The organism is Mucilaginibacter sp. OK283 (genome assembly GCF_900110415.1).
In the GTDB taxonomy this organism is placed as follows: Bacteria; Bacteroidota; Bacteroidia; order Sphingobacteriales; family Sphingobacteriaceae; genus Mucilaginibacter.
Window position 1 is genome coordinate 1 of the sequence record NZ_FODR01000016.1, and the last position, 112,750, is coordinate 112,750.

Below are 112,750 nucleotides of genomic sequence, written 5' to 3' on the forward strand. Positions count from 1 at the left end.
CCACTCACCACTCACCACTCACCACTCACCACTCACCACTCACCACTCACCACTCACCACTCACCACTCACCACTCACCACTCACCACTCACCACTGACTAATCATCGCTCGTATCGCCATTGCCGTTGTATGCGCTTTTACGTACAATGGGCATGCCGGCGGCTTTAAACAGGTCATCAAGTTTTAGCAGGCTGCCATTGGCTAAGTTTGATAACAAAACAATAGTGATATCGTTTTTCATATCGCGCAGGTAAATGTGCCTGAAACCATGCCACCAGCCGGTATGGTAAATAACCTGCTGCCCGGGGGCCGTAAAGGTACGCCAGCCGTAGCCGTAGCTAAAGTGGCCATGTAGCATAGGGTTACGCGGCACGTAGGCCGAATCGAGCGTTGCTTGTTTCAGCAATATGCCGGCACGTAGCGCCCTGTCAAACAGGAAAAGATCTTTAACGGTACTATATATACCTTTATCGCCTACTGGCCCATCTAAAAAGTTTTGCGCAACCGAATACTTCCACTGGCCACGGTCGTGACCAACCACGTGTACCGGTATTTTATCATAAACCGCTTTGGAGTAAACCGCCGTGTGCAGCATACTGGCCGGTACAAACACATTATCCTTCATAAATTGCGCGTATGATTGGCCGCTCACTTTTTCGATGATTGAACCCAGCACCATAAAGTTGGAGTTGTTGTACAAAAAACGTTTATTGGGTACGTTAAAAGGATGCGGTTTGTAATCGGCAATCATCTTCATAGCATCCATATTGCTAAGGCCTTTCCGTTGGTTTAAGTGCTGGCTGCGGTATATGTCGTCAATAAAATACACATAATTCATCATCCCCGAGCGGTGGGTAAGTAACAAACGAATGGTAACACCATCGTACGGAAAATCCGGGAAGAACTTTTTTACATCATCATCCAGTTTAAGCTTGCCGCGTTCCATCAGCATCAATATGGCTGTCGATGTCATGGTTTTGGTAACCGAGGCCAGCTCAAATTGCGAGCCTATTTTTAGGCTATCGCGGTGCAGGTAGTCGGCCCAGCCAATGGCGTTTTCATAAATAATTTTACCTTTTTTGGCTACCAGTACATTGCCGTTAAACGCACGGGTACGATGCAGCTCCTGCATTACCGCGTCTATTTTTTTATCGGCGTTTTTGGGGTTGTAAGCCAGCAAGGTAACGGTGTCCAGTGGTTTGGCGGTGGCGGGACCGGCGGCGCTTTGCGCTTTATCTTTATTTTTTGACGAACAGGCTGTTAAAATCAGCAGTAAGGACGCGAACGAAAGGGTACTCTTGTACAATAACTTCATAGATCAGAATCTCACACTTAAAACGAATGCGAAAATTAGAAATTATACAGCAGGTTAACATTAAAGTTTTTATTTTTTTTCGTTTACTTCATACTCTTTGTATGTTTAAGTATGAATATTGTTAAAAAAGTCTGCCTGCTGATGCCCGTGTTACTATTTTCGGTTGCTGTTCGGGCCCAGGATACCGATGTTGCCGGCTTGATAAAACAAGGCATCCAGCTTAATAATCAGCATGATTATGCCGGGGCTATCGAAAAATACAAATTGGCCTTAACAACCGAACCGGATAATGCCCAGGCCAATTATCAGATAGCATTCAGCCTGAATGCATCGGGTAAGGGCACCGACGGAATTCCGTATTTGATTAAAGTAACCAAAGCCAACTCCAGTTTTACCGGTCCGGCGTTTGAGTTGTTAGGTGGCATTTATGACAGCAGCCACCAACCCCAACAGGCTATCGACGCTTATAAAGAGGGCCTGAAAATAAAGCCCGACTATCAGCCTTTGTATTTTAACCTTGGTATAGCCTACTTCCGCGCCAAACAATTTGCCGAAGCTGAGCAGGCCGCCATTGAAGCCATTAAACTGGACCCTAAACATGCCAATAGCCAGCGCCTGTACGGCCTGGTAACTTTTCATCAAAATAAAAGGGCAGCGGCGTTGATGGGCTTTTGCAGCTATTTGCTGTTGGAACCCGAGGGCCCGCGCAGCGATGAGGCCTACGCCAACATGCAGAGCATTTTAAAAGGCGGCGCACTTAAAACAGAGGAGGCCAAAGCCGAAGCATCAACCATAGTTTTGAACAGGGCGTTGAATGCCGCTATAGCAAAGGCAAAGCCAGGTTTAACCCCTGCCGAGGTATTGGAAAATCAGCTAAAGTCGATTTTTGAAGCAGTTGGGCAATTGGCCGAAAAGCAGGCAGGTAATGATTTTTTTAGGCACTATTATGCCGAGTTCTTTTACAGCCTTAGCAAAACCAATAATATGTCAGCCTTTGCGAGGCTGATGGGTTTAAGTGCAGATAAAGAAGCTAACAAACAATGGCTGCAGCAAAATGAGGATAAGCGTAAAGCGCTGGATGCATGGGTAGCGGCGGCGGAAAGAAAATTTTAAAAACCCTTCTTTTAATTAAAACTGCTGCCTAAATTTAGGCATGAAAACCTATCACAAATTCCTGCTGTTTATTTTGTTTATAGCTTACGCGCCAGTCGCTTTCGGGCAGACTAAGGACGATGCCAAAGCTTTGGTTAAAGAGGGTATTGCCCTGCACAATGCCGGAAAATATGATGAAGCTATTGCCAAGTATAACGAGGCTTTAAAAATTGACCCTGACTATTCAAGTGCATATTATGAATTGGCCTATACGTTGTTTAGTACGGGTAAAGGTAACGATGCGATTGCTTATCTGGAAAAAACGCTGAAGTTGGATCCCAAATTAGCGGGGGCATATGATATGCTGGGCAGTATTTATGACGATGATAAGCAGCCCGATAAGGCTATTGAATATTATAAAAAGGGGATAGAGGCTAACCCCAAATACCAGCGGCTTTATTACAACCTGTCTGTAGCCTACTTGCGTCAAAAAAAATACGCCGAATCGGAGAATTATGCTGTTGAAGCTATAAAGCTCGATCCCAAGCATGCCAGCAGCCAGCGTGCTTATGCTATGGCAACATTCAATGAAAATAAACGCGGTGTATCCTTGCTGGCATGGTGCAGCTTTTTACTCCTTGAACCACAAACCAAAAGATCAGCCGAGGCTTACCGGTATGTTCAGTATATTATCAATTATGGCGTAAAGCAAACTGGCGAAAAAAACGTGACCATTAATATATCAACTGACGATTTGAACGGTGCCAACTTGCTGATGCCGATAACGGTGGTTAACGCCACATCGGGTAAAAAAGATCTGTCTAAAACCGACTCCCTGACGCTGCAATTGAAGGGCCTTTTCGGTATTGCCGATACATTTGACGACAAAAAAGGCGATCCTTTTTATAAAAACTTCCTTGGCGATTATTTTAAAAAACTTTCCGAAACGGATAATATGCCCGCCTTAGCCCGCCTGATTAGCGTGGGTGCAAACCAGGAAGAAAACCTGCAATGGTTTAAAGATAACAATGCCAAACTATCGGCATTGGATGCCTGGGTAACGGCTACAAAAAGGGAGTTTTAATTGATGACGGAATGAAAGAACGTGCGATATTTAACCATGACAAAAAAACAATACCTTGAACTTATACCGTTAAGCATATTTTTACTGGCGGGGCTGTCAGCTCTTTTTAAAGTGCCTTATTCAGGACTAATTGCGGTTGTTTTCGGCGGAGTAACAGCTACCTTATACTGTCCTTTATCATTATGGCTGTACGCCAGCGCTGGTGTCTCATTAATAAACCGGATTCTAATAGGTGTAGCATATAGTCTTGCGATAGTTGCGTTATTATTTTGTTTTTTACACTGGGCAAACTGGCAGTTTGAATGTATTATGAGTTATGGAGCATTGCTGGTTGCAGTTGTCATTTGTGCTGCCAACTATGCAAAACCGGCTTACAAGCCCTTTTTGTGGCGGTGTGTTTTTTTTGCGGTGCTGATCACGCTTGTTTATACTTATCGAAAATTTTAAAAGCCCCCTTTATGTTAAAGAGGGCTTGGTAAGTAACGATCCCATCAAAAGTTAGGATCAAAATTAAAGAATATCGGGTTTGATAAGCCAACCATATTACCGCTTAAAGCCATTGATCCCGGAACCTGCGGGTAGGGTGTAGGTGTTCCTTGTACTTCTACCCGGTAATAACTCCGCTCAACAGTTGCCGGCGAATCTGTAAACTCAATCATGGGTGCTTTACCCGTGGTTTTAAAGCTGCCAAACGGATTACCGTTTTTTATAATGCTGATCGTGTACTCTCCATCGGCAGGCACTTTGCCGCTTAGCTGCACACGAAATTTCACCGGCTTGCCCGTGGCTTTGGCATTGTCGCCCATCATCATATCCATTTTGCCATCCTGGTTTACGTCTGCATAAAATTCAACGCGTGGCGCGTACGGGTTCTGGCTGATGCACACCCGCCCGTTGGTAAGGGCGTCAATAACCGCCTGCGTGGTGCGTGCCGTGGCAAATACCCAGGTGGTTGGGGTGCCCACATAGTTGGCCTTGGCCTGGTAGCTGTTTTTGGTTTCTTTATCCGGCGAATCGGGAACGCCATGGTGGGCGTCGCTGCCGCCGCGGCCGGTAAGCTTGCGGCCGGATGATAGCATATCGTCCCAGATCATGATGGCGTTGGCGTTTTTTGACCAAATGGCCGAGTTCCATACCTCAATAGAGTTAACCATATCGTACGAATATCCAAAATGATCTTTCCCGCTTGGGTGGTTGGCCGATAGGTGGATGCCGAGCTGCCTTTTTATGGCGCCTACCACTACATCGCGCTGATCGCGCACGTCATATAGTTTTTGGTGATCATAGGGTACAGCCGAGAAGGCATTGCCATGGCCGCGGGTTGTTGTCCACTCGGCGCTGTAAAGCAGCAGCACCGAGTCTGATTTAAATTCAGGGTCGGCCCAGGTGTGGTGCGCTACGTCGCCGTTTACATGGTTATCGTGGTCGGTAATGGCCACAAAATCAATTCCCGCCGATTTAGAAAAAGCGATGATTTTGCTAATGGGATTATTAGACGATTCGGTACTGTGACGCGAGTGCACATGCAGTTCGCCCTTAAGCCAAACGCCCTTGCTCAGGCTGGCGATTGCCGGTAGCTGGCCAACTTCGGTTGCTGCCCATGGATTGATATGGGGCGCCTGGGCTAATGCCGCAGTGCAGGCGAAAGTGCCGATGATAAGCAGCAAAATATTTACCAGCGTCGTTTTTTTGTAGTTGTTAAAAGTCATATCAAATGATTAAGGGTGTAGCATGTTTGGGCGGCAAACTACCCCATGGATATTAACTCAATGTTAGCGCCCGTAAAATGAATAAGATTGTGACAATGCTATTTGTTGAGGTGTCTTCCCGGCTGGGAGATCGGGGTTATGAAGTTAAGGAATTGACAGGCTGCTCCATCGGAGCAAAACATTTGTAGCGTTTGTAAATCAACATTTTTGCGTGCCGTAGGTACGCTACATAAGTGTCGTACCTACGGCACGGAGCGTTATTTTCTATTTTCTACAAATGTTATACCCCTACGGGGTTGAAAACGCCTACTTAAGTGGCACCGGTAGAGAGAGCGGGGGAGCAAAAAAAATGGTTAAACAGCGACAGCCATTTTGCTGGATCTTTAGTACCTTAACTAATAGAAGTAATGACGCCTGAAAAGGGGCCGGAATCTGTAATCCGGCCATAAAATGGGCGTTTTTATAAGCTTATTAATAAACCTAAAAATCATGAGCCAGGAATTTATGTTGTACATCCGCAATGCAGGGGATGCAAAAGCGACCTTATCGGCAGATGAGCATCTTGCATTTATAAAAAAATGCGAAACTTATATCGGGCTGCTAAAAGCAGCAGGTAAATTAATAGCAGCCCAGCCCATTGTGCGGGAAGGTTATATTATTTCAAAAAACGAAAACGCGTGGACACAAACAGCCATTGATCCTGCTAACGAAGTGCAGGTTGGCTATTACCATATTACAGCAAAAGATTTGGCCGAGGCGGTGGAAATATCGAAGGGCAACCCCGAGTTTGAGTACGTGCCTTCGGCTACAATTGAGGTAAGGCCTATAAAATTGAAAGAAGAGCAAACTAATTTTGTATATCCAAAATAGGCGGGTTGTGAAAATGCGCTAATGGTTTAACCTTACTGTTTAGCGTATTTCAGTTCCTTCGTTGTATTCATCACACTTGCATTACGCAAGTACGCGTTAATAGGCGATATCAATTTATATGGCCGGTTAAAGGCCTCCTGCCGCACTTTAAAATGATCGGCCAGTTTTCTGATCACACCTTTGGATAATCCTTTTTTATAATTTAAAATATCAGATACATAGCCTTTACCAATTCCCAGTATCAGGGTCATATCCTGTGGTTTTAAATGATGATCGTGCATAAAAGACCGTAGTAAACTGATAGGGTCAGTTTCTTTAAATGTGTTACGCTCTTCGTCGTACTTTTCAATCAGCAGCGTTAACAGGTCTATCTCATCTTGTAATGCATCAGTATTAGCTTCCATCAACAGGGTTTCCAGCCGATCGCAATATTGAGCGTATTGGGGTTTGTTTTTGATAATAGTGTATTTCATTACCGTTGATTCCATCGTTGATAAAATATTAATGGTATACTGATCGTATCGTTACAAATCTTATCTGAAAGATTCGAGCTACATTTTAACGAATTTCTCTCTTTCAAGTTTATCGAGTTTGTCGAATTCTGATTTGACTACGCAAACTAATTCGTTTGAACCTATTCCTCTGATATTGACTTTTTTAATTAAAAAAAAGCCTTTATACATTTCATTTACATTCTCCGGATTAATCCCCTTTCGAGAAAAGCATAAAGATAAATTGTTAAGTTTTTGAAGGCGAGCAGACATATTAATACATGGACCAACAAAATCACTTCCAATGCTATAAACGGCGCCTCGAGCTACCCCACATCTCAGTTTAGGGGGTGGCCCAGCAATGCTTTTCGAGATAATCGGTAAAAATTCAGTTTGGTATTTTTGTGTAATCTCATACATAGAAACCACCACATTCGTAATGGAAATATCACTCATATTTTTTGTATTCCAAAGAAACAAAATACCATCACCCAAAAACTTAGAAAAGAACGGCAAATCGTAAAAGGTCTCTACATTGTCGTCGTATTCAGTGTCAATAACCTCTAATCTTATCTCGCTAAAAATCCAAGTCAAAAACTTGATCATGTATTCTGGCACTGCTAATTGGGGATCAATTTGATTACAGAAACTTGTAAATCCTTCTAAATCAAAAATCACACTCAATGCACTTATTTGCTTGGAGGTTGTATCAATTTTTCCCAATCCAAGTATACTTTCATTAAACTTATTTAAGTTGTCTTTTTGTAGTATTTCTACCTTTGAACCATTAAGAATAATATTTTTATACCGCGTTTTAAAATTTGTCATGCATTCTTGTGATTCTTGCTTATTGTAACAAATATATAGCAATTTATTTTGCAATACCTGCCTTCTTGTTTTGTTGATAAACCTAAAAAAATAATTTACAGGCCAAAACAAAATAAAATCATCCTTCCCTCCATCACAAAAAGATTACCATTTCCCCATCCCCCGCATCATATAAAAACATAACTTTGCCCCTGCAAAATTTAACATCATGAGTTTTAGGACCGAACACGATACCATGGGCGAGGTACAGGTACCTGCCGATAAATACTGGGGAGCACAAACAGAACGTTCACGCAACAATTTTAAAATTGGTCCGGAGGCTTCTATGCCCAAAGAGATCATCGACGCGTTTGCCTACCTGAAAAAAGCTGCCGCTTACACCAATACCGACTTAGGTGTACTATCTGCCGAGAAACGCGACCTGATAGCCCAGGTTTGCGACGAGATACTGACCGGCTCGCTGGCAACGGAGTTTCCGCTGGTTATCTGGCAGACAGGCTCGGGCACGCAATCAAACATGAACGTGAACGAGGTTGTGGCCAACCGCGCCCATGTATTGCAGGGCAACAAACTGGGCGAAGGTAAAACTTTCATCCACCCCAATGATGATGTAAACAAATCGCAATCATCAAACGATACCTACCCAACCGCCATGCACATTGCGGCGTATAAAATACTGATGGATATAACCATTCCAGGTGTCGAAAAACTGCGCGATACCCTGCAATTAAAAGTAGAGGCTTTTAAATCGGTAGTAAAAATTGGCCGTACCCACTTAATGGATGCTACGCCGCTTACACTGGGCCAGGAGTTTTCTGGCTATGTATCACAACTAAACCACGGCCTTAAAGCCCTGCGTAATACGCTTGATCACCTATCTGAACTTGCCCTTGGCGGTACTGCCGTAGGTACCGGCATCAATACCCCAAAAGGTTATGATGTTAAAGTAGCCGAATATATTGCCCAATTTACCGGCCTGCCATTTATCACTGCCGAAAACAAATTTGAGGCCCTGGCCGCACACGATGCTATTGTAGAGAGCCATGGCGCTTTAAAACAAATAGCCGTATCGTTAATGAAAATAGCCAATGATATCAGGATGCTGGCTTCTGGTCCGCGTTCGGGTATTGGCGAGATCCATATCCCCGATAATGAGCCGGGCTCATCTATTATGCCGGGCAAGGTTAACCCAACCCAAAACGAAGCTGTAACCATGGTGGCAGCACAGGTAATGGGTAACGATGTAACCATTTCTATTGGTGGCTCAAATGGCCATTACGAACTGAACGTATTTAAACCGGTGATGGCTGCCAACTTCCTGCAGTCGGCAAGGTTAATTGGCGATGCCTGCGTATCGTTCAATGATCATTGCGCTGTAGGTATCGAACCTAATTACGATGGTATCAAAAAACACCTCGAAAACTCGCTGATGCTGGTAACAGCGCTTAATCCGCACATTGGTTATGAAAATGCCGCCAAAATTGCCAAAACCGCGCTAAAGGAAAACAAATCCCTGCGCGAAGCCGCCATTGGCCTGGGCCTGTTAACCAACGAACAGTTTGACCAATGGGTTATACCCGAAAATATGATAGGTAGCTTATAAAGAGGAGCCTCACCCCAAACCCCTCTCCTGAAGGAGAGGGGCTTTTGATTTACTGCTTTTGAATAGCAAGTTTATGCTAAAACCCCTGAACGATTTTCTTTCAGCCCCGACACAAAAAAAGGCTTTTCGCTTTCAGCCTTCGGCTTTCAGCAAAAAAGCCTTTCACCTTTCGCCTTTCACCTTTTACCTCAGCAAAGCCTTTTGCCTAAACAGGGCCTTTTCCCTTTTACCTTTCGCCTTTTACCTCTCTGCCTGCAGCATGAATCCTAACATGCAAAAGCCAGGATTAACTTATTTACAGGGCGAGTGGAAGCAGGATTCTGTTCCGGCCGAGAAGCGGTTGGTTACCTATTCGCTTTACGATATTAAATTTAGCTGCGATTCGTTTGTGATGAAGATAAGTACCGTAAGCAAGGTAAACTACGGTGCCGATACCTGCATGAATAAAGGCCATTGGGACGAGTATATTCGCGGCACCTATTCGCAAAAGCAGGATACCCTGCATCTTAAAGGCGAGTTTTGCAATGCCAACCTGAGCTATAAAGACGAGAAAACCTGTTTCCGCTGGGGCGATTACGAGGAGTTTTTTAAGGTGAAAAAAACCAAAGATTCGCTCATTCAATTTACAAGTACATCAAACGTAATACCTATACAGGCACGTTTGGTTAAACGAACAAGCTGCATCCCAAAACCATTATAATGAAAACATCAATCTTTAAAAAAATCGCTTTTTTTGTAGCCATTTGCTACATCCCGGTGCAAAGCATGGCCTGGGGTACCAATGGCCACCGCATTTGCGGGCAAATAGCCGATAATTATTTAACGCCCAAGGCACGCAAAGCCATACAGGCCATTTTAGGCGACGAATCGATAGCGATTACCAGCAACTGGGCCGATTTTATTAAATCCGATCCTGCTTACGGCTACCTGTACAACTGGCATTTTATCGACCTGGATAAGGCTTATACCTACCCCGAATTGCAAACCTATTTAAAAGCCGACACAGCTACGGATGCCTATACCAAAATGAATTTTTTGATAGCCGGCCTTAAAAATAAAAGCACCACCAAAGCGAATAAACTGCTTTACCTGCGCATGTTGATCCATATTGTTGAAGATGTGCACCAGCCTTTCCACACAGGGCACACCAGCGATAAAGGCGGCAACGATTTTAAAGTACAATGGTTTGGCAAGGACAGCAACCTGCACTCGGTTTGGGATAGCCAGCTGATAGATAACCAGCAATTGAGCTATACCGAATATGCCGCCTGGATAAACCATAGCACCACGACTCAGCGCGCAGCCCTGCAAAAGGCCCCCATAAGCCAATGGCTGTTTGAAAGTAACCAACTGGCCGAAAAGTTTTATGCCGACATTAAACCAGGCGATAACCTTACCTACAAATACAATTTTAACCACATAGCCACCCTGAACCAACAACTGCTTAAAGCCGGCATCCGCCTGGCCGGTGTGTTGAATCGGATTTTTTAAGGAGGCGAAAGGTAAAAGGTTAAAGGCAAAAGGTTAGAATTGCCGATCCAAAAACTCTTTCGCCTTTTACCTTTCGCCTTTACCCTTTTACCTCAAAAAGAAATGAAAATACTAATGGTATGCCTCGGCAACATCTGCCGTTCGCCGCTGGCCGAGGGGATAATGCAGCACCTGAGCGATGAGCAGGGGCTGGGCTGGCGGGTAGATTCGGCAGGCACCGGCAACTGGCACGTGGGCGAGGGGCCCGACAGGCGCTCGGTACGCGCGGCTCGAAACCACGGCATTGATATCAGCGGGCAAATTTGCCGTCTGTTCAGGAAAAGTGATTTCGACGAATTTGACCATATTTTTGTTATGGATAAGTACAACCTCAGCGATATCCTGAACATGGCCCGTAACGATGAACATGCGCAAAAAGTGAAGCTCCTGTTAGGCGATAAAATTGTACCCGACCCCTACCACGACGATGCCCAGTTTGAGCCGGTGTTTGAGCTAATAGAAGTTGGGTGTAAGGACATTATAAGGGAGTTGACGGCCTGAATTCATGTTATTGCGAGCGCCTTATAGCGAGTTGTGTAAGTTGCTGAATATGAAAACACATATCCGTCATTGCGAGGCACGAAGCAATCCCGAACTGTTTGGGACTTAGCATATCGGGGATTGCTTCGTGCCTCGCAATGACGGTAGCGTAGGACATCGGTTTAACTATATTACCCGCTAAAGCTCCAACAAAAACGTTTTGTCTTTAATTCCTGACTCTAATCTCTTGATTCTCTTTCCTCACTCTAAAAAACGGCAAATCTTCTCCATACCAAAAAGCCTCGCCAAAACGCCCAAAACCGGCTTTTAACAAAACCTTTTGCGAAGCAGCGTTATGCGGATGGGTAACAGCATAAATTTCCGTTAACCCGACTGTATTGAAACCGTAATCAATTAAAGCTTTTGAAAGTTCGGTGGCAATGCCTTGCCCCCAGTATTTGAAATGCAGGCGGTAGCCCAGTTCAATTTTATCGCTGTCCGATTCGCTTGGTTTTAGCATGCATACGCCAATAAAATCATTATCGGCCACGTTGAAAATTCCCCAGCGGCCCAGGCCGGTTTTGTTTTTGTAATCCTTCAGGGTATCCTTAAACACCTGCTTGCTTTCGGCCGGGGTGCGCTTCTTTACATATTGGGTAAGGCGTTCGTCCTCGTCCATAATCAGGGACAGGGCTTCGTCGGCAGCAGTAAATTCACGGATGAGCAGGCGGGGTGTTTGTGTGATAATGTTCATGGGTTTCAAAAATATGCTAAATGGGCGTTGATTGGCATTGTGCATGGTAAAAAGAGTGTCATATAAAGGGTTCGGGATCGTTTGTCTGAATATTCGATTAGGTATTGCATAGGTTTAAGGGTTGACGATCTGGCATCTTCAATCGCGGTGCCCAGCTTAGTATCAATATATTCAAATTGGGTTAACATAACTTAACACATTTTGGAAATATTATGTCATAAATTATTGACAATCAATTATTTATATTTTTTGCATGGTTAACACAAAATCTGTTGTTTTCCCTGGTTAAACTCATTCAAAAGGTATTGCCAGCAGTTTAGATTTCAATGGCATTCAAAGGGATATTTTTTGCGTTTTTGTGGCCAGCTTATAGCCACCTGGCAGCACCCAATTTTGCAAAACGTATAATTTGCTTTTTTGTACATTTGCCGCATGGCATCCATCAAACCATCTGTACCCAAAGGCACCCGCGATTTTTCACCTGTTGAAATGGTGAAGCGTAACTATATTTTCGATACTATTAAAAGCGTTTTTCGTAAATACGGCTATCAGCAGATAGAAACCCCGACGATGGAAAACTCATCGACACTGTTGGGTAAATATGGTGAAGAAGGAGATAAACTGATTTTTAAGGTACTAAATAGCGGCGATTACCTGGCCAAGGTAAATCCCGAAAAACTGGCGGCGCTTAACTCAAATGCGGTTGCTTCGGATATCTCAGAAAAAGCCCTGCGCTACGACCTTACCGTTCCTTTTGCCCGCTACGTAGTAATGCACCAGAACGAGATCACTTTCCCGTTTAAACGCTTCCAGGTACAGCCCGTTTGGCGTGCCGACAGGCCGCAACGTGGCCGCTACCGCGAATTTTACCAGTGCGATGCCGATGTGGTGGGTTCCGATTCTTTGCTGAACGAGGCAGAGTTTATACTGATCTACGACGAAGCCTTAGGCAAATTAGGACTGAAAGATTTTACCATCAAAATCAATAACCGCAAAATACTCACAGGCATAGCCCAGATCATAGATAAGGCTGATAACATTATCGACCTTACCGTCGCCATCGATAAGCTGGACAAAATAGGGCTGGATGGCGTAACCAAAGAACTGATTGAACGCGGCTTTACCGAAGCCGACATCGAAAAAATAAAACCGGTTATTTTGCTGCAAGGCACCAATACCCAAAAACTACAAAGCCTGCGCGAAGCACTGGCCCAATCACAGATAGGCCTTAAAGGCTGCGATGAGATAGAAACCGTTTTTAAATACATTGAAAGCTGCCCGCTGCAAACCGCAACACTCGAACTGGATATAACCCTTGCCCGGGGCTTAAATTATTACACAGGCGCCATATTTGAGGTGAAAACAAATGAAGCAGCAATGGGCAGCATCGGTGGCGGCGGCCGTTATGATGATCTTACCGGCATGTTTGGCCTGAAAGGACTAACAGGTGTTGGTATTTCCTTCGGTGCCGACAGAATTTATGACGTGCTGGAAGAACTAAACCTTTTCCCAACCACGACCAACCAAAGTACCCAGGTGCTCATCTGTAACTTTGACAAGGAGGGCGAAACTTACGCGTTACCATTGTTGCAGCAATTACGCCGTAATAATGTCAATACGGAGTTGTACCCCGCCGGTGCCAAAATCAAAAAACAGCTGGATTACGCCAATAATAAAAACATCCCCTACACTGTAGTTATCGGTGGCGATGAAATGCAAAGTGGCTTACTAACTTTTAAAGATATGGCCAGCGGCGTACAGGAGAAATTAACCGCGGAAGAGATTGTGGGTAGGATGGCGAGGTAAAGGTGCCTTGATCTGGACTTCTAATAGATTTAGGGGGCTTCCATTTTTCAACTTGTCATGCTGCGTCGTAGATTTCGCGAATTCTGAAAGAGGAATGACATACAAAAATAAAAGGCTGTCATCCTGAGGTACGAAGGATCTATTCGCGAACTTTTCTATCGGTCATGCACAGCTGATAGATCCTTCGTACCTCAGGATGACAGGAAAATTGGTTATGTCATGGGTAGAAACGAAGCATCTCCTATTCGTGAATTTTGCAAACGTGCTATCCCAGGTGCAGAATAGTTCTTCACTATGTCCAGAATCACAAAGCGCTTTTAATGCGTCATGGAGTTTATTTAAATGTATAACCTACGCTGACGCCGCCGGCTGCAATAATGCCCTCGTCACAAATTATGGGCACAAAGCCTATTCTTAAATTGATGCCGCGTTCCTGTGGCTGATAACGATAGCCTATTGTTGCTGTGCCAATAAAGCCTGTAATCCTGTCGAAAATAAATGTTTTGCCATTACTGTTTCCATGCGAATTTAAAAAGGTAGTGCCTGCGCCAAGTTCAATCAGGCTGTTGCCTTTTCCTAACAGGTAATTTATTTGTAAGGGAACAGAAAATACATCATTGCCGTCGGTTGCAAAATAACCAGCGCCGGCCCTAAAGCCCAGTCCGGTACGCTTGTGGCCAAAGCGCATATCATAATTTAGTGTTAAAGCGAGGCCTGGCCCGCCAACTTCAAAAAAAGCCGTTTGGGCGCGTTCACCTTCCGGTTCAGAGCTGGTTGAATCAACCTTGGTAGTATCTATAACCACCGTTTTAGTGCCGGTCGGATGCGATTTTTTAACGGTATCCGTCGTGTTAGGCTCAACAATTTGTGCCGATGAGCTAAGGCCGGACAATAGGAACAGAGCCAGGATAATGCCGTTAAGAGTAAAATTTTTTTTCATTCTTTAGGTGAGTAGAATTAATATACAATTCAAGTTCTATTACGCTAAAGGGAAATAAAAGGTTTCAAAAATGGTGGTTCGCGGGTTTAAACGACGGTGTTGGTTTGATTACCAGTTGAATAGACAGTCATTAAAATCAATGTCTGTGCATGCGTTTTCAATAGTTGAAAAAATAAGACATTCCTTATAAACAAAAAAGGTGCCTTATAAGACACCTTTTTTGTTTAGTTTAAAACAGGTTTTGTTTCTTCCTTAACCGTAAGGCCAAGCGGTTCGCTCACCTTTTCATCCAGCAATGCAAGCTTAATCACATCGCGCATATCGGTTACGTAATGGAAATTCAAATCTTTTATATAATCCTCTTTAATTTCCAGGATATCTTTCTGGTTTGATTTACATAGGATGATCTCTTTGATATTGGCGCGCTTCGCCGCGAGTATTTTTTCCCTGATACCGCCAACAGCCAAAACGCGGCCGCGCAGGGTTATCTCGCCTGTCATGGCCAGGTTGGGTTTTACTTTGCGTTGCGTAAATGCCGAAACCAGGGCTGTGAGCATGGTGATGCCTGCAGATGGGCCATCCTTTGGCGTAGCGCCTGCCGGTACGTGCACATGCACGTCCCAAAGGTCAAAAAGTTTAGGGTTGATGTCAAAATAACCGGCATGGGCCCTTAAATAAGCCAGTGCAATGGTTACCGATTCTTTCATCACATCGCCCAGGCTGCCGGTAAGCGTTAAACGGCCTTTGCCGGGGCTTAAGCTTGCTTCGATGAACAGGATATCGCCGCCAACCGATGTCCAGGCCAGGCCTGTTACAACGCCGGCTACATCATTGCCTTCGTAAAGATCTTTGTCGAATATAGGCGCACCCAATATTTTTTCGATATCTTTTTTATTTACCGCCGGATTGTAAGGCTCTTCCAAAGCGATGTTTTTGGCAATGCCACGCACTACCGAACCTATCTTTTTCTCCAATGCACGTACGCCAGATTCACGGGTATAATCAACAATGATTTTTTCCAGGATTTCGCTTTTAAGGGCAATGTCCTTTAATTTCAGGCCATGTGCGTCGCGTTGTTTGGGTACAAGGTGTTGTTTGGCAATTTCTATTTTTTCTTCGATGGTGTAGCCGTTCACCTCAATAATCTCCATCCTATCTAATAATGCAGGCTGGATACTACTCAGGGAGTTGGCAGTTGCAATAAACATTACGTTGGATAGGTCGAAGTCCATCTCAACGTAGTGATCATAAAAAGTGCTGTTTTGTTCGGGGTCAAGCACTTCCAGTAAAGCCGAAGATGGGTCTCCGCGGAAATCGTTTCCTACTTTATCAATCTCGTCTAAAATAAAAACAGGATTTGCCGCGCCTGCTTTTTTCACCGATTGGATGATGCGGCCCGGCATTGCGCCAATATAAGTTTTACGGTGGCCACGAATCTCGGCTTCGTCGCGGATACCGCCCAAAGCCATGCGCACATATTTGCGGCCCAAAGCCTTGGCGATAGATTTACCCAGCGAGGTTTTACCAACTCCGGGAGGGCCAACCAGGCAAAGGATGGGGGCTTTCATGTCGCGCTTTAACTTAAGCACGGCCAGGTATTCAATAATGCGTTGTTTAACCTTATCCAGTCCAAAATGGTCTTTATCCAAAACCTTTTGGGCGCGTTTCAGGTCGAAGTTATCTTTAGTAAACTCGTTCCATGGCAAATCAAGCAATAACTCCAGGTAATTTATCTGTACCGAGTAATCTGCCGCTGCAGGGTTGGTGCGGGCAAGCTTCTCCAGCTCTTTGGTAAAATGATCTTTAACCTCTTTAGCCCATTTCTTTTTAACAGCACGCTGTCGTAAGCTCTCTATCTCTAAATCAGGAGAATTACCGCCCAACTCTTCCTGTATGGTTTTAAGCTGTTGATTTAAAAAATAATCACGTTGCTGTTTATCCAAATCAACGCGCACCTTGCTTTGGATCTGGTTTTTTAACTCCAGCATCTGCAAATCAAGAGTAAGATGCTCTAATACCAGGTTAATCCTTTCGCGCAAACTGGCAACTTCCAACAGGCGTTGCTTGGCCGCCATATCGGCATTCATGTTTGATGATATAAAGTTGATCAAAAATGAAGTGCTCTCAATATTGCGGATAGCTATGCCGGCTTCGCTGGGGATATTTGGCGATAGCTGGATAATATTCATGGCCATGTCTTTTATAGACGATACCATGGCCTTAAATTCTTTATCCTCTTTTATTTTGGTTTCGTGAAAAGGCTCAACGGTTGCTTTAATATAGGGTTCTGACTGAACCTCATCTTTTAAAACAAAACGTTTTTTACCCTGCAAAATAACTGTGGTGTTACCGTCGGGCATTTGCAGCATTTTGATGATGAGCGCAATGGTACCAACTTTATTCAATTGGTTAAAATTGGGGTCTTCAATACCCACATCCTGTTGCGCAACTACCCCAATCATCCGGTTGCCTTTATTGGCATCACGAATAAGTTTGATTGATTTGTCGCGGCCAACGGTTATCGGGATAACAACCCCGGGAAACAGCACAGTATTACGCAGCGGCAGAATGGCCAGTAAATCAGGCAATTGCTCGTTGTTCATTTCCTCTTCGTCTTCGGTAGACATTAAAGGAAAAAACTCCGAGTCTTCATTTATAACCGGTAAAGCATTTTTAAAATCGAATGGATCGAAACTCATTAATATATTTTTTGTGTAGAAAATAACGTCATGTTGTCAGCCCATAAACTTATTGGGCTTGTAATATACAGGTAAACGATGATTAAAACCTGTGTGGTATTATGGTTCAAGAGCTGTGCCAAGTTGGGTTAATAATGAATAGCGTTTGATTTGGTGCTGTAATGGTTTGATTTTATGGTAATTGTAAATTTAACACCTATTTTTCAAATTAACTGGATTTTGTTGTTAAAGATGAAAAAAAGTCATAGTATCGCTTTCCAGATTAAGGTACCCTGATGGAATTATTTTTAATAAATTTAATTTTGGCATAATAATTCGAAGGAATGATAGTTAATGATATACAATTTGTTCACCATTAATCCGTTGATGAGGCTTTCAGTTATTTTACCATTCCTGCTACTGTCAACCATTGAAACTACATTGGCGCAAAGCGCTTATGTAAAAATGGGGCAGCAAGCTGTTATGGATGGTGATTTCAGATCGGCAGTAGCCCACCTCGAAAAAGCCTGTATCACCGATTCTACCAATGCCAATGCTTTGTGGATGTTGGGCTATTCTTACTATCACAGCGATAACTACAAAAAATCAATAGCTGCTTATACCCGCGTAATTGCTATAAAACCGGCTGATGCTACTGCTTACTATTACAGGGCGCGCGCAAAAAGCTACTTAGGTAGAGATAACCAAACTAAAGATGCCGATAAAGAACTATATTTATTAGGCGCCATTGTCGACCTTACCAAAGCCATATCTATCAACGACGACCCAGGCGATAGTAAATACTACCAAAACAGGGGGATAGCCTACCGTGATTACGGCGTATTCAAACTCCAAACAAATTCCCGTTTTTATGACAGGAGCCGTGGTGTAAATTCATTAAAAGCTTCTATTGCCGATCTTGAAAAGATATTGAATGCCAACCCTGGCCGTAACGATATCGCAGCGCTTATCGATCAATCAAAAGAAAAGCTGAACCAGGCAAGTTCAACGGCAGCTACAAAACATTAAACCATATTGTCTTTTTTACGCCACAATTATAGGTATGTTATCGATTTATATTAAATTTGATTTGAATTTATGGCGAAAAAATTTCTTACAGCGAATTATAACGACGGGGATCATAATGTTAAAGTAGGGCTCACTTTGATATTGTGGGAAGAGGATAATGTTTTTTATCAATATTCTCCAGAGTTGGATTTGACGGGATACGGTAAAACTAAAAATGAAGCAGAGGAATCTTTTCAGTACGTTTTACAAGATTTTATAAAATATACACTACACAAAGGAACTATATTTGAAGAGTTGGAAAGGCTTGGTTGGACAACTAATAAAAAGAAAAAGCGACTACACGCACCCGGAGAAGAACAACTTTTAGAAGATAATGAAACCTATAAAGAGTTGATAAATATGCCCGGCATTCTTAGGTCTACTACTGACTTTGCCCTTTCTTTATAGAAAATGAGTACTCGTCATTTGCGTAATATTTCAATATCTCAATTTGAATCTTTTTTAGAATTAGCACTTTGTCAGTTTAAGAAGAATGAAAAAGGGCATTGCCAGTATACCCGAGCGGATTTGAACAGACCTATCGTTTTTCAAAATCACATAGATCCTATTCCCGAATTTATTGTCAAGAATCTTTTAAGATTGTTTCCCTACAGTAAGGATGACTATTTTGATATTTTAGAAGGCACTAAAATAGTGAACAGAAAAAGTCTCAAAGTATTTGAGTTGATAAATAAGAAGGTTTCCGATTAATTACCATTTACCTTGTGTAATGAGAGATTTCACAATCGTTTGCAAACTAAAATCGATTTCAACGTTTCAATACTCCTCTTATCCTATATAAATTCTTCCCCATCAATCTCACCTGCTGCGATTTCTCTATCTGGTAAACCGAATCTGGAAAGTAGCTTAATTTTTCGTGAGTTTCGTAAAGCAGGTTTTTAGTATGGTTAAATATTACAATCCATTTTACGTTATCCCCCACTTTTTTTATCATAACCTCGGTTGTACGCAAATCGGGTGTTTTGGCCCGGTAAATAATAAGCGAATCGGTGTTTAAAACACTGTAACTGTTTTTCCAGGCCGGGCGGTTAATGTCTGAAAGAATAAAGAGGTTAAATTCCTGCCCCCAGTTGGCAATTCGTAGGGTTTTGTTTTCTGTCACTCCATTGTGGGTAACAGTTTTATCAACCTGCGGATTTAGTTTGGTTAGCCTGGCAGTATCACCTTTAAAATATCCGGCTATATCAAAATACTTAAGCGTACCGTTTGATTGCGTTTTATCGGGCCTGCAGGCTTGCAAACCCAATAAAAGCAAAATGCCACCCAACAGGGTGGCATTATAAGTTAGTTTCAGTTTATACCAATACATTACCGGTCATTTCCGCGGGGATATCAACCCCAAGTATTTTTAAAATGGTAGGTGCAATGTCGCCCAGTTTGCCATCGTTTACATGGGTTACATCTTTGTCTATTATGATACATGGCACCAGGTTGGTGGTGTGGGCGGTATTTGGCGTACCATCATCGTTAATCATATAATCGGCATTACCGTGATCGGCAATGATGATAAAGCTATAGCCATTGGCTAAACCAGCCTCAACAACCGCTTTTGTACAGGCATCTGCTGTCTCGGCAGCTTTAACAACGGCGCTAAAAACACCGGTGTGCCCAACCATATCGGTATTGGCAAAGTTCAGGCAAACAAAATCAGGCCAGCCGCTTTCCAGTTCAGGAATGATAGCATCGCGAATGCCTGCCGCGCTCATCTCTGGTTGCAAATCATAAGTTGCCACTTTGGGCGATGGCACCAGCAAACGTTTTTCGTTATCAAATTCGCGCTCGCGTCCGCCAGAGAAGAAGAAAGTTACGTGTGGGTATTTTTCGGTCTCGGCAATGCGGATCTGCGTTTTGCCTGCATTCTGCAAAATTTCGCCTAATGTTTTGGTCAGGTCTTCTTTATTAAAAACCACCTGTACGTTTTTAAATGTTTCATCATATGGCGTCATAGTGATGTAACGGATATTCAACGGGTGCAGGTTATACTCCGGGAACGACTTTTGGGTTAACGCCAGGCTAATCTCGCGGCCTCTGTCTGTACGGAAGTTAAAGCAGATAATAACATCGCCATCTTTTATAACAGCCAAAGGCTTACCATCGGCATCAACCCTTACTATTGGTTTTATAAATTCGTCGGTAACACCCTCTTCGTATGATTTTTTGATCAGGTCGGTGATGTGTTGCGTGGCTTCACCTTCACCTTTAACCATAAGGTCGTAAGCCAGTTTAACGCGTTCCCAGCGGTTATCGCGGTCCATCGCATAATATCTGCCTATGGCGGTGGCAATTTGTGCAGACGTACCCGCTATATGTTTTTCCAGTTCGGTAATAAAACCTAAGCCCGATTTAGGGTCGGTATCGCGTCCGTCTAAAAAAGCATGAATAAATACATTGTTTACATCCAGCTGTTTTGCTGCATCGCAAAGGCCCTTTACATGCCTGATGTGTGAGTGTACACCACCATCAGATACTAAACCGATGAAGTGAACATCCTTATTGTTTTGTTTGGCATATTCAAAAGCATCTTTTAAAACCGGAATGGTGGGTAATTCGTTATCATCAACCGCTTTATGAATGCGGCCTAATTCCTGGTAAACTACCCGGCCTGCGCCAAGGTTCATGTGTCCAACTTCGGAGTTGCCCATTTGTCCGGCGGGTAAACCTACCGCCATACCCGAAGCTTCCAGTTTGGAGTTTGGATAAGTTTGCAGCATCATGTCAACAAAAGGAGTGTTGGCGGCAAGTATAGCGTTCGATTGATCGTTACGGCCGTAACCCCAGCCATCGAGGATAATTAATGCGAGTTTTTTTTTATTTTCCACATTGCAAATATAAATGCAACAATGTACTTATGGCTATAAATTTTGAATTTAGATTTATACTTGCACCGTGCTGATTGTTAAGATAATAATTGAAGGCAAAAACAGTTATATCTGAACATCGCGCAGAAAAATCACCCTCTTTTTTGTCAAATGTAACTTTAAACCGTTTTTTCACGTATTTATGATATGAAGTTACTTTACCTGTCGTCGTTTTTAATTTTGTTGCTGATGCCTGGCAGGGTAGCGGCCGATGCCATGGATAATGTGGCTAATTTGATAAAGCAGGGTAACAGTAAAGAAATTGGTAAGCTGTTTGCCCCAATCGTAGAGATGTCGGTGATGGCCGAAGAACAATCATATCCACAAAACCAGGCCACATCGGTGCTCAGCGATTTTTTTACTAAGCATAAGCCGCAAACAATAAAGTTGCTACACAAAGTGAACTCCAGCGCCAGCATTCAGTTTGGCGTATATATTTTAACCACCGCCGATAAACAGGAATACCGCATTGCCTTTACCCTGAAAGATGTTGGCGGCACCATGCGCATCATCGAATTGGGAATTGAGGACGAGAAGGTGAAGTAAATGTGCAAATTTCAGATATGCAGATGATTTTTTGATTGATTAGATTGTTTTCTGAACGGCGATTACGCAGATTAATGGATTAATCAGATGTCATCCAGCGTAAAAAATCCGGGAATCTAATAAATCCGCTTAATCAGGGTTCAGACATATTCATCTGCACATCTGGAATTTGAAATCTGCACATCTAAAATTTGCACATTATCTTTTCATCTGCACATCTGAAAAATCACTACTTTTGGGGCTTAAAAAAGTAATTATCTTGGATAAAGAACTTGTTGACCAGTTTATAATTAATGCTTTACAAGAGGATGTTGGCGATGGTGATCATACTTCCTTATCAACCATTCCTGCCGATACTACAGGCAAAGCACAACTTTTGGTAAAAGATGAAGGCATCTTAGCCGGTGTCGAATTAGCTATTGAGATATTTAAAATAGTAGACCCTAACCTTAAAGTAACCCTTTTTTTGCAGGATGGCGCTGTTGTTAAGTATAAGGATGTAGCGTTTGAGGTAGAAGGCAGTGCCCGCAGCATCCTGCTTGCCGAGCGTTTGGTACTGAATTGTATGCAACGAATGTCGGGAATTGCTACAAAAACCCACGAGATAGTTGATTTGCTGAAAGGCACCAATACAAAAGTTTTAGATACCCGTAAAACAACACCAGGCTTGCGCTATCTTGAAAAATGGGCCGTAAAAATAGGTGGCGGTGTAAATCATCGGTTTGGTTTGTATGATATGATATTGATTAAAGACAATCATGTTGACTACGCCGGTGGTATACGGCAAGCTATTGAAAGTGCAAATCAGTATCTTTCAGATCATCATAAAAAACTTGCCATCGAAATTGAGGTGCGTAACCTGGAAGAGTTGGAAGAGGTATTGCAAACCGGCAACATAAACCGTATCTTGTTAGACAACTTTAACTTCGCCGAACTGCGGCAGGCGGTTAATATTATTAATGGCCGGTTTATAACCGAGGCATCGGGTGGTATAACAATTGATACTATACGCGAATATGCTGATTGCGGAGTTGATTATATCTCTGTTGGTGCGCTCACGCATTCGGTAAAAAGCCTCGACCTTAGTTTAAAGGCTGTTAAGTAAATTAATTGTTTATCGTTGTTGTAAACATTTGAGTTAAAGCCGGGCTATCAAAATCTGGCTATTAAAGCACTGCGTTTAAATTATGATTAGAGTTTTAGTACGGTATCAATTTTGTAATATTGCAGGTAAATGATCAACGTATACTCAGTTTCGGCGCTCATCCTTGCTTATCTCTGCGGGTCTATCCCAACGGCTGTTTGGATCGGCCTGGCGTTTTATGATATTGATGTAAGGGAGTATGGCAGCGGTAACGCAGGGGCAACCAACACCTTTAGGGTATTGGGCAAACAGGCCGGTATTCCTGTAATGCTGCTTGATATCTTAAAAGGATGGACAGCTACCAACCTTGCTTTCTTTATCGGTATTTCTACCACCGGGCCTTACAATTCTGCAAGCTATATGAATTACGCACTGGCTTTAGGTGTGGCTGCGGTTATGGGTCACTTGTTTCCGATATTTGCAGGTTTTAGGGGTGGCAAAGGCGTTGCTACTTTATTTGGAATGATTTTGGCTATACATTTGCACGCCGCTTTATTGTGCGTGTTGGTGTTTGTGGTGGTGTTGTTGCTTACAAAGTATGTGTCGCTTAGCTCAATTGCCGCGGCTTTTACATATCCTATAGGCGTTTCGTTTGTGTTCCCTACCTCTATAAGGTCGGTTGTTATATACGGGATGTGTATTTGCTTGCTAATTTTGGTAACCCATCAAAAAAATATCGAACGCTTATTAAAGGGCACCGAATCGAAAGTTAATTTTTTAAAGAAAAAAGCTGCCTAATCATTATGAAAAAATTCCTGTCTGCATTTTTAGCAATAACTATGGTTATTGCACTGTTCTCCTGTTCAACAGTGCCACTTACCGGTCGCAAACAATTAAGCCTGGTGGGTGACGCCGAAGTAAATCAATCTGCCGCTGCCAGCTACAGCCAACTATTATCAGATCCTAAAACAAAAGTAATTAACAGCGGAACGGATGCCCAACGTGTAAAACGGATAGGCAACAACCTGGCTGTAGCTATTGAAACCTATCTGAAAAATAACGGCTATGGCGATCAATATACCTTTAAATGGGAGTTTAACCTGATCCAGAGCCCTGAAGTAAATGCATGGTGTATGCCTGGCGGTAAAGTAGCTGTATATAGTGGTTTACTGCCGGTAGCCAATACCGATGCTTACCTGGCTGTAGTAATGGGCCACGAAATTGGACACGCTATTGCCAGGCACTCTGCCGAACGGATTTCGCAGGAAATGTTGGTGCAGGGCGGTGGTGCTTTAGTAGGCGCAGCCACAGCCGATAAGTCACAAGCTACACAATCGGCCATAGGTACTTTATACGGGGTTGGTACTCAATTAAAATTATTAAGCTATTCGCGTGCGCAGGAGTCAGAGGCAGATCGTTTGGGATTAACATTTATGGCCATGGCCGGATATGATCCGCATAGTGCCATCGCATTTTGGCAACGGATGGCTGCTCAGAATAAAGGAGGATCGCCACCCGAGTTTTTGAGTACTCACCCTGCCGACGCCACCCGCATAGCCAATATTCAAAACCTTATACCCGAGGCTATGAAGTATTATAAAAAATAGTGAATGGTGAGAGGTGAGTGGTGAATAGTGAGTAGTTAGTTGAAATACATTCAATAGCTGTTAATTCACTACTCACCGCTCACAACTGACCACTCACCAATTCACCGCTCACCCCTCACCAAAATGCCCAAACCGCAATTCTTAAAAGCGCAATGGAAAAACCTGGTAATGATAAATTACGAGGTGGATCCCACTATTCTTGATCCCTATTTACCACCCGGCACCGAACTTGACTTATGGCAGGGCAAAGCATTGGTGAGTATGGTAGGCTTTATGTTTTTAGATACAAAGGTGCTTGGCATCAAATGGCCATGGCATGTAGATTTTGAGGAGGTGAATCTTCGTTTTTATGTAAAGCACTTTAACGGAACAGAATGGAAGCGCGGGGCCGTTTTTGTAAGTGAAATAGTACCTAAGCCAATAATAGCAGTTATTGCAAATAATTTATACAAAGAGCATTATAGCGCCATGCCCATGCGCCACAGCGTACTGGAGGCCGGAGATTATACTCAATTTTTATACGAGTGGAAGTTTAAAGGCAAATGGAATAAGCTTGGCGCAACCGCCAGCAATCAATTACTGGATATACAACCCGGTAGTAGCGAAGAATTTATTTTCGAGCATTATTGGGGATATAATAAACTTTCGGCCACAACCACTATGGAATACCAGGTTGAACATGTGTCGTGGCAAACTGGCAAGGTTAAAGGTTATATTTTTGAAGCTGATGTGGCAGGGCTATATGGCGAAGCATTTAAACCTTATTTAGAGAAAGAGCCGGTTTCGGCTTTTTTTGCCGTTGGATCGGATATTAGGGTGAGGATGGGAGATAAGATTGTGGTAAAATAGTAAAGTTCGGATACTATCCTCCCAAAACCTCCAGCACCGCCTTGGCTTTCAATAAACATTCCTCATATTCCTTCTCTGCGTCGGCATGGTAGGTAATAGCACTCCCTGCATGGAATGATAAGTATCCGTTATCAGCGTTGTATAGCAGCGATCTGATTACTACGTTAAAATCAAAGTCATCATCCGGAGCAAAGTAGCCTACCGCGCCGGAGTAAACGCCGCGCTTACTTCGTTCGTATTGTTCCATCAATTGCATGGCGCTTATTTTAGGCGCACCGGTCATGCTGCCCATGGGGAAAGTGTTTTTAATGGCTTGTATTGCAGATAAGTCGTCACGTAACTCACATACTACGGTTGAGATCATCTGGTGTACCTGGCGGAAGCTGTGAATGCCGAAAAGTTCTTCAGTTTTAACCGTTCCCTGTTTTGCCGATTTGGTAAGGTCGTTACGTACAAGGTCAACAATCATTACATTTTCCTGTAGTTCTTTAGGATGGTTTCGTAGTTCCTGTTTAACCAGTTCATCTTCCTCTAAATCATCATGCCTTTTGGCCGTGCCCTTGATGGGCTGCGATATGAGTTTACTGCCTCGTTTTGCTAAAAAGCGTTCGGGCGAGGCGCCCAATATGTAATTGTTTTTCCACTTAAAAAAAGTGGAAAACGGATTTGGGGAAACACTATTAAGCTGCGTAAATACGCTCAAAGGATCAATATGTACATCTTCAGCATAAAACTCCTGACAAAAATTGGTTACATAAATATCGCCCCGTGTAATATGTTTCTGGATGGCGGTTACGGCATCAATATATTCCTGTTTTGTAAACCTGCTTTTTAAATTTATTGACGGCTCATCACCATTCGTAATTGGCTCCTGCTCATCAATACAGCTAAAAACATGTTTAGGCTCATCGCTAATAATCTCCGCTTTATTGCCTTTGATAATAATCAGGTGTACCGGCGCAAAAAAATACAGATCTGGAAAGTTGAGGCCATCTAAGTTTTGTGAGGATAATTTTTCCACCTCGTTTTTCAGATCGTAGCCCAAAAAACCACAAAGCCAACCGGGATTATCTGCACGAAAGTTTTGTAAGTCACCAAACGCAGAACCTGCGCTTGCTTTTATTTGTGCCTTGCTGCCAATGGCTATCAGTGTGTCAAATTTGGTGTAGGGGTCATCAAAACCATTCGAGTCAAGGTAGCATACCCAATTATATGATGATGCCCACTGCAGGGCTTTAAGCTTGAAATTTTGCAGATCATCTACCTGTACTATCACCCTGCAAAAATAACCAAGTAAATGAAAAAAGACCGGGTAACCGGCCTTTTTAACATATGAAGTTAAGTTTGTGTCGACACAAACTTAAAGGTTGTGTTAGTGCAATACCAAAGTCTGTTTCCTGTCGGGGCCTACAGATAAATATTTTACCGGTACGCCTAACTCTGCCTCCAGATAGTCGATGTATGATTGCAGCTTGGCAGGTATTTCAGATAACTCGGTAATACCTGTTAAATCTTCGTTCCAGCCATCAATTTCCTTCAAAACCGGCACCGGGCTTACCGAGCAGATATCATAAGGCATGTAATCAATAGTTTCGCCTAAATAGTTGTAGTGGGTACAAGCGTAAATTTTATCAAAACCGCTTAATACATCAGCTTTAGTCATTACCAGTTGGGTAACGCCATTAAGCATTATAGCGTATTTTAAAGCCGGCAGATCAATCCATCCGGTACGGCGGGGCCTGCCTGTGGTTGCGCCAAATTCGTGGCCTATACGGCGTAACTCTTCGCCTGTTTCGTCTTCCAGTTCGGTAGGGAAGGGGCCGCCCCCAACACGGGTACAATAAGCTTTAAAAATACCTATCACATCGCCAATTTGCTGTGGAGCTATTCCTAAACCGGTGCATGCACCGGCCGCTGTAGTATTTGACGAAGTAACAAACGGGTAACTTCCAAAATCAATATCCAGCATGGCCCCCTGAGCGCCTTCTGCTAAAACTTTTTTGCCTTTTTTAATATAGTCGTTCACCAGGTGCTCCGAATCAACTAATGGGAATTGTTTGAGAAAATCAATAGCTTCAAAAAACAATTGCTCACGTTCAGAAAAATCGGCAACCTCGCCGTACATGGCGGTAAGCATTGCCGTATGTTTGTCAACCAGTTTCTGGTAACGCTCTTTAAAATCGGGCAGAGTGATATCGCCTATACGCAACCCGTTCCTGCCGGTTTTATCCATATAAGTAGGACCGATACCTTTTAAAGTCGATCCGATTTTACCCTCGCCCATTTTCTTTTCAGATGCAGCATCAAGCAGTTGATGGGTAGGTAGTATCAGGTGTGCTTTTTTGGCAATTAGCAGGTTCTTTTTTGCCAGCAGGTCGTGTCCTGCATCTTTAAGTTTATCTATTTCCTTTTTAAGGGTGATAGGGTCAATCACTACGCCATTACCAATAAGGTTCATGGTGTTTTCAAAAAATATACCTGAAGGAATAGTATTCAACACGAATTTTTTACCATCGAACTCCAAAGTATGCCCGGCATTAGGGCCGCCCTGGAAACGTGCAATCAGGTCATAACCTGCGCTAAGCACATCAACAATTTTTCCTTTACCTTCATCGCCCCATTGGAGGCCTAATAATACGTCAACAGCCATTAATTTCTAATATTTCTATAATAATCGTCAAATGCTTTCACGATGGTGGTTTTTACTTTATCCCAGGTCGTACCATCTAATGACTCGGGAGATATTGTATTTTCGGCGTCAGCGAAGTAAATCACTGATCTTATGACCGCAAAGGTATCATCATATGTATATCTATCATGATAAAATTGAAAAAGATTTTCGAATGTGTAAAACTCCAAAAGTTTGGCGATGTCCCAGAAATCCTTTTTAACACCTCTGCCTTTCACAGCGTTGAGCTTCAAAGCTATCAAATCTTTGGTATCGGCAAACGGTATATTGTCTATAAATTGGATGGGGTTTAAAAAAGGATCTCTTACTGAAACAAAATCGACCTTTACGTCCTGAATGATACACTGATAGATTGATTTAGTTCTGTCATTTACAGTGTTAATACGGCCAAAATTATCTTCAAGGGTTTCTATTAAAACGTCTTTTTCAAGAGGTCGGTCTGAAAAAAAATCGAGATCTATTGATTTTCTATGGCCATATAACAGAGAAAGTGCTGTGTCGCCAACCAACCTGAATTGTTTTAATTCAGGCAATGAAACAATTTTTCTTAAAAGTTCCAGTGTTGCTGGTTCAACTGTTTCTTCTCGTAACATTTAAAGTCGGTAGGTGTTACCTTAAACAAGGTACAGCAAAAGTTTATGCTCATATCTGAAAGCCATAAAGCCTGCAAAGCCAGTTTGCCTACTTTATCAAACCCATAAAACTTAATCAGGTTATTAAAATCTTGTTCTTTGCCACGTTCTAAAACCTTTTCCACAACATGCGCCGCATTCTTTTCATAGTCAATACTATCCATATCCACATCCCAAAATGCCTGTTTGCTTAAAATAGGTTTGTCCATGATTATACCCTTCTGTCGCAATTGCCCTCACGTAATTTGGCACAGTTACCATAAAGGTTTAGCGAGTGGTGTTTAATATCGAATTTTAAAATGTCGCCCATCATGCTCTGAATCTGCTGAATCCGCGGATCGCAAAACTCCACTACTTTACCGCAGTCGATGCAAATGATGTGGTCATGCTGTTTGTAGCCGTATGATTTCTCAAACTGGGCCATGTTTTTGCCAAACTGGTGTTTGGTTACCAGGTCGCATGACACCAACAGTTCAAGCGTGTTATATACCGTTGCACGACTAACGCGGTATTTTTTATTTTTCATGTGGATATAAAGAGATTCCACATCAAAGTGATCTGAGCGCGAGTAAATTTCTTCGAGTATTGCAAAACGCTCCGGCGTTTTGCGCAGGTTTTTATTCTCAAGGTAAGCCTCAAAAATTTTTTTAACCAATGCTATAGTATCCGGTTGGGGCATAATGGTCTGTTAAGCAGGCAAAGTTATTAATAATTTGGTTAAGATAGAGTCAAGAGTCAAGAATCAAGAATTAAGACAAATTTGTATTTCGCTTGATGATTCCTTCTTTCATCTGTAATTGGTTTTAAACAAAGATCAAAAAATCAATACCTTTTCTGTCTTGATTCTTGACTCTTAATTCTTGATTCTTCCTCAAGAAGCTTTTTCAATCACCGAATCAAATCTATTGACGCCGGTAACGCCTTTAATAAGTTTTATTTTTTTGATCAGGTTTTCAAGGTGATTGGTATCGTTTACGTAAACCATTATCGATCCTTCAAAAATACCGTTATCACTATCGACGGTAATGGAGCGGATATTTACCTTAAAATCGGTTGATATTACTGTGGTAAGTTTATTGATTAACCCAACTTCGTCAATTCCGGTTATTCTTAAACCAGTTAAAAATGCGAGCTCCTGTTGGTTGGTCCAGCGGGCCTTCACAATCCGGTAGCCATAATTGGCCATCAGCTTCGCGGCATTCGGGCAATTGGTGCGGTGTATTTTAATGCCATCGCTTACGGTAACAAAGCCAAACACATCATCGCCGGGGATAGGGTTACAGCAATTGGCCAGTTTATAGTCAATTTTCTGCATATCCTCGCCAATCAGCAGCATGTCGGCGTCTTTCGATTTCAGGTTACGGATAAGGTTTTGAACTTGCTCCTGTTCAATTTTGTCCTGGGGCTTGTTTTCAACGTTTTTTTCAAATGCCTGGTATTCTTTCAGGTCCTTCATGTCTATCACACCCTTGGCAATGTTATAAAACAGGTCCTGGGTTGATTGAAGTTTGAAAAAGTAGCTCAGTTTGTGCAGGTTTTCGGAGTTATAAGTGATTTTAAGCGATTTCATTTTACGCTCCAATATCTCTTTCCCATCCTCAGCAACTTTACGTTTTTCTTCTTTTAAGGCCGATTTTATTTTGGCTTTAGCCTTTGCAGTAACCACAAAATTCAGCCAATCCTCTTTGGGGGTTTGCTTGCCCGAGGTGATGATCTCTACCTGGTCGCCGTTTTGCAGTTTATAGCTAAGGGGCACCAGTTTATGGTTTACTTTGGCGCCGATACAGCTGGCGCCTACGTCGGTATGTATCTCAAATGCAAAATCCAGGGCTGTGGCATTAAGCGGCAATTGGATAAGCGCCCCCTTTGGGGTAAAAATAAAAATTTCATCGCTGAACAAATTCATCTTGAAATCGTCGATAAAATCCAGGGCGTTAGTGTCGGGGTTTTTAAGCATATCCCTTACCTTTTGAACCCATTGATCAAGCCCGCTATCGGTTGATGATTCCTTGTATTTCCAATGCGCGGCAAAACCTTTCTCGGCAATCTCGTTCATGCGTTTGGTACGTATTTGTACTTCAACCCATTGCCCGCGCGGGCCCATAACGGTGGTGTGCAATGATTCGTACCCGTTTGCTTTGGGCGACGATATCCAATCGCGCAGCCTGTCGGGGTTGGGGCGGTATTGGTCGGTAACTATGCTGTAGGCCTTCCAGCAATCGGCTTTTTCCTGGTCGGGGGCGCTATCTAAAATTATCCTAATGGCAAAAAGATCATATACCTCCTCAAAAGGGATAGATTTTTTCTTCATCTTATTCCAAATGGAGTGGATAGATTTTGGCCTGCCAAACACATCGGCATGAATTTCCTGGGCCTGCAGCGCCTTGTTAACAGGTTCAATAAAATCACGGATAAAGCGCTCGCGTTCAGCTTTCTTCTCGTTCAGCTTCTTTTTGATGAACTGGTAAGTCTCGCGCTCCATGTATTTCATGGATAGGTCTTCCAGTTCAGATTTTATAGCATATAAACCCAGCCTGTGTGCCAGGGGGGCATACAGGTAAACGGTTTCTGACGATAGTTTAAGCTGCTTATCGCGCGGCATAAACTCCATGGTGCGCATATTATGCAGCCTATCGGCCAGTTTTATGAGTATTACCCGTACGTCATCGGCCAGGGTAAGCAGCATTTTACGGAAGTTCTCGGCCTGTAACGAGCTGTTGGTATCAAATACGCCCGATATTTTAGTTAAACCGTCAATAATTTTGGCCACCTTTTTACCAAACTCCATCTCAATTTCGTCCAGCGTCATATTGGTATCTTCTACCACATCATGAAGCAGGGCGCATACTATCGATGTAGTGCCCAGACCAATCTCTTCGGCGGCTATCTGGGCAACTGCAATAGGGTGGTATATATAGGGTTCGCCGCTTTTACGGCGCATATCTTTGTGGCTTTCAAGTGCCATGTCAAACGCCTTGCGTATCATGCGTTTATCGCCCTTTTGCAGGGTCGATTTACAGGCGCGCAACAATGCACGATATCTTTTTAGTATCTCATTCTTCTCGGCTTCCAGATCAATCTCTATCTCTTTCATATATGCTATAGGCGGTATTAATAAGATAAACTTGTAATTGAAAATTATTATTACAGATTATATTAAAATACCACAAAAATTTCCTTTAATTTTGTTTTAAGTAAAAATATGAAATTTATTGGTTTTCTGTTGATGTTTTGTTGCTTAGTGAGCCAGGTAAGGGCTCAGACAGATAAACCTGCACCTATGATATTAGGCAAAAATGATACCATAAGGGTGGCCGTAACCGATGTTGACGGAGAACTGATACCATGGGTAGTTTGCCCGCCAATAAGAATTGTAGATACCCGCATATTTGCTAATGATGCCGATAGGGATAATTACCGCCGATTGCGTTATAACGTAATGAAAGTGTTGCCTTACGCACGTTTTGCAGGCCAGCGGTACGCAAAATTACAGCGTGATCTGGCGCTAACCGGCGATAAAAAGAAGCAGAAAGAATTAATAGGAAACTGCGAAACCGAAATTAAAACATTGTTCAATAAGGAAATTAAAAATCTGACAATTAGTCAGGGTGAAGTTCTGATTAAATTGATTGACCGCGAAACCGGGCAAACAAGCTACACCATGGTAAAAGAACTTAAAGGTGGTTTTAAGGCATTTATGTTTCAGTCTGTAGCCAGTATATTTGGCCACAACCTTAAAGAAACTTACGACCCAGACGAGCAGAGAGATATCGAGGCCATACTTACCCAGGCCGGATATAATTCCACTAACTACTGATAATGGATAACACAAGCGTCTACGAGTTTAACGTTCAAAAGTTAAACGGTGATGATATTAGCCTGTCGGCTTATAAAAATAAGGTACTCTTAATTGTTAATACTGCTTCCCAATGCGGCTTTACACCACAGCTTAAAGATCTGGCCGAACTGAAGGATCAGTTTAAGGACGCTGATTTTGAGATACTCGCTTTTCCATCGAATGATTTTGGAGGACAGGAGCCTTTGGAAGGCGCTGCTATTGCTGCTTTTTGCGAAAATGCTGGTGCCAACTACCCTGTATTTGATAAAATAAGGGTCCGTGGGCCTTTTGCACACCCGTTATACCAGTTTTTTGCTGATAAAAAAGCAAACGGCAAACTTAAGTCGGTGCCGAGGTGGAATTTTCACAAGTTTTTGATTGATAGGGAAGGACACGTTACCGACTTTTATTTTCCTTTTACCAAGCCAACATCTTCAAAAATCCGGAAAAAGATTGAACGCCTTTTGGCAGCCGCTCGTTAACACAAACACTATAATGAAATTAGATATTTTAGTTTTATCGGTACATCCCGATGATGCCGAACTTGGATGCTCGGGCACTATTTTAAAACACATTGCCATGGGCTATAAGGTGGGTATTGTTGACCTTACCCGCGGCGAATTAGGTACAAGGGGATCGGCTGAGATACGTGAGCAGGAAGCCGCCGCAGCCGCCGAAATATTAGGTCTGTCGGTAAGGGATAACCTGGCTATTCCTGATGGTTTTTTTGAAAATACGCGCGAATATCAATTACAGGTAATTGCGGCAATCCGCAAATATCAGCCGGAAATTTTAATAACCAATGCCTACTATGACCGGCATCCAGATCATGGCCGCGCCAACGAACTGGTAGAGGCATCGGCATTTTTATCGGGCTTACGTAAAATAGAAACTTTTGAAAAAGGAGAACCGCAGCAGGCGTGGCGGCCAAACCTGGTGTTGCACTTTATACAGGATAACTATATAAAACCGGATGTTTTAATTGACATCACCGCATATTGGGATAAAAAGGTAGAGAGTATTTATGCTTATGGTTCGCAGTTTTATAACCCCGAATGGGAAAATGAACCCCAAACCTACATATCAACCCCCGAATTTATAAATGTGGTTGCAGCCCGTGCCAGCGAATTTGGTAAAAGTATTGGTGTTAAATATGCAGAAGGCTATACCAGCAGGAAAATTTTAGGGGTAGATAATTTATTTGCTTTAAAATAATATATTATTTAACTGAAAATAAAATAAGCCAATGTCTTTTTAAGATATTGGCTTATTTTATAATATTGGTTTAAATATTTAAGCTTTGATATATTCAAAACGATTATTCTCATTGCTTCTTTCTCGCCTCAGTTTATTTTCGTTTGCCAGTTTTAAAAGGATACCGGATAACTCCGAAGTTTTAAAATCCGAATCAAACTGCTCCTTACAATAGTTGGCTATTGATGAGATGGAACGTTGGGTATCAAAAAAGTCGGTACTTAATAATTGGTTCAATATCTTGGTTGCCCCCGGCTTTTTACGACCCGAAATAGCAAAACTTTCATCGTCTGGGCGCATTTTACGCCCTTTTTTGCTAAAAATTTCAGATCCATCGGCATCGGCCTTTTCCGACTCAATCATTACGTCCAGTAGTCTGTCGATGATTCGTACCTGTACAGCTTCTGACTGAAATGAGTTAACAACTTCTGCTACCTCAACAAGTTGTTTTTTTAATTTCTCTATATGTTTGCTCATGATGAACTAGATTTGAATTCTAACAGGAATTGTCAAATCTAACTGGAATAATAATTAAAAATATAGCGTATTTTGGTAAAAAAGTTGTTTATGTTAATATTTCAGCTCTTTTTGTGCTAACAATTGGCAAAACATATATTAAATACTAAACAGCATTCACTGTGAGTAGCGATCCTTTGGTTTATAATACGACCTATTATAATGTTTTGGCTATTTTCTCCAGCATTTCAAGCCCGGTATCTATATGATTTTTTTCGATAATAAGCGCCGGCCTGAAGCGAATGCTCTTATCGCCACAGCCTAAATACATGATGTTATTATCTAATCCCTTGTTAATGAAGGTATCGCGCTTGCTTTTGTCAGGAAAATCAAAGGCTGTAAGCAGGCCCTTACCGCGTACATTACTGATAACGGGCATCCTGGCCGAAATTTCGCTGAGTTGATTTTGTAAATAATCGCCCATTTCTGCGGCATTTTGGCAAAGGTTATCCTCCTCAATCACTTCCATTATTTTTGATGACCTTACCATATCAACCAAACTACCGCCCCAGGTTGAGTTAATGCGCGATGAAACATGGAATACATTGTTCTCAATTTCGTCTACCCGGTTACTGCATAATATGCCGCAAACCTGCATTTTTTTACCAAAAGCCAAAATGTCTGGCCTGGCTTTGGGACCAAAGTGCTCATGGCACCAAAATTTGCCGGTAAGGCCAACACCTGTTTGCACTTCATCGTAAATTAACATAGCTTCGTATTCATCGGCAAGCTCACGCAGCTTTTCTAAAAATTCCTTACGTACGTGGTTATCCCCACCTTCTGATTGTACCGGTTCAATAATAATAGCGCAAACATCATCTTTATTATCCTCAAAAGCTTTCCTGATTTGGGCTACAGACAATTGCTCGCGTTGCAGCAAGTCTTCATGATTAGCGTCGCTGTAGGGGAAATTCATATACGGTACCGATACCCTTGGCCAGTCAAACTTGGCAAACCATTTGGTTTTATTGGGCACTGTATTGGTAAGGCTAAGGGTATAGCCGGACCGGCCATGAAAAGCGTGCTCAAAATGGATCACTTTAAACCCTCGTTCTTTTGTATACCCCCGGGCAAAATTCTTTTGCACCTTCCAGTCCATGGCAACTTTTAAGGCATTTTCGATAGCCAATGAACCACCAGCTATAAAAAAAGCGTGCGGCAAATAATCGGGTATGCCAATCCTTGAAAATGTTTCTACAAATTGCGCGTACTGGGTGGTATATATATCAGAGTTGGATGGGTTGGTTAAGGCCGCCAGCATCAGGTTTTTTCTAAACTCTTCGTCGTTCACCATTTTGGGGTGATTGTAGCCTAATGGAACCGAAGCAAAGCAGGTGAAAAAATCAAGGAGTGTCCTATCATTTTTTGAATCATAAATATATACGCCCTTGCTTTTTTCCATGTCAAAAGTGAGGTCGAAGCCATCGGCAAGTACGTGCTTCTGTAATGAAGCCTGAACGTTTTGGGGTGAAACAAGTAGATTGTACATATCAATTTTGGTTTATACAAATCTACAAAAAAGCCCTCAAAAACAAAATTTAGGCGGTTTTTGAACCGATTGGGTAAAAAGTATGTTTAAATTGTTTAAAGTTACTTTTTGTACCAAAGCCGAAAATAGTATAGCGTCACAAGTTGCTTTTTTTTGATTTTAATTTGTTTAATCTTATTTCAATCTGCCTGAATAGCGTAAGGGCAATACTGTTGGATGTGCGTTTTTAATTTATGATATAATCTGTTTGAATATTTAGGGACAGTGGTAAATACCTTATTTTACAAAAAATTGTCAAGTCGGCAAAATCTTTAAATTGTATCAAAACACAAAAAGCCCCGGACTCCCGGGGCTTTTTGCGCTTTCATGTTTAATTGAAAATTATTTTTGTTTAAACTGAACACGACGGTTTAATACACGTCCTTCTTCTGTTGAGTTATCGGCAATTGGCATAGTTTCGCCATAGCCTTTAATTTTTACTTTCTTGGCATCAACACCAGAGTTAACCAGGTAAGTTTTTACCGAGTTAGCACGATCTTTTGATAGCGCAATGTTGTGAGCGGCAGTACCTTCAGATGATGCAAAGCCATCAACTTCCACCTTTTTACCAGAAGCGCGCAAATCGGCAGATGTGGCATCCAAAACAGGATAAGATGAAGTGCGCAATACCGAGCTGTCAAATTCAAACTGGATGTTTGAATAAGCGGTGGCAGCAGTATGAGCTGCTAATGCAGATGAATCTGGTTTAGGGAATACGATAACGCAACCAGAACCATCAACTACGCTACCTGCAGCAGTACCAGGGCATTTGTCAAACTGATCGGCAACGCCATCACCGTCCGAATCTTTTTTCAGGTCGCTAACCGCAGTTTCCACATTGGTAACGCGGCCTTTTAAAGCTTCAACTTCCTGGCGTAAAGCTGCATCGTATAGTTCATCATACATTTGAGCAACCGGGTTAACCCATGTTAGGTTCTGTTTTGTTTTCGGGCCAAAAGTATACTCTAAACCACCATAGGTATAAGAGTAATGGCTAAAAGTTGGGTAGGTATTTTTACCGGCAACATTATAACCTTGTACAAAGCTAACAGTATAACCTAAGTTCAGGGCAACTGCATCAGATAACCTGAATTTTACACCCGCGCCAACAGGGGCATATAGTTCTTTTACCGTATGTCCGTAAGGGTCATTTACTGTAGTACCTGCATCTGTAACATACATTTTAGGTTTGTACATATCTAAACCTAAACCTGCGGAACCATAAAAGTTAACACTGTTCTTACGATGTAAAAAGCTAACACTTGCAATGTTGAACACGCCGCTTAAGGCCACGGAGTTAAAACTGGTTTTGTATTCGGTAATGCCAAATTTTTGAGTGCCGGCTTTATCAATGCCATGTACTTTGCCTCCTAAATAATCTAACTGCAAGCTAAAAGTGTGCGATAGCTGCTGCCTTAAATACAATCCATAACCCAAATCAACTTTAAACTTATTTGTTGTGTTAATGGTAAACGGAACAAGCCCATCAGTTATACCGGCGCTTACACCAATACTGAATGTGTTGTACTGGCCAATACCACCAAATACCTTGGCAGTAGAGGCTTCAGTCGTGGTTGTTGTAGTAGTTGCGGTTTTGGTGGAATCGGTTTGGGCATTAGCCATACCTACAACCATCAAAGAGGCAAATGATAACCCGACTGTTTTCTTTAATGTAGAATAGTTCATAGTTTTAATTTATTAATAAAACATCATTAAGAATCTTAACGATTTAATGCTAAAAACTCATTTTTTTGAAAAAAGTTTTCTGCTATAGAAATATTTTATTTAAAATATTAATTATTAAGGGGATATATTTTTTTGAAAAAAGTATTTTGCGGATTTTATGGGCTTATAATTATTGCATTCATACAATCCGTACTGGTTTTAAAACTACGGCCAATGGTAATATTTATAACTTTACCAGTGCTACTACAACGTTGAAGTAAAAATAAGCGAGGGATATCTTTTTAATTAATAACGCGGGTTGTAGAATTGCATGGATTAACCTTAATACATGATACCATTGAAAGTAATACAAAGTGTACATCCGGAAGATTTTAAACGATATGATACCGCTACCATACGCTCGCGTTTTTTGATAGATAACCAGGTACAACCGGGTAAAATCAACTGCACCTATACTCATTATGATCGTATGATAGTTGGCTTTGCCAACCCTACAGATACTCAATTGCTGCTACCAAATTATCCAAACCTGCGTGCGGAGTATTTTTTAGAGCGGCGCGAGATAGGGATTATTAACGTAGCCGGTGATGGCGTTGTAGTAGCCGATGGCATTACTTATGATGTGAAGAAACTTGATTGCCTATACATTGGCAAGGGCACTAAAAGTGTGCATTTTGCCAGTAAAAATAGTAATGAGCCGGCAGTTTTTTACTTGCTTTCGGCCCCGGCGCATGCAACGTACCCAACAACCTTGTTAACCCATGCTGATGCGGTAAAAGTTACCCTTGGCTCGGCATCAACAGCCAATCATCGTACTATTAATAAATACATCCACCTGGAAGGCACCAAAAGCTGCCAGTTGGTTATGGGCCTTACCATTTTGCACGACGGCAGCGTATGGAACACCATGCCATCGCATGTGCATGATCGCCGCATGGAAGCCTATTTTTATTTTGATGTGCCCGAGGGGCAAAAGATATTCCACTATATGGGTGAGGGCAACGAGACCCGGCACATCACCATGAATAATTACGATGCCGTGGTATCGCCGCCCTGGAGCATTCACTCAGGTAGCGGTACAGCAAGCTACAGCTTTATATGGGGCATGGCGGGCGAAAACCTGGATTATACCGATATGGACCCTATTGCTATTACAGACCTCAGGTAATCATCATCAATAAAAATAATATACATTGGAAAATAATTTCTCTTTAGCCGGTAAGGTAATTGTAGTAACAGGCGGCACGGGCATATTGGGCAACGCCTTTATAAATGGTATTGTTGAAGCAGGCGGCACCGTAGGTATTTTGGGTCGCAACGCCCAGGTAGCCGAGGAGCGTGCCAACGCTATTAACCAAAATGGCGGCAAAGCGGTGGCATTGGTTGCCGATGTTTTAAACCAGGAAGAACTGCAGGCCGCTAAAACCAAACTGATGGATACATTTGGCAGGTTGGATGGCCTGGTGAATGGGGCAGGGGGTAACATGCCGCAAGGCGTTTTACAGCCCGATGAGGATGTTTTTAAAATGAATATAGCCGGCATGAAAACCGTAATGGACTTAAATACCTGGGGCACCATTATCCCCACACAGGTATTTGGCGAGGCTATTGCGCAAACCGGCAAGGGTAGCATTGTTAATATCTCGTCGATGAATTCAAAGCGGGCTATTACCAAGGTATTGGGCTACAATATAGGTAAGGCAGCTGTTGATTGTTACAACCAATGGTTTGCCGTTGAGTTGGCTAACCGTTACGGCGATGCCATCAGGATGAATGCCCTTGCGCCGGGATTTTTCCTGACCGAGCAAAACCGGAACCTGCTTACCAAACCCGAAGGGGGCTATACCGACCGTGGCCAGCTGGTGATAAAGCAAACACCTTTTAAACGTTTTGGCCACCCGGATGAGTTGATTGGCGCATTGGTATGGCTGCTAAGCGATGCATCTAAATTTGTAACCGGGTCCATGATCTGCGTAGATGGCGGTTTTTCTATTTTTGGCGGCGTGTAACAATTTGATAGCACTTCTCTTTATCGCGAAATTTTATCTCAATTATTTTACGTTTGTTAACTGCAATAAATTACAATTGTAACTAAACTTGCCGTTAAAGCTAAAAGGGATATGAATTTCGCGGTTGTTACCATAAAGGATATTGCTAAAGAGCTGGGGATTTCCACATCTGCGGTATCTAAAGCGCTCAAGGATAGTTATGAAATAAGCGAAAAAACCAAAGCGCTTGTACGTGAATGTGCAAAAAGGCTTAACTACCAGCCCAATCACATGGCCCGAAGCTTAAAAAAGGGCAGCAGCAAATCCTTGGGCATAGTTGTATCTACCATCGATAATCACTTTTTTTCGCAGGTTATTAACGGTATCGAGTTTGTTGCCCACGCCAGCGGCTACAATGTGTTTATTACCCAAACACATGAATCGTACGAGCTTGAAAAATTAAACGTAAGCCATTTAATGTACCGCGCAATTGATGGTTTGCTCATATCCTTATCAACAGAAACGGCCGATGTGTCCCATCTTAAAGATCTTCACGAAAAGGGCCTGCCCATTGTTTTCTTTGATCGTGTAAGCGACGAAATAGATACCCACAAAGTAATTGCCGATAATTTTCAGGGCGCTTTTGAAGCAACACAATCATTAATTGAGGCCGGGTATCGCAAAATTGCGCATATAACAAGTTCGGTAAACGTATCCATCACTGCCGAGCGCTTAAAAGGATACCAGGCTGCCCTTGCCCAAAACAACCTGAAGCAAAACGATGGTTTTATAAAATATTGCCTTCATGGAGGTAAAGACCTCATCGAGATTGAAAACGCCATCAACGAATTGCTTCTTTCACCCAATCGCCCCGATGCTATTTTTACCGCATCCGACAGGATAACTACCACAACCCTGATGTTGTTGCATAAAATGGGCTTTAAAATACCTGGCGATATAGCCCTGTTGGGTTTTACCAATACCCAATTGGCCGATGTTTTAAACCCATCGTTGAGTACAGTTTACCAACCTGGGTTTGAGATAGGGAAAAAAGCCACCGAAATGCTTATCAGTTTGATTGAGAGCCGCAGGCCTGTAACTGAATTTGAAACTGTTGTTTTACCCACCCAGGTTTGCATCCGCGATTCATCACGATCAGGCCTTTAACTTTTGTTATTGGCTTTAAGCCTTATGCATTCTGCTTTCAGCTTCTATAATATAACTATATCGATGTAGTAAATATTTCGTTATTGTATTGTATAAAATTGTCTGTTCGGCAATACATTTGAAAACCAGTTATATTTTGTGTCTATATTGGCTTTTAAATTTCATAATTATGCGTTACCGGTTATTTGTAAAGGGTTTAGTAGGCGTATTAATGCTTTGCCAGGGCTATAAAGCAACAGCGCAGGTTGTGCGGTTAGATTATTATTTTAACCGCGAAGTGCATACCGTTGCAGGCGAGACTAAGCGGTTCCATTATTTATGGGACGAAAAAGAAAATACCGGTTATTCTATTTGGGGCGATGCTTTTAAAAGATGTGGCGCTACTTTAGATTCGCTTCCGGCTGCTCCTACGGCAGATAATTTAAAAGGAACCGCCATTTATATAATTGTTGACCCTGATACTAAAAAAGAGAGCTCAAAGCCCAACTACATAACCCAACAAGATGCTGGTGCCATTGCCCAATGGGTAAAAGCTGGTGGCGTATTGGTGATGCTTGCAAATGATAGCGCCAATGTCGAGCTGCCCCACTTTAACATACTGGCCAATAAATTTGGAATGAATTTTAATAACGACCTGCAAAATCATGTAATTGACGATAGCCATTTTGAGGATGGCGCTATTATAACCGCCGGCAACCCGCTTTTTAAAACCGCGCAAAAGATATTTATGAAAGATGTTTGCTCCATAACTACCAATGCTCCTGCAAAGCCCGCTTTGGTAAAAAATGGAATAACCCTGATAGCCCAGGCCAAATTTGGCAAAGGAACGGTATTGGCCATTGCCGACCCATGGCTTTACAATGAATATACCAACGGACGTTTACCGGCCGGATATGAAAATGATAAGGCCGCAAATGATATATCGGCCTGGTTGTTAGCCCGGGTTAAAAAATAAAATAGACAACTGTGTTTACCCAATTAAATAATTATGAAAATATTTAACGCCATTAAAATCCTGTTTTTTTTGATAATTATGAGTGTTATTGCCCCAGTGGCCGCGGATGCCCAACAAACCCCGCATATTAAAGATGTTGCCAATACAGTTGAACGCTTACGCCAGGTAATGATAAGCGCCGATAGCGTGGCCCTGGATAAAATAGCGGCCGACAGCTTGAGTTACGGTCACTCCAGTGGTAAAGTGCAAAACAAAAAGGAGTTTATACACAGCTTTACCAGCGGCGCATCGGTTTTTACAGCTATTGACTTTACAGGGCAAACAATTACCATATCGGGCAACACGGCTATTGTTAGGCACCTACTATCGGCAGCCACCAACGATGCGGGCAAAGGCCCGGGCACCGTTAAGCTGGGTGTTTTGTTGGTTTGGGTGAAAAATGGCAAAGAATGGCAATTACTGGCCCGGCAGGCGGTTAAGGTGCCGTGAGGATAGATTCTTATAAGTATAAATCAATCGTCATTGCGAGTATCCATCAGGATGATCCTGAAAAAAATGGGGATGACTTGTTTACTTATGCGAGTAATTGGCCCTGTCACCCTGAGCCTGTCGAAGGGTCGCACGCAGAGGCCTTCACCCGCTATGCTTCGACAGGCTCAGCATGACAGCCTTTTTTAACAATCACTACATCTCACAACGAGAAGTGCATTTGAATGTATATTGAAAATCAGTAACTTACAAACACGTCATTATAAGGTACGAAGCAATCCCGAACTATGTGGGACTTAGCATGTAGGGGATTGCTTCGTGCCTCGCAATGACGATAGTTGATTTCTTAGCCATTCGCCCCTAAAACCTATCTTTCATTCCCAATAATCCCCAAATGCCGCCGCTATGGATGGCCAGTATTTTACTTCCGGGTTTAAAATGCTTTTTGCCAATCAGGTCGTATAAAGCATACATCATTTTACCGGTATATACGGGTTCAATAACAATGCCGGTGGCAGCAACAAACTGCTTGATAAAACCGATAAGTTCGTCAGTCGCTTTGCCGTATCCGCCAAAATGGTAGTCGGTATGCAGGTCATAATCGGCGGGAGCGGTTAAAAAATGGTTAATCTCGTCCCGGATAAACCCTCCGTTTTTAAACACGGGTATAGCGTTAAATTTTGTTGTAAGTTGATGGCTGGTTAAACCGTTAATAATTCCTGCAGCGGTGGTTCCGGTGCCACAGGCGCAAAAAATATGGTCGTAGCTGTCGGTTAGTTCGTTTACCAGTTCGGCGCAGCCCTGGGCGCCTTCTGCAGATGAGCCGCCTTCGTTAATAAAAAAAGCCTGCTCATTATTGCCAAAATATTTTTGGAATAATGCGGGTTTATCACGATAGCTATCCCTATCGGTAAATACCAGTTGCATGCCGTGTAGTTTGCATAAAAACAGGGTGTTGTTGTCAACTTCTTCTCCGCGCACAATACCGGTAGCTTTGAAGCCGAATTTGGCTGCCGCCGCAGCTGTGGCCAATAAATGATTGGAATATGCCCCGCCAAATGTTACCAAATGATTTTTGTGCTGGTTTTGAGCCGACTTTAGCAGGTATTTGAGCTTGCGCCATTTATTGCCCGATATCATGGGGTGAATGAGATCGTCCCGTTTCAAAAAAACTTTAACCTTGTGTGCATCAAACAACGGATTTGCAATTTGATGTACCGGACTAAAAATTTCGAGATCAATATTCATAAAAATAACCTGCCCATAATGCTATTGCAATATTACGCTTAACCTACCACAAAAAACGATTACTTTTGCGCCCAAATGGCATACGAACCCGAGCTGATAGAGCAGGAAGAACAGGATTTATTTGAACACTTACGCGTTGTGGTCGATAAGGGTCAGTCGCTGTTGCGTATTGATAAGTTTTTGATGCACCGGGTGGAGAATGCCTCGCGCAACCGCATCCAGAATGCCATCGAACTGGGAAATGTGCTGGTAAATGATAAGCCTATAAAAAGCAGCTACCGGGTAAAGCCGCTGGATGTAATTTCGGTTGTGTTACCCCATCCGCCACGCGACACGGAGGTTTATCCGGAAAATATCCCCATTAATATTGTTTACGAGGATGATGATGTACTGGTGGTAGATAAAGCTGCCGGCATGGTGGTACATCCCGGTTATAATAATTATACCGGCACGTTGGTAAATGCTTTGGTTTACCACTTTCAGCAGTTGCCAACATTGCCTGGCAATGATGGCCGGCCGGGCCTGGTACATCGTATTGATAAAGACACCTCGGGTCTGTTGCTCATCAGCAAAAATGAGCGCTCCATGAGCTGGCTGGCCAAGCAGTTTTTTGACCATACCATTACCCGCAAATACATAGCCCTGGTTTGGGGCGATTTGGTTGAAGATGGCACTGTAACGGGCTATATTGGCCGCAGCATTGCCGATAGGCGGGTAATGTCTATTTATGACGACCCGGAGAAAGGCAAATGGTCGGTAACGCACTACAAGGTATTGGAACGTATGGGGTATGTTACCCTGATAGAATGCCAGCTGGAAACCGGCCGCACTCACCAGATTCGTGCGCATATGCGGCATATTGGCCACCCATTGTTTAGCGATGCTACTTACGGCGGGGATAAGATTTTGAAAGGGACGGTATTCAGTAAATACAAGCAATTTGTAGAGAATTGTTTTGAGCTGATGCCCCGCCAGGCGCTGCATGCCCAAACCCTTGGCTTTTTACACCCAACCCAGAAAAAGCAAATCCTGTTTGAATCGCCACTGCCTCCCGATTTTGAAAGCGTGCTGCTAAAATGGCGCAGGTATACTGCGGCTGATAATCAGACCAATGCCAATAGCGAGGAGTAATAAAGAGTGATTTGTGACTAAATGCATAATTTTTGCACAGTAGTTTAAGTTTTAATAAAGCAAACGGCATTTATAAATCAATCCGGTTTTAAAATCTGCACATTTGCACACTTGTAATCTGCACATCTGAAAATGACACCAGTGTTAATCAATTTTAACGGACAAATACTTCCTCAAGGCAGCTTGCTGCTTAGTGTGGCTAACCGGGCATTTAAATATGGCGACGGTTTGTTTGAGAGTATGCGCCTGATGAAAGGACAGCTTAAATTTGCCGATTTGCACGCCGACCGCCTGCAACGCGGTATGAAGGCGCTTAAAATTGATGGTTACTCGCAAATGGATACCTGGTTTTTAAAAGATATTGTGGAGGAACTTGCCCGCCGCAACAAAGTAAGACATGGCCGGCTGCGCCTGACTGTTTATCGGGAGGCCGAGGGCTTGTATACGCCTACTCAAAATAAAATGGGCTATTGCCTGGAGCTTACCGCATCTGACGAGCCGCGGTACTTTTTGAATGAGAAGGGGTTGATTATGGATGTATTTACCGAATTACCCAAGCCATCCAATTACCTATCCAACATCAAAACCTGTAACTCGCTTATTTATGTGATGGCGGGCATCTATAAAACTCAAAATAAACTTGATGATGTATTCCTGCTGAACCAAAGCGGGTTTTTATGCGAGGCAAGCAGTTCAAATATATTTATCCATTACCAAAATCACCTGTACACGCCAGCACTAAGCGAAGGCTGTGTAGAAGGTGTAATGCGCCAGGTAGTAATAAAGCTTGCCCAGGATAACAATATTGATATTACCGAAGCCCAGATAAATCCCGACATCCTTTACGAAGCCGACGAAGTATTTTTAACCAACGCCACCCGCGGCATCCAAACGGTAATGGGCTTTGGCGTAAGGCGCTATTTTAACAGGGTAAGTAAGGTTTTGATGGATGAGCTGAATAAGTTGTGAGTAGTGAGTAGTGAGTAGTGAGTAGTGAGTTTTGAGTTTTGAGTTTTGAGTTTTGAGTTTTGAGTTTTGAGTTTTGAGTTTTGAGTTTTGAGTTTTGAGTTTTGAGTTTTGAGTTTTGAGTTTTGAGTTTTGAGTTTTGAGTTTTGAGTGAAATTGGCGATCAAGGTAAGCAATTCTTTAGTCCGTTTAATTCAGTTTAACAAAAAATAGCAATCATAACTCAGGGCAAACGCATCTAATTGGGTTAACATAACTTAACATACTTTAGATATTTTTTTTATAAATATTTAATAATCAATGCTTTGTATTTTAACATGGTTAACACTAAACTGATCGCGCAATTTAGGCTCATCCCAATATTTGTGCCTGTTGTTGGCCAACGCAAGTCTCTTTGGCACTTGGATCATTTAACTGGCATCAGCCAATAAAAATAAGGTATCGTTTGATGCTGACATCTTCCCGACGCTAAAAGCTTATTCCGTTAGCTATTATTAAATAACAGCTTATCGCCGTTAACTATTTAGATGCGTTTGCCCTGAATCATAACTGTTCTTCGTAGATAAAGAAACGGCCGGTTTGCCGGTCTTGCATATATAAGGTATTCCCACTACTTTGTTTCCATAGGTTAACGTTTTGTGGAGGCGTAAACCATGCCGGCGCGTCCGTTGGTAATATCGCTATGTTATCGGTTTTAATGAGGCTGTTTTGTTTGATAAAAGCTGCACACCATTTTGGGGTGGGCGCCAACTCTAAATAAACTATGTACTCTTTAGTAAAATGTGCCGATTGCCAGAATTGGCCGTGAATGGCGAATACTTCTTTGCCGGGTTTTTCGCCTGCCCAAAGCATGTAGCATTCTTCGGCATTGTTGGACCTCTTTTCCCGACAGCTGCTTAAAATGAAGCAAAGTAATACAGATAATAAGAGAATCGGAGCCCGCTTCATTTGGGTATTACTGATTTTGAAGCCAAAGATAAACTTATTCTTCAATAGCTACCGGTGCTTTAATAGCCGCCAAAATGCCGTCCCAAAGCGCAATACGGGCTTGTAGTGCTTCCTGTACAGCAGTGGTCGCTTCTTCCCATTTGGAATCGTCGTCGCCGCAAAGTTCGGCGGTCATTTCGTAGGCCAGGTGGGAGTGGTGGTCGCCGTCAACTTCAATGTGGCGCTCCAGGTAGTAAAGCAAAATATCAACCTTGCCGGGCAGTTGGCGGCTGAGTTCTTTAACAATACTTACAAACATATCGGGTATTAAATCCTCGCGGCCAAAGGTAAATACCGCTGCCTGCACATGGTTTTTATTGGTGGCTATAACATCAAAAGTATGCAGCATAAAATTCCGGGCCGCCAACGGGATATCAGCAATAATTAAAGCTTCGTCGATATGTTTGCCGAAGTTTAATTCATGAAATAAATTGTTAATAGCAATGGCGTCGCTGCCGGCCTGATGCATGGCGCGCAGGTATAGTTCAAAATGGCTGGTGCGGTTGCCTTGTTCGTCAACATCGCTTTCCTCGCCGGTTACAATTTCATTAATCAGGTAGCGTGTATTGGCATTACCGGTTGGCATCCATGGTGTGGCAGTACAGGTAAGCTTTTGTTGTAACGATTTTAACAGCGACATAAAATCCCACACGGCAAACACATGGTGATCCATAAAAACGGTTAATTCATCCAACGAGTTAATGTTTTTATATAATTCGTGTTGTATCAGTTGATCACGTAAAGGCTGGATCTGGGTTTTTAGTAGTGCTATGCGTTCGCTGTAATTTGCCATCGGGTATTCGGTATATTATGGCGGCAAAAGTAGCAATAACAGGTGTTAAAAAACGTTAAGTTGTAATTTTTGACTTTGACTTGATTAGAATATCATTAGCCATAATAGTAACAATACTAAATGTTCCTTATCCTATTACATATAATCAATTATGAAAGCAACCGCCTTATTATCAACCCTGCTCATCATCCTGTTTTTTTCGGCATGCAACTCTACGCCTTCGAAAGATATTGCTACACCGAAAACCGATATGCCCGAACCGTTAAAGGACGATAAATCAGACTTTAGCCTGAAGAGGATGCCTTCAGGTTCGTTAATGGATGAGATTTATGACGACTTAGCAAAAAAAGATCCGCAACTTCAAAAGCTGGAAGAGCAACTAACTCATTTTAACAGCGGCATAGCCGATAGTTTAAAGGCGTTTAATAATTATGCTGCAAAATCAGATAGGTACTATTTTTCGGCAAACGAATCATTAACAGCTATAAAAGATACAGTGTTGCGGGCGCAACTTAGTGCACTAATAGCCGATAGTAAATTGAAATACATGGATAAAATAAGCAGGTTTACCAGTTTAAAAGCGCACATTGATAGCAATCAGATAAAATTGGCGACTATCATACTGTGCTGAAAATAGTTGCAACCCTGCCTGTTATTGAAAAGTACCAGGACAAAAACATGCCCGATATTACCAGTACGGCAAACCTGGCAAATGAGGCGCAGCATTTACGGGTTAAAACAATGCAGCTGGCAAGGAAGTATCAAAAAAAATAATTTGTTTTTTACTCTAAGTTCGAAAGGGCCACTTTGCGTATTTCGCAATTATGGCCTCCAACGGAATGAGGTTTGCTTCATCTTCGCTTTCGTCATAGGCTTTAAGTATACCTTCCCGCTGTTCTTCTGTTAATGAAAGCCAGTCCGAATTTTCTTGTTCTAATGATTGATCCATCACAATTTCACCCCTCTTAAAAAATCCTCAATACCCATACGTTTTTTGCCTTCCAGCTGTATATCTTTTACACTAATAAAACCGCCTTTGGCGGCAAACTTTAAAAATGTTTTACCATCGGTAAGGAAACCGCCTGGCTGTATTGCCGGTTCATCAATCAAAAGTTCTGAAGCGTAAATTTTTAATAATTTACCGTTCAAGTCCGTATAGGCGGTAGGGATGGGGCTTAGGCCACGGATTTTGTTGTATACCGTTTCGGCAGGTTGCAGCCAATCAATCTTACAATCTTCCTTAAATATTTTAGGGGCATGTTTAAGCTCTTCGCCGGTTAACAACTGTACTTGCGGATGCTCATGATAACGGCCGCTTTCAACCGCCTTTACTGTTTTTACCAGCAGGCCAGCCCCTTTGTTCATCAGCCGGTCATGTAAGTCGCCTGCAGTTTCGGTGCCGGTTAGGGTTATTTTTTCGGTGAATAATACATCACCGGTATCAATTTCATGTTTCAGGAAAAAAGTGGTTACACCGCTTTCCTTTTCGCCATTGATAATTGCCCAGTTGATAGGTGCCGCGCCACGGTATTGTGGCAACAATGAAGCATGAAGATTGATGGTACCTTTGGCAGGCATCGTCCAAACAGCTTCTGGTAACATCCTGAAGGCTACAACCACCTGTAAATCTGCCTTAAGGGCTTTAAGCTCGGCTAAAAAATCGGGGTTTTTTAGTTTTTCGGGTTGTAATACTTTTAAACCATTGGCTACTGCATACTGTTTCACTGCCGATTCGTTTAGTTTTTGCCCACGCCCTGCGGGTTTATCCGGGGCGGTAACAACGCCAACAATATCGCTGCCGGCTTTTATTAATGCATCAAGCGATGCCACTGCAAAATCGGGGGTGCCCATAAATACAATTCTCATGGTATATGCTGTTTTATTTGCTTCGTTTATTAATTGTACAATAAGTACTTGCTACGTGTTATGTTAAATTGCTTTAAACCTGGTTCCCAACTTGCGCGAATCTCGTTCTCTGTTTTGCCATCTGCAATCTGCTTCTGCAATTCTTTGCCGCCTGCTAACTTGTTAAAATATGCATTAAAAAAATGCTCTTTATCCGGGAAAGCTTTATAAAGCTCAATAAGCCACGATAAGTTAATATGCCCCATGGCGCGTATTTGGTTCGGCGTGTAATTTTTAAGGTCGATGCCGAAGCATTGTTTATCTTTTTGCGGAGGGGTCTCGCTCATACCGGGGATGCCAACAGGAGTAAAGGAAAAAGGATAAATGCCCTTTAACAGGGGGTGCCCCAACAGCAGGAACGGGAAGTAAGTGCCCCTGCCCAGGCTAAATGTTGTGCCTTCAAACAAGCAGGTGCTGGGGTAAATTAAAATAGACTGTTCTGTATTTAAATTGGGCGATGGGTTTACAGGCAGCTTATAAGGCATATTGTGGCTGTAATTGGCCACTTTTATAATTTTTAGTTTGCATTGTACGCCGTTTTTTAGCCAGTGTTCGCCATTTATCATTTGTGCATACTCGCCAATGGTCATGCCATGGCTTATGGGGATGGGGTGCATGCCCACAAAGGAGTGGTAAGCGGTATCCAGTATGGGGCCATCAACCAGGTAGCCATTGGGGTTTGGCCTGTCCAGTATCATCAGTTCGATGTTATTTTCGGCACAGGCCTCCATTACATAATGCAGGGTTGATATATAGGTGTAAAATCTTGCGCCAACATCCTGAATATCAAATATCATCAGGTTTATATCCTTTAGGTCTTCGGCTGTTGGCTTGTAATGTTTATTGCCATAAAGAGAGATTACGGGCAAGCCTGTTTTGGCATCTATAGCATCGTTTACCACAGCTCCATTGCTGGCATTGCCGCGAAAGCCGTGTTCGGGGCCAAATACTTTTTTAATGCTGATGCCACGTTTTAGTAAACTATCAACACTGGGTGTAAGGTTTTTGCCAATAACAGAAGTTTGATTAACAACCATCCCGATATTTTTTCCCTTAAGATAGTCAATATACAGCGGAATTTGATCGGCACCGGTCAATATTTCTGTATTATTTTTTTTATCGTTTTTTTCTTTTTTTAGATGGCTTTTAGAATATGGAGCCGGATTGGCGCAGGCAGTATACACACTTAGTAATGCTATTAAAGCGCTTTGTAAAAAAACAGGTGTAATCTTCATAAAATATTGTTTTGAAACAATTTAAAAAGTAGCAGGTTTAATAGCAAAACCGCATATTTGCGAAGGTACTAAAAATCATTCTGCATTGAGTTTCGCCTCCTTTATATCCGCCCGTATAACATTCAAGTCAAAGCGTACATTTTCAAAGCTAATTGTACGTATTGCCATTATTGGTATTATGCTTGGTTTGGGCGTAATGATATTATCATTGGCCATTGTAAAAGGATTTAAACACGAGATACGCGAAAAAGTTCGTGGTTTTGCCGGCGATATACGCGTCATTAAGTTCGACCTGAACAGTTCATACGAGAGTTCGCCTATTGTTGAAGATGCTGGTTTTATTGCGCGGATGCGTAAAAGCCCGCTAATTACCCATGTAATGCCAACTGCTACCAAACCCGGAATTATTAAAGCTAATAACGAGATTGAAGGCGTGGTGTTAAAGGGGGTTGACAAAACGTACGACTGGAGCTACTTTAAAAAAATGATGGTTGCCGGCGATGTGATCGACTTTAAAGATTCTGTTGAAGCTCAAAAAGAGATCATGCTATCGCAGCAAACCGCCAACCGGTTAAAGCTACAGGTAGGCGACAAGCTGCTGATGTATTTTGTACAGGAGCCCTTGCGTAAGCGCCAGTTTAAAATAAAAGGCATTTTTAATATCGGGGTAGAGGAGGTTGACAAGACATTTGTAATAGGTTCGCTATCGCTGATAAACCGCCTGAACGATTGGAAACCCGGCGAAATTGGGCAATATGAATTACGCGTAGCTGACTTTGACCAGGTGGATTTTGCGGCAGATAAACTCGATCAGATTTTGCCGGTAAGGTTAAAATCGCGGACGGTAATAGAAGATTATCCTAACATATTTGAGTGGTTGAAATTATTGGATGTAAATTCGGTAGTGATGCTGGTACTGATGGTTATTGTGGCGGTTATCAACATGATATCTGCGTTGTTAATTATGATTTTAGAGCGGACAGCCATGATTGGTATGTTTAAAGCCATGGGCGCTTCAAATTGGAACATCCGGAAAATATTTTTATACAATGCCACTTATTTGATAGGCCTCGGCCTATTGTTGGGCAATGCGCTTGGCCTTGGCCTGGGTTATTTTCAGCAACAAACCCACTTTTTTAAACTCGACCAGGCGTCTTATTATATGACATTCGTACCCGTACGATTTGGATTATGGGATGTATTGCTGCTTAACCTGGGCACATTGATAATTTGCCTGCTGGTGCTTATTGTGCCATCGATGCTCGTGAGCCGGATTTCGCCGGTGAAGGCTATCAGGTTTAAATAGGTTGTTAGTCAGGGTATCAGACACCGGCGATGGAGAATGGTTTTGCACTGATGCCGCTTATTTTTTGGAGACTACCAATTGCATGAAGTGAGACAACTGTTTGCGGCGCTAAAACTCCATGAAGTATATGAGGGCTTAATGGACAGAATGCCGGGAAATTACACCCGGCTTGGCATAGCTAAGGCTTATAGGATTTGGTGGGACTGAATCCGCGCAGAAGTACGATAACTTTACCGTTATTTCATTGTAAATTCGGTTCTACCTTTTTCCTCCTGAAAAATTAAACTTCAAATTTAAACCGCCTGCTCCAAACTTTATCTGTTGTGCGCCCATTCCCTGGAGGGGGTATTTCAAAAACGGCTCGATAATTAAGCGGTTTTTGCCTAAGGCTGTTCCTACACCTACCGATATATTCAGCGTTCTGGCAAAATAAAAGCCATTGAAGCTTTGTCGGTTTGTTTCTTCGGATGTTTGCTGGGTTGCGCCGCTTAACAACGAACTATGGGGGATACCATAACTGGTAGTATAAGCTTCATTAATAAATGTACCCGAACTTAAACCAGCCGAAAAATAAGCATCTGTTTTTTCGGGGTTAAACTCGTATTTTAAATTGATAGGCACATCAAGCCCTACCAAACTGGCATTATAATTTTTAAACACCGGGAACGACGAAGCAGGCACCAGCTTGTTATCCTGTGCTGCAACAGCAAATGTTACTGCGCTGGCTGCGCTTGCGGTTGGCGGTACGTTGCTGTTGTACTTCAGCGTATTTTGCGCCAGGGCAACCCCGGTAGATAGTTTGATGTTTTTGCTAAGCCTGATATCGGATGTAAAACCGGCCCCGGCATTTACCTGGTTGGCGCTCCCTTTGGCATAGTTAAAAAAAGTGGCCGCGTAAATGCCAAATTTTACTTTTTTATCGTCTGTAGCTTTGTCTTTTGCCTTTGGAGTTTGCAAATTATCGGCAGCAAGCATTGTAGCCATGGCATTGGCCGATGATGGCCTGGCCTGCGTTGGCTGCTGGCTTGCCGCATTGGGTGTTACATTAGTTGTAGTAGCTTTGGTAGCTGGTGCAATAACCGGATTTGCTGCATATTGCTGCTTGCCTGCATCAGTAACAATGGTTTTAGCACTATCTGCTTTAGTGCCTGGTGTGGCTACAATAACGGGTTGTTTATTGGCAGCAGCTGGCTGTTGGATTGCAAATTGATTAATCGTGCTGTTTATGCTATTATTTTGGTTAACCTGGGGCTGTTTAGCCGCCGGAGCATTTACAGGAATTTGGGTTGATGACGTGAAAACTGCCACACTATTTTGGCTAACAGCAGCTGCGGTTACGGCCGGGTTGTTTATTGCCGGCTTTTTACGCGGATTGTTCTGATTTTGAGCAATATTGCTTTGGGCTGATATTGTAGTATCAACAGAATTACTATTACCTGAACCGGTATTAGCTGCTAAGCGGCTAACGGTATCAGTCTGTACGGCTTGTTGACGCCGGGTATTTTGCTTAACCGATTTTATAACAGCGGTATTAGTAGTGTTTGCTTTTTGTTTGTTGTTAAGCATCCATACACCAATGGCTAAAAATAGCAGCAGGCCGGCTGCGGTGCTTGCCCACCACAGCCAAACCATAGGGCGCTTCTTCTCCTCCTCAGGAAATTTTTCCCTGAGCAGCAGCCAGCCCTCATTAGCGGTGTCGTCTTCGTAATGATCAAACACCTCCCTGATGCGGTTCTTTAAGTCGTTATCCAACGGATCATCCATGGTTTTGTGCTTCTTGCCTTAATATTTTCCTTAATCGTTCTTTAGCCCTGCTCAAATAAACGCGCGATGAGCTTGCCGGGATAGCTAACATATTGCCAATTTCGTCATGATTATAACCATCTATTTCGTACATATTAAAAATGGTAAGCTGTATGGCAGGCAACTCATTCATCATCTTTAATATGTCTTGTGCATTTAAATTATCAACCGTACCCATATTACTGCTTATGGGCGCGGCATTATCCAACTCAACATTTAACTGGAATTTCAGGTCCTTGCGGCGGCGGTCGATAGCAGTGTTCACTACAATTGTACGTAGCCAGGCTTTAAAGGGTTTATCTGTATTGTAATTATGTACGGCGTTAAATACTTTTATAAATGCATCATTTACAGCCTCCAAAGCGTCGTCGCGGTTAAGGCTGTAACGCAGGCTAATACCCATGGCGTAGCCATAAAACTGCTTATACAGCATTTCCTGGTATTTAAGGCTGCCTTTTTTGCATTGGCTGATAATTTCTTCTTCAGTAATGCCTTTGGGTGGATGCATTAAGTGTGTTTAATTCCGCTTAAATATTGTGTTGTTTTTTATGTATTTACGCAATAAACAACCCTGTTGATACAAATAAAAAAGATTTTCCTATTAACGCCATATGCAGGCATCAATAGTTATCGCTAATTATTAAATCAGGTGAGCCCGACTTACCAAAAAAGCCGCCACCAAAATATGGGCGACGGCATTTCAGTTAAAAACAATAATAATTAGTTTGCAGTTTTTACAAGGTCATAACGGCCTATAGTATCCGGGCTGGAAGATGAGCTTGCACGTAACATTTTAAAGTTGGTACCATCGTAAATATATTGGTAAACACCTACCAAATGATTTTTGGTGCGCGGTACGCCCGATTTAAAAGTGCTATCGTTAAACTGGATGTAATAACCGTCAAAAGCAAAAGTACCGTGACTGCCGGCATGTTTTACAGTAGTATCTGCTGTTACGGCGAAGTGATAGTTACTGGTCATTTTCAACACTATCGAATCTTTCAAGGTATCATATTTACCGGTCGAGTTTTTAGTTAATAGTCTGAACTGACCTTTAAAAGTTCCTACCGGTGCAGATACTACAACTGAGGTTCCTGAGTTTTTGGCGCAGGCTGCAAGTAAGGTTAACAACAGGGGGAGTAAGTAAAATAAATTACGCTTCATATTTTTGGTATTTGTAGTCATTACGAATATAAGCATATAAACGCTACAGCAGGCTGCGAAATTTTTATAGTTTTTTTGCTTCGTTCCAAAAAATGTCCATTTCGGCAAGGCTCATATCCTGAAGCTGCTTGCCATGTTCTTTGGCTTTTAACTCCAGGTATTGAAAACGTTTTATAAATTTTTGGTTTGTTTTCTCAAGCGCGTTCTCGGGGTTAATATTAATAAAACGGGCATAATTAATAAGCGAGAACAACAAGTCGCCAAATTCACCTTCAGCTTTTTCATGGTCGATGGTGGTTTCGTCTTCGGCGTTAAACTCATTTTTAAATTCCTGCATTTCCTCTTCCACTTTGGCCCATACCTGGTTTTTCTCCTCCCAGTCAAAACCCACGCCCCGGGCTTTTTCCTGTATGCGGGAGGCTTTTACCAATGCGGGCAAAGATGATGGTACACCGCCCAAAACAGACTTATTACCCTCTTTCAGCTTAATTTGCTCCCAGTTACGTTTTACGTCTTCTTCATTCTGTACCTCAACATCGCCATAAATATGCGGATGCCGGTTTATCAGTTTGTCGCAAACCCCGTTTAATACATCTGTGATGTCGAAATCATTAGTTTCCGACGCTATTTTAGAATAGAAAACAAGGTGCAGCATAATATCGCCCAGTTCTTTTTTAATTTCCTGCATGTCATCGCCCAAAATAGCATCGCTCAGCTCGTAGGTTTCTTCAATAGTCAGGTGCCTGAGGCTTTCAAGTGTTTGCTTTTTATCCCAGGGGCAATTGGCCCGCAGGTCGTCCATTATAATAAGCAGGCGTTGAAAAGCAATAGTTGCGGTAGGTGCAGTTTCGGGGGCTTTTAAAGGCATAATATGGTGCGGTATTTTTTGCAAAGGTATGATAACATCTTTAATGCAAACTTATCCCGGTATTAATTTAAAGGTAATATTAATTAACTTTATTGGCCAACTCATAACTGTAAAACCATGATCAAGAAAATCTACCTGCCTTTATTTTTTTTAATGCTGATAATTGACTGCTGCCAGGCGCAGCAATTAATGCAAACCACGCCGCAAAACAGTACACTTGAACAGCCGCAGCCATTTTTATTTACTATTAATACTTTAAACCCATCTGGCCGTAACTGGAGCGTAAATTATTCGGGCGGTTATGGCGAGCACACGGTTACACCATTGGGCTTTGATGGTGTTGACCAAAATATATCTGCAAAGGGCTATTTAGGGTCAAAATTTACGTTTTTGGCCACTTTAGGTACCGGTTTTAGCAACAATGGAAGCGTACATACTTTGGAGCAGGCCGAATTGCTGCGCGATTTTATAGGTGGTAACCAGCCCATGGGTTTCCGTATAGGAGCAGGCCTGGGTTTCAGGCATGAGTTTAATAATGATAACGTGGCATTTAGCCGGATAACCGCCGCTTATGATGTTATGCGGTGGAAGATAGGGGCCAACGTACGGTTAGAAAGAGCTTTCGCTACCAACCGCGATGGTCTTGATATTGTTACAAGCGTTGGTGTACACAGACACATTACCGGCCGGTTTTTTGGAGGTTTTGAGGCAGTAGGGCAGGATTTGGAAGGTTTTTGGGAAACCGATGAGGCCGAAGGCGGAGCCCGGTTACTGGTAGGCCCATCTATAAACTATGCACCAACAAATTCGCGTTTTGCGTTTACCCTTTGCGGAGGGCCTATTATATATGCAACAAGGAGCGCCAACACCCAGGGCCAGTTTGCTGCTTACCGCGAGCTGCCGGCTAATAATGGTTTTACCCTGAAATTTAACGTCGGTTTCCGGTTTATGTAAGCTGGTAGTGTTGTGTCATCGATAAAGTTACGGATAGTCTTTAGCCCAAAGTCTTAAGTCCCAGGTCAAAAGAAATCAACTTTGGACTTACGACTTAGTACTGTTGACTTAACAGCAGTACTTTAAAGTTTTATTGCCCGTAGCATTTCGCGCTTGCCCGCGGCGCCTGGTACTTTTTGTATGCTAAAACCAAGCGCTTTAAGCATCCGTTTAAGGTTGCCGGTTATGGCGTAGGTAACAAATACACCGCCGGGCTTTACAAAGCCCTCAACATGGCTAATGGCTTGTTGTTCCCACATTTCGGGCTGGCGGGATGCTGCAAATGCATCAAAATAAACAATGTCATATTGCCGGCCTGATTGAAAATCCAACAATTTGCAGTTGGCTATTTGTAGCAGGCAATTGTTGTTAATGTTTACGGAGCCAGCCAAAGCCCCCGGATAATGTTTTAAGTACGACGCCCACAACTCGGCAGGGATATAATCGTTATAACCGGTTTGCCCCATCATCTGGGCTGCAAGCGGGTATGCTTCAATGCCGGTATAGTTAAGGTTGATGTGGTTAATTGTGCAAGCATCTGCGCTCAACAAAAAATTGAGCCCCGTGCCAAAACCAACTTCTAAGATGCTTACTTCCTTTGTATTATTTTGATCAAGGAAATAGTTAAGTCCTGCGTTTACAAATACATGCAGACTTTCCTGCAGCGCCCCGTTGCGCGAATGGTAAAGCTCACCTACTTCGGCGTTGTAAATGGTTTTTGAACCATCGGCGGTTGTAACTATTTTTAGTTCATGGTTCATGGTTGATAGTTGGGTTCATAGTTCACAGATCATAGTTCATGGTTTGACGGTTTGGTAATCAATTGGGCAACAACTTATCTTGTTAACGGCGCTGCGTTCGCCATGAACAATGATCTATGAACCATGAACATTTTTAGCAAACTCCGTCACAACTTCGCCCAGGTCATAAACAGGCACTTCGCTTATGGTGCCTGCTATAATACTTGTTGCGGCAGCCGAGCGGTAACCCGCCGCGCAGTGCACAACAATTGGCTTATCTGCAGGTATTTCATCAATACGTTCCCGCAGTTCGGGAAGAGGGATATTGATGGCATGTTTAAATATTTTACCCTCATTTACTTCGTTGGTATTCCTGACATCTATGATGGTATAGTTTTCGGGCCGGGCCTTAAAATCTTTAAGATCCAGATCGGGGAGGTTTTCAATAATGTTTTGGGGCGATAGCTGTATAGCCATGATGTTGCTTTCATAACCTATTTTGGCAGCTTTTTTTACCAATAAATCGGCAGTATCGTCATCTTCTGCAACAAGGTAAAATTTTTCGTCGGGCTGCAGTATCGAGCCTAACCAGGTTTCAAACTTGTCGCCATCCTGCAGGTTGATAGCGCCCGGAATGTGGCCGGCACTGAAAAGCGTTTTAGGCCGACTATCTATAATGGCGATTTTTTCCTGCAATTGAATATCGGCCTCAAATTTTACGATGTTATCAATACTTTGTTGAAATTTAGCAGCACCGGCTTTATTCAATTCTACATCATAACCAAAGTATTTTGGTATAAATGGCTGGTCGGCCATGAGGGTTTTGATGAAGGTTGCCTCGTCCATCAGTTGCAAGGCGTAATTTTCCTGTATTTCGCGGCCGATAGTACTTTGCAGGTTGGGGCTCATATTTTTGCCACAAAGTGAGCCCGGGCCATGCGCCGGATAAACTATAACGTTTTTGGGCAGGGTCATGAGCTTGTGGCGGGTGCTCAGATACATTTGTTTGGCCAGTTCTTCTTTTTTGGCAGTAATGTTGCCCACATTTTCGCGCAGATCGGGGCGGCCAACATCACCCACAAATAGGGTATCACCGGTAAAAACGGCTGTTTCTTTACCTTCTTCGTCTACCAGCAAAATACAAATAGAATCGGGGGAGTGGCCGGGGGTATTGATGGCTTTTAGCTTCACATCATTCAACTGGATAACATCGCCATCGTCGAAGGTTTCATGGGGGTAGGTGGCGCCGGTAAGCTTGCTGCAATAAATAACGGCATCAGTAACCTGGTGAATTTCAAGGTGCGAACTCACAAAATCGGCATGGGGGTGGGTTTCAATAACGCCCACTATATCGGCATTGTGCTGGGCTGCAAGGGAATAATATGGCAGAGGATCGCGCGCCGGATCAATAAGGATCATTTTGCCTGTGCGAATAACGGCGTACGATGCATGCGCCAAACCTTTGTCGTAGAACTGCTGGATAATCATAACAGCCGCAAAGATAACTGTTTGGCGGGGATGTTTTAAGGCCGAAATGTTTGGAGGCTGTAAAGTTTGGAGCACTTGAACATTCCCTTTGACAAGCGAAATACAGGACTAAAAATACCCCGATTAAAGGTTTAATAAAAATTATAAAACGTATAAGAAAGACTGTCATTTAAACCCCAGCCAATATTTTTTGAATCGAGCAATAGCTGGAAAGCCCGTTCTTCAAACTGGTCAAGTAAATCCTCTTTTTTGAGGAGTTTTAAAGCGCTTGCATAGGTACTGGAAAGGCTGTTATAAAAAGTCTCGTCTATGTCGCCATAGTCGTTTGTGAATTGAATGCCTGTTTGCACGTAAAAAAGCATCAACGCTGCCAAAAGCGCCGCAGAGGCCTCCAGTTTTTTAAATTCGCTAATGTATTGTTTACCCTGTTTTAAGTTATAGCCGAAACCTCGCTTCGGATAAAAGGTCTCATATACTTTGGCCTGGTATTTTTCAAATAAGCCATCTTCATCCGGCTTGAAATAAAAGTCGAGATATTCTTTTACCTGTTTGTTTTTTTTATATAAGTCGGCTAATATTTCAATCAGCGCCTTTTTGTCGAGTTTAGTAAGGTCGTTTTTGAGGGCCATTATCAATTTTTTTTATGCGGAATAATATACTTTAAATACAAACATAGTAAAGTGCTTCAATTGGGAATGCCATGGTACTTGTAAAACATGGAAATCGTTTTTAAAAGTTGATCCTGAAGAAGTTAGTTCCTAAGGAGCAAAAAGTTAACTGTTTTACAAACAGTGAGCCTCTCCGAGGCAGCTTAAAATTATATAATCATTTACAGGTTAGCGATTTGCTAATGAAAGTTGAAAAGTGATTTTCCTGGCTTGTAAAGTTTAATGTGCCGCGTTGTGCGAAGGAACATCTCAAAAGCTCATCAGTTTGAATTTAAAATTCTGCCCTTTTGAATATTATATTCGTTTTCTGTGATTGCGCCGCTATCTAACAACTGCTTATACTTTTGCAATTCATCTGCAGGCGATTGATTGGGGAAGCCGTAAAATGGTTTTTCATCTATTCGCCTGGTGCAATAAACAATTATTACACCGAATATGCTAAGAAACAGGCCCAATAGCAGCCCGCCGACTGAGCCGATTGTTCTTTTTGAACCTGCGTTGTATCCCCAGATAGCAGGTATAAACCACATGCCACCAAAGGCAATAATAATTAAAATGATTTCAGGTGCGCCGATTCCCATATTGTAATCAGGTTTTAAGGTGAAAAGGTTATTTATTAAGCGATCAAGGTATAAAATAGTTTAATGATTTAGCTTGTAAAGCGTAAAAATATTTGTTAAGAAAGTGTTTTCCGCAGCTGCTATATCCTGTTACCGTACACTTGCTACTAAACCAGCTACCAAATAGCCGTTCTGGCCTCCGGTTTTTTGTACATTTTATCGCCGGGCTTAATCTTAAATGCTTTGTACCATGCATCGATGTTGGGTAGGGTGGCGTTAACGCGGTGTTTATCTGGCGAGTGTGGGTCTGTAAGAATGCGTTGGGCCGTGGCCTCGGGACGTTGCAAACTACGCCATACCTGCGCCCATGACAGGAAGAAACGCTGATCGGGTGTAAACCCGTCTATCGTATTGGTCGATTGGCCTTGTTTTGTTTTCGAAAAGGCCTCGTAAGCTATACTTAAACCACCCAAATCGGCAATATTTTCGCCAAGGGTTAGCTTACCGTTTACATGCAGGGTATCCAACACAGTGAGTTGGTTATATTGCACTACCAACTGGTTGGCGCGTACTTTAAACTTGTCGGCATCGCTTTTTGTCCACCAATCGCGCAGGTTACCCTGGCCATCGTACTGGCTGCCCTTATCGTCAAATCCGTGGGTGATTTCGTGACCTATTATGCAGCCTATACCACCATAGTTTACAGCGTCATCTGCCTTTAAATCAAAAAAAGGAAATTGCAATATGCCTGCCGGGAAAACAATCTCGTTGTTGATTTCAGAGTAATAGGCGTTTGCGGTTTGCGGAGTTATTCCCCAGCGGCTTTTATCAGCCGGCTTACCCAGGCGGCTGATCTCAAAACGGTAGCGCCATGCCGATATATTACGTAGGTTGCCTACATAGCTGCCGCGTTTAATCATTAAGCCGTCGTATGTTTCCCATTTATCGGGGTATCCTATTTTTACGGTAAGGGCATTCAATTTCATTAACGCGTATTCTCTTGTTTCGGGGCTCATCCAATCCAGTCGCTTAATACGGTCGCTCAGTGACGTTTTCAGGTTGTTTACGAGTTCTGCCATGCGCTTTTTAGCCTGTGGCGTAAAATACTTTTGTACATACAATTGCCCTAATAACTCGCCCATGCCACTGTCAACAAATTTGCTCACGCGTTCGCTGCGCGGAGGTAGTTCCGTTTCACCTGTTAATACGCTGTTATAAGCAAAAGTCGCTTTTACAAAAGGCGAGCTTAGTTGTGCTGCAGTCCCCCTAATCATGTTCCACTTTAAAAAAACCTTCCAGCTTTCAACCGGCGCCGCCGCCAATAAAGAATCGACAGTTTTAAAAAACGAAGGCTGGCCTACCAGAATACTATCCTGTTCGGGGATATTCAAACTATGCAAAAGTTTTACCCAGTTTAAATGCGGGGTAACTTTGTTAAAATCGGCAACCCGAAATTTATTGTAAATAACATATGGGTCGCGCATGGTTACACGGCTAAGCTGTGCTTTTGCCAATATGCTTTCGAGGTTATATACTGTTGTTGCATTCCTGCCTGCTTCGTCCGGGTTGCTACCGGTTAGTGTAAATAGGGTCGCAATAAGCGTCTTTAACGCACCCTGTACTTTTTTTGATCGGGTGTCATTTTTTAAATAGTAGCCCCTGTCGGGTAGCGAAATGCCGCCCTGGCCAAGGTTAATAATATATTTTGATGTGTTTTTATTATCCTGGTCAATCCCCAACCTGAAAAGTTCGGGGGTGCCGTTAATACGTTCAAAAACCAGTTCGTTAATAAGATCGTCGAAACTGTTGATTTTGTCAATGCGCTCCAGATCGGGTATAATGGGCGAATAACCTAGTTTTTCAATAGTAACGCTATCCATGCCGCCGGCGTAAAAGTCGCCAACACGTTGTATGAGACTGCCTGCAGGTGCGGTTGCCGCTTGCCGGCTTGCCGATTCCAATAACCCCAAAAGTCTTTGAGTATTTTGCTGGCGCAGGATGGCAAAACTACCCCAACGTTCTATTTTGGTGGGTATTGGGTTGTTTTTTATCCAGTTGCCGTTGCTGTATTCAAAAAAATCATCGCCAGGTTTAATGGCAGTATCCATATTAGGCGGGTCGATGAACTTTTTTCTTACGGTACTTTGGTGTTTGTGTTTTGGTGGTGTTGCTTTTATATTTACCTGTGCATTTGCCGATAACGATAAGGCGCATATCAGTATAAACCACCAAAGTTTTAACATCATAATTTATTACTTAAAAAATAAAGGTAATAAATTACAGCAAAATGAAAAAAAACGTAAATTTACCAAACCGGTTCAAAATAAACCGGCATATTCCTCTGGCATTTTATCAATACTTTTAATCTGGATATCCTTAAAATAAACTTCGGCGGCTTCGCTTTGCAGCTGGAGTTTGCCTTTTGTTAGGGGTTTACTCTCGTTACCGTCCTGGTAGCCCAAATTTGACAGGGCATTTACAACATGGCCGTTTACAATGTAAACACTTTTATCGCCATAACAAATCAACTCCATCGTATTCCATTCACCTTTGGATTTTTCAAAGTTTTGGCGGCGCTGGCAAAATCCCTGATTAGGTGCGCCTACGCCCATGTAAACCCTGTCCGCATTTTTATCAAACACGTAATTGGGCACGCCGTCAGGCTTGCTGGCCCTCACGGTGGCATGGGCGGTGCCCACGTTCCAGTAGTCGCCAATGCCGCCTTCCATCACCTGGAACTCTTGTGATAACATCCAGGAATGAAAATAATCTGCGCCACACTCGCCCTGTGAATGGTATAACAAGCCCGAATCCATAGGTTCGTTTAAACGTGGTTCCCATTTCTTGGTGCCGAATTTGATTTTCAACCGGAGGCGATAATTCTGAAACTCCTGTTTGGTATAAATACAGCCATATATTTCGCCGGTAATATGCAGTACAGGTTCGCCATTCTGCATCTCGATTGAAAATAAATTGCCTTCATTTTTATCATAACCAATAGGTGGCAGCGTTTTCCCATCGACACCTTTCGGTGCTTCGCCTTTGTATGGATAGGTTAACCGGTAGCTTTGGTAAATGGTCCATTTGCTCATCTTTTTATCCATCAGCTTAACCCAGCCGTTATCAGGGTTAAAAGAAGTAAGGCCGGCCAAAACCAGGCAGCCAAGCGCAAGTGCTAAAGTTTTTTTCATAGTGGTGAGAAACTATAAGTTTAAGAAATTCAAATCAATTCGCAATCGATTGTAATTGCGTACTAATGTAAACAATCGGCATTGCAGAAATACTGCGAATGCTAAAAAACGATCAGGAAATGTTTAAATGTTATTGAAAAAGGACATGATTGCGGGAACATAAAACCGGAGACGCTGTACCATCACATGTCGGCGAAGACTCACCCTGTCGAGGCTACGCCCGACATCCCTCTCTTCTGCTGCGCAGGAAAGAGGGGTTTGAATATCGAGTAGGCCCCAAAAGGTCATTAGTCATTTACGGCCAAATTTAATTGGTAGCCCTTGTTTTAAAAATTGACTAATGACAGCGAAGCGAAATGACTAATGACAAGCGCAGCGACAATGACCAACTCATTTCTTCACCCACTCCTTTTGTTCTTGGGGAGTAAAAAATGTCCAGGCCATAATGCGACTGGCCTTTTGGCCTTGCGACATATTGATGGTTTGTACCTCAACTGCGCCTGCTTTTTGCAGGGCGTTATATAAAATACGCAGGTTCTCTTTTTTTGATACCAGGGTGGTAAACCACAGGCATTGTTTGGCAACGCGGGTACTTTGGGTAGCCATTTGCTTTAAAAACGCGGCCTCGCCGCCGGGATACCATAATTCCATATTCTGGCCGCCAAAGTTCAATACGGGTTCTTCCCTGCCTGTTTTCAGACCCAGGTTATTCCATTTACGCTTGGAGCCCTCGGCTGCTTCTTTGATAGAGGCGTGGAAGGGCGGATTACATAATGTAAGATCAAACAGCTCGCCCGGTTTTATAGCGAATGTAAAAATATCTGCTTTGTGTTTTTGCAGGCGCAGTTCAATAGCGGCTTTTAATTCCTTACTCTGGTCTATTATTTTTTGTGCCGATGCCAGGGCTTCCTCATCAATATCAACCCCGATAAAGCTCCAGCCATATTCCTGGTGACCTATGATAGGATAAACACAATTGGCGCCTACACCAATATCAAGTACGCGCACTTTTTTTCCTTTACGCACCACGCCATCATTTGCGGTGGCTAACAAATCGGCAGCGTAATGAATATAATCGGCCCGGCCCGGTATAGGCGGGCACAGATATCCTTCGGGGATGTCCCAGTACTCAACCCGGTAATGATGTTTAAGCAAAGCCCTGTTAAGCAGTTTGACAGCTTCGGGATCAGAGAAATTGATGGTTTCGTTCTCGTACTTATTTACCGTAACAAAGGCACGTAACTTAGGCATCGCCTTTATAAGCGCTTTAAAATCATATCCCATACGGTGCGCATTGCGCGGGTGCATGGTTTCTTTTACTTCGGGCTTATCTGGTGTTGGTTCTGACAAAATATTTATTTTAGTGTTCTATTAATTGCTTTAAGCTTTCCGCCTTCGGCTTTAAGCTTACTATCCTACAATACTGCCCAAATCGGCGGGCGAGTAATTGATCGATTTCAAGGTTTTATTATCGGCGGTGCGGTAAACCAAAAACAGGCCGTCAATTTCTTTATAGTGCGATTCGGTACCGGCAGTATTGCGGTAATGCTCAATAGTTTGGTTGGCTTCTTCAATAGTTTTGCAGGCTTTGCTCATATTGGAGCGGTGCACTTCGTCAAACAATTCTTTAAACTTTCCGGCAAGGCCAAACTCCAGTACAGCGCCCGATAGCACGTATTGTAAATCGCAAAGCGCATCGGCTATTTCAACAAGGTTATTATCGTTCACGGCTTCCTGTAGTTCTTTCAGCTCTTCGGCCAAAAGTTCAATACGCAGCTGGCAGCGCTCTTTTGAAGGGATTTGCGGATTTGCTACAATGGGATGTTTAAAGGTGCTATGAAATTCGGCAACCTGGTTAAGCGAGTTTAAATCTTTGATCATTTTGTTGAGGAAGCATCTAAGCCCGCTAAGTTATGAATAACCTGATCGCTTTCAAAAAGTCACGTTTTAAAAAGACGGTTCGTCCATTAAAACATATTTATTTGAATAATGTTGATGTTTTGCTTTTAATATTACAATAACACCGTTTTTGGCGCAGTTAAAAACCTTATAATTAGTCCAATGACAATTATTTGCTATAACATTTACTTAACATATCATAACGTTGTTAACATAAACATAATATTAAAATAGCATTTAGTTAACGTACCTTTGTGCCGAATTTAAAATTCTTGAGTCAACCTGAATTTTTTTCCATCCCCAACATATGAAAGATAAAAAAGAAAAATCCGCAGCCAAAGAAGCCCATAAGGCCCTTAAAAAACAATTAAATGATAAATTTACTGTTCAGCTAAAAACCATCGTGAGCGAATTTGAGCCCGATTTAAAAAGCCTGACCAAAGCAATTGAAAAGGCTTCAAAAAATTTAGCCAAAGCAATTGCTGCAAAAATAAGCGATAAAAAGGACGCGCCAGCCGCACCTGCAAAAAAAATAAAAGGAATTGTTGTTGAAGTTAAAGCGCCCACTTTACCAATAGTTAAGGAGGCCGCGGCCCAGGCACCTGTTGCTAAAGTTGCCAAAACAGCCACCAAAACGGTCGCTCCTAAGCCCGTAGCTAACAAAAAGGAAAGTGAACCTGCAAAATAAACCTGTAAATACGACGGTTATTTTTGCCGTAGTCAGGTGCCTTTTATTCATAGATGGTAAATTTATTAACTTGATTAACAAATAGTTAAATTAAATTTAACTATTGTAAGTTAAAATAAAAAATGTAAATTGTCGGTTGCGATAACTGATAATTTACATTGATTAAACCAGACTCATTAGCATCAAAAGCGCATAGCGTTTGTGGTGCCCAATGCGGCAGAGTGCAGCATGCGGCAATTGCCAAAGCGGGGCTTTACCAACAGGTAAAGGATTTTTTTTCTGGGATATTTGACACCAGCAACTGGCCCGCCCGATGGCATTGTGGCACATGGAGCGAATTTCATGGCTGGCTGTACATTTTTTCTGATTTGTTAATAGCGGTATCTTATTTTGCAATACCACTATTGCTTATCATCCTGCTCACCAAACGAAAGGATGTTCCCTTTCCAAAAATACTTTGGTTATTTGTGGTATTTATTGTTTTATGTGGCATTACACATTTAATAGACGCCGGCATTTTTTGGTGGCCTGCATATCGCCTGAGCGCGCTGTTAAGGTTATTCACCGGTATTGTATCGGTAACAACAGTATATACGCTATACCGGGTTATGCCAACTGTACTTTCGCTACGTTCGGTTAACGAGTTGCAAAAAGAAATAAATGAGCGTAAAATTGCCGAAGAAAAGCTGGCAGCCAGCGAATTCCTGTTGCTGGAAGCCGGCCGGATGGGCAAATTTGGCGGATGGGAAATGGATTTGCTTACTAATAAAGTAACCTGGTCAAAAACTATTTTTGATATCCATGAACTGCCCTATGATTATGACCCCACTTTTTATGATTTCAGCCGGTTTTACTCCGAACCGTATTTGACGACAATGACCCAGGCATTAAACGAGTGCCGGGATACAGGCACGGGTTATGACCTGGAAGTGCAGCTGATAACTGCCAAAAACAACCGGGTCTGGGTGCGTGCCCGTGGCGAAATGTTGTATGATGAGCATAGCCAGCCCGCCAAGTTAAGAGGCGTATTTATGGACATTGATAAATACAAGCTCAATGAGCTGTCGTTAAACAAAACCGTAGAAATGGTTACCAAAAACAACCAGCAGCTCAAAAATTTTACGCACATCCTGTCCCATAACATCCGTAACCATGCCAGCAATATCTCGCTGGTTTCGTCATTAATTGATGAAAGCACATTGGATGAAGAGAATGCCGAACTGTTTCAAAAAATCAAAAAGATTTCTGAAGGCTTGAATACTACTCTTGAAGACTTATCATACGCCATTAAAATTAAAGATGAAATTATAGAGGCCGAACGACTAAGCTTTAAGGAAATAACTGGCAAAATTTTGGGAATTATCGGATCGGACGTAGCTGCAAACCACGCGGTAATTACGCAGCAATTTGAGGTTGAAGAGGTTACTTTTCCCAAAATTTACCTCGAAAGCATCCTGATGAACCTGTTAAATAATGCAATAAAATACCGTAAGCCAACCGTCGAGCCAAGGGTGTTATTAAAAACATACAGGGACGAAAACGGGAACACCGTTTTAGAATGTACCGATAACGGTATTGGCATTGATTTGAAACTACACGAAAAAAAGATTTTTGGTTTATACAAAACTTTTCATGACCGCAAAGACTCGCATGGGGTTGGTTTGTTTTTAACCAAAACTCAGATCGACTCGCAAGGCGGACAAATAACCGTAAAAAGCAAACCTAACAGTGGCAGCACATTTAAAATAACTTTTAATGAAAAAAATTAATACCCTTTGTGTGATAGATGATGATGATATCTACACTTTTACCATCAAACGCATTATCGCCAAAGCAGAAGTTGCCGAAAAAACTATTTTTTTTCATAACGGCCGGGTTGCAATAGATTTTATTTGTAATTGCATGGAAGTCATTGCCAATTTGCCCGACATGATTTTGCTTGACCTGAACATGCCTGTGCTTGACGGTTGGCAGTTTTTGGACGAATTTATAAAACTGGTACCCCGCCTTGGAAAAAAAATACTGATTTACATTGTAAGCTCGTCAATTGATGAAGACGACTTTAAACGCGCCAAAGAAATGGAACTGGTATCTGACTTTATTGTAAAGCCCCTTAACGCAATCGATCTCAGGAATATTGTAGATCAGTGGGTATAAATCGAAAAGCCGAAGGCAAAAAACTTAAAGTTGGATGTTAAAAGGCCAATTTGGTATGTACCATGGCTTTTCGTCGCACATAATCCTTAGCTTCGCTGTTGATTTGTGTTGATACCTATGTTTACTTTTAACGCATTTTACAACATCCTCCGGGAGCGCCTGCATTACATATATCTTTTGTATGCTGTGCCGCTGGTGATTACTATAGCCATGATAACCCCGGCTTTTCAAAGCCCTGACGAGCCGAATCATTTTGCACGCGCCGAACAGGTTTCAAGGCTTGAATTGGTGCCCGAATTTGTGTATGACAAGGCACACCCAGTTACCGCAGCCGATTCTATATCCAAGGACCCAACTTTGGTTTATCCCGATAGGGGAGGCTTCAGGGTTGATAAAGGCATTTACCAACTCGATGGTATTTACAAACCACTTGCCCGGCACGATAGTATAAAATTGGCAACGTTAAAAATAGGCAGCGCTAAAAAAATAAGATGGCATACAGGTACCATCTATTTCAATTTTGGCAACACGGCCATTTATCCGCCTGTTGTTTATTTAATGCAGGCGCTGGGTATTTCGGTGGGTAAACTGCTTCATTTAAGCATCCTTAATACATTATACCTTTCCCGGATATTAAATGGTTTACTATGTGTGGCGCTATGTTTTTTTGCCTTGATGCTGGCCAAACAGAGTAATATTTTACTATTCATCGTGTTACTTTTCCCGATGACGGTATCGTTATTTGCTTCGGTAAGCCAGGATGCTGTTTTGATTAGCTGTTGTTTTTTGCTCGTTGGCTTTATAGACGATTTCTCTTTTGGCGATAAAAAACATCAGCCCCAATGGAAACTGTATGCCATGGTTATCCTGGTATCTATCATCGGCATTGCCAAACCGCCTTATATTATCTTCGCCTTTTTGTTCCTGTTTTTAAAACTTACCCCAAAGCAAAAGGCCGTCGGTATTATTACACCTTTTGCTGTGTTGGTGCTTTGGCTCATGGTCAATCATGGCAGTTTTATGATTAAATTCGCGCCTGCCGAAATGCGGCTCAACTCAAAATTACAGGTATTGTATATTTTGCACCATCCTTTCAGGTTTATAGGCATGTTCTTCAACTTTGATAAAATCGCATTACAAAACACAGCTGATATGTTTGTAGGCATACTGGCCTGGCTTGATGTGCCGTTACCCGATATTTATTACCGCAATGCGTACATCTGCCTTGTTTTAGGGATCATCATCAGCCTTGGTTTTAAAGGCAGCGCCAGGCTCAGGATAGCTTTGCTGGTTTGCAGTATCATTACCATCGTCGCGGTTATATCTGCCCAATATATAACCTGGACTGCCCTCGAATCTCCAACCCTCGGCGGCATGCAGGGCAGGTACCTCATTCCCATTTTTCCGCTTATTGCGTTGGCTTTATGTGGCTATTCGTTAAATAACCGCTTCGCGGGTTTAAAAGCAGTTGTGTTATGTATTGTCTCATTATTCCCGGCATATTCGGCCATCATCATGATACAGGTTATCAGCAGCAGGTATTATTAACCCCATATGCTCCACAGCCGCTATTAGGCGATGCCTGCGGCCGGGCTCATACACCTGCAGGCTTTGTGTGTGGCGAGGGTATCCGCTGCTATCCATAACGCATTTTGTCTGAATCAAAATTTTCAGAATTAAAGAATGAACAGAATTTGCCTGACTTGCATACCATTTTCTCCATGAACTATGAACCATGAACCAACGGCCCGATGAACTTTTTCTAAAACAATTTCACATTTAATATCATTTTAATATCTGCTATCAGTTTAGTAACCTTGTATACATCTTTTTTATAGCTTAAATGGCTTTAAAACACAGTTCTGCATTGCCCCCGGAAATGTTAAGGGTTTTTGAGACCTTGCCTCAACCGTACCTTATACTTTCGCCCGAGCTTTATATGCTCACGGCCAGCAATGTTTATTTGCAGCTTACAAATAAAACCCGGGTCGAAATTGAAGAACAGTATCTTTTTGATGTATTCCCCAAAATGCCCGATTGGTCGTCAGAAGAGGGGGGGATTGCTTTTTCGCTTAATAAAGTTTTAGAAACCCTGCAGCCGCACCAGTTGCCTGTTACGCGGTTTGATATACCGGATCGTGATGATCCGCAACAATTGGTTGAGCGCTATTGGGAAACGTCGCATACACCCGTGTTTGATGCTGAGGGCGAGATTTGCTATATTATTCATCATACCGAAGATGTTACCAAACGCGTACTGGCCGAACGTGCTTTAAAAAATAGCCTGTATAAAGAAACCCAGGCAGCCGCGACAGCCGAAAGATTAGGCAAACAAATAGAAAAACTTTTTGCCGAGATTCCCGCCCAGATAGCGATAGTGACCGGTCCTGATATGGTTTACGAGTTTATAAACCCACGCTACAAAACCGACCTTTTTCCAAACCGGGAGGTTTTAGGCAAGCCTTTGCTATATGCCCTGCCCGAAGTAGCCGGCCAGCCTATATTGGATATTTTGCAGCATGTATACAAAACAGGCGAGACCGTTGCCGGCAACGAGATTAATATTCCATTGGCCGATGAAGTAGGCGGCCCTGTTAAAGATCATTATTTTAACTATGTATACCAGGCTATCCGCAATGACGATGGCGATATAATATCTGTTTTAAGCTTTAAATATGATATAACCGAGCTTGTTTTGGCAAAAAAGCGTTTGGAGCAAAACGAGAAAGAGTTGCTGGCTTTAAATTATGATTTGGCCAATGCTAATGCCGAGGTTCAGGCTACAAACGAGGAGATACAATCGGCGAATGAAGCGCTACACGCTACTAACCAGGAGCTTTTTAGGGCACAAGAAAGTGTGTTAAGGCTTAACGATGCGCTGGAAGAAAGGGTTGAACAGCGTAACATTGAACTATTTAACGCCCAGGCCGAGGCTGCAAGGGAACGCGACAGGCTAAAACGTTTTTTTATGCAGGTACCAACCGGCATTTGTGTGCTTGACGGTCCCGAAATGATATTTGAGTTGGTAAACCCGGCCTATCAGCAACTTTTTCCTGGCAGGGATTTATTAGGTAAGCCTATCATGGAGGCACTCCCGGAGTTGGATGGTACCCCCATCATCGATATATTAAAAAGGGTTTACTACACTGGTAATACCTTTGAAGGAAAAGAACTTTTAGTGCCGCTTGCACGCAGGGTGGGCGGCACCATTGAAGACCGGTATTTTAATTTTATTTACCAGGCCCGGTATGATGGTGATGGTGTAGTAGACGGCATTTTGGTTTTTGCTTTTGAGCTGACCGAAACGGTACTTACCCGCCAAAAAGAAAAGGAAAATGAGCAGCGTTTCCGTTTTTTGCTTAACGCCATGCCGCAACAGGTTTGGACAGCCCGCCCTGATGGCTCGCTTGATTATGTGAACGAAGTGGTTTGTGACGATTTTGGCCGAAGTATGGACCAGATATTGGGCCGTAGCCTGCAGGAATTTATCCACCCTGATGACAGGCAGCACAGCTCAAAAAAATGGAAGGCGGCCTTGCAAAACGGCAACGAGTTTATGGTCGAGTTTCGCCTTAAGTTTCATAACGGGGAGTATGTTTGGCATTTGGCCCGCGCACTTCCGCTGATCGAGAACGGGCATATCAGGTTATGGCTGGGTACAAATACCAATATCGAAATTCAAAAAAACAACGAGCAAAAGAAAGATGAATTCCTATCTATAGCAAGCCATGAGCTAAAGACACCACTTACCAGTATAAAAGCTTTTAACCAGCTGATGCAACGCACATCAGATATGCACAAGCTTAATGGCTTTATCCAAAAATCGGCCTCGCATGTGTTACGGTTGGAGAAGCTGATTAACGATTTGCTTGATGTAACCCGGATTAACGCAGGTAAAATGGAGTATAATATGGAGCCCTTCAGCTTTCTGGAAATGCTTAAAGATAGCATTGAAAGTATGCAGCAGGCTACTACATCGCACCAGATTATTCTTGAAAAGGCCGACGATGTAATTTATACCGGCGACCGTTTCCGGTTGGAACAGGTGGTAAATAATTTACTCAGTAACGCCGTTAAATACTCGCCGGAAGGCAAAAAAGTATTGGTAAACTGCAGCATACATTCCGATGGCAGCATCATTGTTTCTGTAGAAGATTTTGGCATCGGCATAGAAGAGAAAAACCTGATGCGGTTATTTGACCGATACTACCGGGTTGATAACACTGCTATGCGTTTTGAGGGGCTTGGCCTGGGGCTGTTTATATCGGCCGAGATATTGAAAAGGCACCATGGCAGTTTTTGGATTGAAAGTACCCCGGGTAAAGGCTCAACTTTCTTTTTCAGGCTTATACCTGATACAGCTACCAAAGCCACACCTGTTGCAGATAGCGACACCCATTACCAGGACGATACCATTATTATTAAATATAACCCTAAACATAACCGCCTTGATGTTGATTGGATAGGGTTCCAAAACCTTGAATCGGTACAGCATGGCTGTTTTAAAATGCAAAACATGCTTATCAAAAACAATGTAGGCAAGGTGCTCAATAGCAACATCCATGTTTTGGGCAACTGGTCGGAAGCATCTGATTGGGGTAATACCGAGTGGTTCCCGGATATGGAAAAAGCAGGCTTACGTTATTTTGCCTGGGTGCATTCGCCAAGTGTTTTCAGCCAGCTATCGGCCCGTAAAAGCATATATGCATTAAAAGGCAAATTGGTGATTGAGTTTTTTACCGATGTAAAATCGGCGGAGGAATGGATAGAAAGCGTGTAGTGTTAAGTCATAAGTACTTAGTCGAAAGTTCTGAGTCTGAATTATTTTTTTGACGTAGAACTTAAGACTTTCCACTAAAGACTTTCCTTCAGAGGCTCATATATCCCATCAATTCGTCCTGTAATTGCTTTGCCTGGTTTAGTAATGCTTTATTGGTAATATAGGGATCTATATCAATATCCTGGCCTATCAGGTTCTCTTTAAACACGTCCTTAAACTTTGAATAGGTTAACGAAAAATTCCATTTGTTTTGCAGGTGCCCAAAAACGCGTGTATCCTCTTCGCTCAGCATGTTGTAGTTAACTACAACAAAAGCATCGGGGTCCAACTTTTTAATGCATGCTAAAATATCACTGGTATAGTTAATCCACACTTTTAAATATGCTTCGGCATTTATCCGGTAGAAGGATTGTTTTCTGCGTGCCCGTCTAAAAATTAGCCATACCAACCTTGATAAATATTTACGGCCCAGGTACTTTCTGTCAACCGTTTTAAACTCCCGCCGTAACAATGAACTGGTTACCAACCGATAATCGCGCATAATAACCAAATAACGGGCATCCGGAATAAGTTCTTTATAAACATCAAGGAACATACAGGTTCGGGGATCTTTCCAACCCCATTGGTCGTACAACTGCTGTTTAACCCTTATAATGCTTTTTATTTTCTCTTTCTCATAAATAGAAACAGCGTCAACATATCCGTCTGTTAAGCCGTTCCTGGGCAGGTTATGATTAGTCAGGATCTCCTCATGGATCTTCAAAAACTCTACGTCCTCAAAATGCCCTTCCGCATTTCCCGGGCCCGGCTCAACCATTTTTTCGCCCAGCTGCATGCCGCATTTGGCAAGCCAGTGCGTTATAAGAGAGGTACCGGAGCGGTGCATACCGGTTATAATAAGCGTTCGTTTTTGCATAACGTGCGGTGGCGCTAATAGCTGTTATCTTACAGATTTAACTATTATGTATGGGCTACTTTTTTTTCGGCCTTATCAAACGGGTTAAGGTTGTTCAGTATAAAATATAGCAAGGTTGAGGTGCTTTGCGCTACGGTGCTTTCGTTGGTGTTTATATACAGGTCGGGAGCGTACGGAACATCAAACTGCGCGTTAATGCCTGTCAGGTTTTTTAGTTTGTCAGGGTGTCCATCGGGTAAAAAAGCTTTTTTGTAAAGTCCCTTGGTGTCGCGGCTGATGAGCTTTTTTACCGGGCAATCAATATACACAATGTTTACATGCTTGTATTTTTCGGCAAGTTCGCGACGCATTTCGTCATATGGGTTTATAGCGCTCACTATGGTAACAATTCCGTGGGCCGAAAAACGGCTGGCCACAAAGCCCAACCTCCGGATATTTTCGCAACGATCGGCCTTGCTAAAGCCCAAATCGCGGCAAATTTCATTGCGATATTCATCGCCGTCAATTATTTCAGTCCTAATGCCAAGCGCTGTTAATTCATTTGCAACATTTTTAGCCAATGTTGTTTTACCAGCTCCTGATAATCCGCAGAATAAAAGTATCATATCTCAAATAATTTATGTTGATGATGAGGCTCAAAAGCACTGCAGGTTACCTTTGATGGGATGAACATAATAAATTAAATTACGGGTTAATTTTATTGTAATGTAAATACTTCTTTACAAACAAGCAGGCTTGGAAGGCCAATGGGTGAAAAACCGCTAAATTAAGCTGTATCAGCCATTTTAGCATGAAAAATCAAGGGTACGGGTAAAGGCACCAGAGTGATACATCTAACAAAAATGTTACCTTATCACCCCCGGGGCAAGGCCTTAATTTGGGCAAAAGAAAGGTTAATGCAGTATTTTAAACATCAGTTCTTTCATCAACTCGCCGTGGGGTGCGTTTGATTCAACACCTTTGCTTTTTAGGTCGTACTCACGCAAATAGCTGATGATTTGCATGGTTTTGGAATAGTTGTAGCTGCGGCCGGCCAGCTCATAATCTTTTACAAAATACGGGTTTACCCCAATTTCGCGGGCAACGTTTTGGGGCGATTTATCTTTTACATAATGATAGGCCAGCACCTTGCTAAAAAAATTATTCAGGTTACCCAATACAAGCACAATGGGGTTTGCCTTAGGGTTTGCCTCGAAATAATTAATAATCTGGTTAACCTTTAAAACATCCTTTTTACCAAGGGCGGTTTGCAGCTCAAATACATTATACTCTTTACTGATGCCGATGTTGTCCTGCACCAGTTTTAGGGTAATCTCTTGCCCGGCAGCTATGTTCAGCATTAGCTTTTCCAGCTCGTTGGCTATTTTAGATAAATCGTTGCCCAGGTATTCAGATAACATGGCCGATGCCTGTTGGTTTATTTTATAACCTTTATCGCTGATAAAGCCCTCTATCCAGGCGGGTATCTTACTATCATACAAAGGAGCCGACTCAAAAATGAGCCCGTTTTTTTCAATTGCTTTGTATGTTTTTTTGCGTTTATCAAACTTGCCATATTTGTAACAAAACACCAGAATGGTACTTGGCAGGGGTTTTTCCAGGTAGCTCAATAATGGGTCGATGCCTTTTTTGTTGTCATCATCCTTGCCCCATTTCATGTCCTGGGCCTCTTTCACCATTACTACCTGGTAATCGGCCATCATGGGGTAGCGTTTGGCCGCATTAAGTACGGCCATCATCTCGGTATCTTTACCATATACCACGGTTTGGTTAAAGCCCTTCTCGGCCTCTGGCAGCAGGTGATGTTCAATGTAGTTGCTCACTACATCAATAAAATAAGGCTCTTCGCCGTGCAACAGGTACAGGGGCTTGTATTTACGGTTCTTTATATCCTTTACTATATCTGCTGCGGTCATTCTTTTTAAGTCAAAATTCAAAAGTCAAAATTCAAAAATGACTTCCTGGTTCTTTTAAGTCAAAATTAAAAATTCAAAAGTCAAAAATGACTTTTTGGCTGAGTATTCAAAATTAAAAAAACGAAGCGGTAAAATGTTGCTATTGCCATAATGTGGAAAGTAATATTTGAATTTCACTTATCTTATTCACATTACTTCCTATTTTTGAATTTTGACTTTTTAATTTTGACTTTTGAATTTACCACCTCTCAATCTTCCTCCCTATCCTTTTAAAATAAGCGACGATAACGGGCAGTTGAGCTTGTTTGATGAAATCCGTAAAAAAAACATAATACTTACACCCGAGGAGTGGGTGCGGCAGCATTTTGTACAATACCTCATCAGGCAAAAAGGCTATCCGCGTTCGCTCATCCGGCTCGAGGGTGGCCTTAAGCTTAACGGGCTGCAAAAACGCACCGATATAGTAGTATTTGACAGCAGCGGGCAAAGAATTTTGATTGTAGAATGCAAAGCGCCATCCGTTAGTATCGATCAAAAGACTTTCGATCAGGTAGCCCGTTATAATATGGTGCACAAAGTATCGCTATTAGCGGTAAGCAACGGCCTGCAGCATTTTTATTGTACCATTAATCACGAAAGAAGAAAATATCAGTTTATTGAAGAGTTGCCTGCTTACAGCAAACCTGTTTAAGCAGCGCGTACCAGGAGGTGCATTTTCTCCAGCAGTTCGTCGGGCTTAAATGGTTTCGAAACATAATCGTTCATACCGGCCTCAAAAATTTTCTCTTTAATATCCAGCAGTGCCGAAGCCGTAAGGGCAATAATAGGAATGTGCGATTTTTTAGGATCGGCCATTTTTCTGATCTCCATGGTGGCATCAAGACCATTCATTACCGGCATTTGCAGGTCCATCAGTATAATATCAAAGTTGCCATATTGCATCAATTCAACAGCGCGCAGGCCGTTTTCGGCAACGGTTGGCTTTATGTTCCATTTAGATAATAGTTTTTTCATTAACATAACATTTACCATGTTATCTTCGGCAATAAGCACACGGATACCCGATATAACATCGGCTTTTTCACGCGGCTGCACCAAAGGAGTTATGGCTTTTTCAACTGCCATTTCTGTTGATACCGGGAACTCCATATTAAATGAAAACTCCGAACCTGAACCTGGTATGCTTGATATATCCATATGCAGGCCCTGTAAATCCAGCAAACGTTTCACAATAGCCAAACCTAATCCAGTGCCGCCGTACTGGCGGGTTGTGGTTAATGATTCCTGGGTAAAGGGCTCAAAAATACTGGTGAGGTTATGTTCTTCGATGCCAATACCTGTATCTCTTATCGCAAATTTAACCGTAACCGTATTGTGCCTATCCTCAAAACAGGTAACCCTAACCCATACGTTGCCTTTTGCAGTAAATTTTATGGCATTGCTTACCAGGTTATAAATAATTTGCGTAATACGGGTAGGATCGCCAAAAATTATCTTGTTGCAAAGGGAGCTATCCACGTCAAGCTTAAACAACAATCCTTTTTCTTCGGCCTTAATCATTTGCGCGCCGCAAATATTGTTCATTAGCTCAACCAGGTTAAAACGGATATTTTCAAAAACTAACTTGCCCGATTCAATTTTGTTAAAATCAAGTACATCGTTTACAACGGCCAAAAGGTTATTGGCCGAAAACTTCAGAATCTCAAGATTTTCTTTCTGATCGGCCCTCGGGTTGCCCATTATAAGCAGGTTGCTCATGCCTATTACCGCGTTTAACGGCGTGCGGATTTCATGCGACATTGTAGATAAAAACTCCGACTTGGCCTGGGTTGATTTTTCGGCTTTGCTTATTGCTTTTTCAAGCTGGGCGTTTAGCGCAACCAAATCTTCACCGCTTTCTTTCAGCTGTTTTATATTCTTTAAAAAGGCGGTATAAAAATGGCTGTGAATAAATATCAACAGGATAAAATTGGCAAAAAGGGTAATAATAATAGTAGATTGATCTATCCTGTCTGGCTTAATACTAATAACGTACCCCTTTGTGAATTCAATAATCATGAAAACCAATACAGGCATCGCATTCAACAACGAATAAATAAGCCCCCCGGTTTGCCCAAGCATGTAATAGCTAAATACAATAACTAATATAATTACCTGTACCGTAACTATATTTACAGTTTGTAAAGTAATATAAACTATGCTAAGGTTAACAATAGTACCCGCGCTAAGCAGTAAATGAGAAATTAAACGCCATTGAGGCCGGTATGTTAAAAATTTAAACAGCCCGGCTACACAAACCATTAATACACCAGCTGTATAGGCCAGCATAGTTTGACCCTGGAAATAAACACTCATGAAAACGGCCCCTAAGGCAATGAACACTAAGGGGAAACCAAAATAAAGCAACCGGATACGAGCCTGGTCAAGAAAAGGCTGCTCCTTTGATAAAATCCTGAAAATTGAAAAATTGAAAAAGCTTACTCCTTTATTCATGATTAAAGCACATTGCTTATACAAAAGGTATTATAGCGAATCAATTGACATTGAATACCTACTTCTACTTTGTATTTCGCAGCCTCTCGTTCATGCAATTAGCAAGCCAAATCAACCATGTTTTGTTCAATGATGCTCAATTTGGCTTCGGCATCGGCCTTTTTGCGTTGCTCAATTTCAATAATTTCGGGTTTGGCATTGGCCATAAAACGCTCGTTGCCAAGCTTCGCGTTAACCGCTTTAAGGAAACCTAAAAGGTAGTCCTTCTCTTTTACAAGCCTCGCGCACTCCACAACAGGGTCAAGCTTCTGGCTTAACGGAATAAAAAACTCATCGGTTGAAGCAATAAAATTAACCGCTCCTGAAACTTTATCGGCAACAGATGCAAACTCGCATATATTACCCAGTTTGGCTATAATCGCCGCGTACTGCAGGTAATTTATGCCCGAGTTTGATTTATATGAAAGGCTCAGCGCCTCTTTAGGCGAAATTTCATTTTTATTACGAATATTCCTGATTTGCGTAAGAACAATTTTTACTATCTCCACTTCTTCAAGTAGTTGTGTATTTATTTCCCCAATGTTTGGCAATTGGGCAACAATACAGCAGTCTTTTTCGGTGCGTTCGCCAAATATTTCATCATGCCATAATTCCTCGGTAAGGAACGGCATAAAGGGGTGAAGCACTTTCAATATATTCTCAAAGTACTGAACGGTAGCTGCATAAGTAACTTTATCAATTGGTTGCTGGTAAGCGGGCTTAATCATCTCCAGGTACCAGGCACAGAAATCATCCCAAACCAGCTTATAGGTAGCCATTAACGCTTCTGATAAACGGTATTGGCCAAAGTCATCTTCAATCTCGCCCAGGGCCTGGTTAAACCTGCTGCCAAACCATTCAATTGCAATTTTATTGGGGTTTTCAAGGCTATCATCAACCTCCCAACCTTTTAGTAATTTAAAGGCATTCCAAATTTTATTAGCAAAATTACGGCCCTGTTCGCAATAACTTACGTCAAACATCAAGTCGTTGCCGGCAGGCGAGCAAAGCAGCATGCCAACGCGTACGCCATCGGCGCCGTATTGCTCGATAAGATCAAGCGGATCGGGGGAGTTACCCAATGATTTCGACATTTTACGACCCAGCTTATCCCTTACAATTCCAGTAAGGTAAACGTTTCTAAAAGGTAACTCTCCCCTAAACTCATGGCCAGCCATAATCATCCTGGCTACCCAGAAAAACAGGATCTCGGGGGCGGTTACCAGGTCGTTAGTTGGATAATAATAGTTAATATCGGCATTATTAGGGTCTTTAAAACCATCGAATACCGATATAGGCCACAACCACGATGAAAACCAGGTATCAACCACATCGGGGTCCTGGCGTAGGTCGTCAGTAGTGAGTAGTGAGTTTTGAGTTTTGAGTTTTGCTTCGGCTAATGCTTCGTCAATGTTTTTGGCAATAACAAATTCGCCGTTTGGAAGGTACCATGCCGGGATTTGTTGTCCCCACCACAACTGGCGGCTGATGTTCCAGTCCCTTACGTTCTCCATCCAGTGACGATAGGTGTTTATAAACTTTTCCGGGATCAGTTTTATCTCGCCGTTTAGTACATAATCCAATGCAGGTTTGGCCATCTCGCTCATTTTGCAAAACCATTGCATCGATAATTTTGGCTCGATAACAGCATCGGTACGTTCGCTGAACCCGATTTGTGATTTATAATCCTCCACTTTGGCCAAAGCACCAGCTTCCTCCAGTAAACCGGCTATTTTTTTACGGGCCATAAAACGGTCTTCACCTACCAGTATCTGCGCCTTTTCGTTCAGCGTACCATCGTCATTTAAAATATCAATAACGGGCAGGTTGTGTTTTTGGCCAAGCTCATAGTCATTCAAATCATGCGCCGGGGTTACCTTTAAACAACCCGTACCAAAATCCATCGTAACGTATTCGTCCAGTATAACCGGGATCTCGCGTTTAATTAAAGGGATATAAACAGTTTTTCCGTGAAGGTGGATGTACCGCTCATCATTAGGGTTGATACAGATAGCAGCATCGGCCATAATGGTTTCTGGGCGGGTTGTGGCAATGGTTAAAAAGTTGCCCGTTTCGGGGGTCGAGGTGCCGGTAGCTGCAGCTGATTCTTCTTCACCCGCACCTGGCAACCCGCCACCCGCAACAGAATACCTAATATAATAAAGCTTTTGATTAACCTCTTTCCTGATAACTTCCTCGTCAGATACCGCCGTTTTTCCCTGCGGGTCCCAGTTTACCATGCGCACACCGCGGTATATCAGGCCTTTTTTGTACAGGTGAATAAAGGTATCAATCACCGCTTCAGACATTTCGGGATCCATGGTAAATTTGGTACGGCCCCAATCGCATGATGCGCCTAATTTTTTAAGCTGATCGAGAATGATACCACCATATTTTTCTTTCCACTCCCAGGCGTAAGTTAAAAATTCGGGGCGGGTAAGGTCTTTTTTGCTGATGCCTCGCTCTTTAAGCATGGCCACCACTTTGGCTTCGGTAGCAATACTGGCATGATCTGTTCCGGGTACCCAGCAGGCATTTTTGCCTTTCATGCGGGCGCGGCGTACCAATACATCCTGAATGGTATTGTTTAGCATATGCCCCATATGCAAAACCCCGGTAACGTTTGGCGGCGGAATTACTATAGTATAAGGTTCGCGCTCATCGGGCACCGATTTAAAAAAATCGTGCTGTAGCCAATAACTGTACCATTTATCTTCGGTTTCTTTAGGCAAATATGTTTTAGCAATACTCATAACGCGCAAAAATACGATTGTTAGGGGTTGATAGCAAATAGTTCATGAATCATGATTTAGTTCATGGATCATGGTTGATGGTTCATGGCCGAGATTTCTTCTTACTATGTTCGTGGATTATAGCTGATAGTTCGTAGCCGAATGTCGCAACGACGAATTTAGTTTGCTCCCCTGTTATAAAACGCCTTTTTACTATGAACCATGAACCATGACCCATGAACCATCAACTTCCAGTCACAATATTTTTGCAATTAAAAAGTTATAATACTACTCAAACATTAATTAGTCATGAAATCACTGCATATACACCGTTTTTGGCTCGATGTTTTAAAAAGGTCAAGGCTGGGTTTTGTTATAAACTGGTTTAACCGTTAAACGGTTGCGGGCAGGCTAGATACTTGCAAAGGAAGCGTACACCAACCGAGCATTTAGCTCTAAATCAGATTGAGATCTTTTAATGGCCCTACACCCTTAAAAACGTCTTCTTTTGGTACAAGTAATATAAAAACAGCCATTTTACCATCACAAAGGTAATGGCCATGGCTACGGCGTTAAACGGATCGCCTATGAGCTGGCCTATCCAGCCGAAGAAACCGTTGTTGGTATAACTCCATTTGATGAAGTGCCCCGATACGTAAATCAGGATGGAGTTCATGCCTATCACCCTAAAATAAAACGACCATTTTTGGCAGCCCAGCACATCAATAATATAGTAAAAGAAAGCCATCAGCAATAAGCTTAAACCGCCCACCTGCATTACAAACGAACTGGTCCACAGGTTTTTGTTGATAGGGAAATCGAGGTTCCAAACCTGGGCTATAATCAGGAAAGCAACACCGGCTATGGCAAGGATGGCTACTTTTTTCATTTGCGCCAGTCCCGTTTTTTTCAGGATGGTGCCGGTAATGATGCCCAGTAGCCCGGTACTAATGGCCGGGATGGTTGAAAATAATCCTTCGGGATCATGAATGCCCAAATATAGTTTTCCCGGCAGGATAACCCTATCCATGTAGGATGCAAAATTACCCTGCATGGTTAAATCGCCATGCGGATAGCCCGGGGCCGATGTGAATTTTAACAGCAGCCAATAGCCTATAATGAATACCCAAAACCAAACCATTTGCATGCGCTCGCTGCTATAAAGGTAAATAATATTGGCAAACATGTAGGCTATGCCTATGCGGCCCAGCACGCTTGCAAACCGGATATCTTTAATGGGCATAATATTTAGGCCGTTGTTTACCACCAGGCCCAGCAATACTAATATCAGTGCCCTTTTCATCACACGCAATACCAGTTGCTGCCTGCTTTTACCTTTCTCCAACTCGCGGCCAACCGAAAATGGAGTTGATACGCCTGCCATGAACAGGAATAAAGGGAAGATCAGATCGTATAAATGAAAACCGTTCCAGTCGGGATGGGTAAACTGGTTGGCGATGGAACCCCAAAAAGGCGATCCGGTGGCCTTGGCCATGGTATGAAATATCTCTTCGCCACCCATTATCCAAAACATATCAAACCCGCGCAAGGCATCTAATGAAAAAAGCCGTGTAGGAGCAGAGTTGATACTATCAGGCGCGGTATCGCCTGTAACGGTTTTTGCTTTGGCAGTCATTGTTTTACGGTTTATTGTGATGAACTAAAGATATAAAAAGAATAAACTAATTAAAATATTTTTTTTAGATGGTTGACTTTTTAAAATTTAGTAGTGAGTAGTGAGTAGTGAGTAGTGAGTAGTGAGTAGTGAGTAGTGAGTAGTGAGTAGTGAGTAGTGAGTAGTGAGTTGTGAGTAGGTGAGTTGTGAGTTGTGAGTTGTGAGTTGTGAGTTGTGAGTTGTGAGTTGTGAGTTGTGAGTTGTGAGTTGTGAGTTGTGAGTTGTGAGTTGTGAGTGTACATTATGTAAAATATCAAACCCAATCCAACCTAATCAACTCAATCCAACCCAATCAACTTAACCAACTATATCCCTACCTTTGCCGGATGTTAGAGATCGTATATCGGGATGAATACCTTATTGCTGTTAATAAGCCGCATGGATTGCTGGTACACCGGTCGCCTATTGCGGCAGAGGCCACGGAGTTTGCGTTGCAGATATTGCGCGATCAGATAGGGCAGAAGGTTAACCCGGTACACCGGATAGACAGGAAAACAGGCGGTATTTTACTTTTTGCGCTGGATAAGCAGGTAGAGGTGGCCATGCAGCAAGCTTTTATGGATAACAAGGTGCAAAAAAAATACCTGGCCATTGTGCGCGGGCATACCGTTGATACCGAGGATATTGATTATCCGTTACGCAAAGAGAACGGAACGTTGCAGGATGCTTTTACAACATACACCACGCTTAAACGTGCCGAACTTGATGTGCCTTTTGGCGCACACCCCACCTCAAGATACTCTATGGTTGAAGCCGTACCAACCACGGGGCGCATGCACCAGTTGCGTAAACATTTTGCCCACATATTTCATCCCATTATTGGCGATCGTACGCATGGATGTAACAAGCAGAACAAGTTTTTTACCGATACCTGGGATATGAACACCATGCTGCTTCACGCATCGCACCTGCAATTTAACCACCCGGTAACCGGGGAGCAAATCACTATAAATGCCGGTTTTCAGCCCGAATTTGCAAGGGTGATGGAAATAATGGGCTGGTAACGTTTTAGCTAAATGCTGGTAACGTTTTAGCTAAATAAAGTAAACAAAAGCGGCTTTGATTTGTAGGTAATGCAAATACATTAAACATGACAAAGCCTGTAGATTATACATTATATACATCAAATGGCGATCGCTTTATTACCATAAACCCGGTAACCGAGCCCACAACGGGGGGCCACATCCAGGCTACCGGTGTTTTTGGGTTGAACGAGGGCATGGTTGATTTGGGCGATATTGTTTTTGACGATAACATGAACCAGTGGGAGTACAGCGGCATGGGCGACCTTACACACCTGCAAGCTGAAGAAATTGCAAGTTTTATCAAAAACTATCATGAGCCTAACGCCGAAGACAGGGCGTTTGACGAGCATAGCATATTGTAACTACGGATAGTTTTTAGTCGGATGTCCTAAGTTCTAAGTCAAAAAATGACATTTGAGACTTAGAACTTAAGACTTCCGACTCATTTTTAGTTAAGGCTATGCTCAATATCTCCGGCCTTCAGCAGGCATGCTTTTACCGTACTAACAATGTCGGCAAGGCTAAAGGGCTTGGCTACAAAGGCATCAGAGCCATAGCTGCCCAATGACTCCAGCACCCGGGGGTAAGCCGAAACCATAACTACTGGTATATGGGCCGTGAGCGGGTTGGTTTTTAGCATATGACAAAGTTCGCCGCCGTTTATACCAAAAAGGATATAATCTAATATCACCAGGTCGGCGTTAAAAGCCATGGCCGATTTGCATATGTCATCGGTGTAATTTAAAATTTCAATCTCGTAACCCTCCATCTCGAGCACGTCTTTCATCACCTCAAGGATATCTTCGCTATCATCAAGTATCAAGATTTTTTTAGACATTTTTTATATAATTGGTACTTTTGATAACGTAGCGGATTTAAAATTTGTTTTTTGCGGCTACAACCTGCTGTTGTAATGTTTTGAATTACAGCTAAATATTTTTTTTGGTAACAGTCTTCTTACATTAAGCCGACAATTTTACAATTGTGCGGCGGCAAATAGGGTTAGGTTACTTTAAGGGCGGTTATTAAAGCGTTTACAGTTTGCAATACCCTATCCAGGCTTGTGGGGGTGTTGGTAACCTTGGCTATCATAATGCCGCCTTCAATAAGCGCTATCATAGATAGGGCGGTGCCGCTTAAATCTGCATCGGGCTTAAACTCACCCGCATCAATACCCGCTTGTATCAGGTTTTCTATCGATTTTTTCCAGCGGAGCACTGCCTGCGCGGCCTTATCTTTTAATAAAGGGTTGGTGTCGTCGGCATCAACGGCAGTATTCAAAATAGGGCAGCCACCTGCAGGGAATGTTGCCCGGGTAAAGCTGTGGTACACCTGGGCGTAAACCAGCAGTTTATCGTAATAAGTGCCGGCTTTTTGAATACGGTCCTGGATCTGTTTTCTCAGGATAGCCGAGTTATGATCAAATGCTGCGGCGGCAACTTCCTCTTTATTGGCAAAGTTTCCGTAAATGCTCCCTTTGGTAAGGCCTGTAGCATCCGTCAAATCAGACAGCGACGTACCGGCATATCCTTTTTTATTGAAGATGGGCGCGGTGGTTTCCACAATGAACTTGCGGGTGCGTTCCGCTTTTGATAATTCCTTTTCCATAATGTAAATATACCGGTTGGTATTTGATATTGCGAGTGTCTGTCAAGTAAAACCTGAAAAAAGCGTTATGACGGACAACGAAATATAGTTAAAACAATGTCCCAAGCTACCGTCATTGCGAGGTACGAAGCAATCCCGAACTATGTGGGACTGAGTATGTAGGGGATTGCTTCGTACCTCGCAATGACGGATATTTAATATTGATAGTCAGAAACTTACAATCACGTCATTATAATACGTTGATTATCAAGTGTGTTTTTTATTCCCCTCTTGAGAGGGGGCGTGGTGGGAGGTGCGTTGGCAGGGGTGTGTTTTCCGCGTTTCATTGCGCGCGTATAACACACCCCTCCGCCCCTCTCAAGAGGGGAATCGCACTTTTCCACCGCTTTTTAAAAGGAAGCACAAATGTGATGGTGTCCACAACATTCGCGTGAAATCTTCGCCCCTTGCTGCGCTTTTAATTCTCACTGCACCGTTGTCAATGATCGCTTACCAAAACTACCGGGCCAGCCTGCTTTTTACGATCGAGCACCACCAGCAATAAAGGCATAGCCAATACAAACAACAGCCCTACAAAAATATAGGCATCCAGGTAGCTCATCAGGAATGATTGCCTGTCTATCCCGTTATTTACCACTGCCATCGCTTTATGCTGTGCTTCTATCAGCGTGCCGCTTTTGCCTGCAAAATATTGGGTTAGTCCGTTTATACGTTGCGTAGCTTGCGGATTGTAAATACTGATGTTAGAAATAAGATCGTTACGGTGCGATCCAAAGCGATGGGCCACATAAGTATTGATCATAGCGATACCGAACGAGCCGCCGAGCTGCCGCATCATATTGTTTAATGCCGATCCCTGCGGAACATCTTTGGCATCCAAACCGGATACTGCCAATGCCGTAAGTGGAACGGTTAAAAAAGCCAACCCCAAAGCCCTGAATATGAGTATCCTGGCAAGGTTGCCAGGTGTTGCTTCCAGGTTTAGGCCCGACATCAGGAAGCTGAAAATTATAAACAACACAAAGCCAATGGTAATAATTATTAGTGGCGATACGCCCCGTTTAAGCAAGGTAGCCGAAAACAGCAGGCCAAAAATGGCTAATATAGCGCCGGGCAGCAAGGTAAGCCCCGTTATAGTAGGCGGGAATAGTAGTACCCGCTGTGCCAGCACCGGTGTTAAAAACACTGATGTAAACAGGCCCACACCTGTTACTGCGGTAAGTATTGCGGCAACTGCCAGCGATTTGCTTTTAAGTACCCGCAAATCAATAACCGGGTTGGGGATGGTAAGCTCCCACCAGATAAAAGTGAGAATACTGAATACGGCTATAACCGTTAACGCTACAATATAACCGGCAGAAAACCAATCATCAGTTTCGCCGCGTTCCAGTACTGTTTGGAGCGAGCCGATGCCTATAATCAACAGCAGGATGCCCCACCAGTCTACGGCTTTTGGTTCAACTTTAATCTCCGGTTCGGTAACCAATAAAATGCTGGATACTGCAACGGCGATGCCTATGGGGATATTGATAAAAAATATCCAGGGCCAGGAGTAGTTTTCGGTGATGAAACCGCCAAGGGTTGGGCCAATTGTTGGGCCTAAAAACACGCCTACACCAAATAAGGCGCTGGCAATACCCGCGCGGGCTTTGCCATACACCTCAAAAACTATTGCCTGCGATACCGATAACAGCGCGCCGCCGCCAATGCCTTGTAAAAAACGGAACAGTACCAATGTCCAGATATTTGACGCCAGCCCGCACATGGCCGAAAAAAAGGTAAAAGCGATAATAGAGCCTATATAGTAATTGCGCCTGCCAAGTTTGGTAGCCAAAAAGCTGGTCATGGGTATTACGATGATATTGGCAATGGCGTAAGCGGTTATAACCCAGGAGGTATCTTCCAGCGTTGATCCCAGATTACCACTCATATGCGATAAGGCTACATTGACTATCGACGTATCAATGAGCTCCATCATGGCCGCGGTAATAACAGTGATGATGAGGATGCTTCTTTTCATAGCGAATTGTGTAAATAACATAAATTATACCAATCGGTATAATTTATGTTAAATTTTTTATTTAGCTATTATTCCCTTGATAAATTTATCACCCTTAAAGCCTCATCCGGGTTGGATAGGTAAAGCCTGTAAAATTGTTCGGTACCGGCAACGCGAATCTCGTAGGTATCGCTTTGTAAACCGGCTAAAAACTCGTCGGCAACCTGGGCAGGGGGGATGCCATTTTTACCACCAATTTCGGCAGAGAATTCAGTATCAACCAGTGGAGGCATCAGCTCAAAAACTTTTATGCCGGTTTCGGCCAATGCTAATCTCAAAGCCCTGGTATATGCATGTAACGCAGCTTTTGTGGCGCCATAAGTAGCCAGTTTGGTGCTTGGCGCAAACGCTACTATTGAAGATACGTTTACAATAGCTGCCTCATTTTGTTTTTTAAGTGATGGCAGCAGCTTTTCGTTCAGGCGGATAACCGATAGGTAGTTGGTCAGCATTTCTTCACCGGCTTTTTCAAACGTATCGGTATCGGTAAGCAGGTTGTTCAGGTTTGCTGCGCCTGCGTTGTTGATCACGATGTTCAGTTCGGGGAAATCGGCAGTTAGTTTTGTTACCAGTTTTTCTACATCTTCAGCGTTGGATACATCTGCGGTTATAGCGCTCACGTTTTGTAATTGAGCCGCAGCCTTTTGTAAGCGGGCCTGGTTACGGCCAATGATGATAACATGGTTATCTGCTGATAATTTTTTTGCTAACTCAAAACCTATGCCGGCACTGCCGCCGGTAATGAGTATGGTGTTTTTTGAAGTTTTCATTGTTTTGCGTTGTGTGATTAAATTCAACGATACAAAAATATACCAGTCGGTATATTTTAACAATAGGCAATCTTCATCCTTGTGTCATCATTATCAGATGCTTTTTTTATAGGTTATCCTTGCGCTTTTTAAAGCTGCAAAACAGGAAGTTTTGTTTTGTTGCAAAAGGAGTGGTATGGTCTTCGGTAATACAGGTTACTTTTTCAAAATGCTCATTAAATATGGCTTGCAACTGTTGTTCTGTGTATTGTTTAACGGTTAACCCGCTGCATTTTTCGGGCCCGTTTTCAGAAAATGTGCCGATGATTAAATAATGGCTGACTGCTTTTGCGGCAATATTTAAGTAGCGGGTAATTTGACCCTGTGTTGTCAGGAAGTGGAAGGCCGCCCGGTCATGCCAAATGGCGTAGGTTTCTTTGGGTTCAAAATTGGTAATATCGCAAACTATCCAGGTAACCAGGCTGCTTTTATTGCCAAGTCGTGCCTTTGCTTTGGCTAAGGCTGTTTCGGAGATATCCAAAACGGTAATGTTGGTGTAACCCTCTTGTAACAGGAAATCAACCAGTTTGCTGTCGCCGCCGCCGATGTCGATTATCTTGTCGGTTTTTGCTAAATCGAAGCCACTAATAAAATTAAGCGAGGTTTGCGGTACGGCTTGCGTCCAGCTTACCTGGCCGGCATTTTTGGTGTGATATATCCGTTCCCAATGTTCTTTTTTATCTTCTTCCATAGATAATTAATGTTCATATTTGAGCAAACGAAGTTGCTGATAAACACCCGGAACATGAAAAATAAATATTTTGGAGCTTTGCTAAGTTTGATTTTTGTAGTTTTATTAAGTACAAATATCAGGGCGCAAACCTCGCCGATGACTATGCCCACGTTAGGCGTTACTAACCCCTGGACAGAAAGTCAATTACTGGAACCGGCTGCCTTAGCTGCTAACATAAAAACAGGTACAACAGCGCTTGTTATCTTTAACATCGGCGCTGTAGAAGATATAAAAGGCGCTACCCATATTGGTGCGGTAAACAAGCCCGAAAACCTGGAAAAGTTAAGAACGGCTGTTGCTAATTTACCCAAAAATACCGCGATAGTTATTTACTGCGGATGCTGCCCATTTGTTAAATGCCCTAACATTCGCCCGGCTTTTTCCGAATTGCAAAAATTGGGGTTTACTGATGTGAAGCTGCTTAACCTGGCCACCAATTTGAAAGCCAACTGGGTTGATAAAGGGTTTCCGTTGGCAGGGAAGTGAGTAGTGAGTGGGCATTATGTGAAATTAAAAATCCAATCATCCCTTAATCCGACGAATCCCGGTTCAGACAATTTTGCGTTAGGGATCGTCGCGGATACCGGCCTGTGAATAAGGCCTGTGCAGTATGAGCAAAGAGCCCGGCCGCAGGCAACGCCCGGGAAAAGAATCAAGAAGTTAGACTCAAGACGTAGCCATTAAAAAAGCCTGCCGTCAATCAACCGGCAGGCTTAATTAAAAATATATAACCAGGAATTAAGGGGCTAAGGAAGTATAAACACCGACAAACTCCTTGGGCCATGCGCGCCAATAACCAGCGATTGTTCAATATCGGCGGTTTTTGATGGGCCAGAGATAAAAGCACCATAGCCATACGTGGCCCCGCCAATTTTTTCATAAGCCTGCGTCATGGTAGGCACCAAATTAGTTTTACTGATTACTACGGCCAGGTGCTGGGCAATAAAAGGCAGTACCCTAACGGTCATATCCTCCTCTGTGAGCCATAATGCCCCGTTTTCTGCAACGCCGAGGCCCGACCAGAGGATGCATAACTCCACATCGGCAAAACTGTGGGATAATTCGTTTTTTACATCGGCAACATAGGTGTATTCGCTTAATTCTTTGATGCCTGATATGATTTTTACACCCGGTTTAAACTCTTTGTGAAGAATGTTTTGGATAGCCTCGTAGCCGGCTACTTCGTACACAAAACTGCCCCCGGCGCTGCCGATGGTTTTGTATTTTTCAACCATGTCGTCGTTAGTGGCCGTCAGGGTGTTTAAAACCTCAAGGCCGGGCAAATCTGCCTGGCTAAACTGGTTGGCTTTTACGGCTGCTAATATGTTTTCGCGGCTGCTCATTTCTTATTTTCCTTTCTTTTGGCATACCATTCGCCAAATGATTGTTCTGGTGCTTTGGGCATTTCGCGGTGTTTGTACCATGGGTTTGCGCCATTATTAACCGCGAATGGTGCATATTTAAACGTAAAGCGCCCCATTTTGCCTGCCGCCCGATAGATCATGGGCGAGGATAGGGTAAAAGCCATGCCTTTCATGGCCAAAGTTTTTGCTTTGGGCGTATAGCCTGCCTTAACAATTACCTGCCGCCATTTGTATAGCTGGTCGTGAATATCAATTTTAACAGGGCACACATTGCTGCACGAGCCGCACAAGGTAGAGGCAAAAGGGAGGTCGGCATATTTTTCCATGTCGAGGTTAGGCGCCAGGATGCTGCCTATGGGGCCGGCAACCGCGGTATGGTAACTGTGGCCACCGCTTTTGCGGTATACAGGGCAAGTATTCATACAGGCCCCGCAACGGATGCATTTTAATGAATTGCGGAAATCCTCGCGACCCAGCTGGATGCTGCGGCCGTTATCAACTATCACAATATGTATTTCCTTACCATCTTGTGGTTTGCTGAAATGGCTGGAGTAAGTAGTAATAGGCTGCCCGGTGGCGCTGCGGGTAAGCAGGCGCAAAAATACGCCAAGGTGTTTGCGCCCGGGAATTATCTTTTCGATACCCATCGATGCAATATGGATTTCGGCCAGGTGGGCGCCCATATCGGCATTGCCCTCGTTGGTACATATCACAAACTCGCCGGTTTCGGCAATGGCAAAGTTAACGCCGGTAAGGGCCGCGCGGCGGGTCAGGAACACTTCGCGAAGGTGCTGGCGGGCCGTTTCGGTTAATATTTTAGGGTCCGATTCGCCTTTGGCTGAGCCTAAATGCTCGTGAAAAATGTCGCCTATTTCTTCCTTTTTCTTGTGGATGCAGGGCAGTACAATATGGCTTGGCGGTTCGCCGGCTAACTGGACAATGCGTTCGCCCAGGTCGGAGTCGATAACATCTATACCCTGTTTTAACAGGAATTCATTAAGGTGACATTCCTCGGTAAGCATCGATTTGCTTTTTACCATACGGCTGACGCCGCGTTTCTCCAGCAGGGTATAAATAATTTTGTTATGCTCTTCGGCATTAGCTGCCCAATGTACTATTATCCCATTGTTAATGGCATTGGCCTCAAACTGCTCCAGGTAAGTGCTCAGGTTTGATAGTACGTTGTTTTTAATTTGCGAGGCAGTTTCGCGCAGCAGTTCCCACTCGGGTAGTTTATGTGCGGCAATATCGCGTTTGGCGCGAACCCACCACAGGGTTTCGTCGTGCCAGTCAACCCGTGGTTCGTCGCGGTTAAATATGGCGGCTAATTGCGGATGATCTTTTGTTGCGGTGCTGCTCATTTAGATACTGTGGTTTAAAATTTCGGCAACATGAATTACTTTAACATCGCTGTTTTGGCGGCGCAGGATGCCTTCCAGGTGCATCAGGCAGCTTAAATCTGCCGAGGTGATGTATTGTGCCCCGTGTTCAATATGGTCATCCACACGGTCTTTACCCATTTTGGATGATACGGCTTCCTCCACTACACAAAAGGTGCCGCCAAAGCCGCAGCAGTCATCGGCCCGGCTTAGCGGAACAAGTTCCAGGCCTTTAACCAGGCCCAGCAATTGAGCTGGTTTGCTAAACGGCGGGGCCACCAGTTCGGTCATTTGCGAAATGCGTAAACCGCGCAAGCCATGGCAGCTTTGGTGCATACCTACTTTGTAGGGGAAGCTGGCTTCGAGGCTTTTTACCTGTAATATATCTACCAAAAACTCGGTAAGTTCAAAAATACGTTTACGGATTTCGATAGCTTTATCTTCGTTTTCGTGAGAATGCAAATGTTCTTTAATATGCAGCGTGCAACTGCCGGATGGGCATACAATATAATCGTAACCGGCAAAATTATCGATGAATAAATTATTGCAGCCGCCGGTAAGGTGCTCATAGCCGCTATTGGCCATAGGCTGCCCGCAACAGGTTTGATTTTTAGGGTAATGAACTTCGCAACCCAGCTTCTCCAGCAATTCCATGGTTGCAACGGCAGCCTGTGGATAAAATTGGTCTACATAGCAGGGAACAAATAAAGCTACCTTCATTTTTGTGTTTATTTCAATTGGTTAAAGCAATATTAGCGCTTATCATTTGCATAACTATCCTTATGTATCTGCAAAGTATAGTTGTATATTAAGGTACCCAAAATACAGTTATAACAGGCAACTGTTATTCAGTTTTTTTTGCAAAAGGATACAGGAGATTGGCTTGTTTGGGTAGTGGAATAATCCATCAGATGGAAGAAAAGTGAATGACGGGGGTTAAGGCAGAAATTCAACACCTGTGAGATTAGGTTAGCATTACTCGTGAGTATCTCCGGGTTTAAGTTCTCTTGACTTAGTTCAGCTGAAAGCTGAAATCATTCGGCCCACGAGCTGGAAGCTCGCGGGAGTATTTGTTATTTATATTACTGATTTTTAGAGAGATAATGGATTGATAAAAAATATTCTACTATTTCTATAGGATTTATATAAATAATGTTTTATGTTTGCATTGTCAAAACAGACAAATCGTTCTTTATTTTAACTTATCAAGAAAGACTGAGGGAAAGGCCCAAAGACGTCTTAGCAACCTATACATCCGCATAATGTAAAAGGTGCTAATTCCTGCTCCATTCAACGGAGAAAGATAACATACCATCTTCGCCCCCTGCCAATCTAATAAGTGATTTTATAGTTTTTTTAAGTCGCGTGACCGAGAGGATAGGTGGGGGTCTGCAAAACCCTAAACGGCAGTTCGAATCTGCCCGCGACGTCTATTTTAGCTGAAAGCTAAAGGCGTAAAGCACAAAGCTTTCTTTTTGGGCTAAAAGCTAAAAGCACAAAGTTTTTTTGGCGCGTTGTCAGGCTTTAAGCCTTAAGCTTTCCGCTTTTAGCTTCTTCTACAAATTCCCTATTGTATATCTTGTCGAGATCCTGAGGTAAGGATATTTCTTATTCACATCAGGATAATCATGGTAGTTTCCTTCCAGCCGGAAATAACCCGATTCGGCAGCTATGGAAAGTCCTTTAATAAACATGTAGTTTACTTCGTTACTAAAGGTGTGCAAAAAATAATGCGATTTATTACCGTCTATGGTTATCATCCAGCCTCCCCGGTAATTTGCGCTGTATGATAACCTGTTTAATAACCTTATTGTTCCGCCACCGTTAACAGAGAAGCCTGGTCCGTAATCATAATTACGGCTATTGTATGTGTATTGATCAGGTACGGCAGCCAAAAGTATTGGGCCAGCCCCAAGATTGCCGGTTATTTTTATGCCGTGTGTTAGTTTAAGCTCTGAGAATAGATTGAATTTTACGCTTTGCGCCCCATAGAAAAAAGCCTGGTTGCGGATATAGTCATAATTTGCAGATAGTATTACCAGGTGCTCTATTTTATCCTGGTCAACCGCAGAAACGTCCCAGCCGGTAAGTGATCCATACACGCTTATCACGTTAACCGAGCTGCTATCGTCTTTACCAAATTCGGCAGTTATAGATATATTACTGAAGGGTTTCCTGAAGCCTTCATTTGGTACACCATATAATAATGCTGCCCTGCCGAACCAGCCAAAGCGACCATGCTTAAACGGGCTTACCGATTGGGAATTAAATATCCGCCCTCCGAGGTCAAACTCTGCGCCTATTTTTGATGAGTCGCGCTCCGTACTATTGCCATAAACCTTGCCCCAGGTACCGTCTAAAATGCGGTTTAGTCCGCGCATGGGGTTAATTATTAATCCGGCTACTTCGCTGGCCTGCCTTTTAAAACCCCGCTGGCGGTTGTTTACTATACGGCTGGATAGGCGAAAAGTCATCTCGCCCAGCACGATACCGCCAAAACTGGTATTTATAAAATCGTTTGGAGAGGGTGCCTGGTTTTCGGCAAAGGTTTCCCAAAGGTAGCTACCCGCCATGGTAGCCGGTACAGACTGCCAGAAGCTAAAGCCATTGCTTCGGAACGCGCTATAAAACAAACTGCCATGATAGGGGTGTCCAAACTGATTAGTTTGAAAAGGATCGTTATCAAACTCCCAGTTGCCGGGGTTAAGGTTGTGGCTAACGCTTTTCCAGTTTATACGGGCATAATCCTTGTTGGCTACATATCGGTCAAAAATCCAGGGCGTAATTTCGGCTATACCCAATTCGGCTGCAGCGCGGCCAAACCTGCGTTTTACCGAGGTATCCCGAACATCCCGGTAATAGCGTAGTTTCACCTCGGGCTTTTGATCAAATATATTGTTTTGGGCAAAAACCTTGCAAGCGGTACAGAAAAATATAAAGCTGATTAATATTATTTTTTTTGAAGGGTAAAGATCAGCTAAGCTCATATAAAGGATATCAGGAGGGACAAAAAACTACTATCCAAAAGCGCTTAAGTAATGAAATTGTTTTGATGGATGTTATAATAATGTTAAATGTTTGTTTTGAAATTGAGGAGATGGAAGTTAAGAGCCGTTGACACTGGCGTGTAATCAGCGGAATCACTGGGTGCGACTTCATATCAACCCATAAAATCAGGTACATTTTGCCAGCTAACAACGTCGTATCTTGTTCTTTTTTCATTTTCGGCGCCACCATAAATCAACGTTTTATTTACTTTTTCAGGAGCGGCAATCTCCTCAAACCTATCCATCTCTTTAAATAGTGCATTGCTTACAGTTTGTGTTGCTTTGATTTCAAAAATTGAGAAGCCTTGTGCTTTTTTCATCAACAGGTCGACTTCATGGGCATTGCTGTCCTGCCAGAAATAATAATCTTTATGCAGATATAAATGATGGTTTTGTTTTTGATACTCGGCCAGGATCATATTTTCAAATATGTTACCTTTTAACCGGTTTTCGTCCAGTTCTTCGGCAGTTCTTATTCCCAATAAATGATTTAATAGTCCTGTATCATAAAAATACAATTTGGGGCTTTTAACCAACCGTTTATTGAAGTTTTGATGATAGGGTTGCAAAAGAAAAATGATATAGCTACTTTCAAGTATTGATAACCAGGCTTTCGCGGTATTATGCGATATATTGCATTCATTAGCCAAAGCACTGAAATTGAGTAACTGGCCCGCCCGCCCGGCACACAAACCTAAAAAGGTACGAAATTGCTTAAGATTCTTTATATTCATTAATTCTGTTACATCCTTTTCAAGATATGTTTGAATATAATTAGCGTAAAATACAACCGGGTCAATATCCCTGTCAAATATAGCCGGGTAAAACCCCTTAATACTGGCCGGCGCATAAGAACTTGCTAATAAAGCAGCCTGTTTTAATTCAGTAAAATCAAAAGGTAGTAATTTAAACAACGCAACCCTGCCCGCCAGCGTTTGAGTGATATTATTTAACAAATGGAAATTTTGTGAGCCGGATAATATATACTGCCCCATCATTTTAGATTCATCAACCCTGCCCTGGATGTATGAAAATAATGCCGGCACTCGTTGTACTTCGTCTAAAATGACTTTATGATCGTAACGGTTCAAAAAACCGATCGGATCATCCATAGCAAAGGATCGTGTGTTTGGATTTTCGAGACTTACATAGCTATAATCACTAAAAATCTCTTTCAGCAAGGTAGTTTTACCAGATTGTCTTGGGCCGGTAATAGCCAATACGGGAAATTTGCTTTTTTAAGCCTCTATTATAGGCGCAATTTGCCGTTGTATAAATTTACTCATCTCGATGAAATTTAACAAAAATACTTAATTGCTTACAATATACATGATGTGAACTTACAAAATACATAGGTATTACTTACAATATACATGATGTGAACTTACAATTTACATAAAATCAGCCGGAAATTTATGCTCGCATTTTGTTGAGATGGCCAGCGCATTTGCGTTTGGCAAAAAAAGCTTCGTGTCTTTTTAATCGAATAAGTGACTTGTATTGGCTAACAACAGGCACAAATATTTGGATATTTCTAAATTGAACGATCAGTTTAGTGTTAACCATGTTAAAATACAAAATATTGATTATTAAATATTTATAAAAAATATATTTGAAATGTGTTAAGTTATGTTAACCCAATTAGATGCGTTTGCCCTGGTTAACTATCTCCAACATTGACAGGCAAACTCAAAAATTATTATCTTTAAGCGCTTAACCTGCATTAAGCCCAATCAAAACCAATATCCATTTAAACCATGAAAGTTTTTAACATTGTATTTGTTGTGCTGTTCATCATTTTTGCAGGCTTGCAATATAATGACCCCGACCCTTACATTTGGGTACCTATTTACCTTTACAGCGCATGGTTTTGCTTTAAGGCTTCGCGAAAACAGTTTTACCCGGTTTGGTATGCAGTTGGTATATTTATTTACCTGGCTTATGCTACTTATAAAATTTTTGACGCCAATGGCCTGATAGACTGGTTTACCAAGCACCACTCCGAAAGCCTGGTAGAAAGCATGAAGGCCGAAAAACCATGGATAGAAGAAACCCGTGAATTTTTCGGTTTGCTCATATGCGTTGCCGTATTAGGCATCAACTGGGTTTATGGGAACAGGTTGAAAAGGAAGGCATAGTATTTATGCGCTTCAATCAGAACAACTTCCAAATAGAGCGGCTATAAATACGATAATCCGTTATACCCGCCATGTATATAATACACCGGCTCAAAATTATGCTCATCGGGGGCAAGTTCGCAGCTTACCTGCATGGTGGTAAAGGTTACATCGCCAAAAATATTGGCTATGGCTGTGTCGGCAGCATCACGACCGGTGGCTATTTTTATAAGGCCGTTTAAGGGCACCAGTTTGGTGGCGTCAAAAAGAATCCATTTGCCGCCAAGGTAAGCCTCAAAACAGGCATGAAAATCGGCGGGGTATAAGTGGTAGGCATAGCCCGTAAAATAGCGCGCCGGAATAGTTAAGGCGCGGCAAAGGGCAATACCCAAGTGGGCAAAATCGCGGCAAACGCCAATCTGTTCAGTAACGGTGTCAAATGCTGATGTTTGCGAATTGCTGTATCCGCTTAAATATTGTACATTATTATGGATCCAATCGGTAAGCGTAACCACTTTTTCAAATGGGTTGGTAATGTGTCCAAACAGGTTGTGCGACAGCCGGTATAATTTATCCGACTGGCAATAACGGCTTGGGTTTAAGTACGGTAGTACCGACGAATCCAGCTGGGCCACCAACGTTTCCTGTTGTTGCGAATAATCGGTAAGCTCATAGCAATTATCAACCAAAGCCCGGTAGGTAACTTTAATAGTGCCAGGTTGATACACTTCAAAGCGCATCAGGCGGTTTTCGCCTTGTGCCGATATTATTTCCTCTATATTAACATAGGGTTCAATCGTAAACTCTTCGTTTAATATTGTTTGATTGAGTGTTTGTAACGCGTGTATATTTAATATCAATGTGCCCGGCGCCCGTACTACATATTCCATTTGGGTAAACACATTGAATTTCATTGATCAGCTTTCGGTTTTAATTTCTTCTAATTTGTTAAAGGTCGTATCCATCCAGTCTTCAGATATATGTTCTAAAGCCAGTTTCAGTTCTTCGGCCCACTGGGCCGATATATATTCCAGGTCTTTCTTTTCGTATCGCTGTTGAATAATGTCGAAGCTATCCTTTTTATAAACAGCTACATCAATCGGGAAATCCACATTATTGGAGCTTACCCTTGTTGAATCGAACGAAAGAAAGCCTGTTTTGAGGGCCAGCTTCAGGCTGCTGTCTTCGGTAAGGATGCGGTTTAATATTGCTTTGCCATGGCCCGAATTGCCGATAACTACGTAAGGCGCACCCTGCCCAAGTTCAACCCAGTTTCCTTCGGGGTACAGCAAAAAAAGCTTGTGCTCGTCGTCGTCTTTTAGCTGCCCGCCTATAATGGTGTTCAGGTCAAACCGGAAGCCTGCGGCTTCTAACGATGCCTTGTCTTCGGCAATTACCCGTTTCACCTGCTCGCCAAAGGCGTTTACAGCTTTGTACATTTTGTTAAAATCCTTGGTCTCCAGCAATTCGTTAAAATAAACAATGGCCTTGTCCCTGGCCGACCGTAAACCGCTGGTCATGATAAAAAGCGAAAAATGATCTTTTTGTTCAATGGTGATCTTCTTTTTTACAGTGGTATCTGTACCAGAGGTTATTCGGGTATCGGCGATAGCCAATAAACCCTCTTTAACCTTAATTCCGAGGCAATAAGTCATTTTTATCCAGTGCGATTTTTTTCAAAATTTAAGATAGCCAAAGTAGCGAAAAGAATCGGGGAAAATAGAATCAAGAGGCAAGACGTTTAAAAAGTATCAAGTAGTTAGTATCAAGTATCAAGACTTTTTTTGACGTTCAACACAAAAAAGCCGCCGTTTCCTTTTGGAATCCGGCGGCATCACGGAACAGAAAAAAGTCTTAACTTTTGATTCTTTTTAAAGTATGTAAAACTGAGTCTGCTTTTGTGGTTGTTTACTGATGACAGCGTCGATGTCATGAGGTAACTCGTCCTTCATCATCTGTTTTAGGTTTTTTTCGATGGTGCGGCTGATGGTTGTTGTTGGTGTATCTGTTGGTTTGTTTTCAAACGGATCCTGCAGGTGGATGGCCATTTTTTCGATCAGGAAAAAGGCCGATGATATGGCTATTACCAGTGGCACCTGGAAAATTCCGAAAAACTCCATCAGGCTAAAAGGCAACAACAGCACAAAAAACATAACCAGCCAGTGAATATATACGCTATAAGTAACCGGAAAAACGGTATTCTTGATACGCTCGCAGCCACCCATCAAATTCATAAAGTTGGTTAGTGTGTTATCAAGGGTCACTTGCTGGTACTCATTTATCCAGCCCAGTTTATACAGTGTGCGCAGGTCATGACCCTGCAGCTCGTTTATTGCAAGCGGAATATGGTCAAGCTTTTTGATGTTTTTTACATCATCGTCGGTTAGGTAGGCCTCCAGGTTATCCTTTGCGTTTTGGCCGCGCAGATGGCAGCTTAAGCTATAGCACCAGGCCATTTGCCTGCGGATGATGCGCTCTTTTAACGCCCACTTTTGCTCGCCATCATGACTGCTATCCACAAAAGTTAAAATTTGGCGTGCAAAGGTGCGGCAATCATTTACGATACCTCCCCAAAGGATGCGGGCCTCCCACCACCGGTCATAAGCCTGGTTTGACCGAAAGGCCAATAGCAGCGATATAATGGTTCCGAGGATGGTAGGCACTGTTAGTGGTATCGAAACATCTTTGAAGTTATAGTATTGGTGAATACAATAGACAGTAATGGCGTAAACCGCCACCATCAAAACTTCCTTTTTTATTTTGCCAAATACATAGCTTACCGGTATATTTTCTTTTAATAACATAAGGTGTAAGATTTTAATTTATGATTCTTGTTCAGTTAAAACGGGTTCTTCAATTACCACGTTGGCCAAAGTGCCCGGCGTTTTAGGTAATTTTATAAGGGCTGTATCGCATTTATCAAAAAGCATTTGCGGTGCTATGCTGTTTTTAAAAAGCAACTCGTAATTGTCATGCGGGGGCACAATGGCGTCAATTTCGTTAGCTTCCAGAAAATTATTGAAAACTGCAACCGTGCTGCCATAAAAAAAAGTGATCGCAATATTATTGATGACATGGCTGTACTTGTTTTCGATGTCGCGGCACCTGATATAAAAATTATCGGGGATTTGCCGGTACTCTACGCTGCGCCGCGATAGCATCAGCAATTCGCTCATATTATCAGTAATTTTAAGCATGTGTACCAACACAATGTTTACCTTTTCGGGGTAAAAAACCTGGGCCAAAGCAGGAATATCCTGGATAGACTGCTGGGTGAAATCGGTAGGGATTAATAACGTTTTCATGGTAATTTTAATTAATGGTGAAACCTTTTATGTTTTGTTTGATACAAGTGTAGCAGCCAATAATTAGGAGGATATAAGAAAGTTATTAGAATTTGATTAGAATGCCACACCAATTAATAAATTGCAAAGCATTTAAATATCGAACACTGAACGTCCAACATCGAATAATGAAGGGAAAACTTCAATATTGGACATTCAAAATTCATTATTCGATATTATCTATACCTGCGTTTTGCCTTAACTTATACTGTTAGTGAGGGCAGGGTGAGGCTCCATCGGCAAAAATACCTTAATCTCTGTACCTACCCCAACTTCCGAGCTGATGCCCAGGCTGCCTTTGTGCAGACGGATGATGTTAAGTGTTAATGGCAACCCTACGCCATGGCCTTCGTACCCGTGGGCGTTTGAGGCGCGGAAAAAAGGCTCGAATATATGCTGAAGCTCGGTTTGGGGAATGCCGATGCCCTGGTCTTTAATGGCAATAATAATTCTGTTGTTTTCGGTTAACAGGCTAACTGTAACCGGCCGGTTGTTTGAGTATTTGCAAGCGTTGCTGATGATATTGTTGATGGCCAGCCGCAACAAATTGCTGTTGCCTTTTACGTAAAGCAGGGTTTCATCAGCAGGTAGGTTTTCAAGGTCGATATATATATTGCTCTCGGGGTTTATTCGTTTAACCGATTCAGAAGCGGTTAACAGAAGTTCATCCATGCGTATGCTTTCCCAGTTTTGTCTTTTGCCGTCAAAACCCGATTGGGCCAGCGTAAGCAGGCTGTTCAGGATCTGGCCCAGTTTTTCCGATTCGGCATACACCGTGTTTAAAACCCCGCGTTGATGCGTGTTCAGGTCTTGTTTGTTTAAAGCCAGTTCAAGCTCAGATGATATGATGGTTAGGGGGGTGCGCAACTCGTGCGATGCATTGCTTACAAAATTGTTTTGCGTTTCAAAGGCCGTTTCAAGCCTGTTAAGCATATCATTAAATGTAAGGGATAGTTCGGCTATCTCGTCTTTTCCGGTCAGTTCGTCCAGCCGGAAATGCAGGTTATTGGCGGTGATGTTTTTAACATTGTTGATGATGCGCCTCACCGGCTGAAAGGTGTAGAACGAAAAAACCTTGCCCACAAAATATACCAATATCATGGCCAGCAAAAAGCCATATAACAATATTTTTTGAAGGTCTTTTAACTCCTGGAAACCAGCCGGGTTTGATGCCGATACAATAACAACATAACCTGCATTGCCTTTTTTGAACAGCGAGCCTGCATAAAAAGTATTATCGTGCCTGTAATGGGCCTGGCCTGTCAGTAATATATCGTCGATAAAAACCTGGGCAATGCCGGCACTTGCATGCACCTTTTTGTTACTATCTACCGCTAAAAAATACTCTTTTTCCGAGTCCAACTTCTCCAGATACTTGTTGCGTACCTCTAAGGTAGCTTTACTTTTGGCGCCTGGCGATAGCTGCACTTCCGCCGCTATATTTACGCGGGCTTCCAGCCGTTTATAAAAATCATCGAAGTTGAATTTGTAAACCAGGTAAAAAATGGATGCATTAAGCAGTATAAGTATACCGCCCGACAGCAGCAGGAATAGTAATGTTATTTTACTTTGTATCTTCATCAGTATCGCCCTCTTTCATCAGGTAACCCATACCAAACACCGTATGGATGAGGTTGGAGCCGCCGTTTTTCTCCAGTTTTTTACGCAGATAGTTTACATAAACATCTACCACATTGGTCCCCATATTAAAATCAATATCCCAAACATTTTCCAGGATCTGGATCCGGGATAGTACCTTTTTCTGATTTTTTACAAAATATTCAAGTAGCCGGTATTCGGTAGCTGTGAGTTTTAATACTTCGTTGCTGCGGTAAGCTATTTTCGATTCGGTATTGAGCACCAGGTTGCCTATTGTATAGGTGTTATTTGCTAACGTTTCGCTTCCGCCGCGGCGCAGTAGGGTGCGCAGGCGGGCAGCAAGCTCAGCAATTTTAAATGGTTTTACCATATAGTCATCTGCCCCGCTGTCCAGGCCGCTTACAATGTTCTCGGTAGAGTCAAGTGCAGTAAGCATAATGATGGGTATCATCTTTTTTTGCTGTCTGATGTGTTTACAAACCTGTATGCCATCCATTACGGGCAGCATTACATCAAGTATAACAAGGTCAAAGTCATGATCAAGCGCCATTTGTAAACCCGTTGCGCCATTAGCTGCAACACTTACTTCAAAGCCATAATCGGTAAGGCCGCGTTTAACTACCGATACCACATTTGGTTCATCCTCAACTAATAATATCCCCATAAACAGCTAATTTGATTTAAACGCATTGTTTGCCAAAATAATTAAATAATTTGTTGACTACTATTGTTATTGAAATATAAGCTATCATTGTAAAATCCATTTGTGCCACTTAAAAACCGCCATCGGCATATCAATTTAGTTTATGAAGCCGATTTTAACCGCCGGTACAAAAATATATCATAGTAGGTTTATTAAATTAAAAAAGCAAGAGCCAAATTAACAGTCAAATGGGCAAATTTATTAGCATACAACCTTCAGTAATTTGTGAGAATTGCATCATATGTGGTAGCCGTCCCGTAATTGAACAAAATAAAGGCAAATTTACGGTGCGCTGCCCTAAAGACAACACACATTACCAAACCCCACCAGGGTTAATAGATATAAACGGCTGGAATACGAATAACAAAACGCAGGATAGCGGCGGCGAGTTGAAATTGGGTGTCAATTAGCCCTTGCCTATTATATAGTTAACTGCAAAGCCAACAATTTCTTTTATGTATAAGCTCCATCTGTTTAAAATTTCGGCGCTTGGCATAAACTCAAAAAACGACCATTGTACATCGCCTGCTATTACATTGCACGAATAGGGAATTACATCAACATGCTGGCTTTTAAAAATTTGCATGGCTCTGCGCATGTGAAAGGCCGAAGTAACCAGGAGATAAGGACCTTGTTGCTTGTTTTTGATTAATAATGTTTTGGTTAATGATGCATTTTCGAGTGTGTTTCGGGCCTGGTTCTCTATCAATATGCAACTATCGGGTATCTGTAGAGCCCGAAGTTGCTGAAATACAAAATCTGCTTCCCTGAAAGCGCCGGGAGCAAGTTTGCTGTTGCCACCCGATATCACTATTTTTTTTGCTTTGCCATTCCGTTGTAGTAAAACGCCTTGTATAAACCGGTCGGCAGCCCAGTTAAATACTCCTTTACCGTGTTTATTTTCACTTGTAAAACCACCTAAAATTATGGCAGCACTGTATGTTTTGCCTGGCTGCAGTTTTGCCGGCGCAATATCCCACGCCCTGGCCAGCAGGTTTAAAAATACCGGGGCCGAAAATATCCAAAACAATGCAACACCCCAAATTAAGCACCTGCGTTTTAACCTGGGCTTTTTTGATAGTACAGCAATAAGCAACAAAACAAAAACATATAGAACAGGCAGCAGCAAAAATGATAGTACTTTTGACAGGATAAAAAACATAGTTGTGGTAAAAATAGTTAAAAACAAAGAACATGGAAATTGCCATTAAACAACACCGGGACTAAGCATTATTATTGCCTGTATACGCATTAAACTATTTGTAGTTATAAAACTCTAACCACAGGCGTCACGTAACAAACTGGCACCATCATTGTCATATACTTATTAAATAAAACACTAAAAATATGGGCTTTATAAAAACACTTGCTATTGGCGCTGCAGTTGCTTATGGCATAAATTACGTTACAAAAAAAGGACCTGACGGGAAATCAATCGTCGATAACCTGGCCGATGAGGCGCCTGAATGGTTTGATCGTGCAAAAAAATATAGCGAGCTTACTTTACAACAAATTGCTGTACGCGCACAAAACTTCAGGGATAATACGCGTTATTAGGTTATGGGCTATTGTAGATTGAGTTGAGTAGTTAAAAACCAAGCAGTGGTAAAGGGGCCACTGTCTACTGAAGCAGGATGTTTGGCCTGTTATTTGCGTAAGTGCAATTATTAACACTTATCAGATACATTATACCATGAAAAAGCTAATCATATTTGCCTGCCTGTTTTTCGTGATGTTATTAACGTTTGCGCAAAACACCCAGGCTCAAACTACAAAGAAAAAAGGAATAAGCGACCAAGGTAAGGGCGCTATAATAGGAGGTGCCGGTGGCGCTGTTGCTGGCGGCCTTATTGGCCACAATGTTGGCGGTGCTTTAATTGGCGGTGCCATAGGCGCAGGGGGCGGTTACATTATTGGTAATGAAACCCGCCGGGCAAGGGAAAAAAAAGAGCGCGCCCGCCGTATTGCTTGGCGTAAAGCCCACCCAAGGCATCACGCACATCCATACAGCAAAACAACTACTGTAACTACGGTTAAGTACCAGTAAAAGGTTAAAAAGAGTTAAATTTTATTTAAAGGCCCCAGTTGTATTACAATCGTGGGCTTTTTTTATTATCTTAAGTGAGTGCTATTATCAGCAAAGTGTAAAATAAAGTTTGCCTGATAAATGCGTTAAGGGTGGGTTATTCGTTAATAAGTTTGGTTTTAAAGGCAACAATGCCAAACAGCATGTGTACATATTACGTTGAATAAATAATGGGTAAAACGTTTATAGCATTATTGTTTTGTTTAATACCTTTTGCTATAATGGCACAAACCAGCAGGTCTAATGCCGATACCGCAAGGAAACCAACAGATACTATTCCGCAGCGGGACTTGATAGATGTTTTCCGGTCGGTATTTAACGTTAAGCCAAGGAAGGTTTCAGTTACTGAGAAAAAGAAATTTTATTTCTCCTTTTTGCCTATCTCAACGTCTGACGGGCGAAGCGGGGGCAGGGCACTGTTTACCTCAACTACAGCAGGCTTTTACCTGGGCGATCAAAAGACTACCAATCTTTCTACCGTGGTGTTTACCCCCTATTTTAACCTGAAAGGCCGTTATGGATTGCCTATTCGGTCCAGCGTTTGGCTTAAAGATAATCAGTGGAATGTGATAGGCGATATTCGCTTATTAGTTTACCCTCAATATACCTGGGGTCTTGGGGGCAATATGAACAACCACGACAAATTTTTGGTTGATTATAATTACATACGCCTTTATCAAACGGTGCTAAAAAGGATAAAACCTTATTTTTATGCTGGTGTGGGGTATAATCTTGATTACTATGCCGATATAGATAGCCAGGGCCAACAAACCCTGCGCGATTTTACGAAGTACAAATACGGTACAGCAACTGGTCAGGATGCATTTTCATCGGGAGCCACCCTGAATTTGTTATACGATACACGCAGAAATTCAATTGACCCTTTGCCAGGGGTTTATGCCAATGTTTCGTACCGGTTTAATACTAAAGTGCTGGGAAGCCATACCAACTGGCAATCATTATACATCGATTTGCGTAAGTATGTTTCGCTAACTAATTCGGGCCCTAAAAATGTGCTGGCGTTCTGGACGTATTACTGGACATCGCTTACACCGGGCACTCCTTATTTAAACCTGCCCAGTTTAGGCTGGGAGCCATACCAACGATCGGGCAGGGGTTTTCAGCAAAACCGTTACCGCGGCCAGCGGCTGGCTTATTTTGAAACCGAGTATCGCCGTGATATCACCCGCAACGGCCTGCTGGGTTTTGTTTTATTTGCCAACGTAAATTCGGTAACCGAACCAGATACCTATAAATTTACCTATTGGCACCCCGCAGGCGGCACCGGGCTGCGGTTTAAGTTCAATAAAAAATCGGGCACAAATATTAGCCTCGATTATGGCGTAAGCCGTAACTATTCGTCGATAAACCTTAATTTAGGCGAGACGTTTTAGAGAGGAGTTCATGGTTGATAGTTCATGGATCATGGCTCTTTAAAAATTATCAGGCAAAAACATCAACGTTTTAATTAATTCACGGCACTAAGGCTGCCATGAACTATGAACTATTATCCATGAACAAATAACACCACATGACTAAAAAAAGATACTTTTTCCTGATCCTCATATTAGGTTCGCTTACAGCGCTGGCTCCTTTTTCTATCGATATGTATTTGCCTGCGTTTGAAGCCATAGGCGATTCGCTGCATACTACTGCTGCGCAGGTGGCGCTGTCGTTGTCCAGTTTTTTTATTGGTATATCGGCGGGGCAGCTGTTGTATGGGCCTTTGCTGGATAGGTTTGGCCGAAAACCGCCATTGTATTTCGGTCTTGTGTTGTATATTGTAGCTTCTGTAGGTTGTTATTTTTCCTCATCGCTGCAGATGCTTATCATTATGCGTTTTTTTGAGGCTTTGGGCGGTTGCGCGGCAAGTGTTGCAGCCATGACCATGGTGCGTGACCTGTTCCCTATTGAAGATAGCGCTAAAGTATATGCATTGTTGATATTAGTATTAGGCGCATCGCCCATGCTGGCGCCTACCGCCGGCAGCAATATCATCAGTGTATTTGACTGGCAGGTGATATTCCTTATCCTGATCATTATGGCGGCGTTAATATTTATAGCGGTATTTTTCTTTTTGCCCGAAAGCTATGGTCCCGATCCAACCTATTCGCTAAAACCAATACCCATTATCAATAATTTTTTGCAGGTTATAAAGGAGCCGCAGTTTTTCACTTACGCAGTGGCCGGCGCGTTTATGTTTGCGGGGTTGTTTACCTATGTAGCATCATCATCAATTATATTTATAAGCTTTTTTAAAATAAGTAAACCAGCCTTCGGCTGGGTGTTTGCGGGGTTATCACTTGGCTTTATTGGCTCCAGCCAGGTAAACAGCAGGCTTATTAGATATTATAAAAGCGAGCAGATAATTAACGTTACGCTGATTTGTATGGTTATTATATCGGCGGTGTTTTTTATAGGCTCGCTTAAAGGGTGGTTCGGTATGGCCGGTACTATTGCCATGATATTTGGTGTTTTGTGCTGTGTGGGTATTTCCAGTCCCAACAACTCGGCTTTGTCGTTAGCTCCTTTCACAAAAAACGTCGGTTCTGCATCGGCATTAATGGGCGCATTACAAATGGCTATAGGTGCACTGGCATCATACGGTATTACGCTTATCAAAAATCAGGGTACTTTGCCAATGGCAGCAGTTATGGCCGTATCATCGGCGGTGGCGCTTGTGGTACTGCTTATTGGTAAGCGGTTTATAAAAAATAAGGTAGAGGCGGTAGCCGAGGCCACTATGCCGGCGCATTGAGGGTTTGAAATCATATTTGACCGAATTGCAGACTTACGAAGTTTTTAAAACTTCGTAAGTCTTTTGCCGGTAAGTACGCCCCCATCTGCACATCTGAAATCTATAATCTGCACATCCGCCTACACCAGCACCTCATCAATTATCCCAAATTCTTTGGCTTCGGCGGCTATCATCCAGTAATCCCTGTCTGATACCTGGTAAACTTTTTCGTAGGGCTGGCCGCTGTGTTTAGCAACTATTTCATACAATTCCTGTTTCATTAGTAATATTTGTTGCGCGGCTATCTGGATATCTGATGCCATGCCCTGCGCGCCGCCTGATGGTTGATGCAGCATTACGCGCGAATGTTTTAAAGCAGCCCTTTTGCCAGCCGCGCCGCCGCATAATAATATCGCGCCCATGGATAAGGCTATGCCCGTACAAATGGTAGCTACATCGGGGCTGATGAAGTGCATGGTGTCGTAAATACCCAGGCCGGCGTATACCGAGCCACCGGGCGAGTTAATGTACATCTGGATATCTTTTTTAGCATCTGTCGACTGCAGGAAAAGCAGTTGCGCCTGGATAATGTTGGCTACATTGTCATCAACAGCCTGGCCCATAAAAATGATGCGGTCCATCATCAGGCGCGAGAATACGTCCATCTGGGCTACGCGCATTTCGCGCTCTTCAGTAATATAGGGTGTCATGGCAGTTGGCAAAGCGCTTTTTTCGACCCTTGAGATGTAGCTATCTACCAGCGAACCGGCAATAGCATGGTGCATGACCGCATATTTGCGGAATTCCTGTTTATCAATATTCATGATTTAAAGTGGTGAGTAGTGAGTGGTGAGTTTTAAGTCGGAAGCACTAAGTCATAAGTCTTGTTTTTTTGTCGATTAAGACCCTGGGCTTAAGACTTAATACTTTCGACTTAAGACTTAAAAAATAACCGGGTAATCTTTTGTTTGAAGCTCAGATGTTCGGGCTGGCTGAATAGTTGCTCATGAGCTGCCTCTATCTCTTGTTTTAATTGTTTGCGGCTATACTGCCGTACCATGCTATATACTTGTTTTTGGGCAGATGCCTCAACCTGCAGGCAATCATCCAGCAATAACCTGGCTTCAAACAGTAAAGCATCCGTGGGCTTTTGGCTGCCAAGCAGGTGTACTTCTATCCGGGCTATGTTATTTAAGGAAGTCCTCATAGGTTAGCTCTTTTTGTTTAACAGTTTCCCTTACTTTTTCTATGCATTTATATTTCTGCACGGTGGCCGATCGTACGCCCGCGAAGCCAAATGTTTCGGCAATCTGGGTCATGGGCAGCTTATCGTAATAAAACGAGCGGAGCAGTTCCATGCAGCGTTTGCCGGTAGATTCTAAAAAGTGTAGCAGTTTATTATTGTCGGGTAAACCGGTGGGCTCCTCCGCAGTGTTTACTATAATAGCTTCATTTAGCGGCGAGGTTTTGCCGCCTTCTTTATAGCGTTTTATCCATAGGTACCTGGCGGTGCCATAAATATAAGCTCCGTCGCTATTGTTAACAGATAACCCGGTCTGTCCAGTTTTTTCGTAATAATTGAGTAATGCGTCCTGGAAAACATCTTTAGCCTCATCAAATGAGCCCCCGCAGCGGGCCACGTACTTTGCTACAGCCGGGAATACCTTTTTATATAGCCCAACAAAAAGCTCCTGCCTTTGCTGCGCCTGCTCCTGTAATTTAACTGTATCCATTGTGTACTGTTTATTACTATGTGCAAGTTAGGGAAGATATATCACCTTTTGAGAGAAAAGTTTTTTGTAGCAAGGACTCTTGGATGATTAACGTTATGTCATTGCTGCGTACTTTATAATGACACGATTGTAAGTTATTGACTATCAATATTAAATATCCGTCATTGCGAGGCACGAAGCAATCCCCTACATGCTAAGTCCCATATTGTTCGGGATTATTAATGTTGTGTTTTGATTTTTATAGGTATTAATGAGATCTCTGCGGTCGGTTATCTTCGTACCTTATAATGACGTCGATATAAGCTATTGATTATCAGATGCATTTTTATCCCCTTGTCGAGAGAGGGCGGGGTGGAAAGTGCGGTACCAGGTTTTTTTAGCACCAAAGTGTACTGTACCGGTAAAAGTGATACACCCTGACACATCCTGGTACGGGGTGGCACACCCTGGTACGGGGTGGTACACTACTTGCGGTTAATATTTTTAAGTAAAACAAAACAATCAGCGAAAAGTGCTTTGGGTCGCAGGCAGGGGTATGTTTTTCCGCGTTTCATTGCACGTGCATAAACACACCTCTCCGACCTCTTGAAAGGGGAATCCGCAAAATTTCGTGTCTACACATTCAGCACAATTTGCAATCACGTCATCCCCATTTTTTTCAGGGATATCCTGATATGTACTCGCAATGACGGTAGTTTAGAACACTCGTTTAACTATATCTGTTGCACGTCATAACGATTTTTTTTCCTAACGGATATTCGTATGACATATCCAGGACCTAAAATTTACTTGCTCTTAACGCCGTCACCTTCGATGCATCAACACCAATAGTTTCAAAAACTATTTTGTTTTCCGTTAGTTCCGATACGGTGAAAACATAGCTGCGAGTTTTACCATCTTCTAATTTTTCGGTCATGTTCATGTTGCCGCCATTAAGGGTAAAGGTGCCATGCGCTAAAAATTTGCCACCCCATACAATCAGAAACTTCATTTCGGGCGTAAACTGGATATATGGCGCTACCTCATCAAGGTCGGCCTTTTTCATGGTATCCGGAGGGCTGGCATTGGGGTGCTCTATTTTTACATATTTCCATTTGCCGGTAAGTGTGGTGACCGAAACTGACGGCTTGCATGCGGTAATGAACAGCAATACAACAGCAAACAATAAAAAGCTATGTTTAATCATGATGGGGACAATTGTTTGCCTAAGCTATAAAATTGCTGTTAAAATAAACAGGAAAATTATTTGCCCTTTGTTTGTTTTTTCATTCGTTCTTCGGCTTTTTTTACTTCGTCCTTTTCGCTCATGGGGAAGTCGGTTTTGAGTTCATTTTTAGCCTGCTTGCTGGTATCGGGGCTTACTTTTTTTGGAGTGATTTTATTGGATGTGGCCATGATCATAAAGTTTTTAGTTGTATTACATTTTAACTCCTGGCGATTTGGATTTGTTTGCAATTATTTAAAGTAGATGAAGGGAGCATCAGGTAGTTAGTATCAAGTATCAAGATTTTTAAACACTTTGGTTCTGTGGGCTTTTAGCTTCTGAGGCCACCCTGTTGTCTTTCATGAGCTTATCATTTTCCTGTTGGAATTTTGCAAAATTTTACCACTTTCAAAACTTCTTGATTTAAATAAATCCGAAATCGAACATTCGAATTCCCAAATCCAAAAATATTTTTTAAAATTGTTGTAACAACCTATAACCGTAACTGTCTAAATGACACTAAATAGCCAAGGACTCCCTTCCAAAAGGTATGCTACTTAGTATTGTGAGGGCCCGCACCTTAAGGGTTCCGTTAAAAAATCAAAAAAAAATTAAATTCTAAATCTTAAAAAAATGGACAAATCAATTGTTATGCTTTTTTATGCCGTGCCCCTAATTTTATTATTGGTACTGTACAAATTTGTTTTACGCGTATTCTTTGGGATGGTGATCGTCCCCGATGATCGTATTGGCCTGGTGGTTAAAAAGTTTACCTTGTCAAGTAAATCGCGGTTGCCCGACGGACGTATCATTGCCACCAATGGCGAGGCCGGTATGCAGGCCAAAGCGCTTGCGCCAGGCTTGTACTGGGGCATGTGGCCCTGGCAGTATGGTATTACCATGGAGCCCTTTACCATTATTGAGCAAAATAAGCTCGGGCTGGTAAAAGCAAAAGACGGTGCATCGTTTGATACTGGCCGTGTGCTTGGTAAACCGGTAAACTGCGATAAGTTCCAGGACGCTATTGCATTTCTTGACAACAATGGCCAAAAAGGACCGCAGGCCGCCTTCCTTACACCAGGTAGTTACCGTATCAATACTTTCTTGTTCGAGATTGTAACGGTACCTATTACCCAGATCCAGGAAAACAAAGTAGGTATTATTACCACGCTTGATGGTGAGCCGCTGGCCAAAGGCGAAATTGCCGGCTACTCGGTAGAAGGGCATAAGAACTACCAGGATCCTATAGCGTTCATCAACGCTGGTGGCCGCAAGGGTTTGCAGGAGGATGTCATCCTGGCCGGTACTTATTACCTTAACCCCTGGTTTGTAATTGTGGAGCAGGTAGATATGATATACATACCCATTGGTTATGTAGGCGTTGTTAACTCCTTTGTTGGCCCCGAAGGTAAGGATACCAGCGGTGATGCCTTTAAACATGGTAATATTGTAAAACGTAACGAAAAAGGCGTTTGGGATGAGCCGCTTGACCCTGGTAAACACCCCGTAAACATTTATACCCACGCGGTTGAAATTGTGCCAACTACCAACATCGTGCTTAACTGGGCCGATAGCCGTACCGAGGCGCATGAGCTGGATAAAAACCTGTGTACTATTACCGTAAGGTCATCAGATGGTTTTACCTTCAATCTTGATGTGTCACAAATTATACACGTTCCGCGTAACGAAGCACCAAAGGTGATAGCACGTTTTGGTAAAATGAAAAACCTGGTATCGCAGGTATTGGAGCCTACCATTGCCAACTATTTCCGTAACTCGGCCCAAAGGAGTGATGTTATCGGCTTTTTGGCCAACCGTATTGAAAGGCAAAATGATGCTAAAGAACACATTAGCACCGTACTGCAAAGCTACAATGTAATAGGTGTAGATACCCTGATTGGCGACATAGTGCCGCCAGCCGCTTTGATGAAAACCTTAACCGACCGTAAAATAGCCGAACAGGAAAAAGTAACTTACGAGATACAACGCCACGCCCAAATTGAGCGTAAGGAATTTGAAAGCGCCCGTGCCGGTGCCGATATGCAGCCGGAGGTTGTAAAATCGACCCGCCAGGTTGAGATAAATACACAAATGGCTGCCTCAAGGGTTGCCGCATCACGTGGTGAGGCCGAGGCAAAAACCATTAACGCAAAAGCGGATGCCGAAGTAAGGATTACTATAGCGAAGGCTGATGCCGAAGCCAAAACCGTAAATGCTAAGGCCGACGCAAACGCTACCGAAGTGAATGGTTTGGCCGAAGGTGCTAAAATTAAAGCCATAGGTATGGCCGAAGCCGAAGTTACCAAACAAAAAACCGAAGCCATGGGTACCGAACAATACGCCATTGTGCGTGTAGCCGAAGCCCTTGCCAGCAATGGTATTAAACTGGTACCAGAAATAATGGTAAGCGGCAAAGAAGGCGGTGGCAACGGCATTATAGACGCCTTAATTGGCAGCGAAATGCTTAAAAAGCTGCAAAAAGCCAATGAAGAAGGTGGAGCAGTGAGTGGTGAGTAGTGAGTAGTGAGTAGTGAGTAGTGAGTAGTGAGTAGTGAGTAGTGAGTGGTGAGTAGTGAGGAGTGAATGGTGAAAGTTGGTAAAAGGCGGGGACTGTGCGATTCCTTCCTTGGGGAAGGGAAGGTAGGGGTTAAATCAGGCGAAAAGTAGTGTATTTGTAAATCGTGCGGAGAAACCCCTCCCAGCCTTGCTTATAACTCCGATATGCTCCATGGGAATGAATTTCAAAATCATCCATTATTAAACACAAATGGCGCATCGAAAGGTGCGCCATTTGTGTTTAATTCGACCACTGACCACTGACCACTGACCACTGACCACTGACCACTGACCACTGACCACTGACCACTGACCACTGACCACTGACCACTGACCACTGACCACTGACC

Annotated in this window: 109 protein-coding genes, 1 tRNA gene and 1 riboswitch; of the genes, 47 read left to right on the plus strand and 63 right to left on the minus strand. The window is 42.7% G+C overall.

Features of this window, described 5'->3' with window-relative positions; genetic code table 11:
• Window positions 1-98 precede the first annotated feature (98 nt).
• Window positions 99-1,316 (minus strand): serine hydrolase domain-containing protein, encoded by a 1,218-nt coding sequence (locus BMX56_RS26645; protein ID WP_090652766.1) that lies wholly within the window; start codon window positions 1,314-1,316, stop codon window positions 99-101.
• A 111-nt stretch (window positions 1,317-1,427) separates the two neighbouring features.
• On the opposite strand from BMX56_RS26645, the gene BMX56_RS26650 reads away from it, so the two are divergent.
• From BMX56_RS26650 to BMX56_RS26660, 3 genes are read left to right on the plus strand one after another with little or no spacing between them, the layout of a single operon-like run.
• Window positions 1,428-2,429 (plus strand): tetratricopeptide repeat protein, encoded by a 1,002-nt coding sequence (locus BMX56_RS26650; protein ID WP_090652767.1) that lies wholly within the window; start codon window positions 1,428-1,430, stop codon window positions 2,427-2,429.
• A 40-nt stretch (window positions 2,430-2,469) separates the two neighbouring features.
• Window positions 2,470-3,492, plus strand: coding sequence for a tetratricopeptide repeat protein (locus BMX56_RS26655; RefSeq protein ID WP_090652768.1), 1,023 nt, complete (start codon window positions 2,470-2,472; stop codon window positions 3,490-3,492).
• A 36-nt stretch (window positions 3,493-3,528) separates the two neighbouring features.
• Window positions 3,529-3,939, plus strand: a complete 411-nt coding sequence (locus BMX56_RS26660; RefSeq protein WP_090652769.1) for a hypothetical protein — start codon at window positions 3,529-3,531, stop codon at window positions 3,937-3,939.
• A 44-nt stretch (window positions 3,940-3,983) separates the two neighbouring features.
• On the opposite strand, the gene BMX56_RS26665 is transcribed toward BMX56_RS26660, so the two are convergent.
• On the minus strand, window positions 3,984-5,201 hold the full coding sequence (locus tag BMX56_RS26665) for a CehA/McbA family metallohydrolase (protein WP_143065538.1): 1,218 nt from the start codon (window positions 5,199-5,201) through the stop codon (window positions 3,984-3,986).
• Window positions 5,202-5,690: 489 nt separating this feature from the next.
• On the opposite strand from BMX56_RS26665, the gene BMX56_RS26670 reads away from it, so the two are divergent.
• On the plus strand, window positions 5,691-6,071 hold the full coding sequence (locus tag BMX56_RS26670) for a YciI family protein (RefSeq protein WP_090652770.1): 381 nt from the start codon (window positions 5,691-5,693) through the stop codon (window positions 6,069-6,071).
• Window positions 6,072-6,103: 32 nt separating this feature from the next.
• On the opposite strand, the gene BMX56_RS26675 is transcribed toward BMX56_RS26670, so the two are convergent.
• Both BMX56_RS26675 and BMX56_RS26680 read right to left on the minus strand, forming a co-directional pair.
• On the minus strand, window positions 6,104-6,559 hold the full coding sequence (locus BMX56_RS26675) for a helix-turn-helix domain-containing protein (protein ID WP_090652771.1): 456 nt from the start codon (window positions 6,557-6,559) through the stop codon (window positions 6,104-6,106).
• Between the two features lie 63 nt (window positions 6,560-6,622).
• Window positions 6,623-7,390: a hypothetical protein gene (locus tag BMX56_RS26680; RefSeq protein ID WP_090652772.1), complete on the minus strand. Its 768-nt coding sequence runs from the start codon at window positions 7,388-7,390 to the stop codon at window positions 6,623-6,625.
• A gap of 208 nt (window positions 7,391-7,598) precedes the next feature.
• Here BMX56_RS26680 and fumC point away from each other — a divergent pair, with 208 nt between their 5' ends.
• From fumC to BMX56_RS26700, 4 genes are all read left to right on the plus strand, one after another.
• Complete coding sequence (gene fumC / locus BMX56_RS26685) at window positions 7,599-8,993, plus strand: class II fumarate hydratase (protein WP_090652773.1); 1,395 nt, start codon at window positions 7,599-7,601, stop codon at window positions 8,991-8,993.
• 259 nt (window positions 8,994-9,252) lie between these two features.
• Window positions 9,253-9,693, plus strand: a complete 441-nt coding sequence (locus BMX56_RS26690; RefSeq protein ID WP_177183931.1) for a fumarate hydratase — start codon at window positions 9,253-9,255, stop codon at window positions 9,691-9,693.
• Window positions 9,693-10,484, plus strand: coding sequence for a S1/P1 nuclease (locus BMX56_RS26695; protein ID WP_090652775.1), 792 nt, complete (start codon window positions 9,693-9,695; stop codon window positions 10,482-10,484). Before BMX56_RS26690 ends, BMX56_RS26695 begins: the two co-directional genes overlap by 1 nt.
• A 102-nt stretch (window positions 10,485-10,586) precedes the next feature.
• Complete coding sequence (locus BMX56_RS26700; RefSeq protein WP_090652776.1) at window positions 10,587-11,024, plus strand: low molecular weight protein-tyrosine-phosphatase; 438 nt, start codon at window positions 10,587-10,589, stop codon at window positions 11,022-11,024.
• Window positions 11,025-11,229: 205 nt separating this feature from the next.
• On the opposite strand, the gene BMX56_RS26705 is transcribed toward BMX56_RS26700, so the two are convergent.
• Window positions 11,230-11,757: a GNAT family N-acetyltransferase gene (locus BMX56_RS26705; RefSeq protein WP_177183932.1), complete on the minus strand. Its 528-nt coding sequence runs from the start codon at window positions 11,755-11,757 to the stop codon at window positions 11,230-11,232.
• A gap of 432 nt (window positions 11,758-12,189) precedes the next feature.
• On the opposite strand from BMX56_RS26705, the gene hisS reads away from it, so the two are divergent.
• Entirely contained in the window at window positions 12,190-13,563 is a 1,374-nt protein-coding gene (gene hisS, locus BMX56_RS26710; protein ID WP_090652778.1) for a histidine--tRNA ligase, read from the plus strand.
• A 334-nt stretch (window positions 13,564-13,897) separates the two neighbouring features.
• On the opposite strand, the gene BMX56_RS26715 is transcribed toward hisS, so the two are convergent.
• Window positions 13,898-14,503: a hypothetical protein gene (locus tag BMX56_RS26715; protein ID WP_090652779.1), complete on the minus strand. Its 606-nt coding sequence runs from the start codon at window positions 14,501-14,503 to the stop codon at window positions 13,898-13,900.
• A gap of 224 nt (window positions 14,504-14,727) precedes the next feature.
• Complete coding sequence (gene lon, locus BMX56_RS26720) at window positions 14,728-17,202, minus strand: endopeptidase La (RefSeq protein WP_090652780.1); 2,475 nt, start codon at window positions 17,200-17,202, stop codon at window positions 14,728-14,730.
• Window positions 17,203-17,568: 366 nt separating this feature from the next.
• Here lon and BMX56_RS26725 point away from each other — a divergent pair, with 366 nt between their 5' ends.
• From BMX56_RS26725 to BMX56_RS26735, 3 genes are all read left to right on the plus strand, one after another.
• The gene (locus BMX56_RS26725) at window positions 17,569-18,210 is read left to right on the plus strand and encodes a tetratricopeptide repeat protein (protein ID WP_177183933.1); all 642 of its coding nucleotides are present in this window, start codon (window positions 17,569-17,571) and stop codon (window positions 18,208-18,210) included.
• Window positions 18,211-18,279: 69 nt separating this feature from the next.
• A complete protein-coding gene (locus BMX56_RS26730) occupies window positions 18,280-18,657 on the plus strand; it encodes a hypothetical protein (protein ID WP_090652782.1) in 378 nt (125 codons plus the stop codon).
• 3 nt (window positions 18,658-18,660) lie between these two features.
• Window positions 18,661-18,960, plus strand: a complete 300-nt coding sequence (locus BMX56_RS26735; RefSeq protein ID WP_177183934.1) for a type II toxin-antitoxin system HicA family toxin — start codon at window positions 18,661-18,663, stop codon at window positions 18,958-18,960.
• Between the two features lie 58 nt (window positions 18,961-19,018).
• Here the strand turns inward: BMX56_RS26735 and BMX56_RS26740 are convergent, their stop codons facing one another.
• Together BMX56_RS26740 and gpmI are read right to left on the minus strand one after the other, a co-directional pair.
• A complete protein-coding gene (locus BMX56_RS26740) occupies window positions 19,019-19,579 on the minus strand; it encodes a hypothetical protein (RefSeq protein WP_090652783.1) in 561 nt (186 codons plus the stop codon).
• On the minus strand, window positions 19,566-21,089 hold the full coding sequence (gene gpmI / locus BMX56_RS26745; protein ID WP_090652784.1) for a 2,3-bisphosphoglycerate-independent phosphoglycerate mutase: 1,524 nt from the start codon (window positions 21,087-21,089) through the stop codon (window positions 19,566-19,568). Before gpmI ends, BMX56_RS26740 begins: the two co-directional genes overlap by 14 nt.
• A 186-nt stretch (window positions 21,090-21,275) precedes the next feature.
• Here gpmI and BMX56_RS26750 point away from each other — a divergent pair, with 186 nt between their 5' ends.
• The 5 genes from BMX56_RS26750 (at window position 21,276) to BMX56_RS26770 (ending at window position 25,214) form a co-directional block, all read left to right on the plus strand.
• Entirely contained in the window at window positions 21,276-21,674 is a 399-nt protein-coding gene (locus BMX56_RS26750; protein WP_090652785.1) for a DUF4783 domain-containing protein, read from the plus strand.
• Window positions 21,675-21,933: 259 nt separating this feature from the next.
• The gene (gene nadC / locus BMX56_RS26755; protein ID WP_090652868.1) at window positions 21,934-22,779 is read left to right on the plus strand and encodes a carboxylating nicotinate-nucleotide diphosphorylase; all 846 of its coding nucleotides are present in this window, start codon (window positions 21,934-21,936) and stop codon (window positions 22,777-22,779) included.
• A 129-nt stretch (window positions 22,780-22,908) separates the two neighbouring features.
• On the plus strand, window positions 22,909-23,556 hold the full coding sequence (gene plsY, locus BMX56_RS26760) for a glycerol-3-phosphate 1-O-acyltransferase PlsY (protein ID WP_090652786.1): 648 nt from the start codon (window positions 22,909-22,911) through the stop codon (window positions 23,554-23,556).
• Between the two features lie 5 nt (window positions 23,557-23,561).
• Window positions 23,562-24,365 carry a M48 family metallopeptidase gene (locus BMX56_RS26765; RefSeq protein ID WP_090652787.1) on the plus strand — a complete coding sequence of 268 codons (804 nt, stop codon included), beginning with the start codon at window positions 23,562-23,564 and terminating at the stop codon, window positions 24,363-24,365.
• A 123-nt stretch (window positions 24,366-24,488) separates the two neighbouring features.
• A complete protein-coding gene (locus BMX56_RS26770) occupies window positions 24,489-25,214 on the plus strand; it encodes a YqjF family protein (protein WP_090652788.1) in 726 nt (241 codons plus the stop codon).
• 13 nt (window positions 25,215-25,227) lie between these two features.
• On the opposite strand, the gene BMX56_RS26775 is transcribed toward BMX56_RS26770, so the two are convergent.
• From BMX56_RS26775 to BMX56_RS26800, 6 genes are all read right to left on the minus strand, one after another.
• Complete coding sequence (locus tag BMX56_RS26775) at window positions 25,228-26,490, minus strand: anthranilate synthase component I family protein (RefSeq protein ID WP_255369929.1); 1,263 nt, start codon at window positions 26,488-26,490, stop codon at window positions 25,228-25,230.
• A gap of 96 nt (window positions 26,491-26,586) precedes the next feature.
• Window positions 26,587-27,864, minus strand: coding sequence for an adenylosuccinate synthase (locus BMX56_RS26780; RefSeq protein WP_090652789.1), 1,278 nt, complete (start codon window positions 27,862-27,864; stop codon window positions 26,587-26,589).
• Entirely contained in the window at window positions 27,864-28,496 is a 633-nt protein-coding gene (locus BMX56_RS26785) for a nucleotidyl transferase AbiEii/AbiGii toxin family protein (RefSeq protein WP_090652790.1), read from the minus strand. The genes BMX56_RS26780 and BMX56_RS26785 overlap by 1 nt, the downstream gene beginning before the upstream one ends.
• Complete coding sequence (locus tag BMX56_RS26790; RefSeq protein ID WP_090652791.1) at window positions 28,451-28,744, minus strand: DUF6922 domain-containing protein; 294 nt, start codon at window positions 28,742-28,744, stop codon at window positions 28,451-28,453. Before BMX56_RS26790 ends, BMX56_RS26785 begins: the two co-directional genes overlap by 46 nt.
• Before the next feature lie 2 nt (window positions 28,745-28,746).
• On the minus strand, window positions 28,747-29,214 hold the full coding sequence (locus tag BMX56_RS26795; RefSeq protein WP_090652792.1) for a Fur family transcriptional regulator: 468 nt from the start codon (window positions 29,212-29,214) through the stop codon (window positions 28,747-28,749).
• Window positions 29,215-29,406: 192 nt separating this feature from the next.
• Window positions 29,407-31,629, minus strand: coding sequence for a RelA/SpoT family protein (locus BMX56_RS26800; RefSeq protein WP_090652793.1), 2,223 nt, complete (start codon window positions 31,627-31,629; stop codon window positions 29,407-29,409).
• A 186-nt stretch (window positions 31,630-31,815) separates the two neighbouring features.
• Between BMX56_RS26800 and BMX56_RS26805 the strand changes: the two genes are divergently transcribed.
• Genes BMX56_RS26805 through bshB1 form a run of 3 tightly spaced genes read left to right on the plus strand, consistent with a single transcriptional unit; the run spans window position 31,816 to window position 33,588 of the window.
• The gene (locus BMX56_RS26805; RefSeq protein ID WP_255369930.1) at window positions 31,816-32,352 is read left to right on the plus strand and encodes a DUF4294 domain-containing protein; all 537 of its coding nucleotides are present in this window, start codon (window positions 31,816-31,818) and stop codon (window positions 32,350-32,352) included.
• Window positions 32,353-32,354: 2 nt separating this feature from the next.
• Entirely contained in the window at window positions 32,355-32,855 is a 501-nt protein-coding gene (locus BMX56_RS26810; protein WP_090652795.1) for a glutathione peroxidase, read from the plus strand.
• Window positions 32,856-32,868: 13 nt separating this feature from the next.
• A complete protein-coding gene (gene bshB1, locus BMX56_RS26815; protein ID WP_090652796.1) occupies window positions 32,869-33,588 on the plus strand; it encodes a bacillithiol biosynthesis deacetylase BshB1 in 720 nt (239 codons plus the stop codon).
• A gap of 78 nt (window positions 33,589-33,666) precedes the next feature.
• Here the strand turns inward: bshB1 and BMX56_RS26820 are convergent, their stop codons facing one another.
• From BMX56_RS26820 to BMX56_RS26830, 3 genes are all read right to left on the minus strand, one after another.
• Window positions 33,667-34,104 (minus strand): hypothetical protein, encoded by a 438-nt coding sequence (locus tag BMX56_RS26820; RefSeq protein WP_090652797.1) that lies wholly within the window; start codon window positions 34,102-34,104, stop codon window positions 33,667-33,669.
• 196 nt (window positions 34,105-34,300) lie between these two features.
• Window positions 34,301-35,632 (minus strand): L-lysine 6-transaminase, encoded by a 1,332-nt coding sequence (gene lat / locus BMX56_RS26825; protein WP_090652798.1) that lies wholly within the window; start codon window positions 35,630-35,632, stop codon window positions 34,301-34,303.
• A gap of 381 nt (window positions 35,633-36,013) precedes the next feature.
• A complete protein-coding gene (locus BMX56_RS26830; protein ID WP_090652799.1) occupies window positions 36,014-37,357 on the minus strand; it encodes an OmpA family protein in 1,344 nt (447 codons plus the stop codon).
• A 328-nt stretch (window positions 37,358-37,685) separates the two neighbouring features.
• On the opposite strand from BMX56_RS26830, the gene kduI reads away from it, so the two are divergent.
• The 5 genes from kduI to BMX56_RS26860 all read left to right on the plus strand — a co-directional run bounded on the left by kduI (window position 37,686) and on the right by BMX56_RS26860 (window position 41,956).
• Entirely contained in the window at window positions 37,686-38,525 is an 840-nt protein-coding gene (gene kduI, locus BMX56_RS26840; protein ID WP_090652801.1) for a 5-dehydro-4-deoxy-D-glucuronate isomerase, read from the plus strand.
• A gap of 25 nt (window positions 38,526-38,550) precedes the next feature.
• Window positions 38,551-39,366, plus strand: a complete 816-nt coding sequence (locus BMX56_RS26845; RefSeq protein ID WP_090652802.1) for an SDR family oxidoreductase — start codon at window positions 38,551-38,553, stop codon at window positions 39,364-39,366.
• A 111-nt stretch (window positions 39,367-39,477) separates the two neighbouring features.
• A complete protein-coding gene (locus BMX56_RS26850) occupies window positions 39,478-40,512 on the plus strand; it encodes a LacI family DNA-binding transcriptional regulator (protein WP_090652803.1) in 1,035 nt (344 codons plus the stop codon).
• 169 nt (window positions 40,513-40,681) lie between these two features.
• Entirely contained in the window at window positions 40,682-41,467 is a 786-nt protein-coding gene (locus BMX56_RS26855) for a DUF4350 domain-containing protein (RefSeq protein WP_255369931.1), read from the plus strand.
• Window positions 41,468-41,500: 33 nt separating this feature from the next.
• On the plus strand, window positions 41,501-41,956 hold the full coding sequence (locus BMX56_RS26860) for a nuclear transport factor 2 family protein (protein ID WP_090652804.1): 456 nt from the start codon (window positions 41,501-41,503) through the stop codon (window positions 41,954-41,956).
• Window positions 41,957-42,316: 360 nt separating this feature from the next.
• Here the strand turns inward: BMX56_RS26860 and BMX56_RS26865 are convergent, their stop codons facing one another.
• Window positions 42,317-43,204, minus strand: coding sequence for a 1-aminocyclopropane-1-carboxylate deaminase/D-cysteine desulfhydrase (locus BMX56_RS26865; protein ID WP_090652805.1), 888 nt, complete (start codon window positions 43,202-43,204; stop codon window positions 42,317-42,319).
• A 75-nt stretch (window positions 43,205-43,279) separates the two neighbouring features.
• Between BMX56_RS26865 and BMX56_RS26870 the strand changes: the two genes are divergently transcribed.
• Entirely contained in the window at window positions 43,280-44,335 is a 1,056-nt protein-coding gene (locus BMX56_RS26870; protein ID WP_090652806.1) for an RluA family pseudouridine synthase, read from the plus strand.
• Window positions 44,336-44,467: 132 nt separating this feature from the next.
• The gene (locus BMX56_RS26875) at window positions 44,468-45,304 is read left to right on the plus strand and encodes an aminotransferase class IV (protein ID WP_090652807.1); all 837 of its coding nucleotides are present in this window, start codon (window positions 44,468-44,470) and stop codon (window positions 45,302-45,304) included.
• A gap of 540 nt (window positions 45,305-45,844) precedes the next feature.
• Here BMX56_RS26875 and BMX56_RS26880 read toward each other — a convergent pair.
• Window positions 45,845-46,249 carry a hypothetical protein gene (locus BMX56_RS26880; protein WP_143065540.1) on the minus strand — a complete coding sequence of 135 codons (405 nt, stop codon included), beginning with the start codon at window positions 46,247-46,249 and terminating at the stop codon, window positions 45,845-45,847.
• A gap of 34 nt (window positions 46,250-46,283) precedes the next feature.
• Window positions 46,284-47,081 carry a DUF3050 domain-containing protein gene (locus BMX56_RS26885; RefSeq protein ID WP_090652809.1) on the minus strand — a complete coding sequence of 266 codons (798 nt, stop codon included), beginning with the start codon at window positions 47,079-47,081 and terminating at the stop codon, window positions 46,284-46,286.
• Window positions 47,082-47,232: 151 nt separating this feature from the next.
• Here BMX56_RS26885 and BMX56_RS26890 point away from each other — a divergent pair, with 151 nt between their 5' ends.
• Window positions 47,233-47,712 (plus strand): hypothetical protein, encoded by a 480-nt coding sequence (locus BMX56_RS26890; protein WP_090652810.1) that lies wholly within the window; start codon window positions 47,233-47,235, stop codon window positions 47,710-47,712.
• Window positions 47,706-47,855, plus strand: a complete 150-nt coding sequence (locus BMX56_RS30300) for a hypothetical protein (RefSeq protein ID WP_177183935.1) — start codon at window positions 47,706-47,708, stop codon at window positions 47,853-47,855. The genes BMX56_RS26890 and BMX56_RS30300 overlap by 7 nt, the downstream gene beginning before the upstream one ends.
• Window positions 47,856-48,029: 174 nt before the next feature.
• Here the strand turns inward: BMX56_RS30300 and fmt are convergent, their stop codons facing one another.
• Entirely contained in the window at window positions 48,030-48,947 is a 918-nt protein-coding gene (gene fmt, locus BMX56_RS26895; RefSeq protein ID WP_177183936.1) for a methionyl-tRNA formyltransferase, read from the minus strand.
• 29 nt (window positions 48,948-48,976) lie between these two features.
• A complete protein-coding gene (locus tag BMX56_RS26900) occupies window positions 48,977-50,221 on the minus strand; it encodes an exo-beta-N-acetylmuramidase NamZ family protein (RefSeq protein ID WP_090652812.1) in 1,245 nt (414 codons plus the stop codon).
• Window positions 50,222-50,306: 85 nt separating this feature from the next.
• On the opposite strand from BMX56_RS26900, the gene BMX56_RS26905 reads away from it, so the two are divergent.
• Window positions 50,307-51,527 carry an ABC transporter permease gene (locus tag BMX56_RS26905; RefSeq protein WP_090652813.1) on the plus strand — a complete coding sequence of 407 codons (1,221 nt, stop codon included), beginning with the start codon at window positions 50,307-50,309 and terminating at the stop codon, window positions 51,525-51,527.
• A 258-nt stretch (window positions 51,528-51,785) separates the two neighbouring features.
• Here the strand turns inward: BMX56_RS26905 and BMX56_RS26910 are convergent, their stop codons facing one another.
• From BMX56_RS26910 to mazG, 4 genes are all read right to left on the minus strand, one after another.
• Window positions 51,786-53,291, minus strand: coding sequence for a hypothetical protein (locus BMX56_RS26910; RefSeq protein ID WP_090652814.1), 1,506 nt, complete (start codon window positions 53,289-53,291; stop codon window positions 51,786-51,788).
• Entirely contained in the window at window positions 53,284-53,838 is a 555-nt protein-coding gene (locus BMX56_RS26915) for an RNA polymerase sigma factor (RefSeq protein WP_090652815.1), read from the minus strand. The genes BMX56_RS26910 and BMX56_RS26915 overlap by 8 nt, the downstream gene beginning before the upstream one ends.
• Before the next feature lie 212 nt (window positions 53,839-54,050).
• Window positions 54,051-54,494, minus strand: a complete 444-nt coding sequence (locus tag BMX56_RS26920) for a hypothetical protein (protein ID WP_143065541.1) — start codon at window positions 54,492-54,494, stop codon at window positions 54,051-54,053.
• Between the two features lie 64 nt (window positions 54,495-54,558).
• Window positions 54,559-55,362, minus strand: coding sequence for a nucleoside triphosphate pyrophosphohydrolase (gene mazG, locus BMX56_RS26925; RefSeq protein WP_090652817.1), 804 nt, complete (start codon window positions 55,360-55,362; stop codon window positions 54,559-54,561).
• 117 nt (window positions 55,363-55,479) lie between these two features.
• Here mazG and BMX56_RS26930 point away from each other — a divergent pair, with 117 nt between their 5' ends.
• Window positions 55,480-56,316, plus strand: coding sequence for a hypothetical protein (locus BMX56_RS26930; RefSeq protein ID WP_090652818.1), 837 nt, complete (start codon window positions 55,480-55,482; stop codon window positions 56,314-56,316).
• Between the two features lie 122 nt (window positions 56,317-56,438).
• Here the strand turns inward: BMX56_RS26930 and mnmD are convergent, their stop codons facing one another.
• The 8 genes from mnmD to BMX56_RS26970 all read right to left on the minus strand — a co-directional run bounded on the left by mnmD (window position 56,439) and on the right by BMX56_RS26970 (window position 64,883).
• A complete protein-coding gene (gene mnmD / locus BMX56_RS26935; protein WP_090652819.1) occupies window positions 56,439-57,116 on the minus strand; it encodes a tRNA (5-methylaminomethyl-2-thiouridine)(34)-methyltransferase MnmC2 in 678 nt (225 codons plus the stop codon).
• Window positions 57,117-57,230: 114 nt separating this feature from the next.
• A complete protein-coding gene (locus BMX56_RS26940; RefSeq protein WP_090652871.1) occupies window positions 57,231-58,583 on the minus strand; it encodes an MBL fold metallo-hydrolase in 1,353 nt (450 codons plus the stop codon).
• Window positions 58,584-58,714: 131 nt separating this feature from the next.
• On the minus strand, window positions 58,715-59,212 hold the full coding sequence (locus BMX56_RS26945) for a DUF6155 family protein (RefSeq protein WP_090652820.1): 498 nt from the start codon (window positions 59,210-59,212) through the stop codon (window positions 58,715-58,717).
• 299 nt (window positions 59,213-59,511) lie between these two features.
• Complete coding sequence (locus BMX56_RS26950) at window positions 59,512-59,832, minus strand: SHOCT domain-containing protein (protein WP_090652821.1); 321 nt, start codon at window positions 59,830-59,832, stop codon at window positions 59,512-59,514.
• Between the two features lie 155 nt (window positions 59,833-59,987).
• Complete coding sequence (locus BMX56_RS26955) at window positions 59,988-62,057, minus strand: M13 family metallopeptidase (protein ID WP_218152496.1); 2,070 nt, start codon at window positions 62,055-62,057, stop codon at window positions 59,988-59,990.
• Window positions 62,058-62,129: 72 nt separating this feature from the next.
• Window positions 62,130-63,002: a 3-keto-disaccharide hydrolase gene (locus BMX56_RS26960; RefSeq protein ID WP_090652823.1), complete on the minus strand. Its 873-nt coding sequence runs from the start codon at window positions 63,000-63,002 to the stop codon at window positions 62,130-62,132.
• 390 nt (window positions 63,003-63,392) lie between these two features.
• A complete protein-coding gene (gene rlmF / locus BMX56_RS26965; RefSeq protein ID WP_090652824.1) occupies window positions 63,393-64,352 on the minus strand; it encodes a 23S rRNA (adenine(1618)-N(6))-methyltransferase RlmF in 960 nt (319 codons plus the stop codon).
• A 60-nt stretch (window positions 64,353-64,412) separates the two neighbouring features.
• A complete protein-coding gene (locus BMX56_RS26970; RefSeq protein ID WP_255369932.1) occupies window positions 64,413-64,883 on the minus strand; it encodes a nucleoside triphosphate pyrophosphohydrolase family protein in 471 nt (156 codons plus the stop codon).
• Between the two features lie 325 nt (window positions 64,884-65,208).
• Here BMX56_RS26970 and BMX56_RS26975 point away from each other — a divergent pair, with 325 nt between their 5' ends.
• The 5 genes from BMX56_RS26975 (at window position 65,209) to BMX56_RS26995 (ending at window position 72,526) form a co-directional block, all read left to right on the plus strand.
• Window positions 65,209-65,589, plus strand: a complete 381-nt coding sequence (locus BMX56_RS26975; protein ID WP_090652825.1) for a hypothetical protein — start codon at window positions 65,209-65,211, stop codon at window positions 65,587-65,589.
• Window positions 65,590-65,747: 158 nt separating this feature from the next.
• Entirely contained in the window at window positions 65,748-67,358 is a 1,611-nt protein-coding gene (locus BMX56_RS26980) for a sensor histidine kinase (RefSeq protein WP_143065542.1), read from the plus strand.
• Window positions 67,345-67,746, plus strand: a complete 402-nt coding sequence (locus BMX56_RS26985) for a response regulator (RefSeq protein WP_090652827.1) — start codon at window positions 67,345-67,347, stop codon at window positions 67,744-67,746. Before BMX56_RS26980 ends, BMX56_RS26985 begins: the two co-directional genes overlap by 14 nt.
• Window positions 67,747-67,863: 117 nt before the next feature.
• A complete protein-coding gene (locus tag BMX56_RS26990) occupies window positions 67,864-69,294 on the plus strand; it encodes a DUF2142 domain-containing protein (RefSeq protein WP_090652828.1) in 1,431 nt (476 codons plus the stop codon).
• A 295-nt stretch (window positions 69,295-69,589) separates the two neighbouring features.
• Window positions 69,590-72,526, plus strand: a complete 2,937-nt coding sequence (locus tag BMX56_RS26995; RefSeq protein WP_090652829.1) for a PAS domain-containing protein — start codon at window positions 69,590-69,592, stop codon at window positions 72,524-72,526.
• A gap of 88 nt (window positions 72,527-72,614) precedes the next feature.
• Here BMX56_RS26995 and BMX56_RS27000 read toward each other — a convergent pair whose 3' ends face one another.
• The 3 genes from BMX56_RS27000 to holA all read right to left on the minus strand — a co-directional run bounded on the left by BMX56_RS27000 (window position 72,615) and on the right by holA (window position 75,358).
• On the minus strand, window positions 72,615-73,442 hold the full coding sequence (locus BMX56_RS27000; RefSeq protein ID WP_090652830.1) for a sulfotransferase: 828 nt from the start codon (window positions 73,440-73,442) through the stop codon (window positions 72,615-72,617).
• A 44-nt stretch (window positions 73,443-73,486) separates the two neighbouring features.
• On the minus strand, window positions 73,487-74,047 hold the full coding sequence (gene cysC / locus BMX56_RS27005) for an adenylyl-sulfate kinase (RefSeq protein WP_090652831.1): 561 nt from the start codon (window positions 74,045-74,047) through the stop codon (window positions 73,487-73,489).
• Window positions 74,048-74,335: 288 nt separating this feature from the next.
• The gene (gene holA, locus BMX56_RS27010; RefSeq protein ID WP_090652832.1) at window positions 74,336-75,358 is read right to left on the minus strand and encodes a DNA polymerase III subunit delta; all 1,023 of its coding nucleotides are present in this window, start codon (window positions 75,356-75,358) and stop codon (window positions 74,336-74,338) included.
• A gap of 232 nt (window positions 75,359-75,590) precedes the next feature.
• Here holA and BMX56_RS27015 point away from each other — a divergent pair, with 232 nt between their 5' ends.
• Window positions 75,591-76,049 carry a type I restriction enzyme HsdR N-terminal domain-containing protein gene (locus tag BMX56_RS27015; protein ID WP_090652833.1) on the plus strand — a complete coding sequence of 153 codons (459 nt, stop codon included), beginning with the start codon at window positions 75,591-75,593 and terminating at the stop codon, window positions 76,047-76,049.
• Here BMX56_RS27015 and BMX56_RS27020 read toward each other — a convergent pair.
• The 3 genes from BMX56_RS27020 to BMX56_RS27030 form a co-directional block, all read right to left on the minus strand.
• Window positions 76,046-77,851, minus strand: coding sequence for a response regulator (locus BMX56_RS27020; RefSeq protein ID WP_090652834.1), 1,806 nt, complete (start codon window positions 77,849-77,851; stop codon window positions 76,046-76,048). The genes BMX56_RS27015 and BMX56_RS27020 overlap by 4 nt on opposite strands.
• 98 nt (window positions 77,852-77,949) lie before the next feature.
• Window positions 77,950-80,643: a valine--tRNA ligase gene (locus BMX56_RS27025; protein WP_090652835.1), complete on the minus strand. Its 2,694-nt coding sequence runs from the start codon at window positions 80,641-80,643 to the stop codon at window positions 77,950-77,952.
• 463 nt (window positions 80,644-81,106) lie between these two features.
• Window positions 81,107-82,258: an acyltransferase family protein gene (locus BMX56_RS27030; protein ID WP_090652836.1), complete on the minus strand. Its 1,152-nt coding sequence runs from the start codon at window positions 82,256-82,258 to the stop codon at window positions 81,107-81,109.
• 365 nt (window positions 82,259-82,623) lie between these two features.
• Here BMX56_RS27030 and BMX56_RS27035 point away from each other — a divergent pair, with 365 nt between their 5' ends.
• The gene (locus tag BMX56_RS27035; RefSeq protein WP_090652837.1) at window positions 82,624-83,301 is read left to right on the plus strand and encodes a pseudouridine synthase; all 678 of its coding nucleotides are present in this window, start codon (window positions 82,624-82,626) and stop codon (window positions 83,299-83,301) included.
• 86 nt (window positions 83,302-83,387) lie between these two features.
• Window positions 83,388-83,684, plus strand: a complete 297-nt coding sequence (locus BMX56_RS27040) for a hypothetical protein (RefSeq protein ID WP_090652838.1) — start codon at window positions 83,388-83,390, stop codon at window positions 83,682-83,684.
• A gap of 86 nt (window positions 83,685-83,770) precedes the next feature.
• Here BMX56_RS27040 and BMX56_RS27045 read toward each other — a convergent pair whose 3' ends face one another.
• The 5 genes from BMX56_RS27045 to BMX56_RS27065 form a co-directional block, all read right to left on the minus strand.
• Window positions 83,771-84,160, minus strand: coding sequence for a response regulator (locus BMX56_RS27045; protein ID WP_090652839.1), 390 nt, complete (start codon window positions 84,158-84,160; stop codon window positions 83,771-83,773).
• Between the two features lie 164 nt (window positions 84,161-84,324).
• The gene (locus tag BMX56_RS27050) at window positions 84,325-84,930 is read right to left on the minus strand and encodes a TetR/AcrR family transcriptional regulator (RefSeq protein ID WP_090652840.1); all 606 of its coding nucleotides are present in this window, start codon (window positions 84,928-84,930) and stop codon (window positions 84,325-84,327) included.
• 478 nt (window positions 84,931-85,408) lie between these two features.
• Window positions 85,409-86,950 (minus strand): DHA2 family efflux MFS transporter permease subunit, encoded by a 1,542-nt coding sequence (locus tag BMX56_RS27055; RefSeq protein WP_090652841.1) that lies wholly within the window; start codon window positions 86,948-86,950, stop codon window positions 85,409-85,411.
• 68 nt (window positions 86,951-87,018) lie between these two features.
• On the minus strand, window positions 87,019-87,759 hold the full coding sequence (locus BMX56_RS27060; RefSeq protein ID WP_090652873.1) for an SDR family oxidoreductase: 741 nt from the start codon (window positions 87,757-87,759) through the stop codon (window positions 87,019-87,021).
• A 106-nt stretch (window positions 87,760-87,865) separates the two neighbouring features.
• Window positions 87,866-88,489 carry a class I SAM-dependent methyltransferase gene (locus BMX56_RS27065; RefSeq protein ID WP_090652842.1) on the minus strand — a complete coding sequence of 208 codons (624 nt, stop codon included), beginning with the start codon at window positions 88,487-88,489 and terminating at the stop codon, window positions 87,866-87,868.
• A gap of 54 nt (window positions 88,490-88,543) precedes the next feature.
• Between BMX56_RS27065 and BMX56_RS27070 the strand changes: the two genes are divergently transcribed.
• Complete coding sequence (locus BMX56_RS27070; protein ID WP_143065543.1) at window positions 88,544-89,017, plus strand: rhodanese-like domain-containing protein; 474 nt, start codon at window positions 88,544-88,546, stop codon at window positions 89,015-89,017.
• 260 nt (window positions 89,018-89,277) lie between these two features.
• Here the strand turns inward: BMX56_RS27070 and BMX56_RS27075 are convergent, their stop codons facing one another.
• The 3 genes from BMX56_RS27075 to BMX56_RS27085 are packed head-to-tail and all read right to left on the minus strand — an operon-like array spanning window position 89,278 to window position 91,994.
• Window positions 89,278-89,874: a LutC/YkgG family protein gene (locus tag BMX56_RS27075; RefSeq protein ID WP_090652844.1), complete on the minus strand. Its 597-nt coding sequence runs from the start codon at window positions 89,872-89,874 to the stop codon at window positions 89,278-89,280.
• Entirely contained in the window at window positions 89,871-91,256 is a 1,386-nt protein-coding gene (locus tag BMX56_RS27080) for a lactate utilization protein B (protein ID WP_090652845.1), read from the minus strand. The genes BMX56_RS27075 and BMX56_RS27080 overlap by 4 nt, the downstream gene beginning before the upstream one ends.
• The gene (locus BMX56_RS27085; protein ID WP_090652846.1) at window positions 91,257-91,994 is read right to left on the minus strand and encodes a (Fe-S)-binding protein; all 738 of its coding nucleotides are present in this window, start codon (window positions 91,992-91,994) and stop codon (window positions 91,257-91,259) included. It lies immediately after the preceding gene.
• Window positions 91,995-92,473: 479 nt separating this feature from the next.
• Window positions 92,474-92,584: riboswitch (SAM riboswitch) on the plus strand.
• Window positions 92,585-92,633: 49 nt separating this feature from the next.
• Here BMX56_RS27085 and BMX56_RS30305 point away from each other — a divergent pair.
• Window positions 92,634-92,704, plus strand: a tRNA-Cys gene (locus tag BMX56_RS30305).
• Window positions 92,705-92,830: 126 nt separating this feature from the next.
• Here the strand turns inward: BMX56_RS30305 and BMX56_RS27090 are convergent.
• Together BMX56_RS27090 and BMX56_RS27095 are read right to left on the minus strand one after the other, a co-directional pair.
• Window positions 92,831-94,261, minus strand: coding sequence for a DUF3943 domain-containing protein (locus BMX56_RS27090; protein WP_090652847.1), 1,431 nt, complete (start codon window positions 94,259-94,261; stop codon window positions 92,831-92,833).
• Between the two features lie 173 nt (window positions 94,262-94,434).
• Window positions 94,435-95,541, minus strand: a complete 1,107-nt coding sequence (locus BMX56_RS27095) for an ATP-binding protein (RefSeq protein ID WP_255369933.1) — start codon at window positions 95,539-95,541, stop codon at window positions 94,435-94,437.
• A gap of 537 nt (window positions 95,542-96,078) precedes the next feature.
• Here BMX56_RS27095 and BMX56_RS27100 point away from each other — a divergent pair.
• Window positions 96,079-96,459 (plus strand): transmembrane 220 family protein, encoded by a 381-nt coding sequence (locus tag BMX56_RS27100; RefSeq protein WP_090652848.1) that lies wholly within the window; start codon window positions 96,079-96,081, stop codon window positions 96,457-96,459.
• Window positions 96,460-96,500: 41 nt separating this feature from the next.
• On the opposite strand, the gene BMX56_RS27105 is transcribed toward BMX56_RS27100, so the two are convergent.
• The 7 genes from BMX56_RS27105 to BMX56_RS27140 all read right to left on the minus strand — a co-directional run bounded on the left by BMX56_RS27105 (window position 96,501) and on the right by BMX56_RS27140 (window position 103,246).
• Window positions 96,501-97,352, minus strand: coding sequence for a transglutaminase-like domain-containing protein (locus BMX56_RS27105; protein ID WP_090652849.1), 852 nt, complete (start codon window positions 97,350-97,352; stop codon window positions 96,501-96,503).
• Window positions 97,353-97,355: 3 nt separating this feature from the next.
• Window positions 97,356-98,093 carry a proteasome-type protease gene (locus BMX56_RS27110; RefSeq protein ID WP_090652850.1) on the minus strand — a complete coding sequence of 246 codons (738 nt, stop codon included), beginning with the start codon at window positions 98,091-98,093 and terminating at the stop codon, window positions 97,356-97,358.
• 216 nt (window positions 98,094-98,309) lie between these two features.
• On the minus strand, window positions 98,310-99,242 hold the full coding sequence (locus BMX56_RS27115) for a bestrophin family protein (protein WP_090652851.1): 933 nt from the start codon (window positions 99,240-99,242) through the stop codon (window positions 98,310-98,312).
• A gap of 18 nt (window positions 99,243-99,260) precedes the next feature.
• Entirely contained in the window at window positions 99,261-99,743 is a 483-nt protein-coding gene (locus BMX56_RS27120; RefSeq protein ID WP_090652852.1) for a hypothetical protein, read from the minus strand.
• A gap of 237 nt (window positions 99,744-99,980) precedes the next feature.
• Window positions 99,981-101,363: a sensor histidine kinase gene (locus BMX56_RS27125; protein ID WP_090652853.1), complete on the minus strand. Its 1,383-nt coding sequence runs from the start codon at window positions 101,361-101,363 to the stop codon at window positions 99,981-99,983.
• Window positions 101,347-102,045, minus strand: a complete 699-nt coding sequence (locus BMX56_RS27130; protein WP_090652854.1) for a response regulator transcription factor — start codon at window positions 102,043-102,045, stop codon at window positions 101,347-101,349. Before BMX56_RS27130 ends, BMX56_RS27125 begins: the two co-directional genes overlap by 17 nt.
• Before the next feature lie 445 nt (window positions 102,046-102,490).
• On the minus strand, window positions 102,491-103,246 hold the full coding sequence (locus tag BMX56_RS27140; RefSeq protein WP_090652856.1) for a YdcF family protein: 756 nt from the start codon (window positions 103,244-103,246) through the stop codon (window positions 102,491-102,493).
• Window positions 103,247-103,431: 185 nt separating this feature from the next.
• On the opposite strand from BMX56_RS27140, the gene BMX56_RS27145 reads away from it, so the two are divergent.
• From BMX56_RS27145 to BMX56_RS27160, 4 genes are all read left to right on the plus strand, one after another.
• Window positions 103,432-103,641, plus strand: a complete 210-nt coding sequence (locus tag BMX56_RS27145; protein WP_090652857.1) for a hypothetical protein — start codon at window positions 103,432-103,434, stop codon at window positions 103,639-103,641.
• 136 nt (window positions 103,642-103,777) lie between these two features.
• Window positions 103,778-104,131 (plus strand): hypothetical protein, encoded by a 354-nt coding sequence (locus BMX56_RS27150; RefSeq protein WP_090652858.1) that lies wholly within the window; start codon window positions 103,778-103,780, stop codon window positions 104,129-104,131.
• Window positions 104,132-104,391: 260 nt separating this feature from the next.
• Window positions 104,392-105,564, plus strand: a complete 1,173-nt coding sequence (locus tag BMX56_RS27155; protein ID WP_255369934.1) for a BamA/TamA family outer membrane protein — start codon at window positions 104,392-104,394, stop codon at window positions 105,562-105,564.
• A gap of 137 nt (window positions 105,565-105,701) precedes the next feature.
• The gene (locus BMX56_RS27160; RefSeq protein WP_090652860.1) at window positions 105,702-106,928 is read left to right on the plus strand and encodes a multidrug effflux MFS transporter; all 1,227 of its coding nucleotides are present in this window, start codon (window positions 105,702-105,704) and stop codon (window positions 106,926-106,928) included.
• Window positions 106,929-107,047: 119 nt separating this feature from the next.
• On the opposite strand, the gene BMX56_RS27165 is transcribed toward BMX56_RS27160, so the two are convergent.
• The 5 genes from BMX56_RS27165 to BMX56_RS30310 form a co-directional block, all read right to left on the minus strand.
• Window positions 107,048-107,731: a ClpP family protease gene (locus BMX56_RS27165; RefSeq protein WP_090652861.1), complete on the minus strand. Its 684-nt coding sequence runs from the start codon at window positions 107,729-107,731 to the stop codon at window positions 107,048-107,050.
• Between the two features lie 110 nt (window positions 107,732-107,841).
• Window positions 107,842-108,114 carry a hypothetical protein gene (locus tag BMX56_RS27170; protein ID WP_090652862.1) on the minus strand — a complete coding sequence of 91 codons (273 nt, stop codon included), beginning with the start codon at window positions 108,112-108,114 and terminating at the stop codon, window positions 107,842-107,844.
• Complete coding sequence (locus tag BMX56_RS27175; protein WP_090652863.1) at window positions 108,095-108,640, minus strand: RNA polymerase sigma factor; 546 nt, start codon at window positions 108,638-108,640, stop codon at window positions 108,095-108,097. The genes BMX56_RS27170 and BMX56_RS27175 overlap by 20 nt, the downstream gene beginning before the upstream one ends.
• A 778-nt stretch (window positions 108,641-109,418) precedes the next feature.
• The gene (locus tag BMX56_RS27180) at window positions 109,419-109,826 is read right to left on the minus strand and encodes a lipocalin family protein (protein WP_090652864.1); all 408 of its coding nucleotides are present in this window, start codon (window positions 109,824-109,826) and stop codon (window positions 109,419-109,421) included.
• A 56-nt stretch (window positions 109,827-109,882) separates the two neighbouring features.
• Window positions 109,883-110,035, minus strand: a complete 153-nt coding sequence (locus BMX56_RS30310) for a hypothetical protein (protein ID WP_177183937.1) — start codon at window positions 110,033-110,035, stop codon at window positions 109,883-109,885.
• 442 nt (window positions 110,036-110,477) lie between these two features.
• Here BMX56_RS30310 and BMX56_RS27190 point away from each other — a divergent pair, with 442 nt between their 5' ends.
• Window positions 110,478-112,361 carry an SPFH domain-containing protein gene (locus tag BMX56_RS27190; RefSeq protein ID WP_090652866.1) on the plus strand — a complete coding sequence of 628 codons (1,884 nt, stop codon included), beginning with the start codon at window positions 110,478-110,480 and terminating at the stop codon, window positions 112,359-112,361.
• The last annotated feature ends 389 nt before the right edge of the window (window positions 112,362-112,750 follow it).

Excerpts from the sequence above, each read along its gene's own strand:
- BMX56_RS26675 (WP_090652771.1), bottom strand. The coding sequence starts at position 6,559 with ATGGAATCAACGGTAATGAAATACACTATTATCAAAAACAAACCCCAA.
- BMX56_RS26765 (WP_090652787.1), top strand. The coding sequence starts at position 23,562 with ATGAAAAAATTCCTGTCTGCATTTTTAGCAATAACTATGGTTATTGCA.
- mnmD (WP_090652819.1), bottom strand. The coding sequence starts at position 57,116 with ATGAACCATGAACTAAAAATAGTTACAACCGCCGATGGTTCAAAAACC.
- BMX56_RS27140 (WP_090652856.1), bottom strand. The coding sequence starts at position 103,246 with ATGTTTTTTATCCTGTCAAAAGTACTATCATTTTTGCTGCTGCCTGTT.
- BMX56_RS27150 (WP_090652858.1), top strand. The coding sequence starts at position 103,778 with ATGAAAAAGCTAATCATATTTGCCTGCCTGTTTTTCGTGATGTTATTA.
- BMX56_RS27105 (WP_090652849.1), bottom strand. The coding sequence starts at position 97,352 with ATGAAATTCAATGTGTTTACCCAAATGGAATATGTAGTACGGGCGCCG.
- BMX56_RS27025 (WP_090652835.1), bottom strand. The coding sequence starts at position 80,643 with ATGAGTATTGCTAAAACATATTTGCCTAAAGAAACCGAAGATAAATGG.
- BMX56_RS27085 (WP_090652846.1), bottom strand. The coding sequence starts at position 91,994 with ATGAAGGTAGCTTTATTTGTTCCCTGCTATGTAGACCAATTTTATCCA.
- BMX56_RS26880 (WP_143065540.1), bottom strand. The coding sequence starts at position 46,249 with ATGAAGCGGGCTCCGATTCTCTTATTATCTGTATTACTTTGCTTCATT.
- BMX56_RS27090 (WP_090652847.1), bottom strand. The coding sequence starts at position 94,261 with ATGAGCTTAGCTGATCTTTACCCTTCAAAAAAAATAATATTAATCAGC.
- BMX56_RS27100 (WP_090652848.1), top strand. The coding sequence starts at position 96,079 with ATGAAAGTTTTTAACATTGTATTTGTTGTGCTGTTCATCATTTTTGCA.
- BMX56_RS26770 (WP_090652788.1), top strand. The coding sequence starts at position 24,489 with ATGCCCAAACCGCAATTCTTAAAAGCGCAATGGAAAAACCTGGTAATG.
- lon (WP_090652780.1), bottom strand. The coding sequence starts at position 17,202 with ATGAGTTTCGATCCATTCGATTTTAAAAATGCTTTACCGGTTATAAAT.
- BMX56_RS27160 (WP_090652860.1), top strand. The coding sequence starts at position 105,702 with ATGACTAAAAAAAGATACTTTTTCCTGATCCTCATATTAGGTTCGCTT.
- BMX56_RS26660 (WP_090652769.1), top strand. The coding sequence starts at position 3,529 with ATGACAAAAAAACAATACCTTGAACTTATACCGTTAAGCATATTTTTA.
- BMX56_RS26735 (WP_177183934.1), top strand. The coding sequence starts at position 18,661 with ATGAGTACTCGTCATTTGCGTAATATTTCAATATCTCAATTTGAATCT.
- BMX56_RS26850 (WP_090652803.1), top strand. The coding sequence starts at position 39,478 with ATGAATTTCGCGGTTGTTACCATAAAGGATATTGCTAAAGAGCTGGGG.
- BMX56_RS27035 (WP_090652837.1), top strand. The coding sequence starts at position 82,624 with ATGTTAGAGATCGTATATCGGGATGAATACCTTATTGCTGTTAATAAG.
- BMX56_RS27075 (WP_090652844.1), bottom strand. The coding sequence starts at position 89,874 with ATGAGCAGCCGCGAAAACATATTAGCAGCCGTAAAAGCCAACCAGTTT.
- BMX56_RS26790 (WP_090652791.1), bottom strand. The coding sequence starts at position 28,744 with ATGGACAAACCTATTTTAAGCAAACAGGCATTTTGGGATGTGGATATG.
- mazG (WP_090652817.1), bottom strand. The coding sequence starts at position 55,362 with ATGCCTTTAAAAGCCCCCGAAACTGCACCTACCGCAACTATTGCTTTT.
- BMX56_RS26650 (WP_090652767.1), top strand. The coding sequence starts at position 1,428 with ATGAATATTGTTAAAAAAGTCTGCCTGCTGATGCCCGTGTTACTATTT.
- cysC (WP_090652831.1), bottom strand. The coding sequence starts at position 74,047 with ATGATACTTTTATTCTGCGGATTATCAGGAGCTGGTAAAACAACATTG.
- BMX56_RS26715 (WP_090652779.1), bottom strand. The coding sequence starts at position 14,503 with ATGAAAAAAAATTTTACTCTTAACGGCATTATCCTGGCTCTGTTCCTA.
- BMX56_RS26805 (WP_255369930.1), top strand. The coding sequence starts at position 31,816 with ATGATATTAGGCAAAAATGATACCATAAGGGTGGCCGTAACCGATGTT.
- BMX56_RS27155 (WP_255369934.1), top strand. The coding sequence starts at position 104,392 with ATGGCACAAACCAGCAGGTCTAATGCCGATACCGCAAGGAAACCAACA.
- BMX56_RS26655 (WP_090652768.1), top strand. The coding sequence starts at position 2,470 with ATGAAAACCTATCACAAATTCCTGCTGTTTATTTTGTTTATAGCTTAC.
- lat (WP_090652798.1), bottom strand. The coding sequence starts at position 35,632 with ATGTACAATCTACTTGTTTCACCCCAAAACGTTCAGGCTTCATTACAG.
- BMX56_RS26945 (WP_090652820.1), bottom strand. The coding sequence starts at position 59,212 with ATGGCCCTCAAAAACGACCTTACTAAACTCGACAAAAAGGCGCTGATT.
- BMX56_RS27110 (WP_090652850.1), bottom strand. The coding sequence starts at position 98,093 with ATGACTTATTGCCTCGGAATTAAGGTTAAAGAGGGTTTATTGGCTATC.
- BMX56_RS27040 (WP_090652838.1), top strand. The coding sequence starts at position 83,388 with ATGACAAAGCCTGTAGATTATACATTATATACATCAAATGGCGATCGC.
- BMX56_RS27145 (WP_090652857.1), top strand. The coding sequence starts at position 103,432 with ATGGGCTTTATAAAAACACTTGCTATTGGCGCTGCAGTTGCTTATGGC.
- BMX56_RS26870 (WP_090652806.1), top strand. The coding sequence starts at position 43,280 with ATGGCATACGAACCCGAGCTGATAGAGCAGGAAGAACAGGATTTATTT.
- BMX56_RS30310 (WP_177183937.1), bottom strand. The coding sequence starts at position 110,035 with ATGGCCACATCCAATAAAATCACTCCAAAAAAAGTAAGCCCCGATACC.
- fumC (WP_090652773.1), top strand. The coding sequence starts at position 7,599 with ATGAGTTTTAGGACCGAACACGATACCATGGGCGAGGTACAGGTACCT.
- BMX56_RS26960 (WP_090652823.1), bottom strand. The coding sequence starts at position 63,002 with ATGAAAAAAACTTTAGCACTTGCGCTTGGCTGCCTGGTTTTGGCCGGC.
- BMX56_RS26670 (WP_090652770.1), top strand. The coding sequence starts at position 5,691 with ATGAGCCAGGAATTTATGTTGTACATCCGCAATGCAGGGGATGCAAAA.
- BMX56_RS27175 (WP_090652863.1), bottom strand. The coding sequence starts at position 108,640 with ATGGATACAGTTAAATTACAGGAGCAGGCGCAGCAAAGGCAGGAGCTT.
- BMX56_RS26725 (WP_177183933.1), top strand. The coding sequence starts at position 17,569 with ATGAGGCTTTCAGTTATTTTACCATTCCTGCTACTGTCAACCATTGAA.
- BMX56_RS26900 (WP_090652812.1), bottom strand. The coding sequence starts at position 50,221 with ATGAAGATTACACCTGTTTTTTTACAAAGCGCTTTAATAGCATTACTA.
- BMX56_RS26860 (WP_090652804.1), top strand. The coding sequence starts at position 41,501 with ATGAAAATATTTAACGCCATTAAAATCCTGTTTTTTTTGATAATTATG.
- BMX56_RS26750 (WP_090652785.1), top strand. The coding sequence starts at position 21,276 with ATGAAGTTACTTTACCTGTCGTCGTTTTTAATTTTGTTGCTGATGCCT.
- BMX56_RS26855 (WP_255369931.1), top strand. The coding sequence starts at position 40,682 with ATGCGTTACCGGTTATTTGTAAAGGGTTTAGTAGGCGTATTAATGCTT.
- BMX56_RS27045 (WP_090652839.1), bottom strand. The coding sequence starts at position 84,160 with ATGTCTAAAAAAATCTTGATACTTGATGATAGCGAAGATATCCTTGAG.
- BMX56_RS26930 (WP_090652818.1), top strand. The coding sequence starts at position 55,480 with ATGATCAAGAAAATCTACCTGCCTTTATTTTTTTTAATGCTGATAATT.
- BMX56_RS27170 (WP_090652862.1), bottom strand. The coding sequence starts at position 108,114 with ATGAGGACTTCCTTAAATAACATAGCCCGGATAGAAGTACACCTGCTT.
- BMX56_RS26910 (WP_090652814.1), bottom strand. The coding sequence starts at position 53,291 with ATGGATGATCCGTTGGATAACGACTTAAAGAACCGCATCAGGGAGGTG.
- BMX56_RS27030 (WP_090652836.1), bottom strand. The coding sequence starts at position 82,258 with ATGACTGCCAAAGCAAAAACCGTTACAGGCGATACCGCGCCTGATAGT.
- bshB1 (WP_090652796.1), top strand. The coding sequence starts at position 32,869 with ATGAAATTAGATATTTTAGTTTTATCGGTACATCCCGATGATGCCGAA.
- BMX56_RS26800 (WP_090652793.1), bottom strand. The coding sequence starts at position 31,629 with ATGAAAGAGATAGAGATTGATCTGGAAGCCGAGAAGAATGAGATACTA.
- BMX56_RS26950 (WP_090652821.1), bottom strand. The coding sequence starts at position 59,832 with ATGGGAATCGGCGCACCTGAAATCATTTTAATTATTATTGCCTTTGGT.
- BMX56_RS26915 (WP_090652815.1), bottom strand. The coding sequence starts at position 53,838 with ATGCATCCACCCAAAGGCATTACTGAAGAAGAAATTATCAGCCAATGC.
- BMX56_RS26875 (WP_090652807.1), top strand. The coding sequence starts at position 44,468 with ATGACACCAGTGTTAATCAATTTTAACGGACAAATACTTCCTCAAGGC.
- BMX56_RS27050 (WP_090652840.1), bottom strand. The coding sequence starts at position 84,930 with ATGGAAAAGGAATTATCAAAAGCGGAACGCACCCGCAAGTTCATTGTG.
- BMX56_RS27190 (WP_090652866.1), top strand. The coding sequence starts at position 110,478 with ATGGACAAATCAATTGTTATGCTTTTTTATGCCGTGCCCCTAATTTTA.
- kduI (WP_090652801.1), top strand. The coding sequence starts at position 37,686 with ATGATACCATTGAAAGTAATACAAAGTGTACATCCGGAAGATTTTAAA.
- BMX56_RS27130 (WP_090652854.1), bottom strand. The coding sequence starts at position 102,045 with ATGGGGATATTATTAGTTGAGGATGAACCAAATGTGGTATCGGTAGTT.
- BMX56_RS27000 (WP_090652830.1), bottom strand. The coding sequence starts at position 73,442 with ATGCAAAAACGAACGCTTATTATAACCGGTATGCACCGCTCCGGTACC.
- BMX56_RS26885 (WP_090652809.1), bottom strand. The coding sequence starts at position 47,081 with ATGGCAAATTACAGCGAACGCATAGCACTACTAAAAACCCAGATCCAG.
- BMX56_RS26785 (WP_090652790.1), bottom strand. The coding sequence starts at position 28,496 with ATGTTACGAGAAGAAACAGTTGAACCAGCAACACTGGAACTTTTAAGA.
- BMX56_RS26680 (WP_090652772.1), bottom strand. The coding sequence starts at position 7,390 with ATGACAAATTTTAAAACGCGGTATAAAAATATTATTCTTAATGGTTCA.
- BMX56_RS26645 (WP_090652766.1), bottom strand. The coding sequence starts at position 1,316 with ATGAAGTTATTGTACAAGAGTACCCTTTCGTTCGCGTCCTTACTGCTG.
- BMX56_RS27065 (WP_090652842.1), bottom strand. The coding sequence starts at position 88,489 with ATGGAAGAAGATAAAAAAGAACATTGGGAACGGATATATCACACCAAA.
- fmt (WP_177183936.1), bottom strand. The coding sequence starts at position 48,947 with ATGAGAATTGTATTTATGGGCACCCCCGATTTTGCAGTGGCATCGCTT.
- BMX56_RS26795 (WP_090652792.1), bottom strand. The coding sequence starts at position 29,214 with ATGCCCCAACCGGATACTATAGCATTGGTTAAAAAAATTTTTGAGGCT.
- BMX56_RS26975 (WP_090652825.1), top strand. The coding sequence starts at position 65,209 with ATGAAAGATAAAAAAGAAAAATCCGCAGCCAAAGAAGCCCATAAGGCC.
- BMX56_RS27020 (WP_090652834.1), bottom strand. The coding sequence starts at position 77,851 with ATGAATAAAGGAGTAAGCTTTTTCAATTTTTCAATTTTCAGGATTTTA.
- holA (WP_090652832.1), bottom strand. The coding sequence starts at position 75,358 with ATGACCGCAGCAGATATAGTAAAGGATATAAAGAACCGTAAATACAAG.
- BMX56_RS27180 (WP_090652864.1), bottom strand. The coding sequence starts at position 109,826 with ATGATTAAACATAGCTTTTTATTGTTTGCTGTTGTATTGCTGTTCATT.
- BMX56_RS26830 (WP_090652799.1), bottom strand. The coding sequence starts at position 37,357 with ATGAACTATTCTACATTAAAGAAAACAGTCGGGTTATCATTTGCCTCT.
- BMX56_RS27055 (WP_090652841.1), bottom strand. The coding sequence starts at position 86,950 with ATGAAAAGAAGCATCCTCATCATCACTGTTATTACCGCGGCCATGATG.
- BMX56_RS26695 (WP_090652775.1), top strand. The coding sequence starts at position 9,693 with ATGAAAACATCAATCTTTAAAAAAATCGCTTTTTTTGTAGCCATTTGC.
- hisS (WP_090652778.1), top strand. The coding sequence starts at position 12,190 with ATGGCATCCATCAAACCATCTGTACCCAAAGGCACCCGCGATTTTTCA.
- BMX56_RS26940 (WP_090652871.1), bottom strand. The coding sequence starts at position 58,583 with ATGATTATCCAGCAGTTCTACGACAAAGGTTTGGCGCATGCATCGTAC.
- BMX56_RS26995 (WP_090652829.1), top strand. The coding sequence starts at position 69,590 with ATGGCTTTAAAACACAGTTCTGCATTGCCCCCGGAAATGTTAAGGGTT.
- BMX56_RS26700 (WP_090652776.1), top strand. The coding sequence starts at position 10,587 with ATGAAAATACTAATGGTATGCCTCGGCAACATCTGCCGTTCGCCGCTG.
- BMX56_RS27070 (WP_143065543.1), top strand. The coding sequence starts at position 88,544 with ATGAAAAATAAATATTTTGGAGCTTTGCTAAGTTTGATTTTTGTAGTT.
- BMX56_RS26955 (WP_218152496.1), bottom strand. The coding sequence starts at position 62,057 with ATGATGTTAAAACTTTGGTGGTTTATACTGATATGCGCCTTATCGTTA.
- BMX56_RS26820 (WP_090652797.1), bottom strand. The coding sequence starts at position 34,104 with ATGAGCAAACATATAGAGAAATTAAAAAAACAACTTGTTGAGGTAGCA.
- BMX56_RS27165 (WP_090652861.1), bottom strand. The coding sequence starts at position 107,731 with ATGAATATTGATAAACAGGAATTCCGCAAATATGCGGTCATGCACCAT.
- BMX56_RS26810 (WP_090652795.1), top strand. The coding sequence starts at position 32,355 with ATGGATAACACAAGCGTCTACGAGTTTAACGTTCAAAAGTTAAACGGT.
- plsY (WP_090652786.1), top strand. The coding sequence starts at position 22,909 with ATGATCAACGTATACTCAGTTTCGGCGCTCATCCTTGCTTATCTCTGC.
- BMX56_RS26705 (WP_177183932.1), bottom strand. The coding sequence starts at position 11,757 with ATGAACATTATCACACAAACACCCCGCCTGCTCATCCGTGAATTTACT.
- BMX56_RS26740 (WP_090652783.1), bottom strand. The coding sequence starts at position 19,579 with ATGTATTGGTATAAACTGAAACTAACTTATAATGCCACCCTGTTGGGT.
- BMX56_RS27060 (WP_090652873.1), bottom strand. The coding sequence starts at position 87,759 with ATGAAAACTTCAAAAAACACCATACTCATTACCGGCGGCAGTGCCGGC.
- BMX56_RS26690 (WP_177183931.1), top strand. The coding sequence starts at position 9,253 with ATGAATCCTAACATGCAAAAGCCAGGATTAACTTATTTACAGGGCGAG.
- BMX56_RS26865 (WP_090652805.1), bottom strand. The coding sequence starts at position 43,204 with ATGAATATTGATCTCGAAATTTTTAGTCCGGTACATCAAATTGCAAAT.
- BMX56_RS26730 (WP_090652782.1), top strand. The coding sequence starts at position 18,280 with ATGGCGAAAAAATTTCTTACAGCGAATTATAACGACGGGGATCATAAT.
- BMX56_RS27120 (WP_090652852.1), bottom strand. The coding sequence starts at position 99,743 with ATGAAAACGTTATTAATCCCTACCGATTTCACCCAGCAGTCTATCCAG.
- BMX56_RS27080 (WP_090652845.1), bottom strand. The coding sequence starts at position 91,256 with ATGAGCAGCACCGCAACAAAAGATCATCCGCAATTAGCCGCCATATTT.
- BMX56_RS26985 (WP_090652827.1), top strand. The coding sequence starts at position 67,345 with ATGAAAAAAATTAATACCCTTTGTGTGATAGATGATGATGATATCTAC.
- BMX56_RS26665 (WP_143065538.1), bottom strand. The coding sequence starts at position 5,201 with ATGACTTTTAACAACTACAAAAAAACGACGCTGGTAAATATTTTGCTG.
- BMX56_RS26970 (WP_255369932.1), bottom strand. The coding sequence starts at position 64,883 with ATGATCAAAGATTTAAACTCGCTTAACCAGGTTGCCGAATTTCATAGC.
- BMX56_RS26920 (WP_143065541.1), bottom strand. The coding sequence starts at position 54,494 with ATGAAGCGTAATTTATTTTACTTACTCCCCCTGTTGTTAACCTTACTT.
- BMX56_RS26780 (WP_090652789.1), bottom strand. The coding sequence starts at position 27,864 with ATGGCTGTTGACGTATTATTAGGCCTCCAATGGGGCGATGAAGGTAAA.
- BMX56_RS27125 (WP_090652853.1), bottom strand. The coding sequence starts at position 101,363 with ATGAAGATACAAAGTAAAATAACATTACTATTCCTGCTGCTGTCGGGC.
- BMX56_RS27115 (WP_090652851.1), bottom strand. The coding sequence starts at position 99,242 with ATGTTATTAAAAGAAAATATACCGGTAAGCTATGTATTTGGCAAAATA.
- BMX56_RS26990 (WP_090652828.1), top strand. The coding sequence starts at position 67,864 with ATGTTTACTTTTAACGCATTTTACAACATCCTCCGGGAGCGCCTGCAT.
- BMX56_RS26890 (WP_090652810.1), top strand. The coding sequence starts at position 47,233 with ATGAAAGCAACCGCCTTATTATCAACCCTGCTCATCATCCTGTTTTTT.